This is a genomic window from Martinezella lusitana, assembly GCF_010668395.1.
GTDB classification, from domain to species: domain Bacteria; phylum Pseudomonadota; class Alphaproteobacteria; order Rhizobiales; family Rhizobiaceae; genus Rhizobium; species Rhizobium lusitanum_A.
In genome coordinates this window covers 288,358-402,516 of the sequence record NZ_WUEY01000002.1, presented here as the reverse complement: position 1 = coordinate 402,516, position 114,159 = coordinate 288,358, and the positions used below count along the sequence as shown (strand labels likewise).

At 61.7% G+C, this 114,159-nt stretch carries 108 protein-coding genes (2 of these 108 cut by a window edge); 57 read left to right on the top strand and 51 right to left on the bottom strand.

The features are described 5' to 3' along the window. The 4 genes from GR212_RS05810 to GR212_RS05795 form a co-directional block, all read left to right on the top strand. On the top strand, window positions 1–1,136 hold the 3' portion of the coding sequence (locus GR212_RS05810; RefSeq protein ID WP_163985510.1) for a Na+/H+ antiporter. The gene continues 496 nt to the left of window position 1, outside the view; 1,136 of the gene's 1,632 nt are visible here — the last part of the coding sequence; the start codon falls outside the window, past its left edge; it ends in the stop codon at window positions 1,134–1,136. Window positions 1,137–1,299: 163 nt separating this feature from the next. Continuing rightward, window positions 1,300–1,590 (top strand): hypothetical protein, encoded by a 291-nt coding sequence (locus GR212_RS05805; protein WP_163985509.1) that lies wholly within the window; start codon window positions 1,300–1,302, stop codon window positions 1,588–1,590. Window positions 1,591–1,640: 50 nt separating this feature from the next. Further along, window positions 1,641–2,195, top strand: coding sequence for a DUF1269 domain-containing protein (locus GR212_RS05800; protein WP_163985508.1), 555 nt, complete (start codon window positions 1,641–1,643; stop codon window positions 2,193–2,195). 230 nt (window positions 2,196–2,425) lie between these two features. After that, a complete protein-coding gene (locus GR212_RS05795) occupies window positions 2,426–3,523 on the top strand; it encodes an FUSC family protein (RefSeq protein WP_163985507.1) in 1,098 nt (365 codons plus the stop codon). 181 nt (window positions 3,524–3,704) lie between these two features. On the opposite strand, the gene GR212_RS05790 is transcribed toward GR212_RS05795, so the two are convergent. The 7 genes from GR212_RS05790 to GR212_RS05760 all read right to left on the bottom strand — a co-directional run bounded on the left by GR212_RS05790 (window position 3,705) and on the right by GR212_RS05760 (window position 11,743). Continuing rightward, window positions 3,705–4,808, bottom strand: coding sequence for an ABC transporter ATP-binding protein (locus tag GR212_RS05790; protein ID WP_163985729.1), 1,104 nt, complete (start codon window positions 4,806–4,808; stop codon window positions 3,705–3,707). Further along, a complete protein-coding gene (locus tag GR212_RS05785) occupies window positions 4,808–6,919 on the bottom strand; it encodes an ADP-ribosylglycohydrolase family protein (protein ID WP_348643444.1) in 2,112 nt (703 codons plus the stop codon). The genes GR212_RS05790 and GR212_RS05785 overlap by 1 nt, the downstream gene beginning before the upstream one ends. Before the next feature lie 27 nt (window positions 6,920–6,946). Further along, window positions 6,947–7,780 (bottom strand): carbohydrate ABC transporter permease, encoded by an 834-nt coding sequence (locus tag GR212_RS05780; protein WP_163985506.1) that lies wholly within the window; start codon window positions 7,778–7,780, stop codon window positions 6,947–6,949. Beyond that, complete coding sequence (locus tag GR212_RS05775) at window positions 7,777–8,622, bottom strand: carbohydrate ABC transporter permease (RefSeq protein ID WP_163985505.1); 846 nt, start codon at window positions 8,620–8,622, stop codon at window positions 7,777–7,779. Before GR212_RS05775 ends, GR212_RS05780 begins: the two co-directional genes overlap by 4 nt. A 51-nt stretch (window positions 8,623–8,673) precedes the next feature. Next, on the bottom strand, window positions 8,674–9,993 hold the full coding sequence (locus tag GR212_RS05770) for an ABC transporter substrate-binding protein (protein WP_163985504.1): 1,320 nt from the start codon (window positions 9,991–9,993) through the stop codon (window positions 8,674–8,676). Between the two features lie 21 nt (window positions 9,994–10,014). Further along, entirely contained in the window at window positions 10,015–11,028 is a 1,014-nt protein-coding gene (locus GR212_RS05765; protein WP_163985503.1) for a LacI family DNA-binding transcriptional regulator, read from the bottom strand. A gap of 436 nt (window positions 11,029–11,464) precedes the next feature. Then, window positions 11,465–11,743, bottom strand: coding sequence for an HU family DNA-binding protein (locus tag GR212_RS05760; protein ID WP_163985502.1), 279 nt, complete (start codon window positions 11,741–11,743; stop codon window positions 11,465–11,467). Window positions 11,744–12,083: 340 nt separating this feature from the next. On the opposite strand from GR212_RS05760, the gene GR212_RS05755 reads away from it, so the two are divergent. The 7 genes from GR212_RS05755 (at window position 12,084) to GR212_RS05725 (ending at window position 18,542) form a co-directional block, all read left to right on the top strand. Further along, on the top strand, window positions 12,084–12,305 hold the full coding sequence (locus tag GR212_RS05755) for a hypothetical protein (protein ID WP_163985501.1): 222 nt from the start codon (window positions 12,084–12,086) through the stop codon (window positions 12,303–12,305). 208 nt (window positions 12,306–12,513) lie between these two features. After that, entirely contained in the window at window positions 12,514–13,506 is a 993-nt protein-coding gene (locus GR212_RS05750) for a Tim44 domain-containing protein (protein ID WP_163985500.1), read from the top strand. Between the two features lie 193 nt (window positions 13,507–13,699). Further along, window positions 13,700–14,524, top strand: a complete 825-nt coding sequence (locus GR212_RS05745; protein WP_163985499.1) for a class I fructose-bisphosphate aldolase — start codon at window positions 13,700–13,702, stop codon at window positions 14,522–14,524. A 22-nt stretch (window positions 14,525–14,546) separates the two neighbouring features. Then, the gene (locus GR212_RS05740) at window positions 14,547–15,704 is read left to right on the top strand and encodes a Gfo/Idh/MocA family protein (RefSeq protein WP_163985498.1); all 1,158 of its coding nucleotides are present in this window, start codon (window positions 14,547–14,549) and stop codon (window positions 15,702–15,704) included. Next, entirely contained in the window at window positions 15,701–16,372 is a 672-nt protein-coding gene (locus GR212_RS05735) for a D-lyxose/D-mannose family sugar isomerase (RefSeq protein WP_163985497.1), read from the top strand. Before GR212_RS05740 ends, GR212_RS05735 begins: the two co-directional genes overlap by 4 nt. Continuing rightward, the gene (locus tag GR212_RS05730) at window positions 16,372–17,430 is read left to right on the top strand and encodes a carbohydrate kinase family protein (RefSeq protein ID WP_163985496.1); all 1,059 of its coding nucleotides are present in this window, start codon (window positions 16,372–16,374) and stop codon (window positions 17,428–17,430) included. The genes GR212_RS05735 and GR212_RS05730 overlap by 1 nt, the downstream gene beginning before the upstream one ends. A 101-nt stretch (window positions 17,431–17,531) precedes the next feature. Beyond that, window positions 17,532–18,542: a zinc-dependent alcohol dehydrogenase family protein gene (locus GR212_RS05725; RefSeq protein ID WP_163985495.1), complete on the top strand. Its 1,011-nt coding sequence runs from the start codon at window positions 17,532–17,534 to the stop codon at window positions 18,540–18,542. Between the two features lie 24 nt (window positions 18,543–18,566). Here GR212_RS05725 and GR212_RS05720 read toward each other — a convergent pair whose 3' ends face one another. After that, entirely contained in the window at window positions 18,567–19,586 is a 1,020-nt protein-coding gene (locus GR212_RS05720) for a substrate-binding domain-containing protein (protein ID WP_163985494.1), read from the bottom strand. Between the two features lie 638 nt (window positions 19,587–20,224). On the opposite strand from GR212_RS05720, the gene kdpF reads away from it, so the two are divergent. The 12 genes from kdpF (at window position 20,225) to GR212_RS05660 (ending at window position 32,958) form a co-directional block, all read left to right on the top strand. Continuing rightward, window positions 20,225–20,314, top strand: coding sequence for a K(+)-transporting ATPase subunit F (gene kdpF, locus GR212_RS05715; RefSeq protein ID WP_163985493.1), 90 nt, complete (start codon window positions 20,225–20,227; stop codon window positions 20,312–20,314). A gap of 27 nt (window positions 20,315–20,341) precedes the next feature. Next, window positions 20,342–22,045, top strand: coding sequence for a potassium-transporting ATPase subunit KdpA (gene kdpA / locus GR212_RS05710; RefSeq protein WP_163985492.1), 1,704 nt, complete (start codon window positions 20,342–20,344; stop codon window positions 22,043–22,045). A 12-nt stretch (window positions 22,046–22,057) separates the two neighbouring features. Beyond that, window positions 22,058–22,219, top strand: a complete 162-nt coding sequence (locus GR212_RS05705) for a hypothetical protein (protein ID WP_163985491.1) — start codon at window positions 22,058–22,060, stop codon at window positions 22,217–22,219. A 47-nt stretch (window positions 22,220–22,266) separates the two neighbouring features. Beyond that, window positions 22,267–24,354 carry a potassium-transporting ATPase subunit KdpB gene (gene kdpB, locus GR212_RS05700; protein WP_163985490.1) on the top strand — a complete coding sequence of 696 codons (2,088 nt, stop codon included), beginning with the start codon at window positions 22,267–22,269 and terminating at the stop codon, window positions 24,352–24,354. A gap of 12 nt (window positions 24,355–24,366) precedes the next feature. Further along, complete coding sequence (locus tag GR212_RS05695; RefSeq protein ID WP_163985489.1) at window positions 24,367–24,972, top strand: K(+)-transporting ATPase subunit C; 606 nt, start codon at window positions 24,367–24,369, stop codon at window positions 24,970–24,972. Between the two features lie 59 nt (window positions 24,973–25,031). Then, window positions 25,032–27,743: a sensor histidine kinase gene (locus GR212_RS05690; RefSeq protein ID WP_163985488.1), complete on the top strand. Its 2,712-nt coding sequence runs from the start codon at window positions 25,032–25,034 to the stop codon at window positions 27,741–27,743. Beyond that, complete coding sequence (locus tag GR212_RS05685; protein WP_163985487.1) at window positions 27,740–28,432, top strand: response regulator transcription factor; 693 nt, start codon at window positions 27,740–27,742, stop codon at window positions 28,430–28,432. The genes GR212_RS05690 and GR212_RS05685 overlap by 4 nt, the downstream gene beginning before the upstream one ends. 103 nt (window positions 28,433–28,535) lie before the next feature. After that, a complete protein-coding gene (locus GR212_RS05680) occupies window positions 28,536–28,991 on the top strand; it encodes a PTS sugar transporter subunit IIA (protein WP_163985486.1) in 456 nt (151 codons plus the stop codon). 160 nt (window positions 28,992–29,151) lie between these two features. Beyond that, entirely contained in the window at window positions 29,152–30,180 is a 1,029-nt protein-coding gene (locus GR212_RS05675) for a sulfate ABC transporter substrate-binding protein (RefSeq protein WP_163985485.1), read from the top strand. Window positions 30,181–30,186: 6 nt separating this feature from the next. Continuing rightward, window positions 30,187–31,044, top strand: coding sequence for a sulfate ABC transporter permease subunit CysT (gene cysT, locus GR212_RS05670; protein WP_163985484.1), 858 nt, complete (start codon window positions 30,187–30,189; stop codon window positions 31,042–31,044). Further along, window positions 31,034–31,906 carry a sulfate ABC transporter permease subunit CysW gene (cysW, locus tag GR212_RS05665; protein ID WP_163985483.1) on the top strand — a complete coding sequence of 291 codons (873 nt, stop codon included), beginning with the start codon at window positions 31,034–31,036 and terminating at the stop codon, window positions 31,904–31,906. Before cysT ends, cysW begins: the two co-directional genes overlap by 11 nt. An 11-nt stretch (window positions 31,907–31,917) precedes the next feature. Continuing rightward, complete coding sequence (locus GR212_RS05660) at window positions 31,918–32,958, top strand: sulfate/molybdate ABC transporter ATP-binding protein (protein WP_163985482.1); 1,041 nt, start codon at window positions 31,918–31,920, stop codon at window positions 32,956–32,958. Between the two features lie 25 nt (window positions 32,959–32,983). On the opposite strand, the gene GR212_RS05655 is transcribed toward GR212_RS05660, so the two are convergent. The 3 genes from GR212_RS05655 to GR212_RS05645 form a co-directional block, all read right to left on the bottom strand. Continuing rightward, window positions 32,984–33,781 carry an NAD-dependent epimerase/dehydratase family protein gene (locus tag GR212_RS05655; protein WP_163985481.1) on the bottom strand — a complete coding sequence of 266 codons (798 nt, stop codon included), beginning with the start codon at window positions 33,779–33,781 and terminating at the stop codon, window positions 32,984–32,986. Window positions 33,782–33,885: 104 nt separating this feature from the next. Then, window positions 33,886–34,725 carry an endonuclease/exonuclease/phosphatase family protein gene (locus tag GR212_RS05650; protein WP_163985480.1) on the bottom strand — a complete coding sequence of 280 codons (840 nt, stop codon included), beginning with the start codon at window positions 34,723–34,725 and terminating at the stop codon, window positions 33,886–33,888. Window positions 34,726–34,848: 123 nt separating this feature from the next. Beyond that, on the bottom strand, window positions 34,849–36,312 hold the full coding sequence (locus GR212_RS05645) for a phospholipase D-like domain-containing protein (protein ID WP_163985479.1): 1,464 nt from the start codon (window positions 36,310–36,312) through the stop codon (window positions 34,849–34,851). A gap of 277 nt (window positions 36,313–36,589) precedes the next feature. Here GR212_RS05645 and GR212_RS05640 point away from each other — a divergent pair, with 277 nt between their 5' ends. The 6 genes from GR212_RS05640 (at window position 36,590) to GR212_RS05615 (ending at window position 39,421) form a co-directional block, all read left to right on the top strand. Beyond that, a complete protein-coding gene (locus tag GR212_RS05640; RefSeq protein WP_432444352.1) occupies window positions 36,590–36,934 on the top strand; it encodes a DUF2934 domain-containing protein in 345 nt (114 codons plus the stop codon). A gap of 283 nt (window positions 36,935–37,217) precedes the next feature. Then, window positions 37,218–37,412: a hypothetical protein gene (locus GR212_RS05635; RefSeq protein ID WP_163985478.1), complete on the top strand. Its 195-nt coding sequence runs from the start codon at window positions 37,218–37,220 to the stop codon at window positions 37,410–37,412. 39 nt (window positions 37,413–37,451) lie between these two features. Beyond that, window positions 37,452–37,766, top strand: a complete 315-nt coding sequence (locus tag GR212_RS05630; RefSeq protein ID WP_163985477.1) for a plasmid stabilization protein — start codon at window positions 37,452–37,454, stop codon at window positions 37,764–37,766. Window positions 37,767–37,789: 23 nt separating this feature from the next. Continuing rightward, entirely contained in the window at window positions 37,790–38,083 is a 294-nt protein-coding gene (locus tag GR212_RS05625) for a DUF3175 domain-containing protein (RefSeq protein WP_163985476.1), read from the top strand. 30 nt (window positions 38,084–38,113) lie between these two features. After that, window positions 38,114–38,851: a glutathione S-transferase family protein gene (locus GR212_RS05620; protein ID WP_163985475.1), complete on the top strand. Its 738-nt coding sequence runs from the start codon at window positions 38,114–38,116 to the stop codon at window positions 38,849–38,851. A gap of 3 nt (window positions 38,852–38,854) precedes the next feature. After that, window positions 38,855–39,421 (top strand): methyltransferase family protein, encoded by a 567-nt coding sequence (locus tag GR212_RS05615; RefSeq protein WP_163985474.1) that lies wholly within the window; start codon window positions 38,855–38,857, stop codon window positions 39,419–39,421. Window positions 39,422–39,423: 2 nt separating this feature from the next. Here GR212_RS05615 and ligD read toward each other — a convergent pair whose 3' ends face one another. The 3 genes from ligD to GR212_RS05600 all read right to left on the bottom strand — a co-directional run bounded on the left by ligD (window position 39,424) and on the right by GR212_RS05600 (window position 42,234). Beyond that, on the bottom strand, window positions 39,424–40,311 hold the full coding sequence (gene ligD, locus GR212_RS05610; RefSeq protein ID WP_163985473.1) for a non-homologous end-joining DNA ligase: 888 nt from the start codon (window positions 40,309–40,311) through the stop codon (window positions 39,424–39,426). A gap of 89 nt (window positions 40,312–40,400) precedes the next feature. Further along, window positions 40,401–41,195 (bottom strand): SDR family NAD(P)-dependent oxidoreductase, encoded by a 795-nt coding sequence (locus GR212_RS05605; protein WP_163985472.1) that lies wholly within the window; start codon window positions 41,193–41,195, stop codon window positions 40,401–40,403. A gap of 169 nt (window positions 41,196–41,364) precedes the next feature. Then, a complete protein-coding gene (locus GR212_RS05600; protein ID WP_246725688.1) occupies window positions 41,365–42,234 on the bottom strand; it encodes a glycosyltransferase family 25 protein in 870 nt (289 codons plus the stop codon). A gap of 158 nt (window positions 42,235–42,392) precedes the next feature. On the opposite strand from GR212_RS05600, the gene GR212_RS05595 reads away from it, so the two are divergent. The 11 genes from GR212_RS05595 (at window position 42,393) to GR212_RS05545 (ending at window position 56,328) form a co-directional block, all read left to right on the top strand. Beyond that, a complete protein-coding gene (locus GR212_RS05595) occupies window positions 42,393–44,270 on the top strand; it encodes a sigma-54-dependent Fis family transcriptional regulator (RefSeq protein ID WP_163985471.1) in 1,878 nt (625 codons plus the stop codon). A gap of 164 nt (window positions 44,271–44,434) precedes the next feature. After that, the gene (locus tag GR212_RS05590; RefSeq protein WP_163985470.1) at window positions 44,435–45,508 is read left to right on the top strand and encodes a 2,3-butanediol dehydrogenase; all 1,074 of its coding nucleotides are present in this window, start codon (window positions 44,435–44,437) and stop codon (window positions 45,506–45,508) included. Window positions 45,509–45,573: 65 nt separating this feature from the next. After that, entirely contained in the window at window positions 45,574–47,373 is a 1,800-nt protein-coding gene (locus GR212_RS05585) for an NAD(P)/FAD-dependent oxidoreductase (protein WP_163985469.1), read from the top strand. 243 nt (window positions 47,374–47,616) lie between these two features. Then, window positions 47,617–48,012: a RidA family protein gene (locus tag GR212_RS05580; RefSeq protein ID WP_163985468.1), complete on the top strand. Its 396-nt coding sequence runs from the start codon at window positions 47,617–47,619 to the stop codon at window positions 48,010–48,012. 440 nt (window positions 48,013–48,452) lie between these two features. Continuing rightward, the gene (locus GR212_RS05575) at window positions 48,453–50,144 is read left to right on the top strand and encodes an ABC transporter substrate-binding protein (RefSeq protein ID WP_163985467.1); all 1,692 of its coding nucleotides are present in this window, start codon (window positions 48,453–48,455) and stop codon (window positions 50,142–50,144) included. A 22-nt stretch (window positions 50,145–50,166) separates the two neighbouring features. Beyond that, entirely contained in the window at window positions 50,167–51,150 is a 984-nt protein-coding gene (locus tag GR212_RS05570) for an ABC transporter permease (RefSeq protein ID WP_163985466.1), read from the top strand. Continuing rightward, window positions 51,147–52,049: an ABC transporter permease gene (locus GR212_RS05565; RefSeq protein WP_163985465.1), complete on the top strand. Its 903-nt coding sequence runs from the start codon at window positions 51,147–51,149 to the stop codon at window positions 52,047–52,049. Before GR212_RS05570 ends, GR212_RS05565 begins: the two co-directional genes overlap by 4 nt. After that, window positions 52,046–52,861, top strand: a complete 816-nt coding sequence (locus GR212_RS05560; RefSeq protein WP_163985464.1) for an ABC transporter ATP-binding protein — start codon at window positions 52,046–52,048, stop codon at window positions 52,859–52,861. The genes GR212_RS05565 and GR212_RS05560 overlap by 4 nt, the downstream gene beginning before the upstream one ends. Beyond that, the gene (locus GR212_RS05555; RefSeq protein ID WP_163985463.1) at window positions 52,858–53,784 is read left to right on the top strand and encodes an ABC transporter ATP-binding protein; all 927 of its coding nucleotides are present in this window, start codon (window positions 52,858–52,860) and stop codon (window positions 53,782–53,784) included. Before GR212_RS05560 ends, GR212_RS05555 begins: the two co-directional genes overlap by 4 nt. A 23-nt stretch (window positions 53,785–53,807) precedes the next feature. Then, window positions 53,808–54,278 (top strand): GNAT family N-acetyltransferase, encoded by a 471-nt coding sequence (locus GR212_RS05550; RefSeq protein WP_163985462.1) that lies wholly within the window; start codon window positions 53,808–53,810, stop codon window positions 54,276–54,278. A gap of 22 nt (window positions 54,279–54,300) precedes the next feature. Further along, the gene (locus GR212_RS05545; protein ID WP_204326275.1) at window positions 54,301–56,328 is read left to right on the top strand and encodes a beta-N-acetylhexosaminidase; all 2,028 of its coding nucleotides are present in this window, start codon (window positions 54,301–54,303) and stop codon (window positions 56,326–56,328) included. 95 nt (window positions 56,329–56,423) lie between these two features. Here GR212_RS05545 and GR212_RS05540 read toward each other — a convergent pair whose 3' ends face one another. Next, window positions 56,424–57,641, bottom strand: coding sequence for an ROK family transcriptional regulator (locus tag GR212_RS05540; RefSeq protein ID WP_163985461.1), 1,218 nt, complete (start codon window positions 57,639–57,641; stop codon window positions 56,424–56,426). Between the two features lie 552 nt (window positions 57,642–58,193). Here GR212_RS05540 and GR212_RS05535 point away from each other — a divergent pair. Both GR212_RS05535 and GR212_RS05530 read left to right on the top strand, forming a co-directional pair. Beyond that, window positions 58,194–59,774: a diguanylate cyclase domain-containing protein gene (locus GR212_RS05535; protein WP_163985460.1), complete on the top strand. Its 1,581-nt coding sequence runs from the start codon at window positions 58,194–58,196 to the stop codon at window positions 59,772–59,774. 160 nt (window positions 59,775–59,934) lie between these two features. Next, window positions 59,935–60,897 (top strand): S1C family serine protease, encoded by a 963-nt coding sequence (locus GR212_RS05530; RefSeq protein WP_163985459.1) that lies wholly within the window; start codon window positions 59,935–59,937, stop codon window positions 60,895–60,897. A 63-nt stretch (window positions 60,898–60,960) separates the two neighbouring features. Here GR212_RS05530 and GR212_RS05525 read toward each other — a convergent pair whose 3' ends face one another. The 6 genes from GR212_RS05525 to ltnD form a co-directional block, all read right to left on the bottom strand. Then, on the bottom strand, window positions 60,961–61,737 hold the full coding sequence (locus tag GR212_RS05525; protein WP_163985458.1) for an SDR family oxidoreductase: 777 nt from the start codon (window positions 61,735–61,737) through the stop codon (window positions 60,961–60,963). After that, window positions 61,734–62,720 (bottom strand): D-erythronate dehydrogenase, encoded by a 987-nt coding sequence (gene denD, locus GR212_RS05520; protein ID WP_163985457.1) that lies wholly within the window; start codon window positions 62,718–62,720, stop codon window positions 61,734–61,736. The genes GR212_RS05525 and denD overlap by 4 nt, the downstream gene beginning before the upstream one ends. A 99-nt stretch (window positions 62,721–62,819) precedes the next feature. After that, window positions 62,820–63,584 (bottom strand): hydroxypyruvate isomerase family protein, encoded by a 765-nt coding sequence (locus GR212_RS05515; protein WP_163985456.1) that lies wholly within the window; start codon window positions 63,582–63,584, stop codon window positions 62,820–62,822. Window positions 63,585–63,586: 2 nt separating this feature from the next. Next, complete coding sequence (otnC, locus tag GR212_RS05510) at window positions 63,587–64,237, bottom strand: 3-oxo-tetronate 4-phosphate decarboxylase (RefSeq protein ID WP_163985455.1); 651 nt, start codon at window positions 64,235–64,237, stop codon at window positions 63,587–63,589. Then, complete coding sequence (gene otnK, locus GR212_RS05505) at window positions 64,234–65,508, bottom strand: 3-oxo-tetronate kinase (RefSeq protein ID WP_163985454.1); 1,275 nt, start codon at window positions 65,506–65,508, stop codon at window positions 64,234–64,236. Before otnK ends, otnC begins: the two co-directional genes overlap by 4 nt. Before the next feature lie 3 nt (window positions 65,509–65,511). Further along, window positions 65,512–66,420 (bottom strand): L-threonate dehydrogenase, encoded by a 909-nt coding sequence (gene ltnD / locus GR212_RS05500; protein ID WP_163985453.1) that lies wholly within the window; start codon window positions 66,418–66,420, stop codon window positions 65,512–65,514. A 166-nt stretch (window positions 66,421–66,586) separates the two neighbouring features. Here ltnD and GR212_RS05495 point away from each other — a divergent pair, with 166 nt between their 5' ends. Beyond that, window positions 66,587–67,585 (top strand): LacI family DNA-binding transcriptional regulator, encoded by a 999-nt coding sequence (locus tag GR212_RS05495; protein ID WP_163985452.1) that lies wholly within the window; start codon window positions 66,587–66,589, stop codon window positions 67,583–67,585. A 259-nt stretch (window positions 67,586–67,844) separates the two neighbouring features. Here GR212_RS05495 and GR212_RS05490 read toward each other — a convergent pair whose 3' ends face one another. After that, window positions 67,845–68,615 (bottom strand): NYN domain-containing protein, encoded by a 771-nt coding sequence (locus GR212_RS05490; protein WP_163985451.1) that lies wholly within the window; start codon window positions 68,613–68,615, stop codon window positions 67,845–67,847. Between the two features lie 423 nt (window positions 68,616–69,038). On the opposite strand from GR212_RS05490, the gene GR212_RS05485 reads away from it, so the two are divergent. Further along, a complete protein-coding gene (locus GR212_RS05485; RefSeq protein WP_246725687.1) occupies window positions 69,039–69,452 on the top strand; it encodes a hypothetical protein in 414 nt (137 codons plus the stop codon). Window positions 69,453–69,459: 7 nt separating this feature from the next. On the opposite strand, the gene ftrA is transcribed toward GR212_RS05485, so the two are convergent. Beyond that, complete coding sequence (gene ftrA / locus GR212_RS05480; protein ID WP_163985450.1) at window positions 69,460–70,500, bottom strand: transcriptional regulator FtrA; 1,041 nt, start codon at window positions 70,498–70,500, stop codon at window positions 69,460–69,462. A gap of 97 nt (window positions 70,501–70,597) precedes the next feature. Between ftrA and GR212_RS05475 the strand changes: the two genes are divergently transcribed. Both GR212_RS05475 and GR212_RS05470 read left to right on the top strand, forming a co-directional pair. Further along, a complete protein-coding gene (locus GR212_RS05475; protein WP_163985449.1) occupies window positions 70,598–71,212 on the top strand; it encodes a glutathione S-transferase family protein in 615 nt (204 codons plus the stop codon). 139 nt (window positions 71,213–71,351) lie between these two features. Next, window positions 71,352–71,735 (top strand): hypothetical protein, encoded by a 384-nt coding sequence (locus GR212_RS05470; protein ID WP_163985448.1) that lies wholly within the window; start codon window positions 71,352–71,354, stop codon window positions 71,733–71,735. Between the two features lie 674 nt (window positions 71,736–72,409). Here GR212_RS05470 and GR212_RS05465 read toward each other — a convergent pair. Together GR212_RS05465 and GR212_RS05460 are read right to left on the bottom strand one after the other, a co-directional pair. Then, a complete protein-coding gene (locus GR212_RS05465; RefSeq protein WP_163985447.1) occupies window positions 72,410–72,631 on the bottom strand; it encodes a hypothetical protein in 222 nt (73 codons plus the stop codon). A 271-nt stretch (window positions 72,632–72,902) separates the two neighbouring features. Continuing rightward, on the bottom strand, window positions 72,903–74,048 hold the full coding sequence (locus GR212_RS05460; protein WP_163985723.1) for a helix-turn-helix domain-containing protein: 1,146 nt from the start codon (window positions 74,046–74,048) through the stop codon (window positions 72,903–72,905). Between the two features lie 794 nt (window positions 74,049–74,842). Here GR212_RS05460 and GR212_RS05455 point away from each other — a divergent pair. Then, window positions 74,843–75,709 (top strand): D-amino-acid transaminase, encoded by an 867-nt coding sequence (locus GR212_RS05455; protein ID WP_163985446.1) that lies wholly within the window; start codon window positions 74,843–74,845, stop codon window positions 75,707–75,709. A gap of 27 nt (window positions 75,710–75,736) precedes the next feature. Here the strand turns inward: GR212_RS05455 and GR212_RS05450 are convergent, their stop codons facing one another. Further along, window positions 75,737–76,621 (bottom strand): LysR substrate-binding domain-containing protein, encoded by an 885-nt coding sequence (locus tag GR212_RS05450; protein WP_163985445.1) that lies wholly within the window; start codon window positions 76,619–76,621, stop codon window positions 75,737–75,739. Window positions 76,622–77,002: 381 nt separating this feature from the next. Between GR212_RS05450 and GR212_RS05445 the strand changes: the two genes are divergently transcribed. After that, on the top strand, window positions 77,003–78,040 hold the full coding sequence (locus GR212_RS05445; RefSeq protein WP_163985444.1) for a dipeptidase: 1,038 nt from the start codon (window positions 77,003–77,005) through the stop codon (window positions 78,038–78,040). Between the two features lie 43 nt (window positions 78,041–78,083). Here GR212_RS05445 and GR212_RS05440 read toward each other — a convergent pair whose 3' ends face one another. Next, entirely contained in the window at window positions 78,084–79,448 is a 1,365-nt protein-coding gene (locus GR212_RS05440; RefSeq protein ID WP_163985443.1) for a cytochrome P450, read from the bottom strand. A gap of 107 nt (window positions 79,449–79,555) precedes the next feature. Here GR212_RS05440 and GR212_RS05435 point away from each other — a divergent pair, with 107 nt between their 5' ends. Further along, entirely contained in the window at window positions 79,556–80,227 is a 672-nt protein-coding gene (locus tag GR212_RS05435; RefSeq protein WP_163985442.1) for a TetR/AcrR family transcriptional regulator, read from the top strand. A 3-nt stretch (window positions 80,228–80,230) separates the two neighbouring features. On the opposite strand, the gene GR212_RS05430 is transcribed toward GR212_RS05435, so the two are convergent. Genes GR212_RS05430 through GR212_RS05410 form a run of 5 tightly spaced genes read right to left on the bottom strand, consistent with a single transcriptional unit; the run spans window position 80,231 to window position 86,268 of the window. Beyond that, a complete protein-coding gene (locus GR212_RS05430) occupies window positions 80,231–81,628 on the bottom strand; it encodes an LLM class flavin-dependent oxidoreductase (RefSeq protein WP_163985441.1) in 1,398 nt (465 codons plus the stop codon). Window positions 81,629–81,664: 36 nt separating this feature from the next. Further along, window positions 81,665–82,642, bottom strand: a complete 978-nt coding sequence (locus GR212_RS05425) for an ABC transporter permease (RefSeq protein WP_163985440.1) — start codon at window positions 82,640–82,642, stop codon at window positions 81,665–81,667. Window positions 82,643–82,644: 2 nt separating this feature from the next. Then, entirely contained in the window at window positions 82,645–83,664 is a 1,020-nt protein-coding gene (locus tag GR212_RS05420) for an ABC transporter permease (RefSeq protein ID WP_163985439.1), read from the bottom strand. Beyond that, window positions 83,654–85,204 (bottom strand): sugar ABC transporter ATP-binding protein, encoded by a 1,551-nt coding sequence (locus tag GR212_RS05415; RefSeq protein ID WP_163985438.1) that lies wholly within the window; start codon window positions 85,202–85,204, stop codon window positions 83,654–83,656. Before GR212_RS05415 ends, GR212_RS05420 begins: the two co-directional genes overlap by 11 nt. Before the next feature lie 56 nt (window positions 85,205–85,260). Further along, the gene (locus tag GR212_RS05410) at window positions 85,261–86,268 is read right to left on the bottom strand and encodes a sugar ABC transporter substrate-binding protein (protein WP_163985437.1); all 1,008 of its coding nucleotides are present in this window, start codon (window positions 86,266–86,268) and stop codon (window positions 85,261–85,263) included. Between the two features lie 405 nt (window positions 86,269–86,673). Between GR212_RS05410 and GR212_RS05405 the strand changes: the two genes are divergently transcribed. Together GR212_RS05405 and GR212_RS05400 are read left to right on the top strand one after the other, a co-directional pair. Beyond that, entirely contained in the window at window positions 86,674–87,717 is a 1,044-nt protein-coding gene (locus tag GR212_RS05405; RefSeq protein WP_163985436.1) for a substrate-binding domain-containing protein, read from the top strand. 72 nt (window positions 87,718–87,789) lie between these two features. Beyond that, complete coding sequence (locus tag GR212_RS05400) at window positions 87,790–88,995, top strand: acyl-CoA dehydrogenase family protein (protein ID WP_163985435.1); 1,206 nt, start codon at window positions 87,790–87,792, stop codon at window positions 88,993–88,995. 70 nt (window positions 88,996–89,065) lie between these two features. Here GR212_RS05400 and GR212_RS05395 read toward each other — a convergent pair whose 3' ends face one another. From GR212_RS05395 to GR212_RS05360, 8 genes are all read right to left on the bottom strand, one after another. Further along, window positions 89,066–90,283, bottom strand: a complete 1,218-nt coding sequence (locus GR212_RS05395) for an SfnB family sulfur acquisition oxidoreductase (protein ID WP_163985434.1) — start codon at window positions 90,281–90,283, stop codon at window positions 89,066–89,068. A 173-nt stretch (window positions 90,284–90,456) separates the two neighbouring features. Next, window positions 90,457–91,755 carry an NAD(P)/FAD-dependent oxidoreductase gene (locus GR212_RS05390; RefSeq protein WP_163985433.1) on the bottom strand — a complete coding sequence of 433 codons (1,299 nt, stop codon included), beginning with the start codon at window positions 91,753–91,755 and terminating at the stop codon, window positions 90,457–90,459. 133 nt (window positions 91,756–91,888) lie between these two features. Continuing rightward, window positions 91,889–93,145: an ABC transporter substrate-binding protein gene (locus tag GR212_RS05385; RefSeq protein WP_163985432.1), complete on the bottom strand. Its 1,257-nt coding sequence runs from the start codon at window positions 93,143–93,145 to the stop codon at window positions 91,889–91,891. A gap of 54 nt (window positions 93,146–93,199) precedes the next feature. Further along, entirely contained in the window at window positions 93,200–93,628 is a 429-nt protein-coding gene (locus GR212_RS05380; RefSeq protein ID WP_163985431.1) for a DUF4440 domain-containing protein, read from the bottom strand. After that, the gene (locus GR212_RS05375) at window positions 93,625–94,680 is read right to left on the bottom strand and encodes an aldo/keto reductase (RefSeq protein WP_163985430.1); all 1,056 of its coding nucleotides are present in this window, start codon (window positions 94,678–94,680) and stop codon (window positions 93,625–93,627) included. The genes GR212_RS05380 and GR212_RS05375 overlap by 4 nt, the downstream gene beginning before the upstream one ends. A gap of 5 nt (window positions 94,681–94,685) precedes the next feature. Then, entirely contained in the window at window positions 94,686–95,039 is a 354-nt protein-coding gene (locus GR212_RS05370) for a TIGR04076 family protein (protein ID WP_163985429.1), read from the bottom strand. Between the two features lies 1 nt (window position 95,040). Beyond that, entirely contained in the window at window positions 95,041–95,529 is a 489-nt protein-coding gene (locus GR212_RS05365; protein ID WP_163985428.1) for a DUF3830 family protein, read from the bottom strand. Continuing rightward, window positions 95,526–96,260 carry a GntR family transcriptional regulator gene (locus GR212_RS05360; protein WP_204326273.1) on the bottom strand — a complete coding sequence of 245 codons (735 nt, stop codon included), beginning with the start codon at window positions 96,258–96,260 and terminating at the stop codon, window positions 95,526–95,528. The genes GR212_RS05365 and GR212_RS05360 overlap by 4 nt, the downstream gene beginning before the upstream one ends. Window positions 96,261–96,382: 122 nt before the next feature. Between GR212_RS05360 and GR212_RS05355 the strand changes: the two genes are divergently transcribed. Genes GR212_RS05355 through GR212_RS05340 form a run of 4 tightly spaced genes read left to right on the top strand, consistent with a single transcriptional unit; the run spans window position 96,383 to window position 99,814 of the window. After that, complete coding sequence (locus GR212_RS05355) at window positions 96,383–97,180, top strand: ABC transporter ATP-binding protein (protein WP_163985426.1); 798 nt, start codon at window positions 96,383–96,385, stop codon at window positions 97,178–97,180. Next, entirely contained in the window at window positions 97,177–97,926 is a 750-nt protein-coding gene (locus tag GR212_RS05350; RefSeq protein ID WP_163985425.1) for an ABC transporter ATP-binding protein, read from the top strand. The genes GR212_RS05355 and GR212_RS05350 overlap by 4 nt, the downstream gene beginning before the upstream one ends. Continuing rightward, the gene (locus GR212_RS05345) at window positions 97,923–98,831 is read left to right on the top strand and encodes a branched-chain amino acid ABC transporter permease (RefSeq protein WP_163985424.1); all 909 of its coding nucleotides are present in this window, start codon (window positions 97,923–97,925) and stop codon (window positions 98,829–98,831) included. The genes GR212_RS05350 and GR212_RS05345 overlap by 4 nt, the downstream gene beginning before the upstream one ends. Then, on the top strand, window positions 98,828–99,814 hold the full coding sequence (locus GR212_RS05340; protein ID WP_163985423.1) for a branched-chain amino acid ABC transporter permease: 987 nt from the start codon (window positions 98,828–98,830) through the stop codon (window positions 99,812–99,814). Before GR212_RS05345 ends, GR212_RS05340 begins: the two co-directional genes overlap by 4 nt. Before the next feature lie 86 nt (window positions 99,815–99,900). Here GR212_RS05340 and GR212_RS05335 read toward each other — a convergent pair whose 3' ends face one another. The 8 genes from GR212_RS05335 to bla form a co-directional block, all read right to left on the bottom strand. Further along, window positions 99,901–100,722 (bottom strand): carbohydrate ABC transporter permease, encoded by an 822-nt coding sequence (locus GR212_RS05335; RefSeq protein ID WP_163985422.1) that lies wholly within the window; start codon window positions 100,720–100,722, stop codon window positions 99,901–99,903. Window position 100,723: 1 nt separating this feature from the next. Continuing rightward, window positions 100,724–101,590, bottom strand: a complete 867-nt coding sequence (locus GR212_RS05330) for a carbohydrate ABC transporter permease (RefSeq protein ID WP_163985421.1) — start codon at window positions 101,588–101,590, stop codon at window positions 100,724–100,726. Between the two features lie 51 nt (window positions 101,591–101,641). After that, entirely contained in the window at window positions 101,642–102,967 is a 1,326-nt protein-coding gene (locus GR212_RS05325; RefSeq protein ID WP_163985420.1) for an ABC transporter substrate-binding protein, read from the bottom strand. Window positions 102,968–103,011: 44 nt separating this feature from the next. After that, window positions 103,012–104,526, bottom strand: coding sequence for a putative N-acetylmannosamine-6-phosphate 2-epimerase (locus GR212_RS05320; RefSeq protein ID WP_163985419.1), 1,515 nt, complete (start codon window positions 104,524–104,526; stop codon window positions 103,012–103,014). Window positions 104,527–104,593: 67 nt separating this feature from the next. Further along, window positions 104,594–105,283 carry a GntR family transcriptional regulator gene (locus GR212_RS05315; RefSeq protein WP_246725704.1) on the bottom strand — a complete coding sequence of 230 codons (690 nt, stop codon included), beginning with the start codon at window positions 105,281–105,283 and terminating at the stop codon, window positions 104,594–104,596. Window positions 105,284–105,481: 198 nt separating this feature from the next. Then, on the bottom strand, window positions 105,482–105,868 hold the full coding sequence (locus GR212_RS05310) for a hypothetical protein (RefSeq protein WP_163985417.1): 387 nt from the start codon (window positions 105,866–105,868) through the stop codon (window positions 105,482–105,484). Between the two features lie 545 nt (window positions 105,869–106,413). Further along, entirely contained in the window at window positions 106,414–107,637 is a 1,224-nt protein-coding gene (gene ampC, locus GR212_RS05305; protein ID WP_163985416.1) for a class C beta-lactamase, read from the bottom strand. A gap of 69 nt (window positions 107,638–107,706) precedes the next feature. Next, complete coding sequence (bla, locus tag GR212_RS05300; RefSeq protein ID WP_163985415.1) at window positions 107,707–108,603, bottom strand: class A beta-lactamase; 897 nt, start codon at window positions 108,601–108,603, stop codon at window positions 107,707–107,709. Window positions 108,604–108,772: 169 nt separating this feature from the next. Here bla and GR212_RS05295 point away from each other — a divergent pair, with 169 nt between their 5' ends. Then, window positions 108,773–109,651 carry a LysR family transcriptional regulator gene (locus GR212_RS05295; RefSeq protein ID WP_163985414.1) on the top strand — a complete coding sequence of 293 codons (879 nt, stop codon included), beginning with the start codon at window positions 108,773–108,775 and terminating at the stop codon, window positions 109,649–109,651. A 109-nt stretch (window positions 109,652–109,760) separates the two neighbouring features. Here the strand turns inward: GR212_RS05295 and GR212_RS05290 are convergent, their stop codons facing one another. Further along, complete coding sequence (locus GR212_RS05290) at window positions 109,761–111,263, bottom strand: globin-coupled sensor protein (protein WP_163985413.1); 1,503 nt, start codon at window positions 111,261–111,263, stop codon at window positions 109,761–109,763. Window positions 111,264–111,765: 502 nt separating this feature from the next. Continuing rightward, window positions 111,766–112,788 carry an LLM class flavin-dependent oxidoreductase gene (locus GR212_RS05285; protein WP_163985412.1) on the bottom strand — a complete coding sequence of 341 codons (1,023 nt, stop codon included), beginning with the start codon at window positions 112,786–112,788 and terminating at the stop codon, window positions 111,766–111,768. A 409-nt stretch (window positions 112,789–113,197) separates the two neighbouring features. On the opposite strand from GR212_RS05285, the gene GR212_RS05280 reads away from it, so the two are divergent. Beyond that, on the top strand, window positions 113,198–113,698 hold the full coding sequence (locus GR212_RS05280) for an invasion associated locus B family protein (RefSeq protein ID WP_163985411.1): 501 nt from the start codon (window positions 113,198–113,200) through the stop codon (window positions 113,696–113,698). Window positions 113,699–113,878: 180 nt separating this feature from the next. Here the strand turns inward: GR212_RS05280 and GR212_RS05275 are convergent, their stop codons facing one another. Next, window positions 113,879–114,159, bottom strand: partial view of an Lrp/AsnC family transcriptional regulator gene (locus GR212_RS05275; RefSeq protein ID WP_163985410.1) — the 3' portion only. The gene runs 151 nt beyond the window's last position; only the last 281 of its 432 coding nucleotides appear in the window; its start codon lies beyond the right edge, outside the window; it ends in the stop codon at window positions 113,879–113,881.

Sequence of the window (114,159 nt, the reverse complement as noted above, 5' to 3'; positions counted from 1 at the left end):
TCGCCGCGGCATTGACGGGCAGCTTCTCGCTCTATGACGCGACGCTCAGCTTCCTGTGGACGGCACTCGGCGGCCTTGCGATCGGCGTGAGCGTGACGTGGGTCATTACATGGCTGAGCACGCGCGTATCGCTTCGCTATGGCGAGGAAAGCGGCTCGGAGATCCTCGTCAGCATCCTCATCCCTTTCGCGGCCTATCTCATCGCCGAGCATCTCCATTGCTCCGGCATTCTCGCGGCCGTATCGGCTGGAACGACCATGAGCGTCGCCGAAAGCTCGGGGCGGGCCATGGCGGCGACCCGTGTGCGCCGAAGCACGGTCTGGGACATGATCCAGTTCGCCGCGAACGGCACGATCTTCGTCCTGCTCGGCGAACAACTTCCGTCGATCGTGGGAAAAGCGTCCGCCACGGTGCAGGTGACGGGTCATCACGAATTCTGGTGGCTGGCCGCCTATGTCGTTGGCCTCACCTTCGGTCTTGTCGCATTGCGCTTCATCTGGGTCTGGCTATCGCTTCATCTGACGCTGTTTCGCCAGAGACGGCGGCGACAGACCTCGCCGAACTGGCGTATTCTTGCGGCATTCTCTTTTGCCGGCGTTCGCGGCGCGATTACGCTTGCCGGTGTGCTCACCTTGCCCTTCACCCTGAACGACGGCTCGCCTTTTCCCGCGCGCGATCTGGCGATCTGCCTGGCAATGGGCGTCATCATCATGTCGTTGATCCTGGCGACGCTTTTCCTGCCGCCGCTGCTGAAAAATCTCGAACTCCCGAAGGATACGAAGCATGAGGAGGACGAGGTCGCGGCGCGGGTCGACGCGGCAAAGGCGGCCATCACGGAGGTCGCACGCCTTCAGCATTCGCTTTCCAAGGGGCGGGAGGACGCGGATCTCTATGTGGACGCAGCGTCACGGGTGATGGAGCTTTATCGCGAGCGCATCCGCAACCAGACCGGCGGCGACGAAGAGGTCGCGCTCTCCAGGCGCACGATGGGCATCGAGTTGGAATTGCGACTGGCAGCTGTTCGGGCGGAGCGCAAGGAGATTTTTCGCAAGCTGCGGGCAAAGCAGCTCGGCAACGAGATCGCAATGAAGCTCGTGCGGGAACTGGACTTGCTGGAAGCGCGCTATGCGGGGTGAGTTTTGCGGCTCGTTCGCCGATCGCAGCGGCCAGCGAATGCGGTGGCAGCGAGTGGCTGAACCAGCCGGACCTTGAACCTGAATTTCCGTCTTCTTACGTCAGTAGCAGCCGAGGCTTCATGAGCTCGGTGCAAATCACGTCTATTACGAGTGAGTGACCAAAATGGAAGACAAGACAAAAACCATCGAAGACCTCAGCGTCGAAGAGCGCGAGGAAATTCTCATCGATATTGCCAGGACGCTGGAAGGCAACGCCCGCGAGGCCTTCGTCGAGGGCAACCAGCAGTTTGCGGCGCTTTCGACCAATATGGCGGAAGCGATCCGCATCAACGCCGACGAACTTGCCCGCGACGATCCCGAAAATGCGGAAATACTGCTGCAACAGGCTGTCGCAATGATCTCGCAGTTCAATGCTACTCATCCCTATCGGTTGATTAGCACAGCTGTTCACTAATCGGCTCGACGCCCTACTTCTATCCCGACAACACGACCCGGAGGATTTCGATGTCAGAACTCATAGTGCTTGGTTTCGATAATGCCGACAAAGCGGACGCCGTTCTCAACCGCCTCGTCCAGCTCGAGAAGGAATATCTGATCGATCTGGAAGACGCCGTGATCGCCGTTCGCGACGAGACCGGGAAGGTCCGCCTCAAGCAGAGCGTCAATCTGACCGCGGCCGGTGCCGCGAGTGGCGGCCTCTCGGGCGCGCTATGGGGTTCGCTGGTGGGACTATTGTTCCTCAATCCGCTCGCAGGCTTGGTCGTCGGCGGCGCCATCGGCGCCGGATCGGGCGCTCTTGCCGGATCGATGGCGGATTACGGCATCGATGACGGTCTCATCGAGAAGCTTGCCGAGACCATTCCGACAAACAGCTCCGCGCTTTTCCTGCTGATCCGCAAGGTTCAGCCCGAGAAGGTTCTCGCCGAGTTCAAGGGCGAGCATGCGCGGTTGCTGCGCACCTCGCTTTCACCCGATCAGGAAACACGGCTGCGGCAGGTTCTTGTTGACGAGACATCGCCATCTTCAGCCGGAGCATCCGCGACCTCCGCTACGGTTTGACGGAGGATTCGGGTAGCAACGGTCCGCTATAGGCCGTGCTTCCGCACAGGAAGCGCGGCCGGAGACTGATGAACGAGCCCGCTCGCGGCAGTTCACGCGCCTTCCATATCGCGAGGAATGCTGCCATCCTACGCGTCGGTCCATCCAGTGATCGATGGCGTTGCAGCAGGGGGAGGGGCAAGACCCGAACGGCCGTTGTCAGCATACGTTTCCAGACGAAAAGTTGCGCGATGACCGAGCCCGTACCTCGTCAAGGCGAACCCGCGTCAAAGCCGAAGGCATCCCTCGTCCAGACCAAGCGCGCGGCGGTGCAGGCGCTGCGGGTGATGATCGCGTGCACGATCACCTATGCCGTCTCCCAGCTTCTCCATCTTCAGCAGGGCTATTGGGCCGTATTCACGGTACTGATCGTCATGCAGGCATCGGTCGGCGCGACGGCTGGGGCCGCCGCCGACCGGCTGGTTGCAACGGTTGCGGGCGCCGTGCTCGGAGGCATCGCGGTCCTGCTGACGCCGCGGGAGCCGCTCGCGATCGGCATCTCGCTGATCTTCGTCGTCGGACTGTCCAGCTTCGCCGCGGCACGCGTGCTTCGCCTGCGCAATGCCGGGCTTACGGCCGCGATCGTCATGCTGACCCATTCCGCCTCCGTTCCCGTCGAGGTCTTCGTGCTCGACCGCATCGCGGAAATCACGCTCGGGGGTGTCGTCGGCGTGCTCGCCAGCCTCTTCATTCTGCCGACGCGATCGCGGACCATGGTGCTCGATCGGTTCGGATCGGCGCTCGACGTCATGGCGCAGATACTGCGAACGCTTGCGTCCGCGGTCGAAAAGGGCGAGCCGGTCTCGGCCACGGAAGCCAATATCGCGCTTCGTCAGTCCCTGATGGCGACAGAGGCGCTTTTGACCGACGCCCAGCGCGAGCGCGCCTTCTGGTTGTCGAGACAGGGAATTTCGGAGGCCATCCCGCGTTCGCTCTGGCGAATTCGCAACGACATGACCTATGTGAGCCATATCGTCGAAACGCCTTTTCCGCCGGCAATCGTTGAAGCGATCGGACTGCAGGCCGCAGGGGTGCTGGAAGCCCAGGCGCGCTTCGCCGAAGTGTGCGGCGGGGCGCTTCGCACGGGCACGGACATCGATCCCGACGTGCTGTCGGCAGGCGATAAGGCCTTCGAAGCCGCCTTCAGCGCTCTTCAGAATTCCGAGGCGGCTCAATCCATGGGATTCAGCGAGACCGGACGCCTGTTCGGTCTCGATTTCACACTACGCCGTATGCACCAGAACTTTCTGGATCTTGCCGACCGCATTCGCGAAAGCAAGGTCAGTTGAAGAGGGGCCTGCTGATCCTCAAGGCAATCACCTGCCCGGATGGTTTCATCCGAACATCGGGACAGGCTTGCCGATATGGTAGTCGGGATTGGAGTGGCCGGGCCGATCAACAGATCGGAAAGGCGTCATCATCAAGCGAGCTCAGGGCGTGATGCGCCGCCGTGCGGCGGCGCCGTTGGCCTTACGTATGCTGCAGATTTCGCTCGGCAGCTTTTTCGTTCAGCCGTCGCCCGCCTGCATCGAACATGCAGATGCGCTCCGTCCGCGGCTGTAGCCAGATCGTCTGTTCCGGTTCGATATTCAGCCGTTCGTGGAAGACGGTCACGATCGTCTGTTCGCCCACCGTCGCCGTCACATGCGTTTCCGAACCGAGCGGCTCGACCACCACCACACGCGCCGGAATGCCGACATTGGCGGCCGACAGGGTGAAATATTCCGGGCGAATGCCGTATATCCCCTCCACGCTGGCGAGCTTCGGAGCATCGTCGGGCAGGGGCAACAGGATGCCGTCATTCGTTTTGAAGACGGGTCGGCCACCGGCGCTGTCGAAGCGCCCGTTCAGGAGGTTCATCGCCGGAGAGCCGATGAAGGCGGCAACGAACGTGCTTTGCGGATTGTCGTAGAGCTCGAGCGGCCGGCCGATCTGCTCGATATGGCCGCCGTTCATGACCACGATCCGGTCGGCCATGGTCATCGCCTCGACCTGGTCATGGGTCACGTAGACCGTCGTCGTCGCAAGACGCCGATGCAGGCTTTTGATCTCGGCGCGCATGGCCACCCGAAGTTTCGCATCGAGGTTGGATAGAGGCTCGTCGAACAGGAAGACCTGCGGATCGCGAACGATCGAGCGGCCCATGGCGACGCGCTGCCGCTGGCCGCCTGAAAGCTGGCGGGGATAACGCCCGAGCAGGTCGGTGAGACCGAGAATCTGCGCGGCATGCGCCACGCGCTTCTGCTTCTCCTCTTTCGGGGCTCCGGCGAGCGTCAGCGAAAAAGCCATGTTTTCGGCGACCGTCATATGCGGATAGAGCGCATAATTCTGGAAGACCATGGAAATGTCGCGCTCCTTGGGCGGCAAGTCGTTGACCACGCGCCCGCCGATGCTGACCGTGCCGCCGGTGATGTCCTCGAGGCCCGCAATCATTCGGAGAAGGGTGGATTTTCCGCAGCCCGACGGTCCGACCAGGACGACGAATTCGCCGTCGGCGATATCGACGGAGACGCCGTGGAGGATTTCCACGGCGCCGTAGGCCTTGCGGGCCTTGTCTATGGTAACGGTGGCCATCATGCCCCTCCGATCCGGATCTCGTTGGACGAAAGGGCGCCTTCATGGACAAGCAGGCCAATGCCGCCGTCACGGAAGGCATCCGCGGCGGTGTCCTCCGCCGTCACGGAAACTCCGTCGGCTTCGAAGGTGATCTGCCTCCCCTTTGCCGTGACCTTCATCGCAATGTGCTTGTCGAACTCGGTCTTGAAGGCCGTCTCGGCAAGGACCTTGGTATCCTCGTCACGGACCTTGACGATCTGCATCTTGCCGTCGCGCGTCACGCGGGCGCCATAGTAGCGGCGCAGGCCCTGGGCACGGACGGCAAGGCCGCCATAGTTGCCGAGATGAATCATCACCTGACCGGAGGCCTGGTAGTCCGTCCATTGGCGGGTGCCGTGAATGATGATGCCTTCGCCTTGGTTTTGCGAGATCCGGAAGGCGGCCGGGAAGCGCTTGGAGAAGAAGCTCGCGCCGTTCACCCAGGCCATGCGCCAGAAATCGCTATCGCCGGCCGGGCGCTTGAGGGTAAGCCTCGGTGCCCCGTCCCAACGGAGATAGTCGACGAGCAGCCGGCCATCGGCACGTCTGCCGGTGCCGTTTACGGCGATGCCGATTTCGGCGATCGGCTGGCCATCCGTGTCGGGAAGCGTCCATTCGAGGATGGCTTCGGCACCGGGCTGGAGGGCAACCGGATCGGAGTCGATATCGCGGAGCTGGTCGCGCTCGTCATAGACACGAATGCGCAGGCGCGCTTCGATCGCGCCCCGGTTCTGCTGATCGGCCTTGACGTGTGCCTTCACCACCTGGCCGGCATAGACGAGCGGCGTCGCCATCAGGTCATAGGTGCGCATGTCGAGCATTTCACGCGGCGAAAAGGTCGGCGTCGTCACGACGGCGCTTTGGGCGGGTCCAAGGGATTCGTAGTCGATCGTCAACGCGCGGCCACTCTCGAATTCGGTATTGCCGACGCGCACGCCGCTTGCCGTGTCGAGACCGGTCTGCGGGCGGAAGCCTTGCTGGCTGCCGGGAAGCGAGAAGTGAAATTGCGCGCCGTTCTTCGGCGCGCCGAGCGACTGGTGGCCGGCGAGCTGGAGACCGAGATTGGTGAGGAAGTATGCCTGGCGCACGGCATCGTTGATGGAGTTGCCGCCGTCGGCCGAAGAGATCAGCATGCGGTCGGCGATGGGCCCCCGGAAATCCGGGCCCTCTGCAAGGCCGTCGAGACCGTTCATGATGCCGAGCAGGCAGCCGACATTGCCGGCATTGCAGTCCGTGTCCCAGCCGGAGGTGTTGACGATCATCTGCGCCTTCTGGAAATCGTGCGGCGCGTAAAGCACCGTCATGATCATCAGGGCGTGATTGGGTATGACATGGCAATTGCCGGGATATCTGTCGTAGCCGTAGTTGTCCTGGATCTTCTGGCGCGTGTCGCGCCAATCGGGATGCGCCTTGTGCCAGCTGCGAATGTCGGCAATCAGCCTGGCAATCAGGCTGTCGCGCGGGATCAGCTTCAGGCCGGTATCGATGAGGTGATCGATGTCGGAGGCGACGAACGCTTCAGCCTCCATCGCGGCCCAGAGCATGGCGGCATAGACGGATTCGCCGTCATGGCTGACCTTGCCGGCCTGTTCGGCGAGCCTGGCTGCCAGTTCCGGCTGGCCGGGGGCAACCATGGCCCATCCGTCGATGAAGATCTGGGCGCCGATCTGCTCGGCCACACCCTGGCCGTTGGTGGCGATCGAGCCGGAATGCGGCGCAGGCACGCCCTTCTTGAGGTTGAGCCAAGCCGTGTGTTCGGTCGAATTGCCGTTGCCGCCCCACCAGAGGATCGACCGCTCCTCGACGATATAGTTGAGCCAGGCCTTGCCGATTTCTTCGGCCGAGAGATCCGGCTTGATGCCGTAGTCCTCAAGGGCGCGGATGAAGGTGAAGGTGCCGGCGACATCGTCGTCGGTGACGACCAGAGGCTGGTTCAGGCGCTCATGGACGTAATACTCGATGGGCCCGAGTTCCTCCATGATCTTCTGATAGGTCCATCCCTCGAAAGGGCGGCCCAGATAGACGCCGACGAGCTTGCCCAGGACGCCGGCATAGACACGTTCGAGATAGTCGTTCGGAAGCTGCATCATTCACTCCATGTATATTTGAAAAATCGTTCAACCCTTGACCGAGCCGCCGGCCATGCCCTCGATGAAGCGCTTCTGCATGAAGACGAAGAGGGCAACGACGGGCACGACGATGATGAGTGCCGCCGCCATGATCTCGCCCCAGTCGGAGCTGTACTGGCCGGACAGCAGGAAGAAGGCGATGACGGCCGTCATATTCTCCTGCTTCTGCAGGAAGGTTGTGGCGATGAGGAACTCGTTCCACGAATTCAGCCCGATGATCAGCGCCACGGTGAGGATGCCGGGCGAGACGATCGGCAGCATCACCCGCCAGAACACCTGCCAGTGCGTCGCGCCGTCGACGATCGCGGCCTCTTCGAGCTCCTTCGGGACAGCGAGGAAGTAGGTCCTGAGCAGCATCACGGCGAAGGGGCTGTAGAGTGCGGTATAGATCAGCGCCACGCCGAAGATATTGTTGATGAGGCCGAGCTTCGCAAAGCCGAAATAGAGCGGGAAGATATAGAGCTGGATCGGCGCCGTCGTCGTTGCCAGAAGATAGAAGGTGAAGATCTTCCAGCTTTTGATCTTGCGGCGGGCGATCACATAGGCCGTCAGCGACGATGTCGTGCAGACGAGCGCGATGGTCGTGCCGGACACGATCACCGAATTGATGAAGGTCTTCGAGAACTTCGCGTGGTTCCAGGCATTGACGAAATTCTGCCATCGGATCGGCTGCGGCAATCCAAGCGGATTCTGGACGATCTGGGCGGCGGGCTTCAGCGAATTCAGCACCAGAAGGGCGATCGGGAAGAGCGCGAGGAAGGCGAAGATGCCCAGAAGGATATAGCAGACCCAAAGGGTCAGACGGCTTTCCACGAGCCTCATTGCTCGCCCTCCCTGGTCTGGATACGAACGTAGAAGAACGTGCCGACGAGCCCGAACAGGCTGATGACAAGCGCCGCCGCTGCCGCTTGTCCGACGTTCAGATCATAGAATGCCTTGCGGTAGGCGAGCGTCGAGAGCAGTTCGCTCGAGAAGGCGGGGCCGCCCTGCGTGAGGATGTAGACGAAATCGAAGGCGAGGAACGACCAGATGACGGTCATAATCATCATCAGCGTGATGGTTGGCCGGATGCCGGGCAGCAGCACGTAGCGCATCATCTGGAAATAGGTCGCGCCTTCGATGCGGGCGGCTTCGATCTGCTCCTGCGACACCTGCCGAAGTGCGGCGAAGAAGATGACGCAGAGAAACCCCCACCAATGCCAGAGGTCGACGGTAGCGACCCCGAAGAGCGCGATCGGCGGCTGGGTCAACGGATTGGGGATCGGCAGCCCATATTTCTTGAGGAGGCCGAAGACGCCGGTGACCGGGCTGTAGATCATGCCCTGCCAGATGCGGGCCGTGATTGCGGTGGCGATGACGACGGGCAGGAAGTAGACGACCTGGAAGAAATTGCTGCCGCGACGCACGATCAGCAGCATGGAAGCGGCCAGCAATCCCATGAGGATCGGCACGGTCAGGAAAACGGCCGTCCAGATGATGTTGTTGCCAAGCGCCAGCCAGAAAACGCGATCGTCGGCAAGCGCGCGAAAATTGTCGAGGCCCGCAAAGGTGGGCGAGGAGATGCCGTCCCAGCTGCAGAAGGCGAGCGCCACCGTCAGCAACGCGGGAACGAGGACGATGATGACATTGATGATCATCGTCGGGACGAGATAGAGTCGGTGCATAATATCCTCCGGGCAGGGACGGCGCTTTTGGCGCCGCCCTGCGGCGGTCCGTCAGGCGCGGGGTGGAACCGCCGGCGCCTTGCCGGCATCGCGTTCCTGCTTGAAAGTCTCGTCGAGCTTCTTGAGGAAGTCGGCCGACTTCGTCTTTTTGAGCCAGACTTCCTCCATGCCGCTGACCAGATAGGTGTCCGTGGCAGGCGGCAGGAAAGTCCAGGTCGTGTAGCCATATTTACCTGCGCCGACCGCGCCGGCCAGCTGCTTCATCGCATCCTCGTAGAGAGGCAGCACCTTGTCCGACAGCTTGACCTTGGAAAGATCGGCCAGCGGCAGGTTCCATTCGCCCTGCCAGACGGAGTTCATCTTGCTGTAGTAGTCGTCCGTGAACATGTAGTCGAGAACGGCTGCGGCGCCATCGGTGTTGCTTGATTTGGCGTTGATCGACAATGTCGAGCCGATGCCAAGCGCGAAGATCGGATCGCCTTTCTCGCTCGGGAAGCCGACGAAGCCCGGCTCCGCATTGTTCTGCGGGAAATAGGTCTGGACGTTGGTGAAGTTCCAGGTGCCGGTCGGCGCCATGCCGGCCTGGCCGCTGGCGATCTGCGCAAAAGCCTGCTCGAGCGTCAGCGAGAAATAGTTGTCGCCGAAGTAGCCCTTGTCCCACCACTCCGCGAGCTTGTCGATCGAGTGGACGAAGGCGGGATCGGTCCACGGAATGGCGCCCGTCAGCGCCTTGTAGACGTTCTCCGGCCCTGCGATCGAGTTGAAGGCGATCGAGACGTAGTGCTCGTTCGCCGGGCGCCAGTCGGCGTTGCCCGCGCCGAACGGAGCGAGGCCCTTGGCCTTCATCTCGTCGGCAAGTGCTTCGAAATCAGGTATCGTCGTCGGCACCTTCCATTTGTTCTGGTCGAACAGGGTCTTGTTGTAGAAGAGGCCGAGCGTTTCGTAGGTCTTCGCCAGAGCGTAGAGCTTGCCGTTGTAGCGGCCGAGATCGAGGAAGAGCGGCAGCACCCGCTCGTTCCAGCCATATTTCTTGGCGTAATCATCCAGCGGCAGAAGCTGACCGGCCTGGGCCATCGCCGCGACATAGCTCGGACCGGCCGTGAAGACGACATCGGGACCGGTGCCCGCCACCATCGCAATGCGCAATTGCTTGTCGAGATCGGAGCCGCGGAAGTCGATGCTCAGAAGCTCGTCGGGGTGCGCTGCATTGAACGGGTCGATCAGGATGTTTTTCAGGTTGTCCTGGTTCTCCGGCGAAGCGGATTCATACCAGAAGGATATGGGTTTCTGATCCGCCGCGGATGCGAAGCGGGACATGAGCGGCAAGGTGGCCAGGCCGAGGCCTGCCTTCAAAACGGTACGTCTGTGCATAGGTCTCCTCCAATTTTGCTTTTATTCGTTGCTCGTTGAGCCCCTGACGACGAGGTCGAAGGGCATTTCGACTGCAGTTCCTGCACCTGTCTTCTCTCCCCGCAGACGATCCATCAGGGTCTGCGCGGCACGTTCTCCCATTTTCCATTGAAACTGCGCGACCGTGGTCAGGGTCGGAGTGACCAGCTTGGCCGCCGAAATGTCATCGAAGCCGACGACGGCGATGTCGTCGGGGATGCGGATGCGCCGTTCGCGCAGCGACTGCATCACGCCAATCGCCATCAGGTCGTTTGCGGCGAAGATCGCGGTGGGGCGAAAATCGCCGCCGAGGATGTTTTCGGCCGCACGTATGCCGCCCATTTCGGAAAATTCGTCGTCGATGACGACGTGATCGGGATGGCCGAGCTTTGCAAGCGCCGTGCGATAGCCTTCGATCCGGTGGGCCTGCGGGCCGCCGCGGCCGGCAACGAGGGCGATACGGCTATGGCCGAGGCCCAGCAAATATTCCGTCACCGCCTGCGCGGCCGCGCGGCTATCGACGTAGATGTCATCGACCGGGATGTCCCCGCCGCGCTTCTTGGACGATTCAATTCGCACCACCGGAACACCTGCCTCGACCAATGGGCTGAGATCCCGCGCATTCAGCGAGAAGAAGACGCCGATCACGCCATCGACGCGCCCCTGCCGCGCCCAATCCAGAAAGTGGCGCTCGCGCTCGGGCGTGCCGTCCGTATTGACGGTGATGACATCGTAGTTCAGCCCGTCCGCCACCGATTGGATGCCGCGGATCAGCGATGGGTAGAAGGGGTTGGTGATATCGGGCACGATGCAGGCAATGGTCATCGAGCGGCTCGTCTTGAGCGCTTGCGCGAAGCGGTTCGGTACGTAGCCGAGATCTTTCGCCGCCTTGGTGATCCGTTCCCATGTCTCCGCCGGGATCGACGCGCCGCCGCCGCTCAGCACCATGGAAACGGTTGCCTGAGAGACCCCGGCCGCTTTCGCGACATCCTTTTGCGTTGCTCGTCCGTTTATCATTGCTCGTTTGCTTATACGTATTAGTTATACGTATCAATAAAAGCCCATTTAGCCGGTGTCAAGCGTCACCGCGAGTTGCGATACAAACAAGGGACGGATGAACTTCGGTAGCGAGATGCTGCCGCGGCAAGGCGGGCAACGCCAATCCGCGGTTCTTCCGGCGCGATCGTGGAGGACGTGTGAAAGCTGAGGCCTTTTGTCCGCTGCCGCGCGTCCTGCCTGATCGGCAGGACGGTCGTCACCGAAGACGAAGACCGGAACGTCCCGGCTGCTCTTGATCGTAATCCGGTGGCGTTGGGGGCTGGGGCGTTGTTGCCTTAACGGTTACATCAGCCGATGCAAAGCGAGATATCGACCTGATGACAAAAACAGAAATGCCGGCCTTTCAACGGGCCGGCATTTCTACTGTCAGGTGGCTTTTAGAGCCAAAAGGCTCTTACTTGTTGAGCGCGTCCTTCAGTGCCTTTGCCGGCGTGAAGGTCAGCTTCTTGGACGCTGCAACCTTGATGGTTGCGCCTGTTCCCGGATTGCGTGCTTCGCGCTCCGGCGTATCCTTGACCTTGAACTTGCCAAAGCCGGGTATCGAGGTTTCTGCGCCGGACGTTGCGGCTGAGGTGATGGCTGCAAAGACGGCTTCGACGACTGCCTTGCTCTGAACTTTGGTGAGCTTGTGCTCTTCGGCAATCTTGTCTGCGATTTCGTTTGTAGTGGTCATGAGGCTTCCCCCGCATTGATGACGCCGGAATCATTTCCATTGCGGATGCCCATTGTCACCTGAGTCTCGGCCGGAAAGGCCCGGAAAGTCTGCATTTCCACAATTTCCGACGCATGGAGGCGGCTTGGCACGCCTTCAGCGGGTGATTTCTGAAATTGCGCCGTCGGCAACGCTGGTAGGGAGTAGAGGGGCACGCCTTGCCAAAACAGCCCGAATCCACTCCACAAGCTTCAACCTTATGGCGTGGAGAGCTATGTGCAATGTGATCGCGCAATCAGCGCTGGCCTTCCGCCGGATGAGCGTATAGTGGCGTGATCGTGACGAATGATGGGGAGAAGCAATGGTAGATCCGATCCATGTAGACAATCGCGGCGACTTCGGTCTCTGGGCCATCGAAGTTGCAAAACAGATCATCAGTGAGCAGGGCTTCGAGCTGGCAAAGGCGGCGCGGGACGGCACGGATGAGGATGTCCGAGCGGCAGGCAATGCGCTTGGACAGGCAATCACCAACGCGCTGATGGAAGTTTACGATGGGCTGCTGGAAACGATCGACGAAGACTAGGCGCATCGCTGTTCGATCAAACAGGGGAAGCCTGCGCTTGAGCGCTCCATCGGCTTTTCACAGAGGAAACTCCCGGCTTGGATAGGGTGTCGCTTCCTCAGGATTGTGCCTTGACATAGAGACAATCTAAAATGGTGGTCTTACAATCGCAAACTGGCATCCCCATATAGGGCGGAAACAGTCTTTCTGCCCTATGACAGGAGAGCCAATGCTGAGTGCAGTACCGCGTTTTGCCAAGATCGCAGCCGTCGTCGTCCTTGCCGCCGCCGCCTCTTTGGCGACCTTTGACATTGCCGATGCCCGCCGGGCCGGATCCAGTGGGTTCGGAAGCCGGGGTATGCGCACCTTCGACACGCCTGCCATAACGCGGACGGCTCCCACGCAGGCGGCCCCGATCGACCGGACTATGACGCCGCGGCCGCAGCAGCAACCCGCGGCCCAGCCGCCACTCGGCGCACAGCAGCGTCCCGGCTTCTTCGGTGGTTTCGGCGGATCGATGATCGGCGGCCTGATCGCCGGCGGTCTCCTCGGCATGATGCTCGGCCATGGTTTCGGCGGCGGCTTCGGCTTCCTGGGCTTGCTGCTGCAGATCGGCCTGATCATGCTGGCAATCAGCTTTGCCATGCGGTTTTTCGCAAATCGTCAGCGCACGCAATATGCAGGGCCGGGCGCGTCCTACAACAACAGCGCCATGAACAACGCGAATGCGTCGCCTCGTCCCTCCTTCTCCATCCCGTCCATTGGCGGCGGGACGGCAGCTTCGCAGAAAGCGCGGCAGGCCAATGACGAAATCGGGCTGCAGCAGGCCGATCTCGATCGCTTCGAGCACCTGCTGACCGAAATCCAGTCGGCCTATGGCGCGGAGGACTATGCGACGCTGCGACGCCTGACCACGCCTGAAGCCATGTCCTACCTGGCGGAGGAGTTCGGTGAGAACGCCACCCATGGCGTGCGCAACAGCGTCTCCGATGTCCGTCTTCTGCAGGGCGACATTGCCGAAGCCTGGCGCGAGGGCGACAGCGAATACGCGACGCTCGCGATGCGCTATTCGAGCATCGACGCCGTGGTCGACCGTGCGACCGGAAAGCTCGTCGACGGCGACGACCGCAATCCATCGGAAACGACCGAACTCTGGACCTTCGTGCGCAAGCCGGGCTCCGACTGGGTACTGTCAGCCATCCAGGGGACTGGTACCCACTAAGCGGGAACTGGTATTGCCGGAAGCCCGCTCCGCGAACCGTCGGGGCGGGCGATAGGGCCGGCGAGCTCATAGACATTTACCCGGAATTCGAACGAGCAGGCGATGTGGAAGCGATATCCCCATCCGCCTTGACTCGGTAAATGCATCCGTTAATGTTCGCGTGTGGAAACGTTACCACATCGGGAGGAAATGGATGAAATCCGCGCGGCTCAACCGCCTGTTTGGCGTGTCCGGAAATTGCTTCGACGTCGCCATCGACCACGGCATGTTCAATGAACGGACTTTCCTTGCCGGCATCGAGGATATGAGAACGGCCATCAAGGTGATCGCGGATGCCGCGCCCGATGCCATCCAGCTTCCGCCGGGCACGGCGCCCATTCTGCAGGCGATCCCCGGCAAGCACCGTCCGGCCCTGGTCCTGCGGACGGATATCGCCAATATCTACGGCAATCCGCTGCCATCGGCGCTGTTTTCCGAAATCATCGACCGGGGCGTGGAGCAGGCGATTGCGCTAGATGCCGCCTGCGTCGTCGTCAATCTCCTGATGCTGCCGAACCAGCCGGAGGTTTATCGCGCCTGCGTGCGCAACGTGAATAGCCTGAAGCGCGAATGCGAGATCTACGGCATGCCGCTGATGGTCGAGCCGCTGGTCATGCAGGACAATTCCAAGGGTGCATACATGGTCGATGGCGCGATCGACAAGATCCTGCCGCTGGTGCGCCAGGCAGCCGAACTCGGCGCCGATATCATCAAGGCGGATCCTTGCGACGATGTTCAGGACTATCATCGCGTCATCGAGATCGCGCAGGGCCTTCCGGTGCTCGTGCGCGGCGGCGGCCGGGTGTCGGATCAGGAGATCCTGACGCGCACGAAACAGTTGATGGAACAGGGTGCGCGCGGCATCGTCTACGGCCGCAACGTCATCCAGCACAACAATCCCGCCGGCATGACGCGTGCCCTGATGGCGATCGTCCATGAGGAAGCTTCCGTCGAAGACGCCTCGCGGCATCTCGCCTGACGCATCCTGGGGAGGAGAGAGCATGACGAAAATATTCCGCTTCGGCGTCATCGGCTGCGGTCTGATGGGGCGCGAATTTGCGAGCGCTGCGGCGCGCTGGCTGCATCTTGCCGATGCGCGGGCGCGACCGGAAATCGTTGCCGTCTGCGACACCAATGCGGCCCTTCTGGACTGGTTCAAGGGCAATGTGCCGTCTGTCCGGCAGTTCACCGGCGACTACAAGGAGCTGCTCGCCAATCCGGATGTCGACGCCGTTTATTGCGCCGTGCCGCATGTGCTTCACCAGCAATTCTATATCGACATCCTGAAGGCCGGAAAGCATCTGCTTGGCGAAAAGCCTTTCGGCATGGATGCGGCGCAGAATCGCGAAATCATGGCGGTTCTTGCTGAACATCCCGAGCTTCTGGTTCGCTGCTCATCGGAAATGCCGTTCTTCCCCGGAGCGCAGAAGGTCATCGCGCTCGCCGAAAGCGGCGAGATGGGCGATATTCTCGAGGTCGAGGCGGGTTTCCTGCATTCCTCCGACATCGATCGCCAAAAGCCGATCAACTGGAAACGCATGGCCGATATCAACGGCGAATATGGCTGCATGGGCGATCTCGGCATGCATGTCCTGCATGTGCCCCTGCGGCTCGGCTGGCGTCCGCAAACGCTGCACGCACAATTGGTCAAGAAGATCACCGAACGCCCGGACGGCAAGGGCGGCATGGCGCCGTGCACCACCTGGGACAATGCGACGATCAGCACTCGTGTCACCGCTGGCGATCAGGATTTTCCGATGGTGCTGAAGACCTGGCGCATCGCGCCGGGCGAAGCCAATACCTGGTACATTCGCATTCTCGGCATGAAGAAGAGCGCCTTCTTCACGACGAAATCGCCGCGGCAATGGCAGTGGATGGACTATAGCGGCGGCACGCAGGCCTGGAGCACCGAAGATCTCGGCTACGGCTCGCTCTTCCCGGCGATAACAGGCAAGATTTTCGAGTTCGGCTTCGCCGATGCCATTCAGCAGATGTGGGCCGCCTTCGTCGATGAACTGGCCGGCGGAAACGCCAACGGTTTTGGTTGCGCCACGCCCGAAGAGGCCCGGGCGCACCACGCGGTGCTGACGGCCGCACTCAAATCCGGCCGTGAGAATGTCGTCGTGCCGGTCGACTATGAAGGAGCAACCGCCCGATGAAGCGCTCCGAGATCAATGAAGCGCTCAGGCGCGCTAATAAAACCCTCGAACAATGGCGATGGTCCCTGCCGGAATGGGGTCACTGGACCGCGGCGGATTTCACCGCCCGTCCGCAGGCGGCAAGCTATCTGCGCGCCCATCAGCTGGGATGGGACGTCACGGACTTCGGCTCCGGCCGGTTCGCCGAGTGCGGCCTCGTGCTCTTTTGCCTGCGCAACGGCATTGTCGGTGTCGAAGGCGAGCGCACCTATGCCGAAAAGCTGCTTTTCGTCGAAGACGGGCAGGTGACGCCGACCCATCGCCATCAGGCGAAGATGGAAGACATCATCAACAGGGCCGGCGGCGATCTCGTGATCGAATTCGCAGCGACCGACGCTGACGGCAATGTGCGGCAGGATGATGTGACGGTTCCGGTGGATGGCTTGCCGAGAAAGCTTGCCGCATGGGAGCCGCTTATTCTCTCTCCCGGCCAGAGCGTGACGATCCACACCGGGCTTTATCACCGTTTCTACGGCCGAAAGGGCGGCGGGCCGGTGTTCGTCGGTGAAGTCAGCCAGGTCAACGATGACAAGAGCGACAACTACTTCCTGGAGCCGATCGGCCGCTTTGCCGCGATCGAGGAGGATGAGCCGCCTCTCAGACCCTTGTGGAACGAGGCTGGTGGCTGATGCGGACCGGGGAGGAGGTTCGCGACAGCGAAAAGAGAGGCGAGGGGGGCATTGTCTGCGCGGGAAACTTCATCGTCGACCGCGTGCATACGCTGTCCTACTGGCCCGAGCAGGGTAATCTTGCGCATATCCTGCATCAGGATGTCGGCGTCGGCGGAGGGGCGGCCAATGTCGTTGCCGATCTCGCCTCGTTCGGCTTTTCCGGAAAGCTCGCCGCGGCCGGCTGCATCGGCACGGATATCGACGGAGAGATCGTCAAGACGCGCCTTCAGGATGCCGGTATCGATGTGAGCGGCCTGCGGCAGCTTCCCGACCGCGCGACGGCGCATACCCATGTCATGAATGTGCCGGGCCAGAACCGTACCTTCTTCTACCATGGCGGCGCCAACGATGCCGTGACGGATGCGCTTGTTTCGCCCGCAGTCTTTGCGGAGGCCGGCTATCGTCTGTTCTATCTCGGCTATCTGATGTTGCTGCCCGGTCTCGACGCGCTCGATGCCGGCGACCGATCCGGGGCCTCGCGGCTGCTGGAAGCCGCCCGCGATGCGGGTCTCACCACCTGCGTCGATTTCGTCTCCAGCGAGGATCCCGAGTTTGCCGCCAAGGTCGGCGCGGCCCTGCCATATTGCGATTTCCTCATCATCAATGAAATCGAGGCGGGGCGGGCAACCGGTATCGCTGTGCGCGATGCAAAGGGCGAACTGATCGAGGCCGCTCTTCTGACGGCCGGCGAGGGGTTGCTGGCGGCGGGTGTTGCCAAGGCGGCGGTCATTCATGCCCCGGAAATCTGCTTCTGGTTTACACCGGGATGTCCGGCAATCGTTTCGCGCTCTCGACCGGTGGATCCGGCCGACATCGTCAGCACCGTCGGCGCCGGCGATGCCTTCTGTGCTGCCGTGCTCTACGGTTTGCATGAGGACTGGCCTGCCGAGCGCATCTGCGCCGCAGCCCATGCCGCTGCCGCCCGTTGCCTCAAAGGGGCAACCGCGACGGACGGCATCCCTGAGATGGCGACGCTTCTGAAGGATGTGATGGAGATACAGCCTGCATGCGCCTAGCGCCCGGTTCCGGGGCGGCAACGCGTATGGTTGGATGCTATAGTGCCTGTTGAGGCGTCGGCAGCGGGATCAGAAGCGACCCCTATGCTCGGAGGAGGAGAATGAGGGCAGTCCGTTTGGAATCAGTCGGATCCATGATTATGAGCTTGGTCGAAAAGCCGAGGGCGGGACCGGGGGAAATCATCGTCCGGGTTCTGGCCGCCGGCATTTGCGGATCCGACCGTCATATGTTCAAAGGCGAATATCCGACGGCGATCCCGGTGACCTTGGGCCATGAGTTCTGCGGCCTCGTCGAGGAAGCGGGAGAGGGCGTTTCGTCATTCGTTGGCGGAGAGCTTGTCACGGTGGACCCGAATATTGCCTGCGGCACCTGCCCGGCCTGTCGTCGTGGACGACCGAACCTGTGCGCCAATCTGAAGGCCATCGGCGTGACCAGGGATGGCGGCTTTGCCGAATATGTGGCGCTTCCCTGCGGCCAGGCATATACCCTGCCTGCGGATCTCGATCCCGTTCATGGCGCCTTTTGCGAGCCGATTGCCTGCTGCATCCACGCGATCGACAAGGCACAGATTCGTCCGGGCGACAGCGTTGTCATATTGGGCGGCGGCGTGATCGGCCTGCTGATGGTGCAACTGGCGCGCCTTGCCGGCGCGGATCGGATTATCCTGATTACCCGGCAGCTGTCGCGGCGCGAGGCGGCATTGCGGCTGGGTGCGACGCAGGCCCTCGATCCGACGGCGACCGATGCGGTTGCCGCTGTGAGGGATTTGACCGATGGCGGTGCGGATGTCGTCATCGAATGCGCCGGTGTGCCCGAAACCTTCCAGACCGGCGTGCGGATGGTGCGACGCGGCGGCGCCTTCGTGCTGTTCGGAGTGACGCCGGCGGCTCTCGAAGTTCCTGTTCTGCCATTCGATCTGCTTTTCAACGAAGTGGAGATCCGGCCGGCCTATCTCAATCCCTTCACCCACTCACGGGCTGCGGCCTTGGTGGCGAGCGGTGTTCTGGAGCTGGATTCGCTTGTCACGAAGACGATAGGCCTCGATGAGGTGGCGAGCGTGGTCGGCAGTGCGCCATTGGCCGGCGAGATCAAGGTCATCGTCCGGCCCTGAATTGCGCCGGCAGGCGGCGTCAATTCATCTGCGGATGGGGCCGGTGGAGTCGCGTACGATCAACGTGACGGGCACCTTGATGACCGCGTCTTCCGCAGGTTCTTGGCCTTCTGCCTGTTCTTCGATCAGCGTCTCCAATCGCCGTGCCGCCTGTTCGCCGACACTGCGGATCGGCTGTGCGACGGTCGTCAGCCGTGGAAAGACATAGGCCGCCTCAGGCAGATCGTCGAAGCCGATGACCGAATAGTCGCGGGGCACGGCAAAGCCGTGATCCTGAACGGCGTGGATTGCGGCAATCGCGGAAATATCGGTCGTGCCGATGATCGCCGTCATTTCGGGCCGGGAGGCCACCAGTTCCTTGGCAAGCGGATAGGCGGCCGCAAAGCTGTGCTCCCCGGCCATGCTGACGGCGGCGGGCGCGAGACCGTTTTCCGCCATCTCCACCGCGATGCCTTGAAGGCGAAGCTGGACGGGCTGGCTATGGGCGGGGGCACCGACGATGCCGATTGCGCGATGGCCGAGCCCGATTAGATGCCGGGCCATCAGCCGTCCGCCTTCCTCGTGATCGGCCATGACCGCATCATCCGCGATGCCAGTGAGTTCGCGGTCGATTGCGACGATCGGGATACCAGCGTCGCGCAGCGCCTCGAAGTGCTTCGTGCTGCCGAAAGCGCTTGCCACGATGACGCCGTCGACGCGTTGGGACAGCAGCATGGAAATGTAGCGCGCCTCGTGATCCATGTTTTCGGCGGTGCTGCAGATCAGCGTCTGATAGCCGCGCCGGAACAATTCCTGCTCGATGGCATGGGCAAGGATGCCGAAGAAGGGCACGTCGATCGACGGCAGCATCAGCCCGATCATCCGGCTCGGCGCCCCCCGCAACATGCGCGCGCCCTTGCTCGGTGTGTAGTTGAGCGCGCGAATGGCGGCCTCCACGCGCTCTCGCAGGTCCGGAGAGGCATAGCCGCTATTGTTGAGGACGCGCGAGACTGACGAGACCGATGTTCCTGCGAGTTTGGCGATATGTCTGATACTGGTCGTCACTTGCTCGCATTTCTTTGTCTGGCCGCCGAATGGTCATGAGGCGAGCTGCAAAACTCCATCCATTCCCAGCCTGGACTAAATCACCGCCGGGATGCGGCATCAAGCGTGATGGACGCTATTTATATCCCCCTCATGCCGCCCCAGCATAGGAAGCGCACCCCCACGGTTGCCGTCCGGTCATCGGCCGCATTTGATGCGGCAGGGGGCGTGTTGATGACTATGCCTAATTTCATATTTAAAATCAATTTGATACGCTGAGAAATTAATATCGCGACGTCGCTGTGGTCATGGACGTCCGTTGGTTTTTTATGCGGCGAACGGGCGCTGCCGCAGCCTCCCGCGACCCCATCGGCATTTATAAGATTTTTATATCTTCCGCTTTCGCGCCGTCTCGAACCTTAATGCGGTTCGGTCGCATATTGCGTGTGGAAGATGCATCCCAAGTGATCTTCCTCGTCGGCAGGAAAAAAGAGGCGCTCTGCGTAAGGGCGCTCTCCATCATTTCTGCATTCAACAATAACAATCAAGGAATCGCGATCGATGATGGACATTATTCTTGTCGGGATCGGCGTTTTATTCTTCCTCCTTTGCGTCGCCTACACCAAGGCCTGCGACAGCCTCTAGCCGGAGAGACGACAATGCTTCTCGATTACATTCTCGGTGGCGGCGTGACGCTCTTTCTCACCGTCTACCTGGTCTACGCTCTCATTCGCCCCGAGCGCTTCTAACAGCGCTGGATAGGGAAAGTTACCTCCATGACCTTCAACGGATGGCTTCAGATCCTCATTTACGTCGGGATCCTTCTTCTGCTCGTCAAACCGCTCGGCGGCTACATGACGCGTGTCTTTACCGGCGAGCGCACCTTCCTCTCCTTCGTCCTCCGTCCTGTGGAACGCGGGCTTTATCGTTTGGCCGGCACGGACGAACGCGAAGAACAGCACTGGACGACCTATTCGGTCTCCATGCTGCTGTTCAGCCTGGCCGGCTTCCTCGTTCTCTACGCCCTGCAGCGGCTGCAAGGCAGCTTGCCGTACAACCCCGCCGGCATGACCGCAGTCGGGCCGGAACTGTCCTTCAATACCGCCACCAGCTTCGTCACCAACACCAATTGGCAGAACTACGGCGGCGAAAGCACGATGTCCTATCTCGTGCAGATGGCCGGCCTGACGGTGCAGAACTTCGTGTCCGCCGCAACCGGCATTGCCATCGCCATTGCGTTGATCCGCGCCTTTGCGCGCGCTTCGGGCAAGGCGATCGGTAATTTCTGGGTCGATATGACGAGAGCGACGCTCTATGTGCTCCTGCCGATCTGCATTGTCCTGACACTGGCTTTCGTCTATCTCGGCGTGCCGCAGACGCTCGGCCCTTACGTCGACGCGACGACGCTCGAAGGCGCGCAGCAGACGATTGCCGTCGGTCCGGTCGCCTCACAGCTTGCCATCAAGATGCTCGGCACGAACGGCGGCGGCTTCTTCAACGCCAACTCGGCGCATCCTTTCGAAAATCCGGACGCGATTTCCAATCTGCTGCAGATGCTGGCGATCTTCGTCGTCGGCGCGGCATTGACCAACGTCTTCGGCCGCATGGTCGGCAGCCAGCGGCAGGGTTGGGCCATCCTGGCTGCCATGGGCACTCTGTTCATTGCGGGCGTGATCGTCACCTATTGGGCTGAAGCCGCCGGCAATCCGCTGATCCACGCGCTTGGTCTCCAGGGCGGCAATATGGAAGGCAAGGAAGTCCGCTTCGGCATCGCTGCCTCCTCGCTGTTTGCCGTCATCACCACGGCCGCATCCTGCGGCGCGGTCAATGGCATGTTGGACAGCTTCACCGCCATTGGCGGCCTGATCCCGCTCATCAACCTGCAACTCGGCGAAGTCATCGTCGGCGGTGTCGGTGCCGGTTTCTACGGCATCCTGATGTTCGTCATCATCGCCATCTTCGTGGCGGGCCTGATGGTCGGCCGCACGCCGGAATATCTCGGCAAGAAGATCGAGGCCAAGGAAGTGAAGATGGCCATGCTTGCCGTGCTTTGCCTGCCCTTCGGCATGCTGATCTTCACGGCGATCTCCGTCGTGCTGCCGTCGGCAGTGGCCTCGGTCGGCAATTCCGGTCCGCATGGCTTCTCCGAAATCCTCTACGCCTACTCGTCGGCAGCGGCAAACAACGGCTCGGCCTTTGGTGGCCTGACCGGCAATACCAGCTGGTACAACATCACGCTCGGTATCGTCATGCTGATCGGCCGCTTCCTGGTCATCGTACCGGCTCTCGCGATAGCCGGCTCCCTGATTGCCAAGAAGACGGTTCCCGCCTCCGCCGGCACCTTCCCGACGGACGGCCCGCTCTTCGTCGGCCTGCTGGTCGGCACGATCCTGATCGTCGGTGGCCTGACTTTCTTCCCGGCGCTCGCGCTTGGGCCGATCGTCGAACACCTGTCGATGATCGCGGGCCAGACCTTCTAAGGAATGAGGGCCATGAGCCAACCGCTTCTGAGCAAGCTTAGAAAAGTCATCGATCCACGCCCCTTCGACAGGGGGCGTGGCCCGGCCGGAACGACCTGTGCCTCCGACGCCATTCTGTTGGCGATGGTCACGCTGTTCCTCGGTCTTGTTGTCTTCGGATTTCTAATCGGCTGATCGGTGCGTTCCGATCTGACGTTTTCCTCTTCACGCTGGAGCCTCTTATGAGCCAGTTAAAATCAGCGAGTATTCTGGATTCTCGCATCCTCGTTCCGGCGGTCGGCGCTGCTTTCAAGAAGCTGAACCCGCGCACGCTTGCCAAGAACCCCGTCATGTTCGTGGTCGCCGTCGTATCGGCACTCACGACCGTTCTCCTCCTGCGCGACCTCGTCACCGGCGGCGGCAATCTCGGCTTTTCGCTGCAGATCAATATCTGGCTGTGGTTCACGGTGCTGTTTGCCAATTTTGCCGAGGCCGTCGCCGAAGGCCGCGGCAAGGCGCAGGCGGATTCGCTGCGCAAGTCGCGCACCGAAACCCAGGCGAAGCTTCTGGCCGGCAACAGTCGCACCGATTTCAGGCTGGTGCCTGGCACCAGCCTGAAAGTCGGCGACGTCGTGCTCGTCGAAGCCGGCGACATCATCCCCTCGGACGGTGAAGTGATCGAAGGCGTGGCCTCCGTCAACGAAGCCGCGATCACAGGCGAATCCGCTCCTGTCATCCGCGAGTCGGGCGGCGACCGCTCGGCCGTGACCGGCGGCACGCAGGTTCTGTCGGATGAAATCCGCGTTCGCATCACCGCCGCCGCCGGTTCGACCTTCATCGACCGCATGATCGCGCTGGTGGAAGGCGCCGAGCGGCAGAAGACGCCGAACGAAATCGCGCTGAACATCCTGCTCGCCGGCATGACGCTGATCTTCGTCTTGGCCACCGTCACGATCCCGAGCTTTGCCGCCTATGCCGGCGGCTCGATCCAGACGGTCGTGCTGGTTGCGCTGTTCGTAACGCTGATCCCGACCACCATCGGCGCGCTGCTGTCGGCAATCGGTATTGCCGGCATGGACCGCCTGGTGCGCTTCAACGTGCTTGCCATGTCGGGCCGCGCCGTCGAAGCCGCGGGCGACGTCGACACGCTGCTCCTCGACAAGACCGGTACGATCACTCTCGGCAACCGCCAGGCGACGGCGTTTCGCCCGGTTCGGGGGATCAGCGAGCAGGATCTCGCCGATGCCGCCCAACTTGCCTCGCTTGCCGATGAGACGCCGGAAGGCCGCTCCATCGTCGTGCTTGCCAAGGAGAAATATGCGATCCGCGGCCGCGATATGACGAGCCTGAAGGCGACTTTCGTGCCCTTCACGGCCCAGACGCGCATGAGCGGCGTCGACCTCGAAGGCTCCTCGATCCGCAAGGGCGCCGTCGATGCCGTTGTCGCCTATGTCGAAGGTGCGGCCAATGGCACCGCCGAAGGCACGGCTGTCATGTCCCGCACGACCAGCGAGACGCTCCGCGAGCTGCAGTCGATCGCCGACGAGATCGCCAAGGCCGGCGGTACGCCGCTCGCCGTTGCCCGCGACGGCCGCCTTCTCGGCGTCATCCATCTCAAGGACATCGTCAAGGGCGGCATCCGCGAACGCTTCGCCGAGCTGCGCCGCATGGGCATCCGCACGGTGATGATTACGGGCGACAATCCGCTGACGGCCGCTGCCATCGCTGCGGAGGCCGGCGTCGACGACTTCCTCGCCCAGGCGACGCCGGAAATGAAGCTGGCGTTGATGCGCCAGGAGCAGGCGCAGGGCAAGCTCGTCGCCATGTGCGGCGACGGCACCAACGATGCGCCCGCACTCGCCCAGGCCGATGTCGGCGTTGCCATGAACACCGGTACGGTCGCCGCCCGCGAGGCCGGCAACATGGTCGATCTCGACAGCGATCCGACGAAGCTGATCGAAATCGTCGAAATCGGCAAGCAGCTGCTGATGACCCGCGGTGCGCTCACCACCTTCTCCATCGCCAACGATATCGCCAAGTATTTCGCCATCATCCCGGCGATGTTCATTGCCTTCTATCCGCAGCTGAAGATGCTGAACATCATGGGGCTGGCGACGCCGCAGAGCGCCATTCTCTCGGCCATCATCTTCAATGCGCTCATCATCGTCGCGCTGATCCCGCTGTCGCTGAAGGGGGTTCGCTATCGCCCGATCGGCGCCGGCGCGCTGCTCAGCCGCAACCTGCTGATCTATGGCCTCGGCGGCATCATCGTCCCCTTCATCGGCATCAAGGCCATCGATATGGCGATTACCGCCATCGGTCTCGCCTAAGGAGTTTCTCTCATGTTGAAACAAATCAGACCCGCAATCGTCATGATCGTCGCCACGACCGTTCTGACCGGTCTTGCCTATCCTCTTGCCATGACGGGCGCCGCCCAGGCGCTCTTCCCTCGCCAGGCAAACGGCAGCCTGGTGGAAAAGGACGGCAAGATTATCGGTTCCAGCCTCATCGGCCAGAGTTTCACGACCGACCGGTATTTCCATGGCCGTCCGTCGGCCACGACCGGAACGGACCCGAATGACGCCACCAAGACGGTTGCAGCACCCTATAATGCTGTCAATTCCATGGGCTCCAATCTCGGCCCGACCAGTTCGAGCCTGATTACCCGCATCAAGGGCGACGCGGCGGCGCTGCAGGCGCAGAACCCCAACATGCCGGTTCCGATCGACATGGTCACCACGTCGGGCAGCGGTCTCGATCCGCATATCTCGCCGGACGATGCCTATTTCCAGGTCCCTCGCGTCGCCAAGGCCCGCAGCATGGATGAGGCCAAGGTGCGGTCGCTCGTCGATGCCGCCGTCGAGCCGCGCGAGCTTGGCGTTCTCGGCGAGCCGGTGGTCAATGTGCTGGCATTGAACCAGGCACTTGATGCTTCTATGAGTCAATAAGTTGAAGGGGTTGAGACGGTTGCCGCCGTCTCGACCTTGTCAGGAAAGACGATCCGCTGATGGCAGACGACAGTCGCGACATGCTGAACAGGCCTTCGCCCGATGCGCTTCTTGAAAAGGCGAGGGCAGAGACGCGCGGGCGGCTGAAGATCTTTCTGGGCGCGGCGCCGGGCGTCGGCAAGACCTATGAGATGCTGATGTCGGGCAAGGCGAAGGTCGCGGACGGCGTTGACGTCGTTGTCGGTGTCGTCGAGACCCATGGCCGCCGAGAGACGCAGGCCCTGCTTGACGGCTTCGAGATCATTCCGCGCGTCAATGTCGATTACAAGGGACGTGCGCTTGAGGAGATGGATCTCGATGCCATCCTGAAGCGCCGGCCGGAGCTGGTGCTGGTCGATGAGCTCGCCCACACCAATGCGCAGGGCAGCCGCCATCCGAAGCGTTATCTCGACGTCAAGGAGCTTCTCGAGCGCGGGATCGATGTCTATACGACGCTGAATATCCAGCATGTCGAAAGCCTGAACGACGTCGTCTCGCAGATTACCCGCATCCGCGTGCGCGAGACCGTACCGGATTCCGTCATCGATCTTGCCGACGACGTCGAGATTATCGACCTGACGCCGGATGATCTCATCAAGCGGCTGCATGACGGCAAGGTCTATGTGTCGAAGACCGCCGAGAGGGCGCTGACCAACTATTTCACGCCCGGCAATCTGACGGCGCTGCGCGAGCTGGCGCTGAGGCGTACGGCGCAACGCGTCGACGACCAGTTGCTGACCCATATGCAGGCGCACGCGATCCAGGGGCCGTGGGCGGCAGGCGAGCGCGTGCTCGTCTCCATCGACCATCATCCACGCTCGGCCTCGCTGGTGCGCTATGCGTCGCGCATGGCGTCGCGCCTGCGCGCTCCCTGGGCTGCCGTCTATGTCGAAACCAACCGCTCCATCAGCCTGACGGAAGCACAGCGCGACACGATTGCCGCAACGCTGAGGCTTGCCGAGCAACTTGGCGGCGAGGCTATCACCATTCCGGGGCGGGAAGTGGCGGAGGAGCTGATTCGTCACTCCGCCAGCAACAATGTCACCCATATCGTCATCGGTTCGCCGAAGATCGGATCGTGGCGCGATTGGTCTCGCCGTTCGGTTTCCTACGATCTCATCCGCAGGGCCGGCGAGATCAGCGTTCACGTCATTTCCGGTAGCGATGCGGATGGTCAGCCCGCGACCCGCGGCGTCAAGGTCGCACCTTCGCCGCCTCCTTTCCAGCTGCGCGGCTATGTTCTGGCGACGCTCTATGTCGCCATTGCGCTCGGTTTTTGCGTCATCCTCGACCAGGTGCTGGACGTGCGCAATCTGGCGCTCGTCTTTCTGATGGCGGTCCTCGCCAGCGCGGTAACGCAGGGTTTGCGCCCGGCGCTTTATTCCTGTTTTCTCGGTGCGCTTGCGTTCAACTTCTTCTTCCTGCCGCCGCGCTACACGCTGACGATCAGCGATCCGGAAAGCGTGCTCGCCTTCTTCTTCTTCCTCGGCGTCGCGGTGATCGCAAGCAATCTGACGGCGACAGTGCAGCGTCAGGCTGTCGCGGCGCGGCAGCGGGCCCGAACCACGGAAGATCTCTATCTCTTTTCCAAGAAGCTCGCCGGGACCGGTACGCTCGACGATGTGCTCTGGGCAACGGCTTTTCAGCTTGCCTCCATGCTGAAGCTGCGGGTCGTGCTGCTCTTGCCGGAGCACGGCACGATCGCTGTCCGAGCCGGCTATCCGCCCGACGACACGCTCGATGACGCCGATATCGCGGCGGCGCGCTGGGCCTGGGAGCACAATCATGCCGCCGGCCGCGGTGCCGATACCCTGCCGGGCGCCAAGCGTCTCTATGTTCCGCTGCGCACCGGCCGCACCGCCGTCGGCGTCATCGGTCTCGACAGTGATCGCCGCGACGGCCCGCTGCTGACGCCGGAGCAGCAGCGGCTGCTCGACGCTCTTGCCGACCAGGCGGCGCTTGCCATCGAGCGCGTGCAGCTGGTCGCCGACGTCGATCGGGCCAAGCTGGCCGTCGAGGCGGATCGGCTGCGTTCCGCGCTGCTGACATCCATTTCACACGATCTGAAGACGCCGCTTGCGGCCATCCTGGGTGCTGCGGGAATGTTGCGGGATTACCTGGAAACGCTGCCAGAGGAGGATCGTGTCGACCTCCTTTCGACCGTCATCGACGAATCCGAGCGCCTCAACCGCTTCATCGCCAACCTGCTCGACATGACCAAGATCGAGTCCGGCGCGATGGAGCCGAACTATGCCCTGCACTATGCCGGCGATATTGTCGGCAGCGCGTTGCGGCGGGCGTCAAAGATCCTGACCCATCATCGCGTCGATGTGCAGATGCCCGTCGATCTGCCGATGGTGAAGGTCGATCCGGTCCTGTTCGAACAGGTCCTGTTCAACCTGCTCGACAATGCCGCGAAATACGCACCCGAGGAGTCGGCCATCCGCCTGGAGGCCTGGGCGGATATCGACAACATCGTCTTCCGGGTGATGGACGAGGGGCCGGGCATTCCTCCCGCCGATCTCGAGCGCGTCTTCGACACGTTCTATCGCGTACGCAAGGGAGATCAGGTGCGCGCCGGCACCGGTCTCGGTCTCTCCATCTGCCGCGGTTTCATCGAGGCGATGGGCGGCACGATCGCGGCCGGCAACAGAACGGATCGGCAGGGGGCGGTTTTCACCATTCGCCTGCCGAAACCAACGGATATCCCGAAGCTGGATGAACTGAAATGAACACCACTGCCGTCAAGATACTCGTCGTCGATGATGAGCCGCCGATCCGGAAGCTGCTGCGTGTCGGCCTCGGCGCCCAGGGCTACGTCGTCAACGAGGCCCAGAATGCCGCATCGGCCCACGCATCGGTGGTCGAGGACCAGCCCGACCTGATCGTGCTCGATCTCGGCCTGCCCGACAAATCGGGCCAGGACCTGCTCCTGGAATGGCGCGAGGATGGGGTGCAGATCCCGGTCGTCATTCTGTCGAGCCGTACCGATGAAGCAGGGATCGTCAAGGCGCTGGAAAGCGGGGCGGACGACTATGTGACCAAGCCCTTCGGCGTCAACGAACTGGCAGCCCGGATCCGCGTGGCGCTACGCCATCGCCTGCAGCAGCAGGGCGAGAGGGCGATTTTCCAGACAGGCGGCCTCTCCATCGATCTCGTCAAGCGGATCGTCAAGGTGGATGGCAGGGAGATCAAGCTTTCGCCGAAGGAATACGACATCCTGCGCGTGCTCGCCCAGCATGCCGGCAAGGTGCTGACGCATCAGTTCCTGTTGAAGCAGATCTGGGGACCGGCCGCCGATGTGCAGTATCTGCGCGTCTACGTTCGCCAGCTCCGGCAGAAGATCGAGGAGATTCCCGATCAGCCGCAATATATCACGACCGAGACGGGCGTCGGCTATCGGCTGCGCGAGCCCGATTGAGGCGGCAGGGACTTCCAGCCGATTATCGGTGTGACCTCGTCTCGATCCCGCGGCAATGAAAACCGCTCCATAACTATCGATTGCTCGACCCCTGAGTGAGACCATGGACCTTTCCACGATCATTCTTCCCGAACACGTCTTCGTCGGTCTTCCGGCGCCGACCAAATGGCGGGCGCTGCAGATGCTGTCATCCAAGGCTGCCAGTTGCTTCGGCATCGACGAAGCAACGGTCCTGCGCGCCCTCGAAGGGCGGGAGAAGCTCGGCACCACGGGGATCGGCAATGGCGTTGCCGTTCCGCATGCGGCCATTGCCGGCATGACTCGGCCGCGGGGATTGATGGTACGCTTCGCGCATGCCGTGGACTTCGAGGCCATCGACGACGTGCCGACGGAATGGGCGTTCGTGCTGCTGTTCGGCGAAGCCGGCCGGAGCGACTATCTGAACGTTCTCGCCGCGATCGCCAGACGATTGCGAACGGAAGGCGTCCTTAAGGCGATGCGGCAAGCAAAGACCGCCGCCGAGCTCTATTCGGTCTTCATGTCCGAAGCCATTGTCTGAATCGGGTCTGTCGCCCATGGATTGTTGTTCGGGAATGTGATTTCACTTTTCCGGATTCTATGGGATGCTGTTCTCCGAGGCTGCTGAAAACGGGAACAGTCTTCGTTACTTTATACGACCAAGTTGGTAGGGTTTAAGGACAAACGAAGGGGGTGCATCCATGCAGACGATAAAGCTTTCCCGGCTTCTCGCCACCGCGGTTCTGATCGGCAGTTTCTCTGTCGCGGCGATTGCGCCGACTTGGGCGGCGGACAAGACGCTTCTCAATGTTTCCTACGATCCGACACGAGAGTTATACAAGGATTTCAACGCGGTATTTGCCGCGAAGTGGAAGAAGGACACCGGCGAAACCATCGACATCAAGGCGTCGCATGGTGGCTCGGGCGCGCAGGCCCGCTCGGTCATCGACGGTCTCGACGCCGATGTCGTGACGCTGGCTCTTGAAGGCGATATCGACGCGATCGCCAAGGCGACGCACAAGATCCCTGCCGACTGGAAGACCAAGTTCCCGAACAATTCCGTTCCCTACACTTCGACCATCGTCTTCCTGGTGCGCAAGGGCAACCCCAAGGGCATCAAGGACTGGCCGGATCTGGTCAAGGATGGCGTTGAAGTCATCACGCCGAACCCGAAGACATCGGGCGGCGCCCGCTGGAACATCCTGGCGGCCTGGGCCTGGGCCAAGCAGGCCAATGGCGGCGACGATGTCAAGGCGCAGGAATATCTCACGCAGCTCCTGAAGCATGTGCCGGTTCTCGATACCGGCGCGCGCGGATCGACGACGACGTTCGTACAGCGCGGGCTGGGCGATGTTCTGCTCGCCTGGGAGAATGAGGCATATCTCTCGCTCGACGAGCTCGGCCCCGACAAATTTGAAGTCGTGACCCCGTCTTTCTCGATCCGCGCAGATCCTCCGGTTGCCGTCGTTGATGGCAATGTCGACAAAAAGGGCACGCGCAAGATCGCCGAAGCCTATTTGAACTATCTCTACTCGGATGAGGGCCAGAAGATCGCGGCCAAGCATTACTACCGGCCGATCAAGCCAGAAGCGGCCGATCCCAAGGATATCGCCCGCTTCCCGTCATTGAAGCTGGCAACCATTGACGATTTCGGCGGCTGGTCTCAAGCTCAGCCGAAGTTCTTCGACGATGGCGGCATCTTCGATCAGGTCTACAAGCCGGGGCAATAAGGCTGAATGCATTCTATAACCCGCAAACGGTGGCGGTTACGGCAGCCGAGCGTCATTCCGGGCTTCGGATTGGCGCTCGGCGTTACCTTGGCTTGGCTCATCTTTATCGTTCTCATTCCGCTGTCGGGATTGCTGTGGAAAAGCAGCGCTCTCGGCTGGTCGAAATTCTGGGCGCTGGCCCTTGATGTGCGCACGCTTTATGCGCTGCGCATGAGCTTTGGCGGTGCCTTCATCGCCGCGCTCGTCAATGCGGTGCTCGGGCTTATTCTGGCCTGGGTGCTGGTGCGCTACCGTTTTCCCGGCAAGCGCATCGTCGATGCCATGGTGGATCTGCCGTTCGCGCTGCCGACGGCGGTTGCCGGCATTGCTTTGACGACGCTTTACGCACCGAACGGCTGGATCGGCCAGTTCCTGGCTCCGCTCGGCATCAAGATCGCCTTCACGCCGGTCGGCATCGTCATCGCGCTGATTTTCGTCGGCCTGCCCTTCGTGGTGCGCACGGCGCAGCCGGTGATGGAGGAAATCGATCGCGAGGTCGAAGAGGCGGCGGCAACGCTCGGCGCCTCCCGTTTCCAGACGATAACCCGCGTACTGCTGCCGGGCCTGGCGCCTGCGGCGCTGACGGGCTTTGCCCTGGCATTTGCGCGCGCCGCCGGCGAGTACGGCTCGGTCATCTTCATCGCCGGCAACAAGCCTTATGTCTCGGAAATCGCGCCACTGCTCATCGTCATCCGTCTGGAGGAATATAATTACTCCGCCGCGACGGCGATCGCGACGGTGATGCTGTTCATTTCCTTCACGATGCTTTTGATCATCAACCTCATACAGTCGTGGAGCAGAAGGAGATATGGCTATGGCGCATGATCTTTCTGCCGCCGCCGATACGGGTCAATCCGTCATCACCGAGAGCCGGGTTGCGCGCATTACCTTCGTGTTGATCTCGCTCGCCTTTCTGACATTGATGGTGCTTTTGCCTTTGGCTGCCGTCTTCGTCGAGGCTTTCCGCAAAGGCATAGAGGCGTTCTTCGACGCCCTTGTCGATGACGAGACTTTCGCGGCCATCCGGCTGACGCTGATCGTTGCCGGCATCAGCGTACCGTTGAACCTTGTCTGCGGCGTCGCGGCCGCCTGGGCGATCGCCAAGTTCGAGTTCAAGGGCAAGGCATTCCTGACGACCCTGATCGATCTGCCCTTCTCCGTCTCGCCGGTCATATCCGGTCTGGTGTTCGTGCTGCTATTCAGTTCCAGCAGCACACTTGGCCCCTGGTTGCAGAGCCACGGCATACAGATCCTGTTCGCGGTTCCGGCGCTCGTTCTGGCGACGATGTTCGTCACCTTCCCCTTCGTCGCCCGTGAATTGATCCCGCTGATGCAGGAGCAGGGCAATGCGGACGAGGAGGCGGCGCTTTCGCTCGGAGCCAATGGCTGGCAGACCTTCTGGTATGTCACGCTGCCAAACATCAAATGGGGCCTGCTTTACGGCGTGTTGCTCTGCAACGCCCGCGCCATGGGCGAGTTCGGCGCCGTTTCGGTCGTCTCGGGCCACATCCGCGGCGAAACCAACACCATGCCGCTGCAGGTCGAGATCCTTTACAACGACTATAATTTCTCTGGGGCCTTTGCCGTTGCCACGCTCCTGGCTCTGCTCGCCCTTGTCACACTTATACTGAAGACGCTGCTGGAAATGCGCTATAGCGAAGAGATCGCAGCCAGCCGGCGTCACTGAAGGAATTTTTGATGGAAGTTCGCGTTCAAAACCTGCGCAAGGAATTCGGTCGCTTTCCCGCATTGCATGACGTGTCACTGGATATACGCTCGAGCGAACTGATCGCGCTTCTTGGTCCGTCCGGCTCGGGCAAGACGACGCTGCTGCGCCTGATCGCGGGGCTGGAAACGCCAACCGAGGGCAGGATCTTCTTCGGCGAGGACGATGCTTCGCGAAAGAGCGTTCAGCAGCGCAACATCGGCTTCGTGTTCCAGCATTACGCGCTGTTCCGGCACATGACGGTGCTGGAAAACATTTCCTTCGGCTTGAGAGTGCGCTCGGCTTCGCGCCGCCCGCCGCGCGATGAAATTCGCCGGCGTGCGCTGGAATTGTTGGAACTGGTGCAGCTCAATGGCCTGGAAAAGCGCTATCCGGCCCAGCTATCCGGCGGACAGAGGCAGCGCGTGGCTCTGGCGCGCGCCATGGCGGTCGAGCCGAATGTCCTGCTTCTGGACGAGCCTTTCGGCGCCCTCGACGCGCAGGTCCGCAAGGACTTGCGCAAATGGCTGCGGGAAATCCATGACCGGACCGGCCACACCACCGTCTTCGTGACGCACGATCAGGAAGAAGCGCTTGAGCTTGCCGATCGTGTCGTCGTGCTCAACAAGGGCGCCATCGAGCAGGTCGGCACGCCGGACGAAATTTACGACACGCCGAACTCTCCCTTCGTCTACGGTTTCATTGGCCAGTCCAACCGCATCAAGGTACGCATCGCCAGCGGCGAGATCTGGTTCGACGACAAGCCGCTGGGGCTGAGCGCGCCGCACGAGCCGGAGGGAGAGGCCCATCTTTATTTCCGCCCTCATGATATCGAGCTTTGCGATGGCGGCGCGATCGCCGGTCTGCTCGCCGCAAGCCGACGCGTTGCGGGCACTCGTCATCTCGAGATCGATATCGGCTCAGGCCACGAAAGCATCGAGATCGAGCTGCCGCCGAACAAGGCCGATGCGCTGGACCGCAATCGCGTCGCCTTCCGGCCAACCCGCTGGAAGCTGTTTCGCAACGGAAGCTGACGTGTCGTCAGCGATCCCGGGCTGATCAGTCTTCCGGATGGGCCGCCGAGGCGAAGCCGCCGCCTTGATAGATGACTGCCGGATCGTTGGGATCCTCCCGTGGTGTTCGCGACAGGATTTCCGCCCGCCACGGAGCGGCGCTGTCGCGCGGTTTCCAACCGAGGAAAGCAGCATTGCTGTTGTCCCACCATTGCTCGTCATTGTCGGAAACTCCGTAGACGATGGTATGGCCGAGCCTTGGCGCATCGAAAGCACAGCCGCAAAGTGAGAGAAAATCGTTGACGCTGAACCAGGTGGCGAGCATGCGGGTATTGCGCGGTTCGGGGAAGCAGGAGCCAATGCGCACGGAGAGCGTTTCCTGGCCGAACTTGTCGAAGTAGAGGCTCGCGACCGCTTCGCCGAACACCTTCGAAACACCGTAAAGCGAATCCGGCCGCGTCGGCGCCTTGTTGTCGATCCGCTCGTCCCGGCGATAAAAGCCGATCGTGTGATTCGAGCTTGCGAAGACGATGCGCGGCTTGCCGGCGGCACGCGCCGCCTCGTAGAGATTGTAGAGGCCGAGAATATTGCCCTGCAGGATGAGATCGAAAGGTTTCTCCACCGATATCCCGCCGAGATGGATGATGCCGTCGACGCCGGCAAGCAGGGCCTCGACGCCGGCGCGGTCGGCCAGATCGCAGGAGACGAAACGCTCGTTGGGACTCAGGTCGCTGATCGGTGCGAGATCGGACAATACGACGCTCTCGGCAATTTGCGACAGAAGCGGCCTGAGCGCCTGCCCGACGCCACCGGCGGCCCCGGTCAGCAACAGAGTTTTCAGCATGGATTGTCTCCCGGATCGATCATTTCGGCCGGCAGACTATAAGATGCTCTTTCGGCAGTCATTATATATATCTGTACAGCCAACATGAAATATGTCGATGATGTCTAGGCGATATGCGAATGCACCCTGTCGTCGCTGGCGAGCGTTTCCAGGCTGACCACGGCCTTGATGGGAAGATGGTCCGAAGCAATGCGCGCCAGCGGCGAGTCGTGTACTTCGACCGCGGAGATCATGCCGCGACGGTTTGCCATGATGCGATCGAGCGCCAGCAGCGGCAGCGCCGATGGAAAGCTGGGGACGGCGGGAGGCAGCGGCCCGAAGGCGCTCTGGAAGGTGTTGAGGGACGAGCGGTCTCCCAGGCGCCACTCGTTGAGATCGCCAAGCAGGATGGTGGGCGTATCGCTGCCGTCGTTCATCAGATCGACGATAAGCCGCGTCTGCTGGGCCCGCGAGCGGTGCAGCAAGCCGAGATGCGCGGCGATGATCCTGAGGCTCCCGCCGCGCGCAAGTTCCAGTTCGGCAATCAGGGCGCCGCGCGGCTCGAGCCCCGGCAGATTGATCTGGTGGACGTTTCGCACCGTCCCTTGCTTGAAAAGTACGACATTGCCGTGCCAGCCATGCGCCTTCGTGACACCGGCGACGGGGACGGGGATCAGCCCCGTTTCGCGTTCCAGCCGGCGCAGGTCGAGGAGGCCCGTGCGCTCTCCGAAGCGCGTATCGGCCTCCTGCAGGCCGATGACATCAGCGTCGATTTCGTGAATGACCCGACTGGTTCTTTCCGGATCGAAGCGGCGGTCGGCGCCGACGCATTTATGAACATTGTACGAGGCGATCAATGTGCCTTCGGGTCGATCCGGCTCTGCGGCCAGCTTGGGCCGCGATTTCTTTCGGTTCTTCAGACTGTCCAGAATGCTCGCACGGAGACTTTCTTTCTTTTTCCGCATCTATCCGTCGACCGTTCCTTGATCAGACCATGCCGGGTACATGAACCGGAGTATAGGAAGCGATCGTCGGCGTTGTCATGTAAAAAGGCTGCGACAAGGACAGATTGTTCATGGCGATGACCATCAGAGATAGGGCGAGCCGAGCCAGAGGATCTTCTCGATGAGCCGCACGACAAAAGGCCGTGCTTGAAGCGTTTCCAGATCGACCGGGTGCGCCGTCTCCAGGATGGCGCCGATATGGGCATCGATCGTGCCGGCAAAGCCGCGATCGAGCACCTCGAGATCTACCTCGAAATTGAGCCTCAGCGAGCGGGGATCGAGGTTGGAAGAGCCGACATAGGCCCAGATGCCATCGATAGCGAGCAGCTTGGAATGGTTGAACGGACCTACGGCCCGCCAGATGCGGCAATAGTTCTTCAGCATCTGGTCGAATTGCGCCGTCATGGCACGATCGACCAGCACCAGGTTGTTGGCCGTCGGCACGACGATATCGACCTCGACCCCGCGCCGGGCGGCGGTGACCAGCGCGCTGATGAGCTCCCGGTCCGGCAGGAAATAGGGCGACATGATGCGGATCGATCTGTGGGCGACCGACAGCGCGCCGATCAGCATCTTGTGATTGGTTTCGACGCTCCGGTCGGGGCCGGAGGCGACGACGCGCATGAAGACCGGTGCCCCGGGTTCGTTGGAAGGTGTCGCAATCCGCCATTCAGCGCCACTCAGCATTTCGCCTGTGGTGAAGCGCCAATCCTCGGCGGAGGTGTTGAAAAGATCGGCAACGGCAGGCCCCGTCACGCAGAAATGCATGTCGCGGGCGCAGTGGTCCTGGGCAAATTCGCGGGTGAAGCCCTGGCGGATGTTCATGCCGCCGGTAAAGGCTATCCGCCCGTCGACGGTCAGAATCTTGCGGTGGGTGCGCAAGTTGGCATAGGGCAGCCGGAGCCCGATGATGACGTTGCCGTTGAAGACATCGACGTGAACCCCGCCCTCGCTCAGATAACCCATGATGCTCGGCACGGAATAGCGGGCGCCGACGGCATCGATCAGCACGCGCACGCTGACGCCGCGCTTGACGGCGGCGATCAGGGAGTCGGCGATGCGAAGGCCGATGGGGTCCCGATCGAAGATGTAGGTTTCCATCAGGATGCTGCGCTCGGCGCCGTCGATGGCGGCCTTCATCGCCGCATAGGCGACATCGCCGCTGGTCAGCATTTCGATGGTATTGCCGGTGCTCATCGTATAGCGGACGACACGGTCGCCGAGCGTCTTCATCGAGCCGAAACGGTCGCCGAAGAGCCGCCTTACCTGTTCGTCATCGGCATCGAAGCTGGCAAGCTCGCCGTTCGCATCCTTACGGAAGAGTGCCTCGCGCTGCGAGCTGAGCGAGGCGCGGCGGATGCGGTTGATACCCGCGACGGCATAGAGCAGCGCACCGATGATGGGCGACAGGATGACGACGCCGACCCAGCCGATCGCGGCGCGGACGTCTTCTTTGGTCATCGCCGCATGAATGGCGGCAGCCGCCCCCATGGCAATGGACAGGACGGCAAGAATTTGGCCCCAATGGGCGTCCACCAGGTCGATCATGGTGCGAGTATATCTTTGCCCGCAAAAGCTGCAATGATCCCGCGCGCGATTACCGGGATGTCGTCGATAGTAGTGCGAAAACTCAGCGTATTAGATATTTTTAATTGAACCATTTTGCTCCCGCCTTCATAGTTGGGACGCTTCGGCTGCTTCGCTACCGTCCCCCACGGTAACCAGTGTTTCTTGTTTGAAGCGCCACTGCGGTTCGAGAGTCGAGACAGAAGAAAACGAGCCTTGGCAATTTGAAGCCATGGCGTCTTGGCTGCTCGGGGGAGGCGTGAAAGCCCGCGTTTCAAGAACGGGCATTGTTCATCAAACCTTGTTCAATGATGCGAACGGAGAACGGCAGATGTTGGAATCCCGGGACGAATGGATCAAGAAGCGCGCATATGCCATATGGGAAGAAGAAGGCCATCCCTACGGGCGTGATGTCGATCACTGGCACCGTGCGAGCGGCGAGCGCTTCGCACTCGAGGAAAGTGTGACGACAGCCGGCAAAATCGAGGTCAAGCCCAAGGCCAAGCGCAAGACGGTGATTGCCGCGGCGGCGGCGGCCGACGAGGTTGCAGCCAAGCCGGCAGCAAAGAAGGCATCGAAAAAAGCGACAGCCGCAAAGGCGTAGCATCGGGCACTGCAATTTTGGAGATGTGGCGGAGATGGGGGCGGGCCGATGGCAGACATCGGGCCGCCTCTCTTCTCTAAAGGAACCTCTGGGGGAAAGATTCGCAGTAATTTCGGTCATTTGGATCCCAATCGCGAAATAGTTGTCACACATCGGTGCTACTGAGTGCGAAGGGAGCCTCGCAAATGCGCCGTCACTATATCGATGATCTGGAAATGACTGTCGCGACGATCGTTGCGGCGCGCTGTTCCATACGCTTTACCGGCAGCGCGGAGGTAGTGGAGTGACGTCGCTTCTCGTGCTCGCTGCACTTTATCTCCTGGCGGCGCTGATCCTCATTCTGATCATCGACCGTTCCGTCGGCGTGTTTTTCCCGGCTTCGGCCAAAAATCGCGCAACGCCGCGCCGCGATCGGCGCCTGTGGCCGCTGGCCGCCGATCGCAACTCTCCCGGTCGCATCTCGGAACCTTTTCCGTAACGACGTGTTGGTCTTTCATCCGCAACAAGGAGAAAGATCATGCCACGAGGAGACAAATCCGCCTATACCGACAAGCAGAAGCGCAAAGCCGAGCATATCGAGGAAGGCTACGAGGATCGCGGCGTTTCTCATGACGAAGCCGAGCGACGCGCCTGGGCGACCGTGAACAAGGAAAGCGGCGGTGGCAAGAAATCCGGCTCGGGTCGCGGCCATCCTGAAAATCATGAGTCGTCCGAGAAGGGCGGCAGGATCGGCGGCCGCGCTTCCGCCAACCGCCCCGCAGCCGAGCGCTCTGCCTCCGCGAAGAATGCGGCAGCGACCCGCAGACGGCACGAGCGGCACGCGCATTCCTGATCCGTGTGCGAGAGGATGTCGCCATGAAAGGCGCTTTGCGTCGGAAGGTCTTGCCCGAGGGGCGCACCGAGCGCGAGACCTTGCCCATCAAGGACGGCATCTTCGCGGCTTACGATCCAAAGATCATCGTCGCCTCCATCAGGAAGCGCGCCGTCATGGGTAGTCATCGCAAGTTCGATCCCCTACGTTCGGCCTTGTCGACGCTGAATTTCTATATTGACCGCACCGGAAGCCGGCTTGGCCGGCAACGCCGGGAGATCTTGAAGGAAGCGCGACGGGAGTTGCATAGAGACTTGCACGGCGATCGCCGCAAGTGACCGTGTTTCATTCTCGAGAGGGAAAGCCGAATGCCTTATGAACTCTACTACTGGGACGGCATCCAGGGGCGTGGTGAATTCGTCCGGCTGGCGCTGGAGGAGGCCGGTGCCGACTATGTCGATATCTGCCGGGGCTCGGCCAGCAAGGGGCAGGGAATGCCGGCCATGCTGGCGATCATGGAAAGCGGAGCTGGCTCCGATATTCCATTTGCTCCGCCGTTTCTGAAGGACGGAGACCTCATCATTCCGCATGTGGCGAATATATTGATGTATCTCGGCCCGAAACTTGGCCTTGCGCCGAAGGGCGAAGGAGAGCGGCACGTATTGAATGGCCTGCAACTGACGATTACCGATCTCGTCGCCGAGGTCCATGATACGCACCACCCCATCGCCACATCGAAGTATTACGAGGACCAGAAGGACGAGGCCAAGGACCGCGCCGCCGAATTCATCGAAAACCGCATTCCGAAATTCCTCGGATATTTCGAACGCGTCCTGCAGCAAAACCCACATGGACCGAGCCATATCTTCGGCAATGCGCTCACCTACGTCGATCTGTCGCTGTTCCAGGTCTATGAGGGCCTGCGCTACGCTTTCCCGCGGGCGACAGCACATCTGGGTCGTCGCTATCCGCATCTGACGGCGCTGCATGCAACCGTCATGAAACGGCCCAACATTGCTCGCTATCTTGAATCCGATCGCCGCATTCCCTTCAATGAGAACGGCATTTTCCGGCACTATCCGGAGCTGGATAAAGATACGGCGTGAGCGATGCTCCTCTATCAATTTATTCCCGCGTGCTGGGTCGTCTGGCTGCTGATCTGGCTGTTTGCCTCGTTCGGCGTCAAGAAAAGCGTGCGGCAGGAGGATCCGCTATCACGGCTCGGCAATACCTTGCCGATCTGGATCGGTGCCTTCCTTCTGGTGGTTGACCGTTCGTGGCTGGGGCCGCTGCGATTTGCCATCCTCCCGCATCATCCGGCGACCTATGCGATCGGTGCGGCCTTGACGCTTATCGGCCTGCTCTTCGCGGTGTGGGCCAGGTATCACATCGGCCGCAACTGGAGCGGGGTGATTACGCTCAAGGAAGATCACGCGCTCATACGGTCCGGTCCCTATGCGCTTGTCCGCCATCCGATCTATTCGGGCTTGATGCTCGCTGTCATCGGCTCGGCCATCGCGCGTGGCGATGTTGCTGCCGTACTTGCCATCGCCGCCGTGCTCTATGCCGTGCTGCGGCGCGTTCAGATCGAGGAAAGCTGGATGAACGAGATGTTCGGCCGCGATTATGCCGACTACAAATCGCGGACACCGGCGCTGATCCCGTTCCTCGTATAGGATCACAGGTTCAGCGGCGAAGCGGCTTTGGAAAAATCGGCCCAAGGATCGGCGCTCGACCGGTTCAAGCGCGAGGCGGCATTGCCGACGGTGAAGGAGGCGGGGCCGATCCTGCCGTCCAATTCTTCCCAGCTGACCGGCATCGAAACGGCCGCCCCTTTTCTGGCGCGGGTCGAATAGGGCGCCACGGCGGTATTGCCGCGGCCGTTGCGCAGGTAGTCGATGAAGATATGGCCTTCCCGCTTCGCCTTGCTGGCGACCGATAGATATGTCTCCGGGCTATCGGCGCTCATGGCATGGGCGATGGCCTCGGCGGCATCCTTCACTTGCGGCCAATTCGCCTGCGGCTTCAGGGAGGCCACGACATGCAGCCCCTTGCCGCCGGATGTCTTGACGAAGGAGGTCAATCCCTGCCTGGAAAACCGTTCCCTTATTTCCTTTGCCGCGGTGACGACCTTGCTCCAGGCGACATCCTCGCCGGGATCGAGATCCATGATGATCATGTCGGGCTCTTCCCAATGATCTATGGTCGTGCCCCAGGGGTGAATTTCCAGCGCCGCCGATTGGACGAGAGCGGCCAGACCGTCGAAGTCTTCGATCTTCAGAAGCCTTGCAGCCTCCTTGTCCTCGGGGTCGGCAATTTCCTCGATATGCGGATTGATGCCCTTCCAGGCATGCTTCTGGAAAAAGCGCGGCCCGTCGATGCCGTCGGGGCAGCGCAGAAGGGCGAGGGGACGATTGGCGACGAAGGGTTTCATCCGCTGCCAGGCCAGGGCGTAGTAATCGAGAAGGTCCTGCTTGCTGACCTTATCGTCGGGCCAGTAGATCCGGTCCGGATGCGTCAATTTCACGGACGTTTCGAAGCCGTCTTGAATGGGCGTCTTTGCCATCTTGCATGCGCTCCATCTTTTGCGACGTGAAGGTCGCCGCGCCGGGCAGACTAGCATTGCCCGGCGCGCAAAGCGATCGGAAGCCGTATTTATGGCATCAACTGGCCGCCATTGACCTCGATGATCTGGCCGGTGATGTAGCCGGAAAGCGTCGCGGAGGCGAGGAACAGATAGGCGCCGACGCAATCTTCCGGCGTGCCGACAAAGCCCATGGGAATCGTCTTGCGCTGCAGCTCCATCTGCTCGTCATTGGTATAGCGTTCATGGAACGGCGTTGCGATGACGCCTGGCGCGACCGCATTGACGCGGATCTTGTCGTTGACGAATTCCTTGGCATGGCCGTGGGTGATGGTCGAGACGAACCCCTTGGAGGCTGCATAGAGGATAGCGCCGTTGCCGCCGCCATTGCGCGCGGCGATCGAGGTGGTGTTGATGATGAAGCCGCCCTGCTGCCTGAGATGGGGATGGGCCGCGCGGGTTGCCGCAAGCACGGAGCGGGCGTTGAGGTTCATGACCCGCTCATAGTGCTCGTCCGTCATCTCGGCCGTTGGAATCCTCCCCAGCATGCCGCCGGCATTGTTCACCAGGCCATCGAGGCCACCCAGCACTTCGACTGCGTCCTTGACGACGCGTTCTGTCCCGCCGTCCTGCGAGACATCGCCCTGGATAAGATGCGCCGTGCCGCCGGCAGCCTTGATTTCATCCGCCAGCTTTTCCGCCGGCTCGCGGCTCGCATTGAAGTGGAGGCCGATCTTCATGCCCTGGGCGGCAAAGGCGCGTGCGACGGCGGCGCCGATGCCGGTCGAGGCGCCTGTTATCAGCACCCGCTTTCCGGCCAGATCGGGGATACGAATGGACGCAAGCGATTGCGCGAGTTCTGTCATGACAAATCCTCCTGAACATCAATCAATCATATGACGAAATATGCCTCGTCTTATCAGGCTCAAGGGCGGAAAGGCAACCATGGCAGGCTTGGCAAAAGGACGCGATATCCCGGCAGCCGCTAAAATAAATCGGGCGGCGAAGCCTGACGTGGCTCGGGCCTTCCCCATCTCATTGCGGATCGCCAAGTTGCGTCGTTCCGTTGAGCGAAGCCATAATCTCGGCACCGAGTTCGCGATGGCGGCGTCTCGTGGCCGCAATCCGGCTTTGAAGAAGCAAGGCCACCAACCTCGGAGTCCGGGTCAGCAGCCTGCTCGCTTCAATGAACGCCCGGCATGGTATCACCGTCAGATAGTGCGCACGCGAACGATGGTAGCGCCGCCGCTGTCGAAGCCCCTGAATTTGTGATGGCAACCCGAGTTGCTGATTGATGGGAACCGGAGTGACGAAAGCTGACTTGAGGCCCCGGAAGAATTCGAGATCGAAGGCAAGATCGAACGGCAGCCGCATCGGCAGGAGTTTCTCGACAAACCATCTCGCTGCCCGTCGATTGATGAGATAGGCACCGGATCCCTTTTCCCGGGTCAGCGCGATCGCAAGGCTGCGGCTTTCCGTAAGCTTGCAGAAATCGAACTTTCTGCCTGCGCTGACGCTCGACAGGCGCAGGATATCCCATCGCGCATCCTGTTCGAGCGCGGCTTCCAGGATATCGACAAGATCCGGCGGAAATTCGAGATCGTCCTCGAGAATGAGAGCGAACTCGTTCTGCGAGGCAAGCAGCCGGCGGGCACATTCTATATGGCTCAGATAGCAGCCGATTTCGCCCGGATTACGCCGGCGGCCATGCATGAAACGAAAGGAAATTTCACTGAATTTCGGCGTTGGAAAATCGATCGAATTGCCATCGACAGCGGCTACGCGCTCGAACGAGAGGCCGCTTCCCTGCAATTTGGCTTGCATCGCCGCAAGGCGATCGCCCGCCCGGTCCAGATTGATCAGAAACACTGTCAGCGAAGCCGCGGCCAGCCTTGCATTGTTCATGCCTTCATCCACTTCCATCTCGAAGCGGCAGCGCCGCTTTCCGGAAGCGAACATGTCCCGTTCGGCTGACAGCAGCCTTACAGATGCTGCCAGCAGGCGGAATGATACGTTGTTGATAGGGCTCGAATATGCGACCATGCTTTTGGGAGGAGCCATCCATGGTGTCGACATTGTCGCACATTAAGGAGATCGAGCGCGTTGCGATGGGGGCCACGAGCCCGCGCGATGCCCCGGTCGTGCAGTCCTGGCTGCGTTGCCTCAACGATTACAGGCTGGATCCCGCCGCCGCGCAGGAAGCCTATATCGTGCCGGAGGTGAAGCTTCGCGAGCATCGCGAGCAGGCGGAGGAACTGATCCGCATCGGACGCTCGGGGCTTGAGCGGCTCTTCAGCCAGGTCGTCGAGCAGAATTACGTGCTGCTCCTGTCCGATGCCCGCGGCGTGACCGTGGACTTCATGGGCGATCCGACCTTCGACAACCAGTTGCGCAAGGCGGGGCTCTATCTCGGCTCCGAATGGTCGGAGAATCGGGCAGGGACCTGCGCCGTCGGCGCCTGCATCGTCTCGGGCGAGCCGGTCATCATCCATCAGGACGACCATTTCGACACCAGCCATATCGGGCTGACCTGCACGGCAGCGCCGATCTTCGACACGCTCGGCGATCTGACGGCGGTGCTCGATATTTCACAGCTTCGTTCGCCGACGGCAAAGGCCAGTCAGCAGCTTGCCGCACATCTTGTCGCGTCGACCGCCCGTCGCATCGAGCTTGCCAACCTGATGACGCGCACGCGCAACGACTGGGTGTTGCGCCTGGCGCGCTCGCCCGAATTTCTCGATGTCGATCCGGACGCGGCGATCGCGCTCGACGGCAGCGGCCGCATTACCGGCATGACGCATGGCGGTTTCGGGGCGCTGGCCCGCGCGATGGACATGCACGGGATCGTGACCCGCCAGTTCATCGGTCAGCCGATCGATCGCTTCTTCGATATCGAGCTCGACGATCTGCCCCTGCTGATGCGAGGGCAGCCGAATGGCGATAGGCTGCTCAAGGCAAAGAGCGGTCTGGCGGTCTTTGCCAGCGCCATTGCGCCGGCCTCGGGCTTTCGCCGCGTGCCGAGCGCGGACGCCGCGAAACTTCGCAATCCCTTCAAGGACCTCAGCTTCGGCGATCCGGCCATGGAGCGCCTGCAGGCGCGCGCCGCCAAACTCGCGGGCCGCGGCATTCCGATCCTGATCCAGGGGGAGACCGGCAGCGGCAAGGAATATCTGGCGCGCGCGATCCATGACAGCGGTGATGCTGCCGGAAAATTCGTTGCGGTCAATTGCGCGGCGATCCCCGAGCAACTGATGGAATCGGAGCTGTTCGGCTATGCGCCCGGCGCGTTTACCGGCGCCAATCAGAAGGGCAAGCGCGGCCTGATCGAAGAGGCCGATGGCGGAACATTGTTCCTGGATGAAATCGGCGACATGCCGCTTGCGCTGCAAAGCCGCCTGTTGCGGGTGCTTTCTGAAAACGAGGTTCTGCCCGTCGGTGCATTGAAGGCGCGGCCGGTGCATCTGCGTCTGCTCTCGGCTTCGCATCGGGATCTGGCGGAGCTGGTCGCGCTCGGGCAATTCCGGCAGGATCTTTACTATCGGCTCAATGCCGTCACCCTGGCGCTGCCGCCGCTGCGCGCGCGGCAGGATCTTTCGGCCATGATCGATCATCTTCTGCAGCGTATCGGTCGAGACAACGGACACTTCTACCGGCTGGACGCATCTGCCCGCGCGGCTTTGCTGCACCATGGCTGGCCAGGGAATATTCGCGAACTTTCCAATGCGTTGCGCGTAGCGGCCGCGCTTTCGGAAAGCGGCGTCATCACCATGGAGTGTTTGCCGGATGCGCTCTGTAAGGACGAGCCCCTGCCGCGCGGCGAGCAGCCGGCGGACGATCTCCGCAAGGCGCTCGACGAATGCGGCAAGAACGTTTCGGCGCTCGCCCGCAAACTCGGCGTCAATCGCTCCACGATCCATCGCCGGCTGAAGCGCCTCAACTGACGCAATCATTGCAACACCTGTTGCAGCGAAGGTGTTGCATGTTCGAAGCATGGCCTTCGGGTTGAAATATAAGCCATTGAAAAATTGAGGTTTCCGGTCCTGCCGCTGTCTGGCATGCCGCTTGCTGTCTTCTTGTTGCAAGAGCAAACGAGGAGGAAACAGGAATGAAAGCTCTCCGCTTCCATGCCGCCAAGGATCTGCGTATCGAAGATATTCCGGCGCCGGCTAAACCAGGGCCGGGCCAGGTGTTGATCGAAAATCGCTTCTGCGGCATTTGCGGCACTGATCTGCATGAATATGCCTACGGCCCGATCTTCGTGCCGAAGGAGCCGCATCCCTTTACCAAGGCGCATGGGCCGCAGGTTCTCGGCCACGAATTCGGCGGAGTGGTGAAGGCCATAGGCGAGGGCGTCAGCCATGTGAAGGTTGGCGATCGCGTCTCGGTCCAGCCGCTCATCATGCCCCGCGAGGGTGATTACTATGCGGATCGCGGATTGTTTCACTTAAGTTCACAGCTCGCGCTTGCCGGCCTGTCGTGGCAGTCCGGCGGCATGGCGGGGGCGGCGTTGCTCAACGACTACAACGTGCAGCCTATCCCCGAGAGCCTGAGCGACGAAGAGGCCGCCCTCATCGAACCCACGGCCGTCGCCGTCTATGCCTGCGACAGGGCCGGCGTGACGGCCGGCAACAGCGTGCTGATTACCGGGGCGGGGCCGATCGGCATCCTGACGGCAATGGCGGCGCGCGCAGCCGGCGCGACGCAGCTCTTCATGTCCGATCTCAACGATACGCGGCTGGCGCTCGCAAGAGAGGCGCTCAGGGACGTGCGGACCATAAACCCGAAATCGGCGAATGTCGGAGATGTCATCCGCCGCGAGACGGAAGGCGGCGTGGGCTGCGATATCGCCATCGAATGCGTCGGCAACGAGCACGCCCTGAAGAATTGCGCCGATGCCGTGCGCAAGCAGGGCGTCGTCATCCAGACAGGCCTGCACCCTCACGAGAACCCGTTGAACTGGTTCGACGTCACCTTCAAGGACATCGATATCCGCGGCTCCTGGGCCTACCCGACCCATTACTGGCCGCGCGTTGCCAGGCTGATTGCCAGCGGCCAGATTCCGGCCCTGCGGATCGTCACCAAGTTCGTGTCGCTCGCCGAAGCCGTCACCGAGGGCTTCGACCAGTTGCTCGATCCCACCGGCAAGCACCTCAAGATCTTGATCGATCTGTCGCGATAACCGCCGATCCACAGGAGCGGTTGAGGAGCCGCCCCGAAAATCTTCAAAGAGCAGGAGGAGATGAAATGCTCGACAAAACCCCGACCACCCGTATTCAGGCGCTTCTCGATAAATTCAGCGACGCGCTTGCGGCCGGCCAGATCGATGAGGCCGTGTCCATGTTTGCGGAGGAATGCTACTGGCGCGATCTCGTCGCCTTCACCTGGAACATCAAGACGGTCGAAGGCCGCGATCAGGTCCGCGACATGCTGCAGGCCCAGCTTGCCGGCACGAAGCCCTCGAATTTTCGGGTCTCCGCCGGCGAGGAGGCCACGGAGGCGGACGGCGTGCTCGAGAGCTGGATTTCGTTCGAAACCGGCGTCGGGCGCGGCTACGGCCTCATCCGTTTCAAGAACGGGCTCATCTGGACCTTGCTGACTGCCCTGGTCGAATTGAAGGGGCATGAGGAAAAGGCCGGTTTCACGCGCCCGCTGGGCGCCAAGCATGGCCAGAATATCGGCGCCAAGACCTGGAAGGAGGAGCGCGAGGAAGAAGCCCGAACGCTCGGCTACGATAAGCAGCCCTACGTCGTCATCATCGGTGGCGGGCAGGGCGGCATCGCCCTCGGCGCCCGGCTGCGCCAACTCGGCGTTCCCACCATCATCCTCGAAAAGAACGACAGGCCGGGCGACTCCTGGCGCAAGCGCTACAAGTCGCTCTGCCTGCACGACCCCGTCTGGTACGATCACCTGCCTTACATCGATTTCCCGAAGAACTGGCCCGTCTTCGCACCGAAGGACAAGATCGGCGACTGGCTGGAATTCTATACGAAGGTCATGGAGCTGAACTACTGGACCCGCGCCACGGCGAAGTCGGCAAAGTGGGATGAGGCGGCGAAGGAATGGACCATCGTCGTCGATCGCGACGGCGAGGAAGTCATTCTCCGGCCGAAGCAGCTGGTCTTCGCCACGGGCATGTCCGGCAAGGCGAATATCCCGGACTTCAAGGGGCGGGAGAATTTCAAGGGTGAGCAGCACCATTCCTCTCAGCATCCCGGGCCGGACGGCTACAAGGGAAAGAAAGTGGTGGTCATCGGCTCGAACAATTCGGCCCACGACATTTGCGCAGCGCTGCACGAAGCCGGTATCGATGTGACCATGATCCAGCGCTCGACCACCCATATCGTGCGGTCCGAAACGCTGATGGATATCGGGCTCGGCGCGCTCTATTCGGAACAGGCGCTGGCAAACGGCGTGACGACGGCAAAGGCCGACCTGATCTTTGCCTCGCTGCCATACAGGATCATGCACGAATTCCAGATTCCGCTCTACAACCAGATGCGTGAACGGGACGCCGATTTCTACGCGGCACTGGAGAAGGCCGGCTTCCAATTGGACTGGGGTGCGGACGGATCGGGCCTGTTCATGAAATATCTGCGGCGCGGTTCGGGCTACTATATCGACATCGGCGCATCTCAGCTGATTATCGACGGAAAGGTCAAGCTCGCGGCAGGCCAGGTTGACGAGATTACGGAAAACTCCGTGAAGCTTGCCAATGGCCAGGAGATTCCGGCGGATGTCATCGTCTATGCCACGGGCTATGGTTCGATGAATGGCTGGGTCGCCGATCTGATCAACCAGGAAACCGCCGACAGTGTCGGCAAGGTCTGGGGATTGGGTTCCGATACGCCGAAGGATCCGGGTCCATGGGAGGGCGAACAGCGCAATATGTGGAAGCCGACGCAGCAGGAAGCATTATGGTTCCATGGCGGCAATCTGCATCAGTCGCGGCACTATTCCCAGTATCTTTCCCTGCAATTGAAGGCGCGCATGGAGGGCATTCCGACACCCGTCTACGGCTTGCAGGCTGTCCATCACAAGCGCTAGATAGCTGGAGGATATGATTGTAATGCTCTGAAATCGCTGCGGCTTCAACAAATGCCAAAGTTAATGTATCGGTTGAAGCCGCGGCAAATCTGGTCGACATGGATCTCTGAATCGAACGAAACGATCTGGCGTGGCGGCGCTACCGCCGCTAATGAAGGTGCCAGGGGAGCCGCGCGCCGAGCCTCTTTGCGATGAAGCGATGGCGGCTGCGGATTTCGACAACAGAGAGAGACCGAACACATCATGAGCAAGAACAAGCTGATCCGTTTTAATGTCGCCGACAACCAGGCCGGCGGCCAGCGCCGCCCCTTCGCCAAGGCTGTCAGGGCCGGAGATTTCGTCTATGTTTCGGGTCAGGTTCCGACGCGCAACGGCGAGATCGTCAGCGGCAATATCGTGACGCAGACCGAGCAGGTCATCGCCAACATCAAGGACGTGCTTGCGCTCGCCGATTGCACGCTCGAGCATGTGGTGAAGGTCAATGTCTGGCTGGACGATGCGCGCGACTTCTCGAGCTTCAATGCCGTTTTCGAAAAGCACTTCATCGATCACCCGCCGGCGCGCTCGACCGTCCAGTCGCCGATGATGGTCGACGTGAAGGTCGAGATGGACGTGGTTGCCTACAAGCCCGTCGAGTGAGCGAGAGCATCTTTACTGCGCTGATTGCGATCTTGCCATTGCCGCACCGCAATCCACATATCCGGCAGCTCCGCCCCAAGTCTCGGGGGCTGCCGATCGGATGACTGATTTCCCGCACATCTGATTTTATGTCCTCGATGCCACGGCTCGCGCCGGTATCGAGGACATAGCTTCCCGGCCGTTTCTCACGGCACTTTTCGCGCCGCCGATCGGCGCGTTCGAGCCGTGGCTCGGTCTCGATATCGTGGAAGCGCTGCGGCACACACATCCCTGATTTTCGTCCAGAACCCGATTGCGGCAAGCGATTGCCCGTCCGGCGGCGCCCTTTGCCAATGCCGAAGCCGTCCCCTGTTGATTTCCAATCTGCGATTGACGAGTCTCGAAACTCGATATTAAATCAATTTGATTGACTACTCGAAAACAACGAGAGGGAACTGCAAATGGGAATGAAGAAAAGAGCATTGCGAAATCTCTTCCATCGGACGTCTTGGGCAGCGGCGGCACTCGGAGCCTCGCTGGCTTTCGGCTCCGGCATCGCCTCGGCGGCCGAGGCCGTGCTGACGATGCACATCGAAGAGCAGACCAGCTGGGTCAGCAACTTCAATCCTTTCGATCTGGCCGGTCGTCGCCAGAGCACGATGGATTTCATCTATGAGCCGCTGGTTATCTTCAACGCCAATGATGGCGGCAAGCCGGTCTGGCGTTTGGCGACGAGCTACAAGTTCTCCGACGATCTCTTGTCGATCACCTATGATCTCCGCCCCGGCGTGAAGTGGTCCGACGGACAGCCGCTGACCTCGGCCGACGTGAAGTACACCATCGACCTGATGCTGAAGAACCCGGCCGTCGATACGGTCGGCGTCGGCCAGACAGTCGCTTCCGTCGAGGCGCCTTCGCCGACACAGGTGAAAATCAACCTCAAGGCCGTGAATTCGGAATTCCCCGAATCCCTGGCCGATCTCGCCGTCGTGCCGGAGCATATCTGGAAAGACATTGCCGATCCGGTCGCCTACAAGAACGAAAAGCCCGTCGGCTCCGGTCCGATGACCGAGGTCCGCCGCTTCACGCCGCAGGTCTACGAGCAGTGCCGCAATCCGAACTACTGGGATGCCGCCTCGCTGCATGTCGATTGCCTGCGCCTGCCGCAGATTTCGGGCAACGACCAGATGCTGGCGCTGTTGCCGGAAGGCACCGTCGACTGGATCGGTTCGTTCCTGCCGCAGATCGACAAGACCTTCGTCGCACTCGACCCCGAGCATAATGGCTACTGGCAGCCGCCGGCTGAAACCGTGGCCTTCCAGATGAACTTCAAGTCTTCGAATGCCGGCAATCTCGAGGCTTTCAAGGATCTCAATTTCCGCCACGCCTTCAGCCTGGCGATGGACCGCCAGTCGATGGTCGACATCGCCGGCTTCGGCTATCCGGTCGTCAACCTGCATGCCAGCGGCCTGCCGCCGCGCTTCGAAAGCTGGCGCAACAAGGCTGCCGAAGGCGACAAGGACGCCTTCATGGGCTTTGACACCGACAAGGCGAGCAAGATCCTCGACGATGCCGGCTACAAGAAGGGCGCCGATGGCTTCCGCACCACGCCGAGCGGCAAGCCGATCACCTTCGCTATCATCGTGCCGAATGGCTGGACCGACTGGATCGACGCCGTGCAGATCGCCGTCGAAGGGCTGCGTGCTGCAGGCATCAACGCCTCTGTTGCCACGCCCGAATACGAGCAGTGGCGCAAGCAGCTGCTGGACGGCAGCTTCGATGTCGTGATGAACTCGCGAGCCGATAGCGCCACGCCGTTCCAGGGCTACTATCAGAGCCTGTCGACGGCCTATGCCGGAAAGCTCACCGTCTCCGCGCCACGGTACTCCAACCCGAAGCTCGATGCGCTCTTCGATCAATATCTGAAGTCGTCTTCCGATGGCGATCACAAGAAGATCTTCAACGATATCCAGGTTCTGATCGCCGATGATTTCCCGGTCGTTCCGGTCTTCAACGGACCGACCTGGTATCAGTATTCCAGCAAGCGCTTCACCGGCTGGGTCACCGACAAGGATCCGGTGATGAACCCGGAAAACCACGACAACAATCGCATGCGTCTCATGCATCTGCTGCGTCTGAAGCCGGTCCAATAAGACCACAGCGAAGGAAGCAGAGATGCGTGTTTCAAGCCGGCGCCTCGGCGTCTATGCGGTGGCCCTGGCCTTCGCGATCGTCGTGAACTTCATCCTTCCCCGGCTTATGCCGGGGAGCCCCGTCGACGCCATGGTCGCCCAGCTCGGGCCGCGGGCCACGCCTGCGGCCGTGGAGGCGATCAAGGCCCGTTTCGGCGAGATCGATCAGCCGATCATGCTGCAGTTCCTCGACTATCTCAAAGGGCTCGCCACCTTCGATCTGGGCGTTTCGGTCAAATATTATCCGCAGACGGTGGTCCAGGTATTGAGCCGGGCCACGCTGTGGACCGTCTTCCTGGTCGTGACAGCGATCATCTTTTCGTTGTGCGTCGGCGTCGTACTCGGCGCCATCTCGGCCTGGAGGCGCGGCGGGCGGTTCGATACGATCGTATCGCCCTTCGCCGTGATCCTGTTTTCGATACCGCCCGTCATCGTGGCTCTCACCAGCCTGTTCGTTTTCGCCGTGTCGCTGCGCTGGTTCCCTGTGGGATATGCCTATGATCCCAACCTCGATCCGGGCTTCAACTTCACCTTCTTCGGCAGCGTTTTCATGCATGCGATCCTGCCGGTCCTGACGCTTTCGCCCTTTCTCGTCGGTGAATTCCAGACGACCATGCGCTCGTCCATGATCGTCGTGCTCGGAGAAGATTATGTGACGATGGGCCGGGCAAAGGGGCTCAGCAACCTCGCGGTCATGTTCAGCTATGGCGCCCGCAATGCCCTGTTGCCTGTCCTGACCAACCTTGCGCTGATACTCGGCGCCGTCTTCGGTGGTTCGATCGTCACCGAGATCGTCTTCAACTATCCGGGGCTCGGTCTGACGCTGTTTACCGCCAGCGTGGCGCGAGACTATCCCGTCATTCAGGGGCAATTGCTGCTGATGACGCTCGCGACCCTCGGCGCCAATTTCCTCGTCGACATCATCTACGGTCTCGTCGATCCGCGATTGAGGGAGGCAGGACGATGAGCTTTTCTCCGCGATCCATTTTCAGTCAGAAGAAGGCGCTCGTCGGCTTCGTCATCGTCGCCGCGCTGTGCCTGATGGCGATCTTCGCTCCGGTCATCGCTCCGGGCGAGCCCGGCGCTCGCGTAGGCCGTTCGCATCAGCCGCCATCGGTCGAGCATGTATTCGGCACCACCAAGATGGGCCGGGATGTCTACAAGCAGTTCGTCTGGGGCGCCAGAAGCTCGCTTTCCGTCGGCTTTGCGACAGGCATCGTCATTACCGTGATCGGCACCGCGATCGGTCTTATCGCCGGCTATGCCGGCGGCAAGACCGATGCCGTACTCGACCTTGCCACCAATGCCGTGCTGGTCATACCGAACATGCCGCTGCTTATCCTGCTTGCCTCTTTCGCGGGCACAGTCGGCCCCATGACGATCATGATTATCATCGCGTTGACGTCGTGGCCGTGGGGCGCTCGCATGACGCGCTCGCAGACGATGGCGCTCCGCAACCGCGATTTCGTCACCGCCGCCAAGATGATCGGCGAGCCGGCCTGGCGTATCATCTTTGTCGAGATCCTGCCCAACCTGACGCCGCTGATCGGCATCAACCTGGTCGGCAGCATCATCTACGCGATCGTCGCCCAGACCACGCTCGAATATCTCGGCTTCGGCGATCCGCTGAAGGTCACCTGGGGCACCATGCTCTACAACGCGCAGAACGCATCGGCCATCATGGTCGGCGCCTGGTGGGATATCGGCGTGCCGGCCATCGGCATCGCGCTGACGGGACTTGGCCTCGCGCTGATCAACTTCACCTTCGACGAAATCGCCAATCCGCAATTGCGCTCCGGGCCGGCATTGACCCGCTGGTTCCGTCTGACCCGCGCCCGCAACCGCATGATGAGGACCGAGCAATGAGCGACAACCTGCTTGAGATCGAGCACCTCAATATCGACTACCTGCTCGACAAGGGCGATTTCCGGGCGGTGAAGGACGTGTCCTTCAATATCGGTCGCGGCGAGATCTTCGGTCTCGCCGGCGAGTCCGGCTGCGGCAAGAGCACGATCGCCTATGCGATCACGCGGCTCTCCAAGGCGCCTGCCTGGATCAGCGGCGGCAGCATTCGCCTGGATGGCCGGGATCTGTTGAAGATGCCGGAAAACGAGCTGCAGAGGATCCGCTGGAAGCGCATCGGCATGGTGTTCCAGAGCGCCATGAATTCGCTCAATCCGCTGATGCGGGTGGAAGCGCAGTTCCATGACGTCCTGCATCGCCATACCGGGTGCTCGCGCCAGGAATCGCGTGCGCGTGCCGAAGAAATGTTCAAGCTGGTGGGTATTCCCGCGCATCGCGTCGGCGACTATCCGCACCAGTTTTCCGGCGGCATGCGCCAGCGCATCGTCATTGCCATCTGCCTGGCGCTGCGTCCCGAACTCATCATCATGGACGAACCGACGACGGCTCTGGACGTCGTCGTGCAGCGGGAGATCCTGGAACAGGTTCTCGACCTGCAGCAGACCTACGGGTTCTCGGTACTCTTCATCACTCATGATCTGCACCTGATGGCGCAGTTGTGCCACCGCATCGGCGTCATGCTGAAAGGCGAACTGGTCGAGGTCGGCGATGTCACGCAGGTCAGCCAATCGCCCGTTCACGACTATACGCGCAAGCTCTGGAACGCCATCCCGCAGCTTCCGGCCAGCGCTCACCTTTCCGGAGTTTTCGCATGAAACCGCAGATACAGGCCGTGACTGCAGAACCCGTCATCCGGCTCGATGATATCCAGCGCCACTTCGGCACCGTGCATGCCTTGAAGAGCGTCTCCTTCTCCCTCTTTGCAGGCAAGGCGCTCGCGCTGGTCGGTGAATCCGGCTGCGGCAAGACCACATGCGCCCGCATCATCGCCCGGCTGGACAAGCCGACGGCCGGCAGGCTGCTGTTCCGTGGGCAGGACCGCACGGCACGCGGTTCGGGCAAGGAGGAGCGGATGTACCGCAAGGACGTCCAGATGGTTTTCCAGGATCCGTTCTCCTCGCTCAACCCGGCTTTCACCATCAACCACCACATCGCCCGGCCGCTGCAACTGCATGGGCAGGACAAGCCGAAGGCCGAGCGGGACGATGACATATCGAAGCTGCTCGAAAGCGTCGGGCTTGATCCAGCGGTAACGCGGCAGAAGTTTCCACACGAGCTCTCCGGCGGCCAGCGTCAGCGCGTCAACATCGCTCGCGCGCTGGCGGTCGCGCCGAGCGTGCTGGTGGCGGATGAGCCGACGTCGATGCTGGACGTATCGATCCGCAAGGACATTCTCGATCTGCTGGCGCGGGTAAAACGGGAAAACGATCTCGCCATGCTCTACATTACCCACGATATCGCGACGGCGGCCCATGTCGCGGAAGAGATCGTGGTGATGTTTGCCGGCCAGATGGTCGAGTGGGGGGATTCCAATGCCGTCCTTGCCAATCCGAAGCATCCCTATACGCAGTTGCTGCTTTCGGCGGTGCCGGATGGCGGCCGCAGGTTCGTGACCGGCGGCAGCGCCCGGTTTCTTGAACAGGCGGAGAAGATCCGCTCGCTCAGCCGGCCGATCTCGACCGAGGTGGAACAGCTCGGCCCCAATCATTTCATGCGTGCGCTCGTCGCATCGAACTAGATCGAACTAGAAGGATTTTTCCCTTGGATTACCTGGTCAATCTATCGACCCTGCCGGCAGACACGCAGTCGCCCGAACGCATGGCGAAGGCCGGCGTCACCATCCGGCGCGCGCTGCCGCCGGAACTTAGGCTCATCGTCGGCTGGGTCGGCAAGCACTTCAGCGAGGGATGGGCAAGCGAGACGACGGTGGCGATGACGCGCCAGCCGCCGACATGCTTTATCGCCACGCTTGATCGCGAGCTTGTCGGCTTTGCCTGCCACGAGGCGACGGCGCGCGGCTTTTTCGGCCCAACGGGTGTCGATGAAAGCGTACGCGGTCTCGGCATCGGCCGCGCGCTGCTGTTTGCATGCCTCAACGATCAGAAGGCCATGGGCTACGGCTATACCGTTATCGGCGATGTCGGCCCTTCGGAATTCTACGAGAAGACGGTCGGCGCCATAATGATCCCCAATTCCGCTCCCGGCATCTATGCCGGCATGCTCAAGCTTTGAACAATCCCTTCAGGAAGAGAGAATGCTCATGTCCACACCGCGATCCCTGGCTCTGCGGCTTGAAACCACCTGGAACCCGCCGACCGACGACAAGGAGTTTTCCTACGTCCTGCGGCTGAAGAACCTTTCGTCGGAGCCGCTTTCGGGCTTTTCGCTCTGCGTCAGCGGCCCCGGGCGCGTCGATCCGGCCGGCATCGTCGAAGGCGCGACGGTTACGAAGCGGCTTTCCAACTTCACCGAGTTCCAGCCGCCGGAAGGTTTCGTGCTGGGGGCAGGCGAAACCTGGACCATCACGGTTCGTGCTTTGAGCTGGCAGTTTCGCCATTGGAACGATGGCGCCAACAGCGCCTATCTCGCTTTGCGCGACGGCACCACGATTTCGCTTGGCACCGAGCCGACGCGCACATCGGCGAGCAATGCGCCGTTGAAGCGCGGCGCGGAGATCTATCCGGTGCCAGCCAATCCGCCGGTGCCGCTGTCGATCATTCCCTGGCCGAACCGCGTAGCCGTATCGTCCCGCCGCCCGCTGCCGGCAGGCTTTGCCCTGAAGGCTACAGCGCCGGAAGCGCAGGCTGCCGCTGCAAGTTTCACGAGCCTTGTCGAGCACCTTTTTTCGGCTGAAGGTCTCATCCGTTCCGAGGCGGAAGGTGCCGTGCCGGTGGAATTGCGCCAGGTTGAAGGTCTCGGCGCCGAGGCCTACAGGCTCGCCTTTTCGCCTGAGACCGTAACCGTCGAAGCAAGCGCGCAGACCGGCTTTGTCTACGGTCTCGTTACCGTTGGCCAGATCTGGCGCGGCGCGCGTCTATATCCACAGGCATTCCATTTCCCGGCGGGTGGCGAAATCGTCGACGAGCCTGTCATGAGCTGGCGCGGCCTGCACCTTGATGTCGCACGGCAATTCTACGGTTCGGCTGAAATCAAGAAGCTGATGGCGGTGCTTGCCTGGAACAAGCTCAACCGCTTCCATTGGCATCTGTCTGATGATGAAGCCTGGCGCGTCGAGATCGATGCCTATCCGGCACTGACGGAGATCGGCGCATGGCGCGGTCACGGCCTGCCGATGCCGCCGCTTCTCGGCTCCAGCCCGGCTCGCACCGGCGGCTATTATACCAAGGCCGTCGTGCGCGATATCGTTTCCTATGCCAAGGGTCTTGGCATCGAGGTTCTGCCGGAGATCGACATACCCGGTCATTGCTACGCCATGCTCCAGGCAATTCCCGAGCTGCGCGATCCCAACGAAGCCGGCAGCTATTATTCGGTCCAGGGTTTCCCGGACAACTGCATCAACCCGGCGCGCGAGAAGACCTATGAGGTGATCGAAACGATCCTCTCGGAGCTGATCGAGCTCTTCCCGTTCAAGACGATCCATATCGGTGCCGACGAGGTTCCGCTCGGTGCCTGGTCCGGCTCGCCGGAAGCGCTGGCGCGGCTGCGCGAACTCGCCGGCAACGACGTGGCGGACGCCCATGCCAAGCGTTTGAACGTCATCACCAACACGCATGGCGCCGACGATATTCATGGCTCGGGCGCGGCCTACCTGCAGGCGGAATTCCTGGAGCGCATCCAGGCGTTTCTTGCCTCGAAGGGCTGCGTGACGGGCGGTTGGGAAGAAGCCGCCCACGGTGACAGGATCGACAAGGACAAGAGCTATCTCTGCAGCTGGCGTAACGTCGAGGTCGCGGCCGAGCTTGCCGGTCGCGGATACGAGATCGTCGTCTGCCCGGGGCAGGTCTATTATCTCGACATGGCGATGCGTCCGGATTGGGACGAGCCTGGCGCTAGCTGGGCAGGCCATTCGGATCCGGAAAAACTCTACACCTTCGATCCCGTCGGTGGCTGGACGGATGCCCAGAAGGAAAAGCTTCGTGGCATTCAGGCCTGCATCTGGTCGGAGTCGATGACTGATCGCGCCATCTTCGACCGGCTGGTCTTCCCGCGTCTCTCGGCATTGGCGGAAACCGGCTGGACGAAGCCCTCGGCGAAATCCTGGGAACGGTTCAAGGCGCTGGCCGGCACCATGCCGCTACTCTACGGCCTGCATCAATTCTGACAGCCTGATGCATGGCTCTCAGGCGCGGCCCATGTCGGTCGCGCCTGAGCGACATTGATAAAACGCAGTTCGGAGGGTCTGCGGAGCCTGCGCCGTTACACGGCGTTACGGTGCGTGAGCGGTTTCTGCAGGACATCGAACTGCGGGTTCGTTTCCGAGAAAATGGGCAGGGCCGCAGCGCCGAGGATGGCGGTGTCCTTGCCTGTTGCGCCGATCATCAAGCGGGGAATGGTGCGTCTTTCGGTCGGATTTACCGGAATATGGAGCGGCTCGACGTGCTCGGCCAGGCCGGTCATCAAGGATGTCGGTGCGCTGCCGCCAAGCACGATCGTCTGCGGATCGAAAGCAAGCTCGAGAAAATCGATCGTCTGACGCAGCGGCTGCACCGCCTGTTCCAGCCAGACCTCCAGACCACGGCTGTTTGCGGCGATCATGGCATCGAGATCGTCGGGGTCCCGCTCCTGGGCATCCTCGATGCCGAGACATTCATAGGCGACGGATGGCGATACATAGCGATCGAGACAGCCGCGTTTGCCGCAGGTGCAGAGCCTGCCGTGCGGCTCGACGATGATGTGACCGATTTCGCCGGCATTGGCGCGGCTGCCCTTGTAGAGATGGCCGTCGAGGAACATGCCGGCGCCGATGCCGCCATCTCCCGCCAGGAAAAGATAGACGAAGCTTCCAAGACCGCGGGCAACGCCGTAGAGCCGCTCGCCGATCGCCGCGGCCGTCGCATCGTTTTCGACCAGCACGGGCAGGTCGATAAGCCGTTCCAGTTCGCTTGCGACCGGGAAATCCTGCCAGCCCGGCAGGTTGAGCGGGCTGAGCGACGTCACGCCGCCATCCGCATAACGTCCGGGCAGGGCGATGCCGGCCCCGAGCAGCCGGTCACGATCGAAGGTAAAGGCCTGTTGCAGATCTCCGACGATCGCGGCAAAGATCGGCATCGCCTCGGCCGGCCCCGGCCGGTCGACATGGCGCTCGATGCGGGCGCGGACTGTGCCCGACAGATCCGTGAGCACGCCGACCGCGCGCCGGCGGCCCAGTTCGAGGCCGATGGAATAGGCGCCGGTGGGGTTGATGGTGTAGGGAATGATCGGCTGGCCGCGCGCGATCTTCTGCGCCTCCATCGGGATCAGCAGATGCGAGCGCGACAATTCCTCCACGATGTTCGAAACCGTCTGCGTGGTCAGTGCGGTCATGCGGGCAATGGCCGCGCGCGACATCGGTCCGTTGGTGCGTATGGCTTCGATCACGACACGCCGGTTATGCGATTTGGCCTGTTCGAGATTCGTGCCGGAAATTGTCTTCATGAGATGCTTGGGGATTGCTGGATCAGCATTCGTTTGTGTTATTGCTTGTCACGCTTTGCCATTGCGTGAGGGAGGGCGGCTGCCTGCCGTTGCTTGCCTCTGTATCGTTACTTTCCATGCTTTTGCCGGCTGGTTCAAGTCGCGAACGGTCCGGTTGGCCATGGCGGAGGATAATACATAGGTTTTTTTCTTTTCCGTGGATGCTCGCAGCGGATCTTTATTGCGGCAAGCATTGAGCCGGAGTTTAACGGCCGCGATTTCTACATGACAGATTGGAGCAGGCTGAACTGGCCGCGAAAACAGTTCCAGCCTTGCGGGCGCGGGGGCGGAAGCGCCGAATAAACCGGTGCTTTTCAGCGAACCTATCCGGCCATGCGGCATGTGGATCGGTGGTGGGAAAGCCGGATCCTCTCCATGTCGTGGTGATGCAGGGCCCCATCCTTCGGATGTGAAACCGTGATCGAACTCAGGATCCCGGTTTACGGCATTCCTTTACCATCGAATGCTATACTTGAACTCAGGGACACCTTTGAAAGGCCATACTGGGATCAAATGCTGGAGACGGAAATCGTCGCATTTCTCGAAGCATGTCCAATAGCGGCGCTCGTGCTCGATGCCGCAGGCACGATCGTCTTTGCCAATGCCGAGGCGCGTGACCTTTTTGCTCTTGGAGACGCACCCTCCGTCATAGGCGATCTGGTGCCGGACTGGCCGCTGTCTTCGGCCGCCGCGCCGGCATTGATCGTAACCCGCGACGGTCAGAGGCGGGATTGTCAGGTGCGGATCATGACGTGGCCCTCGACGTCCGGGACGCTGAGCGCGGTTCTGGTCGAACCGGAAAACGAGGAGCGCCGGGCGGCCATGGCGGCGCGGGAGGCCAATCTGCGTCTCCGATACGTGATCGAAATGTTGCCCGAAGCCGTTTGCGTCTTCGATGCGAACGATCGCTATGTTCTCTGGAACGAGAAATATGCGGAGCTCTATCCCGATATCGCGGATCACCTCAAACCGGGCATCGCCTTTGAGGATATCCTGAAGATCAGCCTCGCTAGCGGCCGCATGCCGGAAGTCGTCGGAGACCAGGATCGCTGGCTGCAGCAGCGCATGCGAAAATTCCGTCAGCCGGTCTCGCAGGAAGAGCAGCAGCTTCGTGACGGCCGGTGGCTTCGCCATGACGATCGGCGCACCCCCGATGGCGGCGCGATCGGTATGCGGATAGACATCAGCGAGTTGAAGCAGCGTGAAGAGTGGCTAAGCCAGCTCTTCGACGCCAATCCGATGCCGATGCTCCTGTGCGATGGCGGCAGCCTCCAGATTCTCCAGGCCAACCGGGCAGCCTTGGACTTCTACGGTCTCGGAAAAGCGCAATTGCTGTCGATGAGAGCAGGCGACATGCATGTCGAAAGCGAGACCGATCGATTTGCCAAGGCGCTGGTCAGACTTGAAGGTGACTGCGAGGCCAGGACGGTCTGGCGGCAAAGAATAGCCGATGGCACGGAGCGCCACGTCCTCATCTATGTCCGGTTGCTGCATGAAGGGCTCGAACGTCGCTTCCTGCTGACCATCGCCGACGTCAGCGATCGGATTCTCGCCGAGGCTGAGGCCAATCGCCTCGCGCAACACGACATGCTGACCGGCTTGCCGAACCGCATGTGCTTCTACAAGGCTCTCGGCGATGCGCTGAAGGAGAGCGGCGGCAAGGGCGTCGCCGTTTTCTGCCTCGACCTCGACGGGTTCAAGCCGGTGAACGATACCTTCGGCCACGCCGCAGGTGACGAGGTTCTCAAGATGGTGGCCGAACGGCTGCGCGGCGCGGCAAGAGGACACATGGTCGCGCGCCTGGGCGGCGATGAGTTCGCCATCCTGATGATAGGGGGGGAGGAGGCAGACGTCGGCGAGGTGGCGAGAGGTTGCATCGCGGCGTTCAAGTCTTCATTCCACATCGGAGGCGCCATGGTCGATATCGGCATCAGCATCGGCGTTTCGGCGGCTCCGGAAAATGGCCAGAACGGGGAAACGCTCGTTCAGGAGGCCGATCGCGCTCTTTATCGCGCCAAGGCCAATGGGCGGAATACCTGGCGCACCGCGAGCGCCGGCCGACGCCATCAGACTGTTTCGAGACGGTCGAGATAGGGCTTCGCCACCTGGGACGGCGCAACCGGCCGGCTCTTGAACTTCAGATGACGCCTCCTCATCTGAATGGTTACCATTTCAATCTGTCGAACCGACAGCCTCCTGCTTTCTTCAGTCGCTGCCGTTCCTCTATGCGACGCTTCGCGTCCGAGGAGTTTTCATGGGCTTCATTGATCGTGACATCCAGCCGTCATCCGATACCGGGCTGCTGGATGCCTATTCCCAATCGGTATCGAGTGCCGTCGATCTCGTCGGGCCGGCGGTCAGCCGGATCGAGCGATTGGGCGGCCGCGCCGGGCATGGTTCCGGCTTTGCCATCTCGCCGGATGGTCTCGTCGTCACCAACAATCATGTCGTGGACGATGCGAAAGCCGTGCGCATCAAGACCCCGGAAGGGGCAACCGTCGAGGGAAGGGTGCTCGGGCGCGATCCGGATACCGACCTTGCGCTCATCCGCGCCAATGACTGGCCCGGAAACTGGGCAAGGCTCGGGGATTCCAAATCGCTCAAGCGCGGTCACATCGCGATTGCCATCGGCAATCCGCTCGGCTTCGAATGGACCGTCACGGCCGGTATCGTCTCGGCGCTCGGCAGGTCGATGCGCGCGGCCAGCGGGCGGTTGATGGACGATATCATCCAGACGGATGCCGCACTCAATCCGGGCAATTCCGGCGGTCCGCTGGTCTCGTCCGCCGGCGAGGTGATCGGCGTCAACACCGCCGTGATCCAGGGCGCGCAGAGCATCGCATTTTCGGTGGCCTCCAACACCGCCAAGCATGTGGTGTCCGAAATCCTGCGCTTCGGCCATGTCAGGCGTGCCTATATCGGCATTGCCGCCGATACGGTCGAGCTGCATCGGCGCATCGCGCTGGAGGCTGGCGTCACGCATTCGACGGCTGTGCGTCTGCGTCGTGTCGAAAAGGATAGTCCCGCGGAAAAAGGCGGCTTGCAGGAGGGGGATTACCTGCTTGCCATCGACGGTCAGGCCGTATCAGGCATAGACGACGTCGTCAGGCTGCTCGACGGCGACAAGATCGACACGGAGATCGAGGTGCTGATCTTCAGCGTCGGCGGCCTGATCGAGCGCAGGCAAGTGAAGCCTTCGGCGCGACCGGCTATCTGAGCCGAAACGCTGTCGCTATGCTGTCGGCAGCGCCGGAAATCCGACGCTGCCGATTGCTGTTCACTATCCTCTGCCGACGAGCGGCATTTTCGTTGCCATGACGGTCATCGACAGGACGTTGGCATCGAGCGGCAGGCTTGCCATGTAGACGACGGCGCGCGCGACATGCTCGGCCGAGATCGTCGGTTCGGTTGCGGTCTCACCGTTGGCCTGCAGCACGCCGGCGCTCATCCTCGCCGTCATGTCGGTCGCGGCATTGCCGATATCGATCTGGCCGCAGGCAATGTCGAAGGGGCGGCCATCGAGCGCCGTCGATTTTGTCAGCCCGGTGATGGCGTGCTTCGTGGCCGTATAAGGCGCCGAATGCGGCCGCGGCGTCGTCGCCGAGATCGAACCGTTGTTGATGATACGGCCACCCTGTGGCAGCTGGGCCTTCATCAGGCGGAACGCCTGCTGCGTGCAGAGGAATGCGCCGGTCAGGTTGGCGCCGACGATCGCGTTCCATTGCTCGATGGTCAGTTCCTCCATCGGCACGGCCGGCAGGCCGATACCGGCATTGTTGACGAGAAGGTCGAGGCGGCCATATCGGTCGGCGATGGCATCGAACAGGCTTTTGACCGATATCGGATCGCTGACATCGGCTGCGACCGCGAAAAATTCCGCGCCGGTTTCCTCCGACAGCTCGCGGGCGGCTTTTTCGAGAATATCAGCCCGGCGTCCGGAGATAACCACCTTGAAACCGGCCGAGCCGAGTGCCTTCGCGATGGCGCGGCCGATGCCGGTGCCGCCGCCGGTCACCAGCGCGATCGCGTTCTGTGTGTTCGACGATATCTCCGTCATGCAAGCCTCCCGCCCAATTCGTCCTCGATATGCACCTGCAATATTTCTTCAAAGCTCTGTTCTGCCCTGAAGCCGAGATCGCGCGCGCGCTCAGCATCGAACTGTGTCGGCCAGCCGGCGACAATTCGTTCGATCACCGGGTCCGGCTCGCGCCGGATGAGAGCAACGGCCTTGTCGCCGCCGACACGGCGCAATGCGTCGATTTCATCCGAGACGAGTGCCGAGAGGCCGGGCATGGTGAGATTGCGCCTGACCCCCACTTTTGCTGTGTCGAGCGTTGCGGCATGGACGAAGAAGCCGACTGCGGAGCGGGGGCTTGCGAACCAGTGGCGCACCGTGTCGCTGACCGGCAGAATGGCCTCTTTGCCGACCAGCGGTTCACGCAGGATGTTGGAAAAGAAGCCGGAAGCAGCCTTGTTCGGCGCGCCGGGCCGCACGCAGATGGTCGGCAGCCGGATGCCGATGCCGTCAAAAATGCCGCGTCGCGAATAATCGGCAAGCAGAAGCTCCGCAATCGCTTTCTGAGTGCCGTAGCTCGTCAGCGGCGCGGTCAGGAATTCATCGCCGATGGTTTCGGGGAAGGGCGTTCCGAACACGGCGATGGAGGAGGCGAAAATGACGCGCGGTGCATAGGTGGATTTCAGGCCTTGCTGCCTGATGGCGTCGAAGAGCGCCCGCGTGCCGTCGAGATTGACGCTATAACCCTTGTCGAAGTCGGCCTCCGCCTCGCCGGAGACGATGGCGGCGAGGTGAAAGATCATATCGGGACGGTCTTCGATGAGCCTCTCGGCCACGCCTGATGTCGCAAGGTCCACCGTCAAGGCCTTCGATACGGATGCGAGGGATTCCGGCACTGGCGGCTGAAAGGCATCGACCAGCGTCAGGCGATCGATGGCCCGTCCGAGGATTTTCGGCTCGGTGGCAATGCGGGTCACGAGCTTGCGGCCGATCATGCCCGCAGCGCCAAGGATCAAAACATGCATATCGGATTTTCCTCCCAACGGGCTGATATCAGTCTTCGGGATAATTCCCGAGCGAATCTCTCTGGCGGCCATCGGGCATTCGGAATGCCGGCGGCCTTTTCATCTATAGGCCTGCAGCCAGCCGAGACCGGCGTCCGTCGTGGTTGCCGGCCGATATTCCGCGCCGATCGGCTTGTCATAGCCGAGCGTTTCCAGAAAGCGCAGGATATGACGATAGTCGATCTCTCCGTGATCCGGTTCGCGCCGATCCGGAACGGCCGCAATCTGGATATGGCCGATTGCCGCCATATGCGCTTGCAGCCTGTGCGTCAGGTCGCCCTGCATGATCTGGATGTGATAGCAATCGAACATCAGTTTGAGGTTCCGCGCACCCACTGCGGAAATGATATCGAGCGCCTGGTCCGCCGTCTGCAGGAAATAGCCCGGCGCGTCGCGCTGGTTCAGCGGCTCTATCAGCACGGTCACGCCTGCCGTATCGGCGCGTTCGCAGGCATAGCGAAGATTGGCGACGAAAGTGGTTCGCGCCTCTTCGCCATTGGCCTTGCCGGCCATCACATGGACGTTTTGCGCGCCGATGGCGACGGCATAGTCGATTGCCTGATCGATAGCGCCGCGGGCTTCGTGCTGCCGTCCGGGAATGGCGGCGAGGCCGTTGTCGCCAGCCGCGACATCGCCGCGCGCGGTATTGAGGCCGAGCATGGCGAGGCCGGTTTCGCTCAGGGCCTGACGCACGGCTTCGGGCGGGGTGTCATACGGATAGTGGCATTCCACGGCATCGAAGCCGGCCGTTTTGGCGGCATGGATCGCGTCGGGAAGGGAGAGTTCCTGCCAGAGAAATCCCATATTGGCGGAAAAGCGCGGCATGTTCAGTCCCACTCCACATCATAGGTTCGAACGAGATCGGCGATCTGCGCATCGGTCAGCAGCGAGGGATTGGCTCCGCGCGTCAGCATGGCAAGCTTGGCCGTCTCTTCCAGTTCCTCTATCGCATAGACCGCCGCTTCCAGATCCTTGGCCGAGACCACGGGTCCGTGCGCTGCCAGCATCACGGCGCTGCGCTTGCCGGCAAGGCCGCGGATGGCGTCGCCCATGGCCGGGTCACCCGGCATGAAATAGGGCAGCAGCTTCACCTTGCCGAGCTTCATGATCGAATAGGCCGTCAGCGGCGGCAGCATGTTCTCCGCATCGACGCCGGGCAATATCGAGAGCGCAACCGAATGGCTGGAATGAAGATGCACCACGGCCCCCGTCTTTTTCGGCCGGGTCTCATAGAAGGCCGCGTGCAGCGGCATTTCCTTCGTCGGCTTGTCCCCGCCGATCAGCCGGCCCTCACCGTCGAACAACGACAGGCGGGCGGGATCGAGGCGCCCGAAGGAGCTGCCCGTTGGCGTGACCAGAAGGCGGCCGTCGCTGAGACGGGCGGAAATGTTGCCTGAGGAGCCGGCGGTCAGGCCGCGATCGTAAAGCGATTTGGCCATCGTGCAGATTTGTTCGCGCAGGTCGGCTTCTTCGCTCATGCGGTCTCCAATCGGTGGAAGGCATCGGTGAAGAAGGTCTCGTCGCCGAAATTGCCCGATTTGAGCGCGAGCGCGATTGCCTCCCCTCCAGCTGTCGTGAAGGTCCAGGGCACGCCGGGCGCTATTTCCGGCCCGATGGTCAGATGCGTTACGCCGAGCGCCTGGGTGATTGCGCCGGAGGTCTCGCCGCCGGCAACGACGAACCGGCGTGCGCCGTGATGGAAAGCCTCGCGGGCGATCTCGGACAGAGCCTCCTCGACCACCTGGCCCGCCCTTTCCCGGCCCAACCGTTCCTGCGCACGCCGCACCTCCTCGGGTTCGGCGGTGGCGTAGATGAGTTTCGGCGCATCGGCCGGTTGCCGACGCAGCCATTCGCAGGCGGCCGCCGTGCCGCCTTCGGCGAGCGCGACCGGATCCAGCCGCAAGCTCGCGACCTGTCCCGCATAGCTCGCGACCTGCCTGCGCGTCATGGCGGAGCAGCTGCCCGACAGGACGATCGGGCTGCCCGCGACCTTCGGCAGCGCTTGTCGTTGCCGGGGCAGCGTTGCCAGCCCTTGTTCCAGGTAAAGTCGCGGCAGCTGGCCGGCGATCGCGCTGCCGCCCGTCAGCAGGGGCATGTCGAACGATGCGGCGGCGATGGTGCCGAGATCATCGTCGCAGACAGCATCGACGATCACATGCCGAATAGCGTCGTCGCTGAGTTCCGCCAATTTTGCCCTGAGCGCTGTCGGGCCTTTCGAGACGATATTGCGGTTGGCGAGGCCGACGGCCCCGATCACCTGCGGCGCCAGAAGCCGGACGAGGCTCGAATCGCGCATCGGCGTCAGCGGATGGTCCTTCATCGGGCTTTCGGACAATAGCTGCTCTCCGACGAACAGATGGCCCATGAAGACGCTGCGGCCATTCTCCGGAAAGGCCGGGCAATAGATCGTCTGGGCCGCGCCCGTCTTCGCCATCAGCATCTCCGCGACCGGGCCGATATTGCCCTCGGCCGTGCTGTCGAATGTGGAGCAATATTTCCAGAAGAAGCGGCTCGCCCCGGCTTGCCTCAGCCACTCCAGCGCCTGCCCGGTCTGCTCGACGGCAGTTTCGACCGGCGATGTCCGGCATTTCAAGGCGATGACCTCGAAGGCCGACGTCTCGCTCCGGGCGCGCTTTTCCCGCGGTACGCCGATCCGCAGCGAAACGGGCAATCCGCTCCGCGCCAGCAGCGCGGCAAGATCGGTCGCGCCGGTAAAGTCGTCCGCGATGCAGCCAAGCAGAAGCGTCATTGTCTAGCCCTTTACGCCCGGCAGGATGGTGCCGCTCTTGGCGGCCAGGATTTTTGCGACGGCTGCATCGTCTTCCAGGCCCAGGCCGGCCTGCGATGCTTCCATGAAGAGGTCGAGCGCCGTAGCGGCAAGCGGCGTGAGGGCGCCAACGCTGTTGGCCTCCGCCGTCACGATGCCGAGATCCTTGACGAAGATGTTCACGGCCGAGCGTGGCGTATAATCGCCGGATACGATGTGCTCGCCACGATTTTCGAACATCCAGGACGAGCCGGCGGAAACGCGGATCACGTCATAAAGCGTCTTCAGGTCGATGCCGGCCTTGGCGGCGAGCGTCATGGCTTCGGCCGTCGCGGCGATATGCACGCCGGCGAGCAACTGGTTGATCATCTTGACCTGCGAGCCGGGGCCGGGGCGATCGCCCAGCCGGAACACCTTGGCAGAGATGGCGTCGAGCACCGCGGATGCCCGGTCGAAGGCCTCGGGCGTGCCGGATGCCATGACGGTAATCTCGCCCGAAAGCGCGCGAACATGCCCTCCGGAAACGGGGGCATCGACAACGAGCATGCCCGATGATTCCAGCTTTTCGGCGATGGCCGTCGTGGCGCTCGGGGCCATGGTGGTGCAGAGCAGGAATACCGTCGCGGGCCGCGCGGTTTCGAGCGCACCGTTCTCACCGAAGAGGACGTCTTCGACCTGCTTGCTGTTGACGACATAGACAAGAATCACGTCGGCATCTTCCGCCGCGGAAGCGGGCGTCGTGCAGGGCGTGCCGCCGTTTTCGGCAAAGCGGGCGAGGACCTCGCCGCGAACATCGCAGCCGCGGACGGCAAAGCCCGCCTTGAGAAGGGAGAGGGCCGCGCCCCAACCCATGGATCCCAGGCCGATGACGGCGGCCTTTGTCGTGTGCTGCACGGTGTTACCTCGGTGATTTTAGCCATGTTATCGATACCGGTATCGGTAACAAGCCCCAATTCCCCACGAATTGTCAAGTGGCGGATGTTTGCCTTTTCGAGGAAACCTTCTATGAAGAAGAGCGGCCGCGTGCCGGCCGCCATGGTTCATCGAGGGTTGCTTGGGGATGCGCAAACCCACTCTGGAAGAAGTCGCGATCGAAGCGGGCGTCAGCAAGATGACGGCATCGCGCGCCCTGCGCGGCGCTGTGGACGTCTCCAGCGAGACGCGCGGCAGGGTCCTCGCGGCAGCGACGCGGATGAACTATGTCGGTAACCGGCTTGCGCTCTCGCTGTCCTCGCAACGCACCAATCTGGTCGCCGTCGTCGTTCCCAGCATGTCGAACATCGTCTTTCCCGAGGTGCTGGCCGGTATCTCCGCCGGTCTGGACGGTTCCGGGATGCAGGCCGTGTTCGGCATATCCGACTATGACGTGAACAAGGAGCGCGAGATCATCCGTGACATGCTCTCCTGGCAGCCTTGCGCGATCATCGTCACCGGTCTCGACCAGCCGGAAGAGACGGTGGGCCTGCTTCGCCATGCCGATATTCCGGTCATCCAGCTCATGGATCTCGACGGCACGCCGATCGATTTCAATGTCGGGCTTTCCCACGGGGCGGCGGGCGAGGACATGGCTGAAGCGCTGATCGCGGCTGGGCGCAGCCGGTTCGGTTATGTCGGCAGTGCGCTGGCAAAGGACCAGCGCGCGGGCAAGCGCAAGGCCGGCTTCGAGCGCGTCCTGCGCGCCCATGGCCTGGGCTTCACGGAGCAACGGATCGATGATGCCTTTTCCTCGATCGCACTCGGAAAGCAGCTGACAACGGCCCTGCTTGCGGCCGTGCCGGATCTTGACTGCATCTATTACTCCAATGACGACATGGCGAGCGGCGGATTGTTCGCCTGCATGGAGCTGGGCGTCGCAGTTCCCCGGCAGGTCCTGATCGCCGGGTTCAACGGGCTGGATCTGATCAATTCCCTGCCGGCGCCGATCGCGACGTCCCGTTCGCCGCGACGCGCCATCGGCGAAATTGCCGCGCAGTTGGTCCGCCGCGCCGTCGCCGATGAAGGGGATGTCGGCGAGCGAACCATCAAGTTCAAGCCGACCATTACCGGAATCGGGGATTAGGCGCCGACATCCGCACCATGGAGCCATGATACCCAGCGGCTACGGGAGGACAGAGCGGCGGTCCTGCGTTCGGCAACAAGACCTCCCGCAAATTTTGGGGTAGGCTAAATTCGGAAGCCTGCAGGGCGAGACTGCCGTATGGATCGATGCTGCACTATGTAGCAAATGCCACGACATGCCGCGGGCGCACCCGTTTCCGCGATGCGCTGCCCGATCGGCCGGTGCGGGGCAATCCTCGTCTTGCGTTCGTGTTGCCGGCTTAAGCTTTCTTGAGGCGAACCAGGATTGTTTTGGCGTTATCCGGCGCCCGCTCCACATCGACGATCCCGGACGACTTCACGAGATCGCTTAACCTCGGGAAGCCGTAGTTGCGCGCATCGAAGTCGGGCGCCTGCTTCGCCAGATGCCCTCCCACTTGAGCCAGATTGGCTCGACCGTCTTCATCAGCAGTTGCGATAATCGCTTTGGTCAACATGTTTCGTGCCGCTTTATCCAATCCCACCTTTTTAGGCGTCGCCTTTACGGCGGCAGGTTTGGCCTGGACTGGGTTTTGGGCGGGGGCCGCTGCTTCCTCCAGCTCTGCAGCCTGAGCATTGAGCACGTCGAAATAGACGAACTTGTCGCAGGCGGTGATGAAGGGGCGAGGCGTCTTCCGCTCGCCGAACCCATAGACGGTAACGCCCTGTTCTCGGATTCTCGCCGCCAGCCGCGCAAAATCGCTGTCACTGGAGATAATGCAGAATCCCGAAAAGCGGCCAGTATACAACAAGTCCATGGCGTCGATGATCATTGCGCCGTCGGTCGCGTTCTTTCCGGTCGTATAGGCGAATTGCTGAATTGGCTGGATTGAATGTTCGAGCAGGCATTCTTTCCAGCCCTTGAGGTTGGGGCCGGTCCAGTCACCGTAGATGCGTTTGACGCTAGCCGTTCCGTAGTTGGCAATCTCAGCCATGAGACCGACGACGATCTTTGGCGAAGCGTTGTCGCCATCAATCAGCAGCGCTAAGGTTCCGGAGTTTTCTGCTGCCATTTATCTCTCCCACGATGCCCGCCAGACTATATGTTGTGCGGCCTGTTGCAACTGCGATTATGTAAAACAGGACTTCGATAAGGTCGACGAAAACGGAAATGCCACCTACGCTACCGTCGCGAACCGTGTCTGTCCGGATGCGTTCGATCCCTCGGGCACCAGGCTTACGACGATCAGCGGCTCCGTCGCGCTGTGCGTGAACGCAGCGTGCGGTAACGTTGGCGCTCGTCGGGTTCCCGTAGCTCGCTCCATAGTGCCGGATCAATGCGGCATGTATGCGGTTCATCGGGTCCGATCGCCAATATTCCCTGCGGCTCGGCGTCGACAAAGTTCCCGAATGGCGCCGGCAATTACCAAATATGACCAAGTTGTCATTCCGTGCGCGCGGTACTAATCTCGGTAGAAAAAGGGATTGGGGAACTCATGTACGACAATTCGATCCTGCCGACGGAGATTGCCGTTTCGCTTGGCCTGATATGCAATATCGGTGCTCCGCTTCTGGCCTTTTGGGCGGCGGCGCGGCTGCCTCGATTGCGTCTCTGGTTTCATGGGATGGCATTCGTCGTCATTCTCGCTTCGCCGCTCGTGGCCATGATGCTTGGCCTGCCTGAGCTGCTTCCCGAGGAAGAGGAAAGCGCGGAAGCCCGCTTTGCATTTTTACCGTTGGTCGTCGAAACTACGATCATCGCGCTGCTCTATTGCCTTGCCGGCGCGATGTTCCTGTCAAAGTCGATCCACTCGACTGTTGCCGACTGGCATCAGGGGAACCAGTTCTTGCGGGTGGCCGCCCGCTCGCGAGGACAGGGTTACGTCTCCAAGATGCCGAGATCGCGATAGCGTAAGGTCATTCGAAGTCAGGATGCGGGCCGGGGATCGGATTGCCCTTGAGCTTGCGGGCGGAATGTTCGGACTGTTGCACGATCCCAGCGCTGCGAAACTTCGACCGGTAGGCGGCCGGTGACAGTCCCATCGCCGCGCCGAAATGGTTGCGGAAGTTGGTCGCGGTTCCCAGGCCGACATTTGCAGCGATGATCGATATCGGCAGGGTGGTTTCTTCCAGGAGTTCCCGCGCTCTGGCAAGCCGCTCCTTCTGAAGCCATTCTCCCGGTGCTGCCCCTGTCGCTTCGCGAATGTGCCGATGCAGGCTGCGGACGCTCATGGAGGCTTCCTGCGCCATGCGTTGGATGGTCCATCGCTGGGCGAGGTTGCCCCGGATCATATCCAGCAACACGGATAGCCGTGTCGTCGCATGTGGCGCGACCGGCCGTTCGATGAACTGTTTTTGGCCGCCCTCTCGGTGGGCGGCGACCACGAGACGCCGGGCCACGCTGTTGGCTGCCTTAGCGCCGAAATCCTTGCGCACGACATGAATGCAAAGATCGAGCCCGGCAGCACTGCCGGCCGATGTGAGTATGTCGTCTTCGTCGGTATAGAGCGAATGCGGTTCGACATCGATGTCCGGGTAAGTTGCGGCAAGCTTCCCGGCATGGTGCCAATGGGTCGTCGCGCGCCTGCCGGCGAGCAGGCCGGCTTCGGCCAGCACGAAGGCGCCGCCGCAGATCGATACCAGGCGCGTGCCGTTGGCATGCGCCTTTTGCAGCGCTTCGAGAAACAGCCTGGGCGCCTTGGTCTTCGGTCCGCGCCAGCCGGGGATGACCACCGTATCGGCCTGTTCGAACAGCTCGAGGCCGCCGTCGGGACTGACGAGGAGGCCGCCGGCACCCCGGATGGGTCCTGGCTCCACCCCTGCCGTCATGCAGCGATACCAGCCAGCGCCCATTTCAGGCCGCGACAATCCGAACACCTCGAACGCGCATCCGAATTCGAACGTGCAAAGGTTGTCATAGGCGGCAATGACGACGAGCGGGTTGGTGTGCTTTGGCATGATCCTTGCGATAATGGCCATTTTGGCCACTGGCAAGAGCGATGCACGCCTCGCTACTATCCGCCGCAGGATCATGCAGCGAAATGGCGGTGGCGATATGAAACTGATCGGAATGTTGGACTCGCCCTTTGTCCGGCGGGTGGCGATATCATTGCGCGCGCTCGATATCGCATTCGAGCATGAGCCGCTTTCGGTCTTCAGCACGTTCGATGCGTTCGCCGATATCAATCCGGTCGTGAAAGCGCCGTCACTTGTGACGGACGACGGGACCGTATTGATGGAGTCGAGCCTGATACTTGAGCATGTCGAGCGGATATCGGCGCCGGAACGCAGTCTCCTGCCCGCCGATCCGTCGGCTCATGCGCGGTCGCTGCGAATTATCGGGCTTGCGCTCGCGGCGTGTGAAAAGACGGTTCAGATTGTCTATGAGCACAATCTCAGACCTTCGGAGAAGCGGCACCAGCCCTGGCTCGATCGGGTGCGGCGCCAGCTCGATGCCGCATATCGCCTGCTGGAAGAGGAAATGCCGGGGCCCGGTCGCTGGATCTTCGCAGAGCGCCCACTGCAAGCGGATATCACCGTCGCGGTTTCGTTTCGCTTCACACGGGAGATGCTCCCCGATGTCGTCAATGCCGGAATCTATCCGCGCCTTGAAGCACTTTCGGCACGCGGCGAGGCAACCGAGGAGTTTCGCGCCTTTCCCTTCAGTTGATCCAAATGCGCTCGACGCCGACCGTGAACGAATCCCAGGCTCCTGCGTGCAAACGGGGTCGGCCGTCGCATTCACACTGAGTTCAGGCGGCTCGACGTATCTCTCCCTTTGTCCACAAGACAGGAAATGGGGGTAGGGAATGTTTGAACGTTTGGTACGGGTTTCGCGTGTCGCGCTGATTGGACTGGCTGCTCTGCAGCTGATGACGTCGGTCGCTTCGGCACAATATTATGGTGGCGATGACGGCTACGCACCGCCGCCCTGGCAGCGCGATCAGGGACGGGACTGGCGAGGTCCGCCGCGCGGTTGGGACCGTGATCGAGACCGAGACCGAGACCGGGACTGGGATCGCGATCGGGGCTGCGGCCGGCGTGAGCTTATGCGGGCTGCCCGCGCGGAAGGCTTCCGGCGTATCGATTCTGTCGACAGCAACGGGCGGCGCATCGTCGTTCGCGGCTGGAATGATGGTGGCCCGGACCGCATGGTCTTCGCCAACCGGCGCGGCTGCCCGGTTATCGATTGATGCCCGATATGGCGTAAGCGGAAGCCGAGTGCGGATCGGCTCCCGCTTACCTTCACGACAGCGTATCCTTTCGACTGGCTGAAAGGGATGCGCTGCCGCTACTTTCTAGTTTTGTCGTGGCCCGTTCGCTTGTTTCCAGGCGAGGGCCAATTTCGTTTTCACAAGGGCGCAGCCGCCCGCATGTTCAGATTTCGCGCATGCCGCTTCCTGCGTATTTCGCAGGCGGTTTGCCTCGTTGTGCGTCGCGCATTCCAGGAGGATGCAGGAGCTGTGATCCGGGCAGCCGAACAGCCTGCCTTGAAACCCACATAGCGGCGGTCGCCGAGCGTGAAACCTGCGAACTTAGCGCTGCCGGCAGACCCATTCCGATTGTCGGTTACACCGTTCGAAACTCTCCAGCTGCCGTACCGGGAATGGGCGTCGGATGGAACTCGATCGCCGCTTCCATATCGTGGCAAAACCGGAGACGCTGCCTGACCTTCAACGTTACTCACTTTCTTCAGGTCTCGCCCGGCCGAGGCGCGGCTTGAAGTAGGCATGCTTCCAGCTATCGCAAAGAACTCATGCCGCCGGCGAGCCGCCTTCTTGTTGGGCGGTAGCGCCGACGGCATGCTGTGAAGAGTTGCTGATGGCGTCGGTGCTCACCCCTGCGGAGCACCTACGCTTACGCGACACTACTTTTCGGCAACTCTCCCAGCGAGAGCCATGACATAATCATCTGCGATATCGGCGAGGGTCAGAGCGACTTCCGGCTCGTTCCAGCCGGCAGCAAGCACCATTTGCACGAAATCGCGAAAGGCGACCTCAAGGACTTCCTCGCGCTCGACTGCGCGGTAGGCATCGCTGGAGGGGTGCTGCGGCTTGCTGATCTGTATGGTCTGACGGGTCGATACCATTGCTATGTTCCCTAAAGCTTGCCCAGGCGGACGCAGGGTACATTTGCCACGCGCCGGGACTTTGGTGTCAAAACGACTATTCCCCTTCATTTTTAATGGGTTACGTGCCGTGTGTCGTTAGCCGTGCATCCGGAAACTTGCAGCAGCGTCCATTTTCGCCATCGCTGAAGTGCAATCGCGTAATCCTGTCCATGGAGTTGCTGAGGGGATAGGCCTTCGCCTCGCGCGAAGCGACCGCTTTGCGCTTGCGCGGATGCTGAAATCACCGTCTCTAGTGATAGTAGCCGAGAGTTTTCAGCCACTCTTCAAAGGAGTGGTTGCCGCCGGGCGATGTCGGCGAGGCAACTTGCCCAACGTAGCGCGGAATGGTGAGGTTTCTCGCCTCACGCGGGCTGTAGCCGAATTCCTTGCTGAACGCGCGACTGAAGTGTGCCGCCGAGGAAAATCCGACCGCAAAGGCGATGTCGATGATCTGCTCCCGGTTGGCGGGGTCGCTGAGCGCGGCATGGGCCGACAAGAGACGGCGGCGCTGAATATAGTGATGTACGCCGCCATATTGCTCGAAAATCTGGTAAAGCCTGGTGCGGGATATGCCGAGTTCCCGGCATATCTGCTCCACTGTCAGCTCGCCCGAAGTGAGATTGCTTTCGACGAACCGCCGAACGCGTTCCGTTACCGCGAGGGCGCTGTGCTGTTCCACTCCCGTCGATTGCGCCGCGGACGTCGAAACGGACGCCACGATCATGTTGCGCACCGTCTGGACGACATGCGGTAGATCCGTGGCCGCAAAGCGAGAAAGATTGTCTTCGACGCTATCGAGATATTCGATCAGCATGCTGGTGAAGACCCCGGAAAGGGCGATGTTGTTTTCGATTTCGACTGGGGTTGGAACATCGAACAGCAGTTCTCGCGGCAGGAACAGCGAGAGGCTCGTCGCCTCGGTCGAACGCCCCCGAAAAGGATGCCCGAGAGAGCGCAACTCCACCTTGCCCGGCTCGCCTTCGAGGACGTGTCCATCGACCTCCGTCCATGTTCGGCCGTCGCGCAGCACGGAAATATGCCAGTGATCGATGAGATTGGCTTTCACTTTCGCCTGCGAGCGCATGTAGCTGTGAGGGGGCGTATCTTGCTGGACGATCAGCATGCCGCCGAGATTCCAGGCAATATGATCGGCAGGGAAGCTGGCGTCCTGCGGGGTGTTGTCCGGCAGGCGGACATCGACCAGGGGCGCGACATAGGCCTGCCAGGCGGCAAATTGTGCCGCCGGCTCCAGGTCGCGCGTGGAAAACCGTAACGGCTGCAAGGCCGGGGGCTGCAATGCTTCGTCGGAAGCCGCTCGTTCCGGTCGTGGAAAGCGTCGCCGCTCCGAGGGCGAGGACTTCCTGTCCTTGCGCGGCGGCTGTTCGTTCGCCTCGATGACCGCAGATGCGGATTGTTCTTCGCGTCGCAAATCAGGCAATCCGGTCTCCTCGAATACCGCCAGGACAGAGCATCGCCGTCACATCTTAACCCACGATTTCGGCGGAAGGCCGTCCTCTGGTTCAACTGGATAAGGTCCCAAGCCTGTTTCGGGCTGTCTTCTCCAGCGAAACGGGATGTTGCAACTCTCGCCGTATCTCCGGCTCTTTGATGACGCCAACACTTTCATTTGCGGCGCTAATCCGAAAAGGCAAGTCTTGCGGGTCACCAACATCATATTCGGGCAGCAATTGCCCTAAAATATGGCAGCAGATCCGCGCTGACCCGTATCGTGCTGGGACATTTGCGTTCGTGGAGCGAGGCTCAGTCGAAACCTCGCGCGCGCAAACGGAACCCATAGAAGCTGTGCGCTTTTGCAAAGGCGGTCTGAAACTATTCCGTTTTTGTTATGCCTTCCGGCTGTACGGCAGAGTAATGTCGCGCCGATCTTGATGAGGCATCGATGATGGACCAGAAGCGGCGCAGAACACGCGAACTTGGATTCGCACCCGGTCATTTCGAGCCCGGCTCCTTGAACGGGATTGCCGATATCGTCGCTCCGCGCGTCGGTCATACGACTTGCCGCGATCGCTCCGACCGCATCGGGCAACGACCTCATCTTATTCGCCGTGGCCATAAGAGCCGAAAGTTTCAATGCCGCAACAGGCAAGGGCTCAACGGCCCGGCCCATCGGCCTGCCTTTGCAGGCGCATCGCCAATATCAGATTTCAGCCCCAATCATACGGAGTTTTCATGACTGCCGCGACGATCCGCACCGTCTATCTCAACGGTGCATTCCTGCCTGAGAATGAGGCGCATCTATCCATCTTCGACCGTGGCTTTCTCTTCGGGGACGGGATTTATGAGGTGACCGCAGTTCTTGACGGCAAGCTGATCGACAGCGCCCTGCACATGGCGCGCCTGGAGCGCAGCGTGGGAGAGATCGGCGGCCGCTTGCCCATTACGACGGACGAGATCGTCGCGATCGAGAAGCGCCTGGTGGAAGAAAACCAGCTGACCGAAGGGCTTGTCTATCTCCAGTACACGCGCGGGGCCGAGGATCGCAACTTCCTCTATTCCGAGAACCTGCAGCCGACCCTGGTTCTGTTCACGCAGGCAAAGACGCTCGAACATGTCGCCGCCGTCGAAAAGGGTCTCAAGGTCAGGTCCATGCCGGACCAGCGCTGGGCGCGGCGCGACATCAAGTCCGTCTGCCTGTTGTCGCAGGTGCTGGCGAAGCGTGCGGCCAAGGCGGAAGGTTTCGACGAGGCATGGCTGTTGGAGAACGGCGTGGTGACCGAGGGTGCGTCGTCCACGGCCTATATCGTCACGCGTGACGGACGCATCGTGACCCGCGCCAACAGCCAGGCGACCTTGCCCGGCTGCACGCGGCTTGCCGTTCTGGAGCTTGCGCGCGAAGAGGGGCTGGTGCTCGAAGAGCGGCCTTTCTCCGTCGAGGAGGCGCAAGCCGCCGCGGAAGCGTGGCTGACGAGCGCTTCCAACTTCATCGTCTCCGTCACCAATGTCGATGGCACTGTCATCGGCGATGGCACGCCGGGTCCGATGTTCCGGCGCCTGCGCACACTCTATATGGAAAATGCCCGGCGCACCGCAATCTGAACCCGTTGCGACGGCCGATATCGATCGTCAGGGCTTGTCGAGCATCGACCAGATTCGCCCGACGATCGGACGGCGATTCTCGCGCGAGCGATAGAGGCGGATTTCAACTTCGATATTCCACTCCGCATCCGCCGCGCGCGCGAGACGGCCATCGGCAAGCTCCGAGGTGACGAGGCTTTCCGGAATCCAGGCGAGCCCGAAGCCGGCGGCGACCATTCCCTTCAAGCCGACCGACATGCTGCCGACATGCACGCGGTTTTCGGCGGGCAGGCGCTCGCCGAAGGCGCCGGCCACCAATTGCCCGAAGAAGGACGTCTTCTGGTAGCTGACATGCGAGAAGCCCGGCTCGATCCCATGGAGTGGCGTGCCATCGGAGCCTGTTGCGCTGACGGGGATGATCGTTTCGCGGCCGAGCGTATGGTGTTCGAACTGTGGATCGAGCAGCATCGGCACATGAAGATGCTGGTAAGTGAGAAGAAAGTCGCTCTCTCCGTCAATCAGGGAGTTCAGGTTTTCTTCCATGCTGCCGGAATCGGGGCGCAGATGCGAGACGACTGGACCTATGCGGGCATTGAGCCGGCTGAGCCAATCCGGAAAGAAGGTGAAGGACAGTGTGTGCAGCGCCGTCAGGGTTACGGTGCGCGCATCCGTGCCGTCCTCATGCTGGAGATTGCGCCGCGCCTGATAGAGCGCCTGCAACGCCTGTTCCGCGACGGGCACGAAACGTTCGCCGGCGGCCGTCAGCCGCGACGGATAGGTCGCCCTATCGATCAGGCTCGCTCCGACCCATCCTTCCAGCTGCCGGATGCGCCGGCTGAAGGCGGATTGCGTCACATGGCGCTCATCGGCGGCCTTTGAAAAGTTCAGCGTGCGCGCCAGCGCCAGAAAATCTTCAAGCCATTTAACTTCCACTCGAAGCTCCCGAAAGAAACCGGCTGTCAAAACCGGCCTCTCCTTGGCCTGAATGAGCCGGGAATGCAATCAGCTTGCGGGGCAATATTCGATCATTCATGCACGGCCGAGCACCAATTCCAGCCTTTCCGATCATGGAAGATCGCGGCAGCCGCGCTTGAAAACCATACGAAATTCCCATCCGCTCTTGCGGCGGTGATCCAATGGCAAGCCGACAAGGCTTGGCACGGCCCAGCCGCTATCGTATCGTCGCGAGAGTTTCTAGCAGCGCGTCCTGCGAGCGACTATTTCCGTTTTTCGCAGACCCTATGCGTGGTTTGCATTTGCCCATCCCGCCAAGCCTACCTACGCAGATATCAACTGCAGTTTTTGGAATGAAACATGACTGAATCCTCGATAATCCCCGTCTTTGACGGCCACAACGACGTGCTGCTCCGGTTGCGTCGCGGCGGCCTGAATTCCGTCAATGCGTTCCTGAACGGCGAGTCCGCCGGGCATATCGATTTGCCCCGCGCCCGCCGTGGCGGCTTGGCCGGCGGGCTCTGCGCGATATTCATACCCTCGCCGGATCAGCCGCGAACCGACAACGCCGATTTCGCGGCGCCAGCTCAGCCCGACGCGCTGAACGAAACCCTGGCCATGGCCCGTCTTCTTTTCGCGATCGAGGCCCGCTCCGAGGGAGCGGTTAAGGTTTGTCGCTCGGCCGCGGACATCAGGCGGTCGATCTCCGAGGGCCAATTCGCGGCGGTGTTCCACATCGAGGGCGCGGAAGCGGTGGCGGCGGATCTCGATGCTCTTTACGTCCTGCATCAGGCCGGCCTGCGCTCGCTTGGACCCGTCTGGAGCCGCCCGAACGTCTTTGCCTATGGCGTGCCTTTCCGTTTTCCCTCGCCGCCGGATATCGGCCCCGGCCTGACCGATGCCGGCAAGGATCTGATCCGCGCCTGCAACGAACTCAGGATCATGATCGACTTGTCGCACATGAACGAGCAGGGCTTTTGGGATATCGCGAAACTGTCGAATGCGCCGCTGGTTGCCTCGCATTCCAACGCATATGCGCTCAGCCCGCATAGCCGCAATCTGACCGACAGGCAGCTCGACGCGATCCGCGATACCGGCGGTCTGGTCGGCATCAATTTCGGCGTGCTCTTCCTGCGTGACGACGGCGTGAGGAATGCGGATACGCCGCTCGAGGTGCTCGTCCGGCACGCCGCCTATATCGCAGAGCGGATCGGTATCGAGCATGTGGCGCTCGGTTCCGATTTCGATGGCACGACCATTCCGGCATCGCTTGGCGACGCGAGCGGCCTGCCGAAGCTGATCGACGCCCTGCGGGCGCATGGCTTCGACGACGAGGCGCTCGCAAAGATCGCCCACCAGAACTGGGTTCGTGTCCTCGAACAGACATGGGGCGGCTGAGGCAGCCCCTTTTTACTGGAGGCAGTGCCGGCGATGCCTTCGTCTAGCGCTCGATGAGATTGAGCGTTAGCGGATGCATCGGCCGCAATGTGACCTTCATGACCGGCTTCGGCGAGGGCTCGTTCGAGCCGGTCACGCGGAAGGTCTGCAGCAGGACGGCGAGGATCGCCACCGCCTCCATCATCGCAAAGGCATTGCCGATGCAGACGCGGGGCCCGGCGCCGAAGGGCATGAAGGCATAGCGATGGCGATTGCGCGCCGTTTCCGGCTCGAAGCGGTCGGGATCGAAGAGCTGCGGCTCTTCCCACAGGTCAGCATGGCGATGCACGGCGTAGATCGGCACATAGATGATGGTGCCGGCCGGAATGGTATGCGCGCCGATGGTGAATTCGCGCACCACCGCGCGCGAGATGATCGGCGCCGGCGGATAAAGCCGCATGGCCTCGGAAAAGACCTGCCTGGCATAGGTGAGCCTGGCGACATGCTCGCCAAGAAGAGGGCCTCCGCCCGTCACCGTGGTGATCTCTTCGAAGAGTCTCGCCTGGCAGTCGGGATGGCGGGCGAGCAGATGGAAGGTCCAGGCAAGACCGAGCGCCGTCGTTTCATGTCCGGCGGTGATGAAGGTCATGAGGTTATCAATGACCTCCTCGTCATTCATTTGACGGCCGGTTTCGGGGTCGGCGGCGCCGAGGAGCATGGAGACCAGATCGCTCCTTTCCTCGCCGCTCCGCCGCCGCTCGGCAATCACGGCCCCGAGAGTTGCCCGCAGGAAGGCAACGGCCGATCGTGCCTTTTCCTTGCCGGGATGAGGCATCCACTCCGGTAGGCCGAGCAGCCCGAGCGCGAATTTCCAGCCGGTCGGCTTGAGGTAGTTGGTGATATTGCGCTCGACCTTGTCGACATCGATGCCATCGCCGCCCGACATCATCGTCCCGACGATAATATCGAAGGTCGTGCGCATCATCTCCGGGCATAGGTCGATGGGGCCATTCTTGTCGGCGAGCCAGAGATCGCGCCTGCGCCCGGCAGCTGCGATCATCGCCGGCTGCAGCTCCAGAAGCTTTTCGTGGCGAAAGGCGCCGGCCACCGATTGGCGCTGCCATTTCCAGTGCGCGCCGTCCGAGGTCAGGATGCCGTTTCCGAGCGCAGGCCCCAGAACACGACGGACATCCTCACCCTTGCCGAGCGCATCGGAATTGCGGACCAGCGCCTGATAGATGAGTTCGGGGTCGGTGAGATAGACCCTAAGCTTTCCCCCGACTTTGGTGAAGACGACGGGCTCGGTGAAGACTTCCGGCGGCAGCGCATCGAGCGGATTGCGGATCAGCGAAAGCAGGACATGCGGCATCGAGCGCGGGGTGAGGGGGAACGTCTGCGAGAGATCGGCAGCGTTCACGCTTGCATTCATCCTTCTATCTCCTTGTTCGCCCCGGCGGATGCCTGTAGATCAGGATTAAGGTATTTGCCTTACAAAGAATAAGGTGGATACCTTAGGGCTTCAAGTGGGGAAAGAGCATGCCGGCAAACAAAGGCAAAAAGACAGGGGTTGCGGCCGGGTCCGATACGCGCGAACGGATCCTCGCCTCGACCTTGTCGCTCTTCAACCACAAGGGCCCGGAGGCGGTGACGACCGCGGAAATCGCAAAGTCCGTGCATATCAACCAGGGCAATCTCTACTATCACTTCCGCACCAAGGAATCGCTGGTGCTGGCCCTGTTTTCGCGCTTCGAAGCCGATGCGCTGGCGCTGGTCGAGCAGGCCGGTGCCGTCGCAGGCGCGGATTCGAAAGCCTATGCCGGCTTTCTGCGTAAATGGTTCTCCCTCGTCTGGACCCACCGCTTCCTGTTTCGCGACATTCCGGGCCTGCTGGCAATCGCCCCCGGCTTGCGAACGCCCATCCTGATGGTCAGCGCCGGTATGCGCCTGTCCGTCGATGTCATCTTTCAGCGAATGGAGGATGCCGGCCTGATCCGTGTCGCGGCGGACGAGCGCAAGCCGCTGATGACCAATATGTGGATCGTTTCGACCTATTTTGCCGTCTATCTCGGCCTTCAGGAAGGGGTGCGCGACCTGACGCCCCGGCATGTGCATTGGGGGCTCTGCCAGGTCGCAAGCCTGTTGCGCCCCTATCTTTCGGCCGAGGCGAAGGCGGATCTGGAGGCGATGCTGGCGGAGCCCTTTGCCTGAGGTCTACCCGACCCGTCGAGAAGCGCTCGTGGTTTCGCCAAGGTTGCGATAGCCGCTCGCCGGATGCGGCGCGGCAAGCCTCGGGCCGCTGCCGCCAAGCTTTTCCCGCAGCGTGCCTGTGCGATACTCGGTCTTGTAGACGCCGCGCTTCTGCAATTCCGGCACCAGGAGATCGACGGCATCCTCGAAGCTTTCGGGCGTCACGGCATAGGCCAGATTGAAGCCGTCGACATCAGTATCCTCGATCCACTCCTGCATGAGATCGGCGACGGTCTGCGGCGAGCCGACGAACACCGGGCCGAAGCCGCCGATGCCGACCCAATCGGCCATTTCGCGCACGGTCCATTCCTTGTCCGGGTCGATCGTGGTGAAGGTCTCGACGGCGGATTGCACCGCGTTGGTGTAGCGGTGGCGAAGCACCTCGTCGGGGGAGAACTGGCCGAAATCGATGCCCGTCCAGCCGGAGATCAGCGTCTGCGCCCCTTCGAGGGAAACATATTGGCGGTATTCGTTGAACTTGCGCTGTGCCTCGGCATCGGTCTCGCCGAGGATCACGGTCTGGAGGTTGAAGGACAGGATTTCGCGGGGATTGCGGCCGACACGCTCGGCCGCCTCGCGAACATTGGCGACATAGCGCTTCAGCACTGCCTTGGAGGGCGCGGCGACGAAGATGCACTCGGCATGCGCGCCGGCAAAATCCTTGCCGCGGCTGGATGCTCCCGCCTGATAGAGCACGGGGGTACGCTGCGGCGACGGCTCGCTGAGATGAATGCCGGGGACGTTGAAATGCGTGCCGGAATGGCGGATCGGATGCACCTTCTCCGGCCGCGTGAAAATACCCTTTTCGCGATCGCGGATGACGGCGTCGTCTTCCCAGCTGCCTTCCCAGAGCTTGTAGCAGACTTCGAGATATTCCTCCGCCAGCGCATAGCGGTCGTCATGCTGCGTCTGGCCAGTCTGGCCGATGTTCAGGGCGCCGCTGTTCAGATAGGAAGTGACGATGTTCCAACCGACGCGGCCCTTCGTCAGGTGGTCGAGGGTCGAAATGCGCCGGGCGAACGTATAGGGATGTTCGAAGGACAGCGACGCGGTCAACCCAAAGCCGAGATGCTCGGTCTCGTAGGCCATGGTCGGAATGAGCTGCAGCGGATCGTTGACCGGCACTTGTGCGGAATGGCGCAGGGCCGCATCGACATTGCCGTTCAGCACATCATAGACTCCGAGCACGTCTGCGATGAACAGGCCGTCGAATTTGCCGCGCTCCAGCGTCTTTGCCAGATGGACCCAATAATCGAGGTCCTTGTAGGTCCAGGATTTGTCGCGCGGATGGCGCCAAAGGCCCGGTGACTGGTGTCCGACGCAATTCATGTCGAAGGCGTTGAGCCTGATTTCGCGTGTCATATTGCTGTTCCTGCGATTGTATCGTTCGGCCGGCGCTCAGGCGCCGACGGCTTTCTTGTTGACGAAGCTGAAGGCGAGCACGGCGAAGATCAGGAGGCCGGTGCCGACCTGCTGCCAGTAGAAGTTCAGGCCTGTCAGCAGCAGGCCATTGGCGACGATGCTCAGAAGCAGGACGCCGAGCACCGTGCCGGCCACGTTCGGCCGGCCCAGCGGCGAAAAGGTCGTGCCGATGAAGGTGGCGCCGATGGCGTTGAGCATGAAGCCGTTGCCGGAGGAGGGGATATAGACCGTGACCGTCGCCGTCAGGATCAGCCCGGCAAAGGCGGCAATCGTGCTGGCGAGAATGAAAGTCACGGCCACATGCTTTGCCAGGCCGATCCCCGAATAGCGCACCGTGCGCGGCTGGATGCCGATGGCAAGCACGACGCGGCCGAAACGCATGCGTGCGAACAAAAGGGCCGTGCCCGCGATGATAATGGCGGCGATCAGAAGCGGCACGGGGATGTTGCCGAGCGTTCCATGCCCGATAAAGCGAAAAGCCTCCGGTACGCCCGATGGCGGCAGATAGACCGGGTTGCCGCCATCCGTCAGCAGCTGTTGTATGCTGCGGCCGATGAACAGCGTTCCGAGCGTTGCCAGGAATGGCGATACGCCGATCGCCGAAATCAGCACCGCATTGAATGCGCCGACCAAAGCGCCCGCGCCAAGGCCCGCGAGAGCGGCAAGCGGCACGGGCAGGCCAGCCAGTATGCCAGAGACGAACGCGAAGCTCGCAAAGTCGACGGCCGTCCCGACCGAAAGGTCGATGCCGCCGGCAGCGACGGCAAAGGTCATGGCGATCGAGACGATGGCGAGCAGCGTGAAGTTGTTGACGAGAATGCTCTGCAGGTTGCCGACGCTCAGGAACGTCGGCGCGACTGCCGAAAACAGTGAAAAGACGGCGATGAGGGCGACGATGAGCCCGTAGCGTGCGACACTCGCCAGCGGCCGTCCCGATGCAATGGAAGCGGACATGGTCAGATCTCCCTTTTGCGCAGCAGGGTGGTTGCCGACACCACGATTAGGATCAGCAGGCCCTGAACGCCGCTGACCAGCGTGCTGGGCAGGTTGAGCAGCTGGAAGCCGTTGATGAGGAAGCCGACGAATAGCGTCGAGATCAGCGTGCCGCCGATCGTTGGAACCAGACGGCGCGAAAAGACCGAACCGAGCAGGGCGGTCACGACCACCGGAAGCAGCATCTCGCCCGAGCCGGTGGTGCTGCCGCTGAGATAGGCGACCGACAAAATGCCGGCGATCCCGCCGCAAAGGCCGCTGGCGACGAAGGCGCCCGCAACCAGGCTTCTCAACGGCAATCCGGCGGCGCGGGCTGCCTCGGGAAACTCGCCGACGGCATAGAGCCTCAGACCGAGCGGGGTGAATTGCACGATAGCCGCGACGATGACGGTGAAGCCGATCAGCACGTAGGCAAGGATGGGGATGCCAAAGCCGTCCGAAGAGGAAAGAACGGTCAGCAGGTCGGTCGAGGCGGGCAGCACCGTGTTCTGCGTCAGGACCAGTTCCAGCCCGGCGACGACGTTCATCACGGCAAGCGTCGCCAGCAACGGCACGATGCCGGCAAAAACGATCGCCAAGGCATTGACGGCGCCGATTGCCAGCCCAGTGACGAGCGCGCCGGCTATGGCGGCCGCATCGCCGAAGCCGAGCTGGATAAGGGTTGCATAGACGGCGGCGCTCAGGCCCATATTGGCCGCAAGCGAGAGGTCTATGCCTCCGGTGACGACATTGGAGCCGCCGGCGATCAGGACGATCGTCAGGCCGATGGCGAGCACGCCCGAAATAGCCGATTGCCCCAGCACATTGCCGATATTGCCGACCGTCAGGAAGTAGGGCGCAGTCAGCGCGAAAATCACCAGGATCGCGACAAAGGCAAGCAGCGAACCGAACCGCAGGGCCGTAGCCGCAAGCTTTCCACCGGCGGGCAACGCCTGTGCCGCCGGATTGTCGGGGAGGGAGGCAAACTGGACATCAGCCGACATGGCGCAATCCTTCCGAAGCACCGGTGGATGCCGACAGAACTTCGTCCGTTGTGGTTTGTGAGGAAATCAATTCGCGGGTGACGCGGCCGCGGAACAGGACCAGAATCCTGTCCGTGATGCCCACCAATTCCGGTAGGTCCGAAGACAGCACGATCACGCCGGCGCCGCGCGCGGCAAGCTCGCCGATCAGCGAATAGATCTCGACTTTCGAACCGATATCGACGCCGACCGTCGGCTCGTCCAGCAGATAGATCTCCGATCGGCGGCTCAGCCATTTGGCAATCGCCACTTTCTGCTGGTTGCCGCCCGAGAGCGTGCGCACCAGCGCTTCGCGACCGGAAGTCTTGATCTGCAGCCGCCTGATCAGCTCGTCGGTATCGTCGCTCTCCCGTTTGCGGTCGAGAAAGCCGAAGCGCGTATAGCGGCCAAGGCTCGACAATGTGATGTTCTCGCGGACGCTGAGATCCAGCCCCACGCCGTGGCCGCGCCGGTCCTCCGGCACCAGTGCGATCTGGCGATCGACGGCTTCGACCGGGTTGCACGGCTTCAGGCCGCGCGTGTCGATATCGATCGTCCCGGATGTTGTCGTCTGCAGTCCGAACAGGGTGCGCACGAGATCTTTCGCCCCGGAGCCGAGCAATCCGGTAATGCCGAGGATTTCGCCGCGCCGCAGCGAGAAGCTGACATCATGGAAACGGCCCGTTGCCGAGAGATTGCGAACCTTGAGGATTTCCCCGCACAGTTCCACTTTCCGCTTGGGAAACATGTCTGCGATATCGCGCTCGACCATCAGGCTCGCGATCCGTCCGGCGGATATCTCGTTTTCAGTCAGGGAAGCAACGTCGACACCATTGCGCAACACGGTAACATCGTCGCACAACGCCTCGATTTCGTTGAGATAATGCGAGACGTAGATGATGGTCACGCCTTCGCTGCGCAGACGGCGGATGAGACGGAACAAGATCTCCGCTTCCTGCCGCACCAGCGCCGCCGTCGGCTCGTCGAAGACGAGGATCTTCGGCTTGTGCAGCAGAGCGCGGGTGATCTGGACGATTTGCCGTTCCGCTGTCGAAAGCTCGCCGATGAGGGCATTCTTCGGCAGATCCACGCCGAAATAATTGGCAAGGAGTTCGCTGGCGCGGCGTTGCATGGCGCTGCGGTCGAGGAAGGGCGTTTTGCCGAGGCGAATTTCCCGGCCGAGAAAGAGGGACTCTCCGACGGTGAATGTCGGAACGAGCAGCCGATCCTGATGGATGAAGTGAATGCCGAGATCTTCGCACAGATGCGGCGTCAGGCGATCGTGGGCCCGCCCTTCGATCTCGATGCTGCCCTCGTCCGGAGTGTGCAAGCCTGCCAGAAGCTTGATCAGCGTCGATTTGCCGGCGCCGTTTTGCCCGACAAGCCCGTGGACGGTGCCAGGCCTGATGGCAAGAGAGGCTCCGGCGAGCGCCGTTGCGCCGCCGAAGCGCTTGACGATGCCATCGAAACGCAGGATATGCGGCGCACTCTCCGCCGTATTCGCCTGCTCTGGTGCGGTCATGAAAATGCCCTTCGCATGAGGGGCGATGCGGAGCATCCGCATCGCCTGTTTGCAGATCAGCCGATGCCGAGCTTCTTGATCACGTCAGAGACGTTGCTCTTGTTCGCCAGAAGGGCAGGGACATAGGTTTCGCGCGGCAGCGTCTGTCCTGAAAGCAGCTTGGCGACATTGCGGATGGCGGTGCGGCCGATTTCGGCCGGCTGCTGGGCCGCATCGGCACCTGCCGGTGAATTGGGATCGGCGATGAGCTGCAGAACTTCCGGGCTGCCATCGACGCCGTAGGTGCGGATTTCGGTGCGGCCGGCGGCGGCGAGGGCCTGCGTGGCGCCGAGCTGCGGAATGTCCCAGGCGGACCAGATCGCCTTGATCGACCCCTTCTCCGGATACTTGTTGAGGATCGCGGTGATCTGGGCAAAGGCGTCCTGGACCGTGTTCGGAATGACATCCCGAAGCTCCGGCTGGATGATCTTCACCTTCGGGAAGTATTTGACGACGTTGACGAGCTGATCGTAGCGGATTGCGCAGGGCGTCACGCCATAGAAGCCGTTGAAGACGACGATATTGCCTTCGCCGCCGATGTCGGAGACGAGCTGCAGCGCCAGGTCCTTGCCGATGCCCCAATTGTCCGACGTGGTGTTGTTGACCGAGTTGGTCGAGCCGACGTCGACGGTCAAAACGGGAATGCCGGCATCGCGCGCCTTTTTCAGCCAGGGATCGATGACGCTCAGCGTGCCGAGGATCTGGACGATGGCGTCCGGCTTCTGTGCGATCAGCGTCTGCAGCTGCGAGACCAGCTTGCCGTCGTTGCGGCCGGCATCGACGGCGATTGGCGTGCCGCCCAGCCGCTTCACCTCTTCGATCTGCGCATTGTAGGCCTGAAGGTCGAAATAGTGATCCGTTCCGGTCGCGCTGATCGCAACGCGCTTGCCTTTCAACGACAGGGCGTCGTCGGCAGCCGCGGCGGTCTTCGACAGGAGGCTCGAAGCGGCGAGCGCGGTCCCGGCAGCGGCGGTCAGCTTCAGAATATCCCGGCGTCCAAGTCCGGTCGTTTTCTCATTGGTCATGAAAGTACCTTTCCAGCAATCCAAAAATGCCAATAGATTACAAAATAGATAGATTTAAATAATTACGGAGAAACGTTTTTCCAAAACCGGCGCGCATGTGGAAATTTCCATGATGCCATCTCGATATCAGGCATATCGGGTTTTTGCGGCCATAGAGGCTGGTCGTGTTCAATCGGTGCTCGCGGAATCCGGGCGGGTATCGGGATTGTGCGTCGAACAGGGGCCCATTCGCGAGGCATGTCCTTGCCGCCATCCATTCGGCCGGCGAACAAAGAATCTCCGAAGGCCGGCAAAATCGAATGATTAAATCTACTAAAAACATAGAGTTTATATCTAATAATTGTATGCGTCGCAGGTCATCGTTCCGTCAGACGACGCTTCCGATTGATCGTGAGGATCGCGACGATGAAATTTATCACACGGCTTGCCTTGTCGGCCGTTGCCCCTCTTCTTGTTACACAGGCTGCGCTGGCCGATGGCGTGAGCGGCGCGCCTGCTCCCTTCGACAAGGGTGGCGTGAAGGTTGCTCTCATCAGCTATATCTCCGCCGGCGACTTCTTCCAGGCCTATCAGGCCGGCGCCGAAGCGCAGGCCAAGGCGCTTGCCATCGATCTCCGCGTCTTCCCGGGCCGTCAGGACGCTGCCGCCCAGCGCGAGCAGATCCTCCAGGCGATCAATCTCGGCGTCTCGGCCATCGTCATCGACCACGGCCTGCCGGAATCGCTTGGCGATGTCGTCCAGCAGGCGCTCGACAAGGGCATTAAGGTCGTCGCTTTCGACGTCAATCTCAACAATCCGAAGATTCCGCAGGTCGAACAGAGCGATCACGAGCTTGCCGATCTCGCCCTGAAGCAGGTCGTCAAGGAGAATGGCGACAGCTTCAAGGCGGGCTATGTCTATGTCGCCGGCTTTGCGCCGCTCGACCGCCGCAACGAGGTCTGGGACAGCTTCAAGAAGCAGAATGCCGGGGTCGTCGAAAAAGCCCGCTTCGGCAATGTCAGCGATACCACGGCGACGTCGACGGCCGACCAGGCGAAGGCGGCGCTGACGGCCAATCCCGATATCACCGTCGTCTTCGCTCCTTATGACGAATTCGCCCGCGGCGTGAAGCTCGCCGCCACCGACCTCGGCATCGCCAACAAGCTGAAGATCTATTCGGCTGATGTGTCGACGGCCGACATTCAGGAAATCACCGAGCCGGGCAGCCCTTGGGTCGCGACGGTTGCGACCAATCCGGCCGTCGTCGGCGCCGTGTCCATCCGTGCTGCCGCGCTGCAGGTGGCAGGGCAGGAGGTGCCGCACCAGATCACGGTCAAGCCGACGCTGCTGACGCAGGACGGGCTTCGCGCCGCCGGCGTCAAGACGATCGAGGAACTGGCGCAGAAAATCCCGGCCTTCAGCACGAGCGATGCGGTGACCGCCAGCTGGATTCCGGACAAGCTTTTCTAGGCAGCCGACCTCGATCCGCCGGCGGGATCCCTCGATCCCGCCGGATTACGTCCATGAACCGGAGTTCACATCATGAGCCAGTCCAACGTCGTCTTCGCCAGCAACAGAAACGCCACGCGGGAAGACCTCTTTGCCAGAGCGGAAGAGATTGCCGCGGATCTTTCCAAGCGCGCCGCGGAGCTCGATCGTGAAGGTCGTCCGCCGCTCGGCGAAATCGTCAAGTTAAAGAATGCGGGATTGCTGAACGCCCTGCATGCGTCGCAGATCGGCGGCGGTGGTCTCGATTGGGTGGATGGCTTGCGGCTGGTTCGCATCCTCGCGCGCGGAGAAAGCTCCATCGGACAGCTTCTCGGCTATCATTACGTCAACAGCCAATATGTCTATTGGGCCTTCGACGAGGGGCGTGCGCAGGAACTCGGCGGCAAGACGGTTGCCAACAGCCTTTACTGGGGTGCCGCCGTCAATCCCCGCGATCCCGGCCTCGTGCTGACGCGCCGCGGCAACGGCTATGTTTTGAATGGCCGCAAATCCTTCTCCACGGCCGCCCATGTTTCCGATTACATCAACGCCAATGCGGCGCTCGACGACAAGATCGTGGGCTTTGCCGTCCCAACCAACCGCGCGGGCTACAAGGCCAATGACGACTGGGACAATTTCGGCCAGCGCGTGTCCGACAGCGGCAGCGTCGAGTTCCACGATTTTCCGGTCTATGAAGAGGATCTGGACAGGGCGGCATCGACCGGCGGCGAGGCACCGGTTCTTGCCACGTTCAACACGCCGCTCATTCAGCTGGTCTTCGTGAACTTCTATCTCGGTACGGCCGAAGGAGCGCTGCGCGAGGCTCTCGATTATGTCCGCACCACGACGCGCCCCTGGGTAACCTCCGGCGTCGAGCGCGCATCGGACGATCCGTATATTCTGGAGCGTGTCGGCGAATTCACCGCCGCTCTGAAGGCGTCGGCTGCGCTGGCCGACAATGCTGCAGCAGCGGTCCAGAAGGCCCTTGCCAAAGGGCACAAGGCGACGGCGCGTGAACGCGGAGAAGCGGCGGCTGAAGCCTATGCGGCAAAGGTCAATGCCACGCACACGTCCCTGGACATAACATCACGCGTCTTCGAGCTCACCGGAGCGCGCTCGACCGCCGAGAAATATCGCTTCGATCGCTTCTGGCGCAATGTGCGGACTCATACCCTGCACGACCCGGTTTTCTACAAAGCCAAGGAGGTCGGGGAGTTCGTTCTGAACGACAGGATTCCCGAGATCAGCCTCTATAGTTGATCTGATATCGCCGGCCATGCAAAAACCCCGTTGCCGGACATCGGCAACGGGGCTTTTGTTTGAGCTTTTGTCAGAGCGCGCCGTTCTTCGGCGGAAGGACGTCGTTGAGGTGGTAGTTGCCGACGACGTGATATTTCCAGCGAACCGGGTCGTGGAGCGTATGCGTGCGGGCGTTGCGCCAGTGACGGTCGAGATTGAGGTCGAGCTTGACCGATGCCGTTCCGGCCAGTTCGAATAGCGTATTCGTTGCCTCGATGGCAATTTCCGTCGTCAATACCTTGGCCGCCGCAACGGCGAGGGTTGCCTCGACCACTCTTTTTTCGGTGGTCTCGACCTGCGCGGCATCGACCTTGCGGCCGGCGCGCTCGATGGTCGCGGCTGCTGCTTCCAGCCGGATGGCGATCTGGCCGATCCTGGCGATTGTCAGCGGGTCGTCGCTGGCGCGCTCGACGCCGCTATCCATCCAGGGGCGGGATCTGGTCTTCACGAAATCAAGCGTCTCGGCGAAGGCGGCCCTGGCGATACCGAGATCGATGCCGGCATGGATGATCTGGCCGACGGAGCCGATGGTCGTCGGCCGTTCGAAACCCTTGTGATGGAGGACGACATGATCCGCATTCACATAGACATTGTTGAGGACCGTGGTGCCGCTGCCTGTCGTGCGCTGCCCGAAGCCATCCCAATCATCGATGATTTCGACGCCCTCGGTGCCTTTCGGAACGAAGGCCATCACGAGCTTGTCGGCTTCATCCAGCGCGAATACCGTTATCCAATCGGCGAAAAGAACGCCTGTCGAATAGAACTTGCGGCCATTGATGCGATAGCCCGGGCCGTCGCGGACAATACGGGTATTGTAGTGCCCGACCGTCTTCGTGCCCCTCTCGGACAGGGCATTGCCGAAGCGGTCGCCGGCCAATGCGCGGCTGAAGAAGTAGCGCTTCTGGTCTTCGGAACCGTCGATGCGCAAGGCCTCGAGGATGTAAAAATGATTCTGCGGGATCTGCCCGATCGAGCCGTCCGCCTGGGCGAGGGTCGCCGTGATCTCGGCCAGAGTTGCATTCGAGACATCCAGGCCGCCATACTCTTCCGGAACGGTGATCGCCAATAGTCCCGATTGCGACAGGGCATCCATCTCGGCGAAGGGAAGCAGCCGCTCGCCGTCACGTTCCGAGGCGGTAGCAGCGAAGAGCTTGGCAAGCTCCTGTGCCACGGCCAATGCATGTTGCTCGCTCTCAAGCAATGTGGCCTCGGGGTGCTTGGAGGTGAGATGATGCAGTTGCGCGTTCATAGGCGGACTCCGATTTCATTCGGCGCCACGATGCAGCATTCGAAGCCGGGCTTCGAGAAAAGGCATTTCGTTTTTGCGGACGCGGTCGCTTCTTCGTTTCTTTATCTATAGAATTGCTGGTTAATTACTGCCTGTTGTCGCGCTTCTATTTCTGACGACCGTGATGTCGGCTCTTATGGGCGGCTGCTTCGCCAATCTTGAAAGCGCGCATGCGCCAACGCCAGCGAAGCGACCATGGGCGTGAGCGCGTGAAAGGGCAGCGGGCGGCTGGATTGGAGCGGGATCGGCAGGGATTCCGCCGGTTCGCCGAGCGCCAGCCTCGCAAGCGTCCGGCCGAGCTGCGCCGTCATGGCGATGCCGCGGCCATTGCAGCCGATGCCCCCGAAAAAGCCCTCGCCGAAGCGGTAGAGGCGCGGCAGGAAATCCGGCGTCATGACGGCGGTGCCGGTCCAGACGATCTCGATACCCGGATGGCGCGGCAGGCGAAGCTCGGAGACGAGCCGGTCGACGACGGCACGGCCGACGCGCTCGAAGGCGCCGATCGGATTGATCGCCATGCCGCCGCTGATCAGCCTGTTGTCGCGGTCGAGCCGGTAGGTGAAAAGGTTGGAACGCGTATCGCCGACGGGGCGGCGGTTCGGTGCGATGCGCGCAACGGTCTCGGTGTCGATTGGCTTGGTCGCTACCTGATAGACCTTGAGTGGCACGCCGGTTCGCCCCATGCGCGAGGCTATGCCGTCGGTAAAGGCATTGGTGGCGAGAATGACGGCTTCCGCTTCGATCTCATGATCCGCGAAACCGATGCGCCAGGTTCCGCCGTCTCGTTCGACGCTTTCAACCCGGCTGTTCTCGCGGATCACGCCGCCACGCCGCGTTACCGCGCGCGCAAGTCCGTAGAGATAGTTCAACGGATGGATGGTGCCGCCGGAACGGTCGATCAATCCTCCGGAATAGATGTCCATGCCCGTTTCGTTGCGGATGGCGCGCGCGTCGAGAAAGTCGACGGGACGGCCGAGCTCCGTCCAATCCTTTGCCCGCCGGCGCAGGATCTGCGCCATGTCGTCGCCATAGGCTGGCTGTAGCCAGCCGGTCTGCGCGGCGTCGCAGGCGATCTGCTCCTCTGCAATGATCGCGAAAACCTGGTCGGCACCGGAGCCAACAAGCGACAGCAGCGCATCCGCCTCGGCGCTCGGCAGCTTCTGGCGCACCGTGGCCGGATCGGCCTTGGCGAAATTCGGGACGACGAAGCCGGCATTCATGCCGCTCGCGCCGGCTCCCAATTGTCCGGCCTCGAGAACGGTGACCGAGCGGCCGGCACGGGTAAGATGAAGGGCCGCGGTCAGACCGGTGAAGCCGGCGCCGATCACGACGACGTCGCAACGCGAGGGAGCCTCGCTTGAAAGCTCGGGAGCGCGGCTGGCCGTCAGCGTCCACAAGGTCGGATTGATGGGGCGAGCAACGTGGCTGGGCATCAGCGGAGGATCTCTCAATAACTATGCCAGGGAGCGGTCTCGACCGGTCAGCCGCTGAAGGGATTGCGCAGGGATTTTCTTCGCACGAGGCGCTCCGACCGGAGCGCCTCGTTCTCCTGAATGGATTGGTGGCCTACTTGATCTTGTCCTTGAGGGCCGAGACGTCTTCCATCGACAATTCGCCATCGGTCGCGACCTTGCCGTCGGCGATCTTCCAAAGGCGGAAGGGGCCGGTGATGTCGCCATACTGATCGAAGGAGACCGGTCCGATGACGCCTTCGTAGCGGATCGGCTTGCCTTCCTTGATCAGGCCGAGGGCCTTGGCGAATTCCTCCTTGCCGGCGTAGATCGGCGTGCCATTCGGATCGACGACCTTGAACATGGCATCCTTCAGCTTCGATGTGTCGTCGCCGGCGATCGCAAGCGCGAGGCCGACGATCGCGCCGGCATCATAGGCGCGGTCGGCAGCCGGATTGGACGGCTCGATGCCCGAGAAATCCTTGTAGTTCTTGTTGAAGTAATCGGTCGACGGCGTCGGCGTGGTGCCCGACGAGGTGCCGTAGGCGTCTTTCAGATAGTCGGCCCCGACGGAATCGATGAAGTCCGGGCTGTTCATGCCGTCGTTGAGCAGGAATTTCTGCGGGCCGCCCTGCGAAATCCAGGTGCGGGCGATGGTCGCGCCGTCGACCGGCGTGCTGACGAGATAGAGGCCGTCCGGATTACCGGCCATGCCGGCTGTGACTTCCGATGCATAGCTCGACTGCTTTTCATTATAGGGCGTGGTCGAGACGATCGTGCCGCCGAGCGCCTTGTAGGCCTTGGAGAACTCCGCGACCATGTTGACGCCGAAATCGCTGTTGACGTGGATGATCGCCAGCTTCTTGAAGCCCTTGTCGATCGCGTACTTGGCGGCGGCGATGCCCTGCAGCGAATCCGAGGTGATGGTGCGGAAGAAGATGCCGTTGGTCTTGCCGTCGCGGCCTAGCGCGGTCAGCGTCGGCGAGGAGGCGGCAGGCGACACCTGCACGATCTTCGCGGGGGCGGTCACCGAGGTCAGGATCGGGATCGTGACCGAAGAGATGATGCCGCCGATGATGGCGGGAACTTTCTTGACCTGCACGAGCTGGGTGGCCGCATCGACGGCGACGTTGCCCTGGCTCTGGCTGTCGCGCGTATCCGTCACCAGATCGCAGCCGTGGGCGCCGCCGGCGGCGTTGATGTCCCTGAAGGCCATCTCGACGGACTTTGCACCCGCCTGGCCATATTCGCCGGCGGGGCCGGTCAGTTCCATCACGAGGCCGACCGTCACCTTGCAATCGGCAGCGTTGGCAGCACCGGCCGCGGCGAGAAGCGCCAGAGCCGTGGTGATTTGAAATATCGTCTTCTTCATCTTTGTTCCCCTTGTTCGGTCAACGATTTTCATGTCTGGTTTTTTAGGAACCTGTCAGTTGTCCGGCATCTGCAGCCAGGTTTCATGCAGATGCTGCCATTCGACACCGTTGGGTGCCGATGAACTTGCGGTGAAAAGCGCGCTTGCCTGACGCCGGCTGTATTTGCCGGCGCGCGACTGGGCTTCGACATAGGTGAGCACGATAGCGTCGTCGGTCTCGAAGCTGGCGCGGATATCCGAAATCTCGATGGTGAAATCGCCGCGAAAACTCGCGCGGTTTGCCCGGATCAGCTCGATGGTCTCATTCCGGTCGAAGATGCGGCCGGTCGGCGGGATCATGCGGAAAGCCTGGCCGAAGGTGCGCTCGCAACGGCCGAAGTCGATGCCATCGGCCGTTGCTGCGTCGTACCATCCTTCGAAGAAGCGATGGAAATCCACGACCTCGGCGCTGGCCTTCTGAAAAAGAGGTGATAGCTGGCTCATACCTTCCCCGCATTGAGGTTGTAGTGCATGATCGAGCCGTGTCTGCCGGTGCGATCGCGCTCCAGCGTATAGACGTCGCCCTCAATCCCCGGGCTTTGGCCGATAACCCCGGCGATCTGCCGGCGATCTTCATCGGAGAGTGCAATGTCCATGATCTTCGCATTGGCGAGCGCATGCGCCTGATTGCGCGCGCCGACGATGACGGCGGCGACCTGCGGCTGTTCCAGCACCCAGGCGCTGGCGATCGTGGCGATGTCGACGCCGTGGCGCTCGCCGATGGCCTTCAAAGTGCCGAGCAGCGACTGGAACAGCTCCCAGCCGCCGAAATCGTCGATAATGAGCTTGTATTTGACCAGAGACCGGTTTTCGAGCGGCATATCCGGTTCAGGCTGTCCGAGCCATCTGTCGCTCAGGAAACCTCCGGCCACCGAGCCGTAGCACAGGAACTTCACGCCGTTCTCGGCCGCCAGCTGCGCGAGCTTATTTGCCGGCCGCTGATCGAGAACCGAATATTGCAGCTGCTGGCTGACCAGGGGAATGCCGGCCACAAGGATTTCGGCGATATGCGGCGTGTCGAAATTCGTCGTGCCGACATTGCGCACCTTGCCTTCGCGGCGCATCTCGTCGAGCCAGCCGAGCGCATCGAGATAGCCTGACAGCGAATAGTCCCACCAGTGAAACTGCACCAGATCGAGTTGCTCGGTCTTCAGCTTGCGCAGCGATTTATCGACGATGCCGCGAATATAGTCGCGGTTGATCGTTGCCAGCTTTTCCAGGTCGGGCACGAGCTTCGTATGGACTTTCATCGCGCCTGCGGCCTCGGCGCCGCGCTCGTTGCGAAGCCGCTCGCGTGCCTCGCCGATCAGCTCCTCGACGCCCGTATAGATATCGGCGCAGTCGTAGGTGCGGATGCCGACGTCGAAGGCGGCGATCAGGTCGGTCACGGCCTGCGCACGATCGATGGCGCCGTGTCCTCCGGCAAGCTGCCAGCCGCCGCGGATCACGCGTGAAATCTCGTATCCGGGGCTGAGCTCAAAAGTCTTGGCGGTCATGCGGTTCATTCTCCTTCAGGCAACGGTACGGCCGTGGTCTCGGCGTGGCTGAACCGCCGCTTGCCCGTTCTGACGATCCGTAGCCGGCTCGCGCAGTTCGGGTCGGGGCAGGCGATTTCCGCGTCCGACGTCATCCAGTCGTTCTTGTGGGTCGGCCGCTGCTTGGCCGCAAGCAGCGGCAGGACGGCGGATATGGAGTAGATCGAAAAGCCCTGGCCCGGCGGCAGCGATAGCATTTCGCCCTTGAGTTCGAAACAATCTCCCGGCTTGGCGCCGCAATAGATCGGCTTGCCTTCGGGAATGACGGCCTCGATCCTGAGGTCGAAGAGTTCGAAACTGTCGTCGGCTGCGGCTGACATCTCAGATCTCCGCGCGTTCGAACGTGACGTCGCAGGCGCCGTTGCGGCGGATGATGCCGCAGGCTGAAGCGAAGTGTTCGCGTTCGTCGGGGCGGACCTGTGCGACGACGCTGCCGGCAAGCCAGCCGATCGGGAAGAGTAGGCGCGCGCCCTGTCCATAGAACAGGCCGATATCGAAAATCGCATCGGGATTGCCGCCCCACATGCGCGGCGGCACATAGCTCAGCACGATATCGCCAGGCTGCGGCGTCAGCGTCGCGTTTTCGGCCGGCAGCGCTGTGGCGTAGGCGGCGTCTTTCAGATGGACCGGCGGGATTGGGCAGGAGATTTCCGGGCCGGTCCACATGGCATGAATGCCGCCGACCACGCGCGGCTCGCTCAGATAGGTCCAGAGAAAGGCGGCGTTGTCAGGTGCCTTGGCATCCAGCAGCGGCGCAAGGACGCTGAGGCCCGAGCGTGGTTCGGAGATCTTGATGGCGCGTTGGCTCATGCGGATAGGCCCTTCTTGGCTTCGGCTTCCAGTTTGTTGCGCAGGAAGGTAAACGGCCGGCTGATGTCTGCGACCAGCGCATCGCGGGCTTCCTTAGCGTCTTGCGTGGCGATCGCCTTGACGATCGTGCGGTGATAATGCGCCGTGTCGACTTCGCCGGCATCCGAGAAGGCGTAAATGGCAACGCGGATACAGGGACCGGACTGCAGCCACAGGCTCTCGATCATCGGAATCAGCACGGCCGATCCACAGGCGCGATAGATCTCGAAATGAAAGGCCTGGTTGAGCGTCACCTCGCGGTCGACGTCTTTCTTGTGCTTCAGCGCACGCATCTCGTCCCATTCGCCGAGCATGCTCTCGATGGTGGCGATCTGGCGCGAATTCATGCGGGTGGCGGCGAGTGCGATCGCCTCGCCCTCGATGAGGATGCGGGCGCGCAGAAGGTCGTCCATGCGCTCGAGCGTGATCGGCGGTACGCGAACCGATCGGTTGGGCAGGGCTTCCAGCGCCTTTTCGGTAATCAACCGGCCCAGAGCCTCGCGCACCGGCATGGTGCTCGTCATCAGCGCATCGGCCAGGCCCCGGATCGTCAGCACCTGGCTCGGCTCGAACAGGCCGCCGATCAGCGCGCGACGCAGCTCGGAATAGACCCGGTCCTGAACCGTCTCGCGGCCCACGGGCGCAAGCTGTGCGGCAATCGGATCGCTCTTTTCGGCGGTGGCCTTTTGCATTCGAAATCCCTTTTTCGGCTTGCGAAGCGGATTAAAGCCGATTAGCGTGATCAATGCAAGTGTGATCACAAATCAAATAATCAGGGAAGCGGCAGCGACTGCTTTTCGGCCAGAGGGATCTCATGAGTACGACAACTGAACAGCATGGGGAGGAAGCCCGGCCTGTTCTGACGGCTAGGAACGTGGTGCGGCGTTTCGGCGGCGTCACCGCCGTCAACGACGTTTCCTTTCATGTGCGCCAGGGCGAGATTCTCGGCTTGATCGGCCCGAATGGCGCCGGCAAGACGACGATGTTCGATCTTCTCGCCGGCAGCGTTGCGCCGAGCAGCGGCGAGATCGTTTTGAACGGCGCTGCGGTCGCAGGTGAGGCGGCTCATCGCCGGATCGGCCGCGGCCTCGGCCGGACATTCCAGATCCCGCGCCCGTTCCCCAATCTGACGCTTCTCGACAATGTCATGCTGGCCGCCCAGGATCAGGCGGGCGAACGTCTGTTGCCGAATTTCCTGCAGCCATGGAAAGTGGCCGGGCAGGAGAAGGCCGCCCACGCCAAGGCGATGGAGCTTCTTGACCTTGTACACCTGACGCGCCTGGCGCACGAGCCGGCAAGAGTGCTGTCAGGCGGGCAGCGCAAGCTTCTGGAGCTTGCGCGCGTCATGATGGCCGATCCCGCCATCATCCTGCTCGATGAACCCGCCGCCGGCGTCAACGCCACCCTTCTCGAGACGATCATCGACCGCATCCGCGATATCAATCAGCGCGGCATTACCTTTCTCCTGATCGAGCACAATATCGACATGGTCACGCGTCTGTGCCACCGCGTGCTCGTCATGGCGGCAGGCCAGCTTCTCTGCGAGGGCACGCCGGAAGAGGTCGCCCGCGATCCGCGCGTCATCGAAGCCTATCTGGGAGGCGCGGCATGAGCGCACCTGTGCTGAGCGTTCGCAATCTCGTAGCCGGTTACGAGCCGGGCGTGCCGATTGTGCGCGGCGCTTCGATCGACGTGGCCGAACGGGAAATCGTCGTCGTGCTCGGCCCGAACGGCGCCGGCAAGTCGAGCTTCATCAAGGCGATTGCCGGCCTTGTGCCGGTTGAAAGCGGCAAGGTCGAGCTTGCCGGCAGGGATATTACGGGTGCTCCTGCGCACAATATGGTGCGGCTCGGCCTTGCCTTCGTGCCGCAGACGGAAAATGTCTTTCCGCTGATGTCCGTCGAAGACAACCTGAAGGTCGCAGGCGGTATCTTGAAGGCGAAGGAAGTGCCTGGCCGTATCGAGGAAATGTACGCGACCTTTCCGGATCTTGCCCGTCATCGCCGTATCGCGGCGGGCAATCTCTCGGGAGGCCAGCGACAGATGCTCGCGGTCGCGCGTGCCCTTATCGTCCATCCGAAGCTTCTCGTGCTCGACGAGCCCTCGGCGGGTCTTTCGCCGAAATTCGTCTCGATGGTTTTCGACATGCTGACCGATATCCGCAAATCGGGCGTCACCATTCTCCTTGTCGAGCAGAACGCCAAGGCGGCGCTGGCCATCGGCGACCGCGCCTATGTCCTCGTCGAAGGCAAGGACAGGCACGAAGGGGTTGCGTCGGAGCTTTGGAACGACCCCGTCGTCGCCGAACTCTATCTCGGCCAGCGACCCGCGACGTCAGCAAGAGGAGGCGCGGCATGAACCTGCAATTTATCGTCGACGGATTGCTGACGGGATCGATGATCGGCCTTGGCGCCATCGGCGTGACGCTGACCTATTCGATCCTGCGCTTTTCGAATTTCGCCCATGGCGATTTCATGGCCTGGGGGACTTATGCGACCCTTGCCGTCGTCAGCGCCATCGGTGCGGTCTTCGGCAAGGTCGCGCCCATCGGGCCGCTCTCCTTCGGCTGGCCGCTGATCGTGGCTGTTGTCGTCGCGATGGGCTTTACCGGCCTTCTCGCCCTTGCGCTCGACAAGGTGCTGTTTGCCAGGTTGCGAGCCAAGGGCCAGTCGATCATCGTCGTCATGGCGAGCTTTGGCGCCTCCATGGCTTTGCGCAGCCTGCTCGAATTCCTCTTCACCTCGCGTCCGACCTATTTCAGCCGCGCCATCCAGATCGCCATGCCTATCGGTTTCGGTATCCGCATCACGCCCGATCAGATTGCGCTTTTGATCGTCACGGCGTTGCTTGTTTTCGGCGTGCACATGCTGATGACCCGGACGCAGACGGGCCGCTCCATGCAGGCGCTCAGCCAGAACCCGGCGCTTGCCCGCGTCGTCGGCATCGATGTCGCCAAGGTCGTGCGCGTCACCTGGCTGATCGGCGGCGGCCTGGCTTGCGTCGCCGGCGTCATGATCGGCATTCTCGTGCAGATACGGCCGCTGATGGGCTTCGACATGCTGCTGCCGATGTTCGCCGCCGCCATTCTCGGCGGTATCGGCAGCGTGCCGGGCGCGGTTCTCGGCGGCCTGATCATCGGCCTTGCCGAGGCGGCCGCGGTTCAGCTTGTTGGGGCGGAATGGCGTGCCGCCATCTCCTTCATCATCCTGATGGCGGTGCTGTTCATTCGGCCGATCGGCCTTTTCGGAGTGAGAGAGCGATGATGGATATTGTTGGCTACGGCGCTTTCTTCCTGACGACGGCGCTGATCTTTTCCTTCATCACGCTCGGTCTGAACCTGCAATGGGGGCTGACCGGCCTCTTCAATGTCGGGTTGGCCGGCTTTGTCGCCATCGGTGCCTATACGTCGGCTCTGTTGACGACGCCCGATACGGCGGGGCGCTTCGGCGGCTTCGATCTGCCTGTTATCATCGGTTGGCTGGGGGCCATGGTCGTTGCCGGACTTGCCGCCGCCATCATCGGCGTTGCTACGCTCCGGTTGAAATCGGATTATCTGGCGATCACCACCTTCGGCGTTGCCGTGGTTGTTCAGCTTGTAGCCTTGAATGCGCAGCGGCTGACCGGCGGTCCCTTCGGCATCGGCTTCATTCCCCGTCCGTTCTCCAGCCTTGCCGAAACGCCCCTGCTTTTCAATCTTGCCAATCTCGGCGTCGTTGTCGCTGTGATGCTGATCGCCTATTTCGCGCTCGAGCATCTGGCGAAAAGTCCGTGGGGACGCGTGCTGAAGGCGCTGCGCGAGGACGAGCGCGCGGCGGTTTCCCTCGGCAAGAGCGCACGCTTCTATCGCGTGCAGGCCTTTGCCGTCGGCGGCGCCATCATGGGGCTTGCCGGCGCCATGCAGGCGCATTTCATCGGTTTCATCGCGCCGGACAATTATGTTCCGACCCTGACATTCCAAGTCTGGGTGATGCTGATTGTCGGCGGTTCGGGCAGCAACAAGGGCGCCGTCATCGGCAGCATCGTTGTCTGGGCGATCTGGGCGGGATCGGGCGCTTTGACGAGCGTCCTCTTCTCGCCGGAGCAGCAGGCCCGCGCCGCGTCGCTGCAGATCGTGGCAATCGGCGTCATGCTCTGCATCATCCTGCTGGTGCGCCCCGGCGGCCTCTTCGGGGACATGCCGCGGCGGAGGTCCGCAGTCGCGCCGGAGGCGAAACCGTTCGCGGACGAAAGTAACGCCGCTTCGTAAAGGGAGTGCGCGAAAGGGCTTGAATATCGGCGTGTTTTCAGGCGCATAGGCCTGGATCTTGTCGTGGATTGCGAGGCTTTTGAACGCTAGCCCTTGACGGCGCCTGCCGTCATCGAGCCGGAAAGCTGCCGATACATTACCAGGCCAAGCAGTGCCGGCGGCAGTGCGCCGAGGATCATGACGGCGGATGCGAGGCCCCATTGCACCCCGCCGCCGCTGGCGGCGAAGAAGAACGAGGCGCCCACCGTCATAGGCACGGCGCGATTGGTCGTCAGCATCAGACCGAAGAGAAATTCGTTCCAGGCGGTGATGAAGCCGAAGATGAAGGTGGTCACGAGCGCGGGTCGGATCACCGGACGAATGATCCTGATCATGATCTGGAAAACGCTGGCTCCGTCGACCGTCGCGGCCTCGTCCAGCTCCAGCGGTATGTCGGATATGGCGTTGACCAGCATGACCAGCGCAAGCGGGATGTTGACGATCGTCAGGATGAGGCCGAGGCCGATCCGGGTGTCGAGCAGGCCGAGCCACTGGTACATCATGTAAAGCGGGATCGCGAAGACGACCAGCGGGACGGCGCGAAGGTTGATGACGAGCGGAAGCAGGAGTTTGCGGCCGGTCTCGCCACGGGCGATCACGTAAGCCGCCGGGAAGGAGAGCAGGATCGCCAGCAGCGTGCCGGTGAGCGCCGCCGCCGCGCTGTTTGCCAGATAGAGGAAGATGTTGAAGCGTTCGGTGTCCGTCAGCACCTTGAGGTAGTTGTCGAAGGTCGGCTGTTCGATCCACAGGCCGGGATTGCTGGAAATCTCGCGCGTCGTCTTGAACGAGGTGATGAGGGTGACGAGGATCGGGAAGTTCATGGCGAAGACGACGATGCCATAGACGAGCCAGCGCAGGAGCTTCAGCATCTCATTTCTTCCTTCGCGCGCCCAGCCAGTTCAGGCCGTAGAGAACCAGCAACGATGTGATGAACAGCACGACGGAGGCCGCGACCGCCTTGCCGATGGCGCCTTCCTTGAAGAATGCCTGGTAGATGTAGATCGACAGCGACGTCGTCGATCCGCCCGCGCCGCTGCCGGTCAGGGCGTAGACATTGTCGAACACGCGGAAGCCGTCGATGAAGCGGATGAAGAAGGCGACGGTCAGCGTCGGCAGCATCAGGGGCAGTTCGATGCGCCATAGCCGCTGCAGGCCGGTCGCGCCGTCCAGGGCTGCCGCCTCGCGCACATCTTCCGGAATGGCGATATAGGCGACGTAAAAGAGCAGGAAGGCGAAGGGCGTCCATTGCAGCACTTCGACGACGACGAGCGTGCGGAAGGCATTGGTGTAGTCGAGGAAAGCCGGGCTGTCGCCGAACCATTCGAAAAGATAGTAGGGCACCGGGCCGGCGAACTCATGCAGCACGAGGCGGTACATCAGGCCGACCATGGCGGGCGCAACCATCAAAGGCAGCATCAGCGGTGCCATCAGGACGGGCCGTGCCGACAAGAGCAGTTTGAGGAAGATCGCCAGAAAAAGGCCGAGCAGGCACTCCGCAACCGCCGTGACGATGCCGAAGCGGAAGGAGAACCACACGGATTGCCAGAACGCCGCCTCCGTCAGCACCGTGACGTAGTTGCCGAAGCCGCTGATCCGGGGGCTGCGTAAGGTCTCGAACGAGACGGTCGAAACGGAGTAAAGGAGATTGAGGAGAGCGGGAAAGCCGAGGAACAGCAACAGAAACCCGACAAGCGGTGCCAGGTAGAGCCTGCTTTCGGCGCGTTTTACAAGAGCCATGGGTTCAGCCGCAGCGGCCGGATGCCGTCAAGCCAGCATCCGGCCTTCTCCTTATTTCTTCAAGAGATCCTGCATGCCCGCCTTGGTGTGGGCAAGCGCATCCTCGAGGCTCTGCTGGCCGGACCAGTAGCCGGTGAATTCCTTGGCCTGAAGTTCATAGACCGAAAGCGCCTTTGCCGAGGTGGCGCCTGTCATGACGTAGCCATACTTGCTGGCAAATTCGCCAAGCTTCACAAGATCGGGGCGCTCCTTCGCCACCTTGGCGACGACGTCTGGCGTCAGCGCCGGCGAGCCGCCCGCCCGGGCATAGGCAAGGGCGGCATCCTCCGACGACAGCCATTTGAGGAACTTGATGGCGCCTTCCTTGTTCTGCGCGTTCTTGTTCAGCCCAAGACCGAGGCCGTGAATATGGTCGGCTCGTCCGTTCGGCCCCGCCGGCGGCGCGACGATGCCGGTGACATCGGCCACGGCCGGCGATTTCTTCGCATCGGTGAGCTCGGCCGCGGCTGCATTCCATTGCAGCGCGGTCGCAGTCTGCCCGGAGCTGAAGGCCGCGTTGGTTTCGGCATATTCGTAGCTCAGCGAATCCTTCGGCGAGGCGCCGGCGTCATAAAGCGTCTTGTAGAGCTTCAGTCCCGTCTTGTAGGCGTCCGAGTCGATCGTGATGTTGCCGCTTGCGTCCATCCAGTCGCCGCCATAGGAGCGCGGCAGGGATTGGAACACCATCATGTTGAAGAGAAGGTTCTTCATCTGCAGCACGGTGCCATAGCGGACCGGGCTCTGGCGGTTGGCCTGCTTGCTAAAATAGAGCGAGGTGGCCGCCCAATCGTCCCAGGTCCACTCGTCGGGCTGCTTGGGCGCAAGCTCCTTGCCGAGATATTTCTTGGAAATCTCGGCATATGTGGCCTTGGCGTCGGGATCGGCGATGAGGGCGTCGATGAGATCCTTGCGGTAGTACATGAAATGCAGCGACAGGTCCGTCGGCACGCCATATTGCTTGCCGTCGAACTGCATGGTCTTCAGCACCGCATCGCCGAACACCTTCGGCGCATCGGCATCGAGCTCGATCGGTTCCATATAGGGCGCATAGCGGCCGATCGAATAGGTCGCGACCAGATTGACGTCGAAGGCGTTGGAGCCGGCGGCCATGTCGGCCTGCAGCTTGTCGAAGAAGCCGTCGCGATTGAAGAACAGAAGCTCGACCTTGTCGGCATCCGATGCCGTCTTGTTGTAGAGATCCGTGGTGGCGCGCAACGCCGTCTCCTCCGAGCCGCCCGGCCAGCCGAGCACGACGACCTTGGCGCTTGCCAGCCCCGGCAGCGCCGTCGCCGACAGCGTCAGGGCGAGCATTGCGGACGATATGTGCTTGAATTTCATTGTTGTTCCCTTTCCTTATCGTTGTTGAGTTATCCGAGGCTTGTTTATCGATGGCGTGCGGCAAGATCCGCCGCGCCGATAATGCCGGCATGGGGACCGAGACTTGCGGCAACGAGGCGCGGCGCCAGATGCGGAGGGAGCCCGGCAAACTGCGCGCCAACGGCTTGGAGATAGCCGGATGCCAGACCGATGCCGCCGCCGATGACAATTCGCTTCGGCGCAAACATCATCTGTATGTCGCGGCATAAAAGCGCGACGCGCGATGCGGACTGTGCGACGATCGCCTCAGCCCAGCCGGCGCCCTCGCGCGCCTTCTGAAATATCTCCGGCGCTTCAGCAGGATGCCCGGCGCGGGCGGCTTCGGCCGCCATCCAGCGGCCCGAAACGACATCCTCCAATGGCGACTGGCCGTGCGTAGGCCCGCGAAGCAGGCCGAAGTGACCGGCAAGGCCGAGCAGCGGACGTCCGTTGACCACGACACCGCCGCCGATGCCGGTCGATATGGTCAGGAATACGGTATCTTCGTTGTTGCCCGCACCGAACCTGTGTTCGCCCCAGGCGGCAGCCTGGGCATCGTTGACGGCAAAAGCCGATTTGCCGAAGAGCTCGCTTGCCCGCGCCGGTAGCGGATAATGATCTGGAATTGCAAGTGTTGCCGGATTGAGGGCCGACCATCGTCCTTCATCGATCAGGCCCGTTGCGGCAATGCCGACACGCTCGTATCGGCCGGCCCAGTGCCTGGCCTGCTTCGCAATGGCCGCGAGCCATGCGTCCGGGCCGGCTTCCCGGCTGGTTGCAATCGTCGTTTCCGCGAGCACTTGCGCGCCCCGGACCAGCGCCGCCAGGGTCTTCGTGCCGCCGATGTCGATCGCCAGCGTTGCTCCGTCCCGTTCCGAGAAGGCAGCCGAGACGGCGTCGTCGAACCAGGCCGTCACATGCTCGGTGCGCGTGATCGCCGACCCGACGACCACGGCACAGGCACCGGCCCGCACGGCATTGGCCGCCTGTTCGGGCGTGCGGATGCGGCCTTCTGCGATCACATAGGGCGTCAGCTGCCGCACGGCGGCAATCAGGGCGATATCCGGCTCGACCGGTTCGGGACCGCCGACATAGCCGGACATGGTCGTGCCGATGAAATCGACGCCGGCTTCAAGGGCTTGTTCCGCATCCTCGAGGCAGGAGCAATCCGCCATCGACAGCAGGCCCCGCGCCTTGATGGCGGCAAGCAGCGCCTTGATGGTTGCCGGCCGCGGCCGGTCGGTGGCATCGAAGGCGATGATATCGGCACCGGCATCGGCCAGCGCCTCGACATCGGCGACAAAGGGGGTAATGCGGACCGGGCTGTCATCGAGGTCTCGTTTGACGATGCCGATAATCGGCGCATCGACGGCGGCCCTGACGGCCGCGACATAGGCTGCCGATTCGATGCGCAGTGCGCGAGCGCCTGCCGCCAGCGCCGCGCGGGCAAAGCCGCTGACGAAAATGGCCTCATCCATAGCCCCGCCCGGCACGGGCTGGCATGAGACGATCAGACTCAGGTTGAGATCTTCCTTGCGCATTCGGCACCCCTTTCGGAGCGCAACGATAGAGGATGATTACCGGAAAGCAACCGGTTTTAAACTGGTATTATCTTTGCAGCTCGAAGACGAAGTCGTAGACCTCGCCCTTATAGCGTGTCTCGCAATATTCGACGATCTCTCCGTCGGCGAGAAAGCAGCGCCGCTCGGTGGTCAGGATCGGTGCTCCCGCCTCACAGCGCAGATGCTGCGCATCCTCGGGAGATGCGGCGCGCGCCCGCATTCTCTGCACGGCGCGCCGGGGCAGAAAGCCGCGCTGGGCGAGCGCCTCATAAAGGGAATCGCCGACGAGCGAAGGCGAGGGGAGGAAGCGTACGGGGACTGCGGCATGTTCGACTGCGATCGGCGCGCCATCGGCCGTCCGCACCCGGCGCATTCGCAAGACCTGCGCATGCGCCGAGATACCGAGCGCCATCATTTCCGCCGGCGATGGACGGGTCAATTGCTTGGAAATCCACACGCAGCCGGGTTCCATTCCCCGTGCGCGCAGGTCTTCCGAGAAGCTGGTGAGCGTGGAAAGCGATTTCTCGACGCGCGAGCCGATCTCGCTGCGCGCGCCTTGCCGGCGGCTCAGCATGCCTTCTTCCTCCAGCATGGCCAGCGCCTTTCGGACCGTGACGCGTGACAGCGACAAGGCTTCCGCGAGCGATCTCTCGCCGGGCAACACGGAACCGGATTTGAAGGGATGGCTGCGAATGGCTGCCTCAAGCGCCGTCTTCAGCTGCTTGTAGAGCGGCATTCCCTGCGCGCCGGAGGCAAGTTCGTTCCTGACCAGTTCGATAATATCAGTTGCCAAGGCGAGCCTTCCCTTCGGTGGCATGGGGACGAAAATCTCGTCCTGCTCGATACTGGTATTATACTGTACAGGTTTTTGCGATCTGTCGAGGTGATCGGGGGCGTACCGGCCGGCCATGGGCGGGCCGGTAAGCAGTTCGTATCAGGAAGCGAGCGCCCGGCGCTGGGGCTGCGTGGAAACAGCTTTGGCGGGGACCCGCAGCGGGGCCTTCGAGACGGCAGGCATGGTGCGGGAGGTATTGGTCTTTGTCGCGCCCAGCCAGCGGAGGATCGCGTCGAAGCCAGGTTGAGCGACGCGCTTGAGTTCCGGGCTCATTTCCTCGTCCATGCCGCACAGGGTGGCAATTTCCTGAAAGTCCACGCGACCGGCCCGAAGCGGGGGGCGCGACTGGAATACCACCAGCCCGATCATGAAGCCTTTGATGTTCTCGAAGCTGCGCGGCTGCAGCAGCGGCTTCAGCCGCATATCGCAGAAATCCGAAATCTTGCGCTGGAAAACGTCAGAGGCAGAGTTTTTCTTTACGGGCATTATTCATTCCTTGCAGGCGACATCATCCAAAGGTCGGGGAGTGGCCCGCTAAAGCACGGAAGTTAACGAAGCGCAAACAACCGACCGATTGGCCGCTTTCAATTCTACGATGAGCGGGGATTTGCCAAGTAGAGGATCGACCACGCTTCGGTCAAGACCGTTTGCGCCATGAAGCGGGCAGGAAAACGGCGAACATCTGTCCAGCGGGACCATCAAGACCATGAAAAAACTGTAACTTGCCTCGCAAGTCATTGAGAGCGACATTTTCCTTGCGCCGGATATATGAGGTGAAAGACATGTCAGTCTTGGAAATGTTGGTCAGACGCCGGATTCAGGAAGAATATGCAAAGGGCACGTCGCCAGAGCGCATAACCCGGCTCCTGCAGGAATTCTTGAACGGAACAGAAGCCTCCCAAGCCGATGCTGCTCCGCGCCGTTCCGCAGATCATCCGTAGCAGGTGACAGACGCGATGAAGGCGGCCGGCCCTCGATGTTTTTCCGAGCGCCGGCCGTTTGTTGAGACAGGGAAAAATCCCTGCCTGCTGTTATTGGGCAGCGTTCGCTTCCTGCAAGCTTTCGACGACGGTCAGGATCTTGTAGGCCGCCGAAACGCGAGCGGGAATTGGGAAATTCCTGTTCGCCAGCAGGACGATACCGACCTGCCGCGCGGGAATGAAGGCGGCATAAGCGCCAAAGCCGTTCGTCGAACCTGTCTTGTTGAACAGCATTTCCTTGCGCGGCTGCTGCGGCGGATCGAGGCGGGCGACCTTGTGCGGATCCAGCGCCATGTCGGACGAGTTGCCGGCCAGCAGCCGGGCAAGTGTCGTCGGATAGGCGTAAGTTTCCCATCCGAGCGCCTGCGTCATATTCCCCACGCTGTAATAGCCGACATGTGTCGCGTCGATCGCCCGCTGAAGGGTTCCGCCGAGTTTGGCGCCTCCCATATTGGCTTCTAGAACGGCAAGCATGTCGGATGCCGTGGTCTTGATGCCGTATGCCTGCGTGTCCAGAACGCCGGGATTCACGCGGATCGGCTTGTCGCGCTTTGAATAACCATAGGCATAATTGCCCATCTCGGACGACGGAACGCGGACATAGGTGTGGCTGAGTCCAAGGCCGGCAAGGATCTTCTCCTGCATCAGCGTGTCGAACGGTTCTCCCATGGCCTGCGCCGCCAGATAACCGAACAGGCCGATGCTCGGGTTGGAATATTGTCTGTAGGTGCCGGGTGCAAAGGAAGGATGCCAGTTGCGATAATAGGAAACCATCTTTTGCTGATCGGTCACGCCCTCCGGAAATTGTAGGGGCAGGCCGCCCGCCGTATACGTGCCGAGATCGAGAAGACTGATCCTGTCAAAACTGCTGCCCGCCAGTTCCGGCAGATATTTCGTCGCCTTGTCGGAGAAGGACAGTTTTCCATTGAGCTCGACGTAAGAGCCGAGTACGGCGGTAAACGTCTTGCTGATGGAGCCAAGCTCGAAAATCGTGTCGTTCGTGACTTTCTGGCCGCTCTCCTTCGAGGCAACGCCATAGTTGAAGACATAGCGCTTGCCCTTGACGGTGATCGCGATTGCCATGCCCGGCACGTCGTTTTCCTTCATGAGCGGGCGGATGGTCTCGTTGACCGCCCGCGCCAGCCGATCCTGGTCATTGTTTTCGGCGGCATGGGCGGCGATCCCATAGAGAAGGCAGCCCGAGACGATGCCGAGCTTCCGGAGAGACGTGGAACGTATATTCAAGATGATATCCTCGTTGTAATGACCGGCCATGCAGGGTCGCACGGCCGAAAAGGGATGGTGCCGATGGTGGGCGGCGGCGTCTGTCGGGCTCCTTCGATTTCAGATCGCGGCGGCGATGCGGCCGATTTCGGCGACGATCGCATTGCGCTCGTCGGCCGCGATCGTGGGTATTTCGCAATAGGCGGTGACGATGACGGGTGCCCGGTTGGGTGGCCATAGCACCGCGATGTCGTTGGCATTGCCGGCTTTGTCGCCGTTCGTTCCTGTCTTGTCGCCAGCCAGCCAGTCCTTCGGAAGGCCGGCGCGCAGGCGGGCGTCGCCCGTCTTGTTGGTGATCAGCCACGCGGCCAGCTGCGATCGCGAGGCAGCCGAAAGGACGTCGGTGAACAGAAGCCGCCGCAGGTTTTCCAGCATGGCCGCCGCCGTCGTGGTATCGCGCTCGTCGTCCTGCCTGTCGTGGTAATTCAGCGTGGGTTCGGTGCGGTCGAGGCGCGTGATTTCGTCGCCGAGGCTGCGGCAGAAGGCCGTGAGCGCCTGCGGGCCGCCGAAGCTCGCAAGCAACAGGTTGCCGGCCGTATTGTCGCTGAGCGTCACCGCCGCCGCGCAGAGTTCCGCAACGCTCATGCCCGCGCTGTCGCGTACATGTGCCTTGGTTGCCGGCGAGCCATCGACAAGATCGCTCTTGGTGTAGCGAATGCGCCGATCGAGTTTCTCCTGGCCCTTGTCGACACGCGCAAGTACCAGGGCCGCCGCCAGCGCCTTGAAGGTGCTGCACATCAGGATGCGTTCGCCGGCGCGGTGTTCGATGCGCTTGCCGTTTGCCATGTCGAGAATGCTGACGCAGATGCGGCCCGGGTGCTTGCTCTCGAGCGCGGCAAGCCGCGCTTCACCCGAACGATCGTCCGCAGCGCGTCCAACCCCGCTTATCCCTGCCAGAACAGGCAGCGCAAGCAAGCTGCCGGCAAGGCTTTGCCGGCGCGACAATAAGATCGTCATCGTGTTTCCACTTCGATTTACGTTGGGCAGAGGTGCGCGTGTCAGGCCCCGTAGATGTCATTGGAACCCTGCAAATCACCTTGCGACGCGGACTATGGCGTTCCTTCGTGCCCTCGACAAACGATCAATTTTGGGCTTAGACATGAGAAAAACTTGGCCTTAGGACACAATGGACATCTCACAGCTGCCGCTGAACGCCCTGCGCGTCTTCGAGGCCTCGGCGCGACATTGCAGTTTTACGCGGGCGGGCCTCGAGCTTAGGGTTACCCAGACGGCGATCAGCCACCAGGTCAAGGCGCTGGAGGATGTGCTGGGCGTCACGCTATTCAAGCGCCTGCCTCGCGGTCTTGCCTTGACCGACGAGGGGCATGCGCTGCTGCCGGTGCTGACCGATGCGTTTCGCCGCATGAGCGCCACGCTCAGCCAGCTGGAAGAAGGAAATTTCGCCGAGATCCTGACGGTCGGTGTCGTCGGCACCTTCGCCATCGGCTGGCTCTTGCCGCGCCTGGGCAGCTTCAAGGTGCAGCATCCGCATGTCGATCTGCGCCTGAAGACCAACAACAACCGCGCCGACATGGTGCTCGACGGGCTGGATTTCTTCCTGCGCTTCGGCGATGGCGCATGGCATGGAACGGAGGCGATCCACCTGATGGATGCGCCGCTCTCCCCGGTCTGCACGCCCGGTATCGGCGCGCAATTGCACACGCCGGCCGATCTTGCCGATTTTGAACTGCTGCGATCCTACCGGCTCGACGAATGGGCGCTCTGGTTCCGGGCGGCAGGGCTGCCGCCGCCTCATCTTCGAGGCTGGATGTTCGATTCGTCGCTGACGCTGGTCGAGGCCGCCGCGCGCGGTGTCGGCGTCGCGCTGGTGCCCGTCGCGATGTTTTCCCACGATATCGAGGCCGGCAGGATCATGCAGCCCTTCCGGATTACCGCGATGACCGGAAGCTATTGGCTGACGCGGTTGAAGTCACGGGCGGAGACGGCTTCGATGAAGGCGTTTCGCCAATGGCTGATGGCGGAAATCGAGGAGATGCCGGGATAGCCCGCACAGACGAAAACGACCCCGAACCTGCGTCCGGAGCCGTTTGATCTAAAACCATCGAAGCGCAGTGCCGCAACACGGCGCCCGATGCCTGAAAATAGCTGCTGCCTTAGCTTGCGAGTTTCAGCCTGACGGCGCCGGTTCGCGTGCCGGAGCGCACGGTCTTGAAGCGCCCGACCAGGCCTGCGAGCTCGTTGCTGATATCGGCAAGGTGCCGTGTCGAGGCATTGGTCTCTTCCATCAGCGCCACGTTCTGCTGGGTCATCTGATCCATGTTGCGGACGGCGGAGTTGATTTCGCTGATGCCGACCGCCTGCTCCTGCGTCGAGCGGGCGATGGCACCGACATTGCGGTCGATGGACGCAACCTGATTGCCGATCAGGGTCAGGGCTTCGCCCGTGCGATTGACCAGTTCGACACCACGGCGTACGTCGTTCGACGACCTGTCGATCAGATCCTTGATTTCCTTTGCGGCGGTTGCCGAGCGCTGCGCCAGTTCGCGCACTTCCTGGGCGACGACGGCGAAACCCTTGCCCTGTTCGCCGGCCCTTGCCGCTTCGACACCGGCGTTGAGCGCGAGAAGGTTGGTCTGGAAGGCGATGTCGTCGATGACGGAGATGATATCGGTCATCTTGCGCGACGAGGTCTCGATATCGCCCATCGCGGATACGGCCTGCTGAACGACCTCGCGGGACCGTTCCGCTTCGGAGGCGGATTCCTTGACGATCGCCTGCACTTCGCGCGTCCGCTCGGCCGTCTGTTCGGAAATCGTCGTGATCTGGTCGATCGCTGCCGCACTTTCCTCGAGTGCGGAAGCCTGTTGCTCCGTCCGCCTTGCCATGTTGTCGGCGGCCGAGGAGATCGATCCGGCCTCGTCGCGGACGCGGGTGACCGAATCTTCAATATGCTGCATCGCCGTTCCGAGCGACGTCAGCGATTCGTTGTAGTTGCCTTTCAGAACTTCGAACTCGGCCGAAAGCGCTTCGGTAATCTCGGCCGTCAGGTCGCCGTTGGCGAGGCCCTTCAGCGCGATGCCAAGCGCATTGAGGGCGCGTTCCTGCTCGCGCTGCGCGGCAGCCCGTTCGGTTTCCGCGCGATCGCGCTCATCGGCGAGCACCTGCAGATAGACGGAAATGCCGTAGTCCATATCGAGCAGCGCGGCCTTGATGATCGCCGACAGCCGCCGCGACAGGGCCTGCTCATGCTTGCGCTGCATGATGCCCTTGAGCTGCTGTGCGACGATCGACCGCACCATGCCTTCGAGAATCAGCGCATAGCCGCCGATATACCAGCGCGGCTCAAGCCCCAGGCGCGCATGGGTCCTGCCGACGGCCGATACCGCTTCGACATAATCGGGACCGTATTTGCCCGAAGCGATCGTTTTCCAATGATCCTGCTGCTTGGATTTGGCGTGCGCCACATGCTGCTGCGAGGAGAAGAACTTCGACATTGCGGGGTGTTTGGCGATCTTCTCGTAGAAGACGTCGAGAGACCCTTTGACGGCAGATTCGATGATCGGCTGCAGCTCTGACAGAGCCTGCCGGGCATCCTGTCCCAGTCCAACAAAGTCGAGTCGATCATTCAACTCGTCCATTTTCGATGCGCGCACCATAATCTGCTCCAAGAAAGAATTTCAAGCAGTTAGGGCACAGTCATGGTTAAAAATTCATTAGGTTCCTGCCCATTTTCTGGGCGCGATTGTCGCAGTTTTGCGTTGGCGGGTTGCCGACACATCGGCGCTGCAACATCATTGTCCGAGTATATGGCCTTTGCTGAGGGCTACCCGTCAGCACGTATCTCGACACGGAGCAAATGGCATTGGGGCCTAAACTCGGCAGATAGATAAGCGGGCAACAGTTTCTTGTCGTTGCGGCGTACTGTCGAGCTCATCCTGATCGAAGCCGGAGACGGGCGCCGCCCGATTTTTCTTTCGAGCGGATTTTCGTCATGTCTGATGTGGCGCTTCCGTTGACGTGAGTTCAAAAGCGAATCGCCCGCGGAGAAAGGATCCCGCGGGCGATTGAAGGCGATGTTTCCGTGTTGTCAGACCTGAGCACTATCGGCGGTACAAACCGCCAGATCCGTGCTCCGGCATTCGTCTTTCCGGGAGCGCTTCAGCGCCATCCCAGCGCCGGTGCGACGTGGGTCAGGATGGCCTCGATGACGTGGGCATTGTAATCGACCCCGAGCTGGTTCGGCACGGTCAAAAGCAACGTGTCCGCCGCGGCGATGGCTTCATCCTTTGCCAGTTGCTCGATCAGTACATCCGGCTCGGCGGCATAGCTGCGTCCGAAGATGGCGCGCGTCTTTTCGTCGATGAAGCCGATCTTGTCGGCGTCCTTGCCGCTGCTGCCAAAATAGGCGCGGTCGAGATCGTTCACCAGCGCGAAGATGCTGCGGCTTACCGAGACCCGCGGCTCGCGCTTGTGGCCGGCCTCTTTCCACGCCTCGCGGTAGGCCTTGATCTGATCGGCCTGCTGGACGTGGAAGGGCAAGCCGCTTTCGTCGTCCTTGAGCGTCGAGCTCTGCAGGTTCATGCCGAGCTTTGCCGCCCATACCGCCGTGGCATTGGAACCCGCGCCCCACCAGATGCGGTCGCGCAGGCCTTCGGAGTAGGGCTCCAGACGCAGAAGGCCGGGAGGATTGGGGAACATCGGGCGCGGATTGGGTTGGGCAAATCCTTCGCCACGCAGCAGGTCGAGCAGCACTTCCGTGTGCCTGCGGCCCATATCGGCGTCGCTCTCGCCTTCCGTCGGCGCATAGCCGAAGTGGCGCCATCCGTCGATCACCTGTTCCGGAGAACCGCGGCTGATGCCGAGCTGCAGGCGACCGCCGGCGATGAGGTCGGCAGCACCGGCATCCTCTGCCATATAGAACGGGTTCTCATAGCGCATGTCGATGACCGCCGTGCCTGTTTCGATCCGGCTGGTCTTGGCACCGACGGCTGCCAGCAGGGGAAACGGCGAGGCAAGCTGACGCGCGAAATGGTGCACGCGGAAGTACGCGCCATCGGCGCCCAGCTGTTCGGCGGCGACGGCGAGATCGATCGATTGCAGGAGCGTGTCGGCTGCCGAGCGCGTCTGCGATTGGGGCGATGGCGTCCAGTGGCCGAATGAAAGAAAACCGATCTTTTTCATGATTCCATCCTACTATGTCTGGTGTGTCCGGCTCGATTTCTTGCCACAGGTGACGATGCCGATACAGGCAACGCGTCCGAGGCGTCCGTTATCCGCGTCATCATTCCATGGCTCGCAAGAACCGTGATTTCGAGTGCGTATATGTGCATGGATACAACTCGTTGGAACAGCGCAATCTGTGAACTGATCGTCAACATGGATGGAGACACCGGAAACGGCTGAGGCCTTGACTGCCTTACGGTCGTCGCCGGCCTGCATTTTCGCCTGCCATCCCTTTGCGGCCTCTCCAAACATGAACAAATTTTAACCGACGCGTTAACAATCAGATAACGCACCGCACCGAAACTGCCGCGCGTGTGAGTGCATCTCTCGCTTTCAACGTCCTTGAAACAAGAAATGGCAGGAAACTATGTTTGCAAGAAAATTCGCCCCCGCTCTGGTCTTCGTCGCATTCGGCGCCGGTATCGCGCATGCGGAAGTGCCCGTTCGCATCGATCAGTTCGATCATTGGGGGGCGTATTCTTATAAGTCGGGCGACAGCGTCAATTGCTATGTACTGTCGAGGCCGGTTGCCCAGCAGCCCGCCAATGTCGACCATGGCGACAATTTCTTCATCGTCTCGCGCCTGTCTTCCGGCGACAAATTGGTTCCCGAAGCTGCGATGGGCTATGATCCGAAAGACGGTGCGCCGATGACGGCGATGGTGGGTGACAAGACATTCCCGATGTTCACGAAAGACCGGCATGCCTGGGTGAAAGACGAGACGCAGGAGCCGACCCTTGTCAGCGCCATGAAAGGTGGCGCTCAGCTGCAATTGCAGGCAACCTCCAAACGGGGAACGGCAACGAGCTACTCCTATTCGCTCTCCGGCATTACGGCTGCGTTGAAGCGGATAGAGACCTGTAAATGAGGCCGCCGGCACCATAGGCCAATTGGCGGAAGGGAAGCCGAAGAGCGCCAACAGCCTGCTCCTCGGCTTTTCTTTATTCAACAGCCTGTCAATGCGATTGCTATAACGAACTGTCGCGCCTGCCATTCTGCTTCGACGGGCGAACTTCGGCATGAACAGGCGGAAATGTCGCAGATGCCCTCAGCGTGAGATTCGCGTGGAAAGAATGATGGACGAGAGGGTGCGTTCGACACCGTCGATCGTGCCGATTCCGTCGATCAACTGATCCAGCTGGGAAATCGAGGGCGCTGCGATGATGGCGATGAGATCGAAGGTGCCGCTCACCGAATGCAGCGTCGTTACCTCCGGGATCGCATCCAGCGACGCCGTCACCGCCGACAGCGCCTTCGGTGCGATCGTAATCAGCACATGCGCGCGAATCAGGCCAGAAAGATAGGCCTCCGAAAGCCGCACGCCATAGC

Coding starts and splice junctions, on each gene's coding strand:
- GR212_RS05600 (WP_246725688.1), bottom strand. CDS start 42,234: ATGAACAATGCAAGGCTGGCCGCGGCTTCGCTGACAGTGTTTCTGATC.
- GR212_RS05590 (WP_163985470.1), top strand. CDS start 44,435: ATGAAAGCTCTCCGCTTCCATGCCGCCAAGGATCTGCGTATCGAAGAT.
- GR212_RS05685 (WP_163985487.1), top strand. CDS start 27,740: ATGAACACCACTGCCGTCAAGATACTCGTCGTCGATGATGAGCCGCCG.
- GR212_RS05380 (WP_163985431.1), bottom strand. CDS start 93,628: ATGAGCCAGCTATCACCTCTTTTTCAGAAGGCCAGCGCCGAGGTCGTG.
- GR212_RS05405 (WP_163985436.1), top strand. CDS start 86,674: ATGAAATTTATCACACGGCTTGCCTTGTCGGCCGTTGCCCCTCTTCTT.
- GR212_RS05420 (WP_163985439.1), bottom strand. CDS start 83,664: ATGTCGGCTGATGTCCAGTTTGCCTCCCTCCCCGACAATCCGGCGGCA.
- kdpA (WP_163985492.1), top strand. CDS start 20,342: ATGACCTTCAACGGATGGCTTCAGATCCTCATTTACGTCGGGATCCTT.
- denD (WP_163985457.1), bottom strand. CDS start 62,720: ATGCATGTTTTGATCCTTGGCGCTGCGGGCATGATCGGCCGCAAGCTC.
- GR212_RS05525 (WP_163985458.1), bottom strand. CDS start 61,737: ATGACGGAGATATCGTCGAACACACAGAACGCGATCGCGCTGGTGACC.
- GR212_RS05560 (WP_163985464.1), top strand. CDS start 52,046: ATGAGCGACAACCTGCTTGAGATCGAGCACCTCAATATCGACTACCTG.
- GR212_RS05580 (WP_163985468.1), top strand. CDS start 47,617: ATGAGCAAGAACAAGCTGATCCGTTTTAATGTCGCCGACAACCAGGCC.
- GR212_RS05455 (WP_163985446.1), top strand. CDS start 74,843: ATGACTGCCGCGACGATCCGCACCGTCTATCTCAACGGTGCATTCCTG.
- GR212_RS05490 (WP_163985451.1), bottom strand. CDS start 68,615: ATGGCAGCAGAAAACTCCGGAACCTTAGCGCTGCTGATTGATGGCGAC.
- GR212_RS05340 (WP_163985423.1), top strand. CDS start 98,828: ATGATGGATATTGTTGGCTACGGCGCTTTCTTCCTGACGACGGCGCTG.
- GR212_RS05410 (WP_163985437.1), bottom strand. CDS start 86,268: ATGACCAATGAGAAAACGACCGGACTTGGACGCCGGGATATTCTGAAG.
- GR212_RS05555 (WP_163985463.1), top strand. CDS start 52,858: ATGAAACCGCAGATACAGGCCGTGACTGCAGAACCCGTCATCCGGCTC.
- GR212_RS05445 (WP_163985444.1), top strand. CDS start 77,003: ATGACTGAATCCTCGATAATCCCCGTCTTTGACGGCCACAACGACGTG.
- GR212_RS05395 (WP_163985434.1), bottom strand. CDS start 90,283: ATGAACGCGCAACTGCATCATCTCACCTCCAAGCACCCCGAGGCCACA.
- GR212_RS05435 (WP_163985442.1), top strand. CDS start 79,556: ATGCCGGCAAACAAAGGCAAAAAGACAGGGGTTGCGGCCGGGTCCGAT.
- GR212_RS05375 (WP_163985430.1), bottom strand. CDS start 94,680: ATGACCGCCAAGACTTTTGAGCTCAGCCCCGGATACGAGATTTCACGC.
- GR212_RS05495 (WP_163985452.1), top strand. CDS start 66,587: ATGCGCAAACCCACTCTGGAAGAAGTCGCGATCGAAGCGGGCGTCAGC.
- GR212_RS05415 (WP_163985438.1), bottom strand. CDS start 85,204: ATGACCGCACCAGAGCAGGCGAATACGGCGGAGAGTGCGCCGCATATC.
- GR212_RS05795 (WP_163985507.1), top strand. CDS start 2,426: ATGACCGAGCCCGTACCTCGTCAAGGCGAACCCGCGTCAAAGCCGAAG.
- GR212_RS05540 (WP_163985461.1), bottom strand. CDS start 57,641: ATGAAGACAATTTCCGGCACGAATCTCGAACAGGCCAAATCGCATAAC.
- otnC (WP_163985455.1), bottom strand. CDS start 64,237: ATGAGCGAAGAAGCCGACCTGCGCGAACAAATCTGCACGATGGCCAAA.
- GR212_RS05565 (WP_163985465.1), top strand. CDS start 51,147: ATGAGCTTTTCTCCGCGATCCATTTTCAGTCAGAAGAAGGCGCTCGTC.
- GR212_RS05650 (WP_163985480.1), bottom strand. CDS start 34,725: ATGCGGAAAAAGAAAGAAAGTCTCCGTGCGAGCATTCTGGACAGTCTG.
- GR212_RS05530 (WP_163985459.1), top strand. CDS start 59,935: ATGGGCTTCATTGATCGTGACATCCAGCCGTCATCCGATACCGGGCTG.
- GR212_RS05675 (WP_163985485.1), top strand. CDS start 29,152: ATGCAGACGATAAAGCTTTCCCGGCTTCTCGCCACCGCGGTTCTGATC.
- GR212_RS05465 (WP_163985447.1), bottom strand. CDS start 72,631: ATGGTATCGACCCGTCAGACCATACAGATCAGCAAGCCGCAGCACCCC.
- GR212_RS05440 (WP_163985443.1), bottom strand. CDS start 79,448: ATGAATGCAAGCGTGAACGCTGCCGATCTCTCGCAGACGTTCCCCCTC.
- GR212_RS05320 (WP_163985419.1), bottom strand. CDS start 104,526: ATGCGCAAGGAAGATCTCAACCTGAGTCTGATCGTCTCATGCCAGCCC.
- GR212_RS05745 (WP_163985499.1), top strand. CDS start 13,700: ATGAAATCCGCGCGGCTCAACCGCCTGTTTGGCGTGTCCGGAAATTGC.
- GR212_RS05325 (WP_163985420.1), bottom strand. CDS start 102,967: ATGAAATTCAAGCACATATCGTCCGCAATGCTCGCCCTGACGCTGTCG.
- GR212_RS05570 (WP_163985466.1), top strand. CDS start 50,167: ATGCGTGTTTCAAGCCGGCGCCTCGGCGTCTATGCGGTGGCCCTGGCC.
- GR212_RS05290 (WP_163985413.1), bottom strand. CDS start 111,263: ATGGTGCGCGCATCGAAAATGGACGAGTTGAATGATCGACTCGACTTT.
- GR212_RS05725 (WP_163985495.1), top strand. CDS start 17,532: ATGAGGGCAGTCCGTTTGGAATCAGTCGGATCCATGATTATGAGCTTG.
- GR212_RS05740 (WP_163985498.1), top strand. CDS start 14,547: ATGACGAAAATATTCCGCTTCGGCGTCATCGGCTGCGGTCTGATGGGG.
- GR212_RS05355 (WP_163985426.1), top strand. CDS start 96,383: ATGAGTACGACAACTGAACAGCATGGGGAGGAAGCCCGGCCTGTTCTG.
- ftrA (WP_163985450.1), bottom strand. CDS start 70,500: ATGCCAAAGCACACCAACCCGCTCGTCGTCATTGCCGCCTATGACAAC.
- GR212_RS05690 (WP_163985488.1), top strand. CDS start 25,032: ATGGCAGACGACAGTCGCGACATGCTGAACAGGCCTTCGCCCGATGCG.
- GR212_RS05280 (WP_163985411.1), top strand. CDS start 113,198: ATGTTTGCAAGAAAATTCGCCCCCGCTCTGGTCTTCGTCGCATTCGGC.
- GR212_RS05705 (WP_163985491.1), top strand. CDS start 22,058: ATGAGCCAACCGCTTCTGAGCAAGCTTAGAAAAGTCATCGATCCACGC.
- GR212_RS05655 (WP_163985481.1), bottom strand. CDS start 33,781: ATGCTGAAAACTCTGTTGCTGACCGGGGCCGCCGGTGGCGTCGGGCAG.
- GR212_RS05755 (WP_163985501.1), top strand. CDS start 12,084: ATGGTAGATCCGATCCATGTAGACAATCGCGGCGACTTCGGTCTCTGG.
- GR212_RS05630 (WP_163985477.1), top strand. CDS start 37,452: ATGCCACGAGGAGACAAATCCGCCTATACCGACAAGCAGAAGCGCAAA.
- GR212_RS05370 (WP_163985429.1), bottom strand. CDS start 95,039: ATGTCAGCCGCAGCCGACGACAGTTTCGAACTCTTCGACCTCAGGATC.
- cysW (WP_163985483.1), top strand. CDS start 31,034: ATGGCGCATGATCTTTCTGCCGCCGCCGATACGGGTCAATCCGTCATC.
- GR212_RS05595 (WP_163985471.1), top strand. CDS start 42,393: ATGGTGTCGACATTGTCGCACATTAAGGAGATCGAGCGCGTTGCGATG.
- GR212_RS05330 (WP_163985421.1), bottom strand. CDS start 101,590: ATGGCTCTTGTAAAACGCGCCGAAAGCAGGCTCTACCTGGCACCGCTT.
- GR212_RS05345 (WP_163985424.1), top strand. CDS start 97,923: ATGAACCTGCAATTTATCGTCGACGGATTGCTGACGGGATCGATGATC.
- GR212_RS05730 (WP_163985496.1), top strand. CDS start 16,372: ATGCGGACCGGGGAGGAGGTTCGCGACAGCGAAAAGAGAGGCGAGGGG.
- GR212_RS05785 (WP_348643444.1), bottom strand. CDS start 6,919: ATGATGCAGCTTCCGAACGACTATCTCGAACGTGTCTATGCCGGCGTC.
- GR212_RS05475 (WP_163985449.1), top strand. CDS start 70,598: ATGAAACTGATCGGAATGTTGGACTCGCCCTTTGTCCGGCGGGTGGCG.
- GR212_RS05515 (WP_163985456.1), bottom strand. CDS start 63,584: ATGCCGCGCTTTTCCGCCAATATGGGATTTCTCTGGCAGGAACTCTCC.
- GR212_RS05775 (WP_163985505.1), bottom strand. CDS start 8,622: ATGCACCGACTCTATCTCGTCCCGACGATGATCATCAATGTCATCATC.
- cysT (WP_163985484.1), top strand. CDS start 30,187: ATGCATTCTATAACCCGCAAACGGTGGCGGTTACGGCAGCCGAGCGTC.
- GR212_RS05485 (WP_246725687.1), top strand. CDS start 69,039: ATGTACGACAATTCGATCCTGCCGACGGAGATTGCCGTTTCGCTTGGC.
- GR212_RS05310 (WP_163985417.1), bottom strand. CDS start 105,868: ATGCCCGTAAAGAAAAACTCTGCCTCTGACGTTTTCCAGCGCAAGATT.
- GR212_RS05360 (WP_204326273.1), bottom strand. CDS start 96,260: ATGCAAAAGGCCACCGCCGAAAAGAGCGATCCGATTGCCGCACAGCTT.
- kdpF (WP_163985493.1), top strand. CDS start 20,225: ATGCTTCTCGATTACATTCTCGGTGGCGGCGTGACGCTCTTTCTCACC.
- GR212_RS05400 (WP_163985435.1), top strand. CDS start 87,790: ATGAGCCAGTCCAACGTCGTCTTCGCCAGCAACAGAAACGCCACGCGG.
- GR212_RS05385 (WP_163985432.1), bottom strand. CDS start 93,145: ATGAAGAAGACGATATTTCAAATCACCACGGCTCTGGCGCTTCTCGCC.
- GR212_RS05575 (WP_163985467.1), top strand. CDS start 48,453: ATGGGAATGAAGAAAAGAGCATTGCGAAATCTCTTCCATCGGACGTCT.
- GR212_RS05470 (WP_163985448.1), top strand. CDS start 71,352: ATGTTTGAACGTTTGGTACGGGTTTCGCGTGTCGCGCTGATTGGACTG.
- ligD (WP_163985473.1), bottom strand. CDS start 40,311: ATGGCAAAGACGCCCATTCAAGACGGCTTCGAAACGTCCGTGAAATTG.
- GR212_RS05605 (WP_163985472.1), bottom strand. CDS start 41,195: ATGACAGAACTCGCGCAATCGCTTGCGTCCATTCGTATCCCCGATCTG.
- GR212_RS05430 (WP_163985441.1), bottom strand. CDS start 81,628: ATGACACGCGAAATCAGGCTCAACGCCTTCGACATGAATTGCGTCGGA.
- GR212_RS05585 (WP_163985469.1), top strand. CDS start 45,574: ATGCTCGACAAAACCCCGACCACCCGTATTCAGGCGCTTCTCGATAAA.
- GR212_RS05545 (WP_204326275.1), top strand. CDS start 54,301: ATGCTCATGTCCACACCGCGATCCCTGGCTCTGCGGCTTGAAACCACC.
- GR212_RS05625 (WP_163985476.1), top strand. CDS start 37,790: ATGAAAGGCGCTTTGCGTCGGAAGGTCTTGCCCGAGGGGCGCACCGAG.
- GR212_RS05315 (WP_246725704.1), bottom strand. CDS start 105,283: ATGCCGCTCTACAAGCAGCTGAAGACGGCGCTTGAGGCAGCCATTCGC.
- GR212_RS05770 (WP_163985504.1), bottom strand. CDS start 9,993: ATGCACAGACGTACCGTTTTGAAGGCAGGCCTCGGCCTGGCCACCTTG.
- GR212_RS05805 (WP_163985509.1), top strand. CDS start 1,300: ATGGAAGACAAGACAAAAACCATCGAAGACCTCAGCGTCGAAGAGCGC.
- GR212_RS05790 (WP_163985729.1), bottom strand. CDS start 4,808: ATGGCCACCGTTACCATAGACAAGGCCCGCAAGGCCTACGGCGCCGTG.
- GR212_RS05535 (WP_163985460.1), top strand. CDS start 58,194: ATGCTGGAGACGGAAATCGTCGCATTTCTCGAAGCATGTCCAATAGCG.
- GR212_RS05620 (WP_163985475.1), top strand. CDS start 38,114: ATGCCTTATGAACTCTACTACTGGGACGGCATCCAGGGGCGTGGTGAA.
- GR212_RS05335 (WP_163985422.1), bottom strand. CDS start 100,722: ATGCTGAAGCTCCTGCGCTGGCTCGTCTATGGCATCGTCGTCTTCGCC.
- GR212_RS05615 (WP_163985474.1), top strand. CDS start 38,855: ATGCTCCTCTATCAATTTATTCCCGCGTGCTGGGTCGTCTGGCTGCTG.
- GR212_RS05660 (WP_163985482.1), top strand. CDS start 31,918: ATGGAAGTTCGCGTTCAAAACCTGCGCAAGGAATTCGGTCGCTTTCCC.
- kdpB (WP_163985490.1), top strand. CDS start 22,267: ATGAGCCAGTTAAAATCAGCGAGTATTCTGGATTCTCGCATCCTCGTT.
- GR212_RS05295 (WP_163985414.1), top strand. CDS start 108,773: ATGGACATCTCACAGCTGCCGCTGAACGCCCTGCGCGTCTTCGAGGCC.
- GR212_RS05365 (WP_163985428.1), bottom strand. CDS start 95,529: ATGAGCCAACGCGCCATCAAGATCTCCGAACCACGCTCGGGCCTCAGC.
- ampC (WP_163985416.1), bottom strand. CDS start 107,637: ATGGCCGGTCATTACAACGAGGATATCATCTTGAATATACGTTCCACG.
- GR212_RS05695 (WP_163985489.1), top strand. CDS start 24,367: ATGTTGAAACAAATCAGACCCGCAATCGTCATGATCGTCGCCACGACC.
- GR212_RS05750 (WP_163985500.1), top strand. CDS start 12,514: ATGCTGAGTGCAGTACCGCGTTTTGCCAAGATCGCAGCCGTCGTCGTC.
- otnK (WP_163985454.1), bottom strand. CDS start 65,508: ATGACGCTTCTGCTTGGCTGCATCGCGGACGACTTTACCGGCGCGACC.
- GR212_RS05735 (WP_163985497.1), top strand. CDS start 15,701: ATGAAGCGCTCCGAGATCAATGAAGCGCTCAGGCGCGCTAATAAAACC.
- GR212_RS05760 (WP_163985502.1), bottom strand. CDS start 11,743: ATGACCACTACAAACGAAATCGCAGACAAGATTGCCGAAGAGCACAAG.
- GR212_RS05680 (WP_163985486.1), top strand. CDS start 28,536: ATGGACCTTTCCACGATCATTCTTCCCGAACACGTCTTCGTCGGTCTT.
- GR212_RS05285 (WP_163985412.1), bottom strand. CDS start 112,788: ATGAAAAAGATCGGTTTTCTTTCATTCGGCCACTGGACGCCATCGCCC.
- GR212_RS05350 (WP_163985425.1), top strand. CDS start 97,177: ATGAGCGCACCTGTGCTGAGCGTTCGCAATCTCGTAGCCGGTTACGAG.
- GR212_RS05780 (WP_163985506.1), bottom strand. CDS start 7,780: ATGAGGCTCGTGGAAAGCCGTCTGACCCTTTGGGTCTGCTATATCCTT.
- GR212_RS05645 (WP_163985479.1), bottom strand. CDS start 36,312: ATGATCGACCTGGTGGACGCCCATTGGGGCCAAATTCTTGCCGTCCTG.
- GR212_RS05390 (WP_163985433.1), bottom strand. CDS start 91,755: ATGCCCAGCCACGTTGCTCGCCCCATCAATCCGACCTTGTGGACGCTG.
- GR212_RS05425 (WP_163985440.1), bottom strand. CDS start 82,642: ATGTCCGCTTCCATTGCATCGGGACGGCCGCTGGCGAGTGTCGCACGC.
- GR212_RS05800 (WP_163985508.1), top strand. CDS start 1,641: ATGTCAGAACTCATAGTGCTTGGTTTCGATAATGCCGACAAAGCGGAC.
- bla (WP_163985415.1), bottom strand. CDS start 108,603: ATGACGATCTTATTGTCGCGCCGGCAAAGCCTTGCCGGCAGCTTGCTT.
- GR212_RS05765 (WP_163985503.1), bottom strand. CDS start 11,028: ATGATAAACGGACGAGCAACGCAAAAGGATGTCGCGAAAGCGGCCGGG.